The sequence below is a fragment of the Pelagimonas phthalicica genome (genome assembly GCF_004364805.1).
GTDB lineage: Bacteria > Pseudomonadota > Alphaproteobacteria > Rhodobacterales > Rhodobacteraceae > Pelagimonas > Pelagimonas phthalicica.
Genome location: NZ_SOAP01000004.1, coordinates 170607 through 266307 on the forward strand (window position 1 = coordinate 170607; position 95701 = coordinate 266307).

At 57.7% G+C, this 95701-nt stretch carries 86 protein-coding genes (1 of these 86 running past the window's edge); 48 read left to right on the top strand and 38 right to left on the bottom strand.

Annotation, left to right across the window (positions count from 1 at the left end; genetic code table 11):
- From CLV87_RS21440 to rpmE, 4 genes are all read left to right on the top strand, one after another.
- On the top strand, positions 1–1260 hold the 3' portion of the coding sequence (locus CLV87_RS21440) for a BCCT family transporter (RefSeq protein WP_099248103.1). 573 nt of this gene lie to the left of the window's left edge; only the last 1260 of its 1833 coding nucleotides appear in the window; its start codon lies beyond the left edge, outside the window; it ends in the stop codon at positions 1258–1260.
- 387 nt (positions 1261–1647) lie between these two features.
- The gene (locus CLV87_RS21445) at positions 1648–2892 is read left to right on the top strand and encodes a tetratricopeptide repeat protein (protein WP_166652825.1); all 1245 of its coding nucleotides are present in this window, start codon (positions 1648–1650) and stop codon (positions 2890–2892) included.
- 519 nt (positions 2893–3411) lie between these two features.
- Entirely contained in the window at positions 3412–3792 is a 381-nt protein-coding gene (rplS, locus tag CLV87_RS21450) for a 50S ribosomal protein L19 (RefSeq protein WP_099249267.1), read from the top strand.
- 11 nt (positions 3793–3803) lie between these two features.
- Entirely contained in the window at positions 3804–4025 is a 222-nt protein-coding gene (rpmE, locus tag CLV87_RS21455) for a 50S ribosomal protein L31 (protein ID WP_099248099.1), read from the top strand.
- Between the two features lie 70 nt (positions 4026–4095).
- Here rpmE and CLV87_RS21460 read toward each other — a convergent pair whose 3' ends face one another.
- On the bottom strand, positions 4096–5394 hold the full coding sequence (locus CLV87_RS21460; RefSeq protein WP_099248097.1) for a sensor histidine kinase: 1299 nt from the start codon (positions 5392–5394) through the stop codon (positions 4096–4098).
- 211 nt (positions 5395–5605) lie between these two features.
- Between CLV87_RS21460 and CLV87_RS21465 the strand changes: the two genes are divergently transcribed.
- The gene (locus CLV87_RS21465; RefSeq protein WP_099249265.1) at positions 5606–6955 is read left to right on the top strand and encodes an aminotransferase class III-fold pyridoxal phosphate-dependent enzyme; all 1350 of its coding nucleotides are present in this window, start codon (positions 5606–5608) and stop codon (positions 6953–6955) included.
- A 121-nt stretch (positions 6956–7076) separates the two neighbouring features.
- Positions 7077–8840 carry a SulP family inorganic anion transporter gene (locus tag CLV87_RS21470; RefSeq protein ID WP_099249263.1) on the top strand — a complete coding sequence of 588 codons (1764 nt, stop codon included), beginning with the start codon at positions 7077–7079 and terminating at the stop codon, positions 8838–8840.
- Here the strand turns inward: CLV87_RS21470 and CLV87_RS21475 are convergent.
- The 6 genes from CLV87_RS21475 to paaI form a co-directional block, all read right to left on the bottom strand.
- A complete protein-coding gene (locus tag CLV87_RS21475; RefSeq protein WP_099248095.1) occupies positions 8748–9506 on the bottom strand; it encodes a metallophosphoesterase family protein in 759 nt (252 codons plus the stop codon). The genes CLV87_RS21470 and CLV87_RS21475 overlap by 93 nt on opposite strands.
- A 101-nt stretch (positions 9507–9607) precedes the next feature.
- Positions 9608–11206, bottom strand: coding sequence for a phosphoglycerate dehydrogenase (serA, locus tag CLV87_RS21480; protein WP_099248093.1), 1599 nt, complete (start codon positions 11204–11206; stop codon positions 9608–9610).
- A 161-nt stretch (positions 11207–11367) separates the two neighbouring features.
- Positions 11368–12513: a phosphoserine transaminase gene (locus CLV87_RS21485; protein ID WP_099248091.1), complete on the bottom strand. Its 1146-nt coding sequence runs from the start codon at positions 12511–12513 to the stop codon at positions 11368–11370.
- 536 nt (positions 12514–13049) lie between these two features.
- Positions 13050–13619, bottom strand: a complete 570-nt coding sequence (locus CLV87_RS21490) for a TetR/AcrR family transcriptional regulator (protein ID WP_099248089.1) — start codon at positions 13617–13619, stop codon at positions 13050–13052.
- Positions 13620–13706: 87 nt separating this feature from the next.
- The gene (gene paaK / locus CLV87_RS21495) at positions 13707–15011 is read right to left on the bottom strand and encodes a phenylacetate--CoA ligase PaaK (protein ID WP_099248087.1); all 1305 of its coding nucleotides are present in this window, start codon (positions 15009–15011) and stop codon (positions 13707–13709) included.
- Between the two features lie 42 nt (positions 15012–15053).
- Positions 15054–15491, bottom strand: coding sequence for a hydroxyphenylacetyl-CoA thioesterase PaaI (gene paaI / locus CLV87_RS21500; protein WP_099248085.1), 438 nt, complete (start codon positions 15489–15491; stop codon positions 15054–15056).
- A gap of 112 nt (positions 15492–15603) precedes the next feature.
- Between paaI and paaZ the strand changes: the two genes are divergently transcribed.
- The 3 genes from paaZ to CLV87_RS21515 are packed head-to-tail and all read left to right on the top strand — an operon-like array spanning position 15604 to position 18839.
- Positions 15604–17616, top strand: a complete 2013-nt coding sequence (gene paaZ, locus CLV87_RS21505) for a phenylacetic acid degradation bifunctional protein PaaZ (protein WP_099248083.1) — start codon at positions 15604–15606, stop codon at positions 17614–17616.
- A 41-nt stretch (positions 17617–17657) separates the two neighbouring features.
- Positions 17658–18452, top strand: a complete 795-nt coding sequence (locus CLV87_RS21510; RefSeq protein ID WP_099248081.1) for a PaaX family transcriptional regulator C-terminal domain-containing protein — start codon at positions 17658–17660, stop codon at positions 18450–18452.
- Positions 18453–18497: 45 nt separating this feature from the next.
- Positions 18498–18839: a DUF2794 domain-containing protein gene (locus CLV87_RS21515; protein WP_099248079.1), complete on the top strand. Its 342-nt coding sequence runs from the start codon at positions 18498–18500 to the stop codon at positions 18837–18839.
- 269 nt (positions 18840–19108) lie between these two features.
- Here the strand turns inward: CLV87_RS21515 and speB are convergent, their stop codons facing one another.
- The 4 genes from speB to CLV87_RS21535 form a co-directional block, all read right to left on the bottom strand.
- Positions 19109–20062, bottom strand: a complete 954-nt coding sequence (speB, locus tag CLV87_RS21520) for an agmatinase (RefSeq protein ID WP_235872013.1) — start codon at positions 20060–20062, stop codon at positions 19109–19111.
- Between the two features lie 94 nt (positions 20063–20156).
- Positions 20157–21005: a C40 family peptidase gene (locus CLV87_RS21525; RefSeq protein ID WP_099248077.1), complete on the bottom strand. Its 849-nt coding sequence runs from the start codon at positions 21003–21005 to the stop codon at positions 20157–20159.
- On the bottom strand, positions 21005–22387 hold the full coding sequence (locus CLV87_RS21530) for a leucyl aminopeptidase family protein (RefSeq protein WP_099248075.1): 1383 nt from the start codon (positions 22385–22387) through the stop codon (positions 21005–21007). Before CLV87_RS21530 ends, CLV87_RS21525 begins: the two co-directional genes overlap by 1 nt.
- A gap of 99 nt (positions 22388–22486) precedes the next feature.
- Positions 22487–22867 carry a hypothetical protein gene (locus CLV87_RS21535; RefSeq protein ID WP_099248073.1) on the bottom strand — a complete coding sequence of 127 codons (381 nt, stop codon included), beginning with the start codon at positions 22865–22867 and terminating at the stop codon, positions 22487–22489.
- A 251-nt stretch (positions 22868–23118) separates the two neighbouring features.
- Here CLV87_RS21535 and CLV87_RS21540 point away from each other — a divergent pair, with 251 nt between their 5' ends.
- The 6 genes from CLV87_RS21540 (at position 23119) to CLV87_RS21565 (ending at position 29293) form a co-directional block, all read left to right on the top strand.
- The gene (locus CLV87_RS21540) at positions 23119–24048 is read left to right on the top strand and encodes a carbohydrate kinase family protein (protein WP_099248071.1); all 930 of its coding nucleotides are present in this window, start codon (positions 23119–23121) and stop codon (positions 24046–24048) included.
- 106 nt (positions 24049–24154) lie between these two features.
- Entirely contained in the window at positions 24155–25666 is a 1512-nt protein-coding gene (gpmI, locus tag CLV87_RS21545; RefSeq protein ID WP_099248069.1) for a 2,3-bisphosphoglycerate-independent phosphoglycerate mutase, read from the top strand.
- Positions 25663–26778 (top strand): murein hydrolase activator EnvC family protein, encoded by a 1116-nt coding sequence (locus CLV87_RS21550; RefSeq protein ID WP_099248067.1) that lies wholly within the window; start codon positions 25663–25665, stop codon positions 26776–26778. Before gpmI ends, CLV87_RS21550 begins: the two co-directional genes overlap by 4 nt.
- Before the next feature lie 6 nt (positions 26779–26784).
- The gene (locus CLV87_RS21555) at positions 26785–28119 is read left to right on the top strand and encodes a S41 family peptidase (RefSeq protein ID WP_099249259.1); all 1335 of its coding nucleotides are present in this window, start codon (positions 26785–26787) and stop codon (positions 28117–28119) included.
- Positions 28120–28303: 184 nt separating this feature from the next.
- Entirely contained in the window at positions 28304–28798 is a 495-nt protein-coding gene (locus CLV87_RS21560) for an RNA pyrophosphohydrolase (RefSeq protein ID WP_235872014.1), read from the top strand.
- A 9-nt stretch (positions 28799–28807) separates the two neighbouring features.
- On the top strand, positions 28808–29293 hold the full coding sequence (locus tag CLV87_RS21565) for a hypothetical protein (RefSeq protein ID WP_133840875.1): 486 nt from the start codon (positions 28808–28810) through the stop codon (positions 29291–29293).
- Here CLV87_RS21565 and CLV87_RS21570 read toward each other — a convergent pair.
- Positions 29259–30002: a helix-turn-helix transcriptional regulator gene (locus CLV87_RS21570; RefSeq protein WP_099249255.1), complete on the bottom strand. Its 744-nt coding sequence runs from the start codon at positions 30000–30002 to the stop codon at positions 29259–29261. The genes CLV87_RS21565 and CLV87_RS21570 overlap by 35 nt on opposite strands.
- 81 nt (positions 30003–30083) lie before the next feature.
- Between CLV87_RS21570 and CLV87_RS21575 the strand changes: the two genes are divergently transcribed.
- Positions 30084–30809, top strand: a complete 726-nt coding sequence (locus tag CLV87_RS21575; RefSeq protein ID WP_099248063.1) for a glutathione S-transferase family protein — start codon at positions 30084–30086, stop codon at positions 30807–30809.
- On the opposite strand, the gene rnr is transcribed toward CLV87_RS21575, so the two are convergent.
- The 4 genes from rnr to dapE all read right to left on the bottom strand — a co-directional run bounded on the left by rnr (position 30790) and on the right by dapE (position 35343).
- Positions 30790–33075, bottom strand: a complete 2286-nt coding sequence (gene rnr, locus CLV87_RS21580) for a ribonuclease R (protein ID WP_099248061.1) — start codon at positions 33073–33075, stop codon at positions 30790–30792. The genes CLV87_RS21575 and rnr overlap by 20 nt on opposite strands.
- 125 nt (positions 33076–33200) lie before the next feature.
- Complete coding sequence (locus CLV87_RS21585) at positions 33201–33779, bottom strand: TIGR04282 family arsenosugar biosynthesis glycosyltransferase (protein ID WP_099248059.1); 579 nt, start codon at positions 33777–33779, stop codon at positions 33201–33203.
- The gene (locus CLV87_RS21590) at positions 33776–34201 is read right to left on the bottom strand and encodes a GNAT family N-acetyltransferase (protein WP_099248057.1); all 426 of its coding nucleotides are present in this window, start codon (positions 34199–34201) and stop codon (positions 33776–33778) included. The genes CLV87_RS21585 and CLV87_RS21590 overlap by 4 nt, the downstream gene beginning before the upstream one ends.
- Positions 34198–35343 carry a succinyl-diaminopimelate desuccinylase gene (gene dapE, locus CLV87_RS21595; protein ID WP_099248055.1) on the bottom strand — a complete coding sequence of 382 codons (1146 nt, stop codon included), beginning with the start codon at positions 35341–35343 and terminating at the stop codon, positions 34198–34200. The genes CLV87_RS21590 and dapE overlap by 4 nt, the downstream gene beginning before the upstream one ends.
- Positions 35344–35599: 256 nt before the next feature.
- Here dapE and CLV87_RS21600 point away from each other — a divergent pair, with 256 nt between their 5' ends.
- Entirely contained in the window at positions 35600–37174 is a 1575-nt protein-coding gene (locus tag CLV87_RS21600; protein ID WP_099248053.1) for a Hint domain-containing protein, read from the top strand.
- Entirely contained in the window at positions 37171–38244 is a 1074-nt protein-coding gene (locus CLV87_RS21605) for a Hint domain-containing protein (protein ID WP_099248051.1), read from the top strand. Before CLV87_RS21600 ends, CLV87_RS21605 begins: the two co-directional genes overlap by 4 nt.
- Positions 38245–38253: 9 nt before the next feature.
- On the opposite strand, the gene CLV87_RS21610 is transcribed toward CLV87_RS21605, so the two are convergent.
- A complete protein-coding gene (locus CLV87_RS21610; protein WP_099248049.1) occupies positions 38254–38604 on the bottom strand; it encodes a hypothetical protein in 351 nt (116 codons plus the stop codon).
- Between the two features lie 179 nt (positions 38605–38783).
- On the opposite strand from CLV87_RS21610, the gene CLV87_RS21615 reads away from it, so the two are divergent.
- Entirely contained in the window at positions 38784–39866 is a 1083-nt protein-coding gene (locus CLV87_RS21615) for a transporter substrate-binding domain-containing protein (RefSeq protein ID WP_235872015.1), read from the top strand.
- A 76-nt stretch (positions 39867–39942) separates the two neighbouring features.
- Here CLV87_RS21615 and dapD read toward each other — a convergent pair whose 3' ends face one another.
- Positions 39943–40770 carry a 2,3,4,5-tetrahydropyridine-2,6-dicarboxylate N-succinyltransferase gene (gene dapD, locus CLV87_RS21620; RefSeq protein ID WP_099248047.1) on the bottom strand — a complete coding sequence of 276 codons (828 nt, stop codon included), beginning with the start codon at positions 40768–40770 and terminating at the stop codon, positions 39943–39945.
- A 191-nt stretch (positions 40771–40961) separates the two neighbouring features.
- Between dapD and CLV87_RS21625 the strand changes: the two genes are divergently transcribed.
- Positions 40962–41804: an LOG family protein gene (locus tag CLV87_RS21625; protein ID WP_099248045.1), complete on the top strand. Its 843-nt coding sequence runs from the start codon at positions 40962–40964 to the stop codon at positions 41802–41804.
- Between the two features lie 24 nt (positions 41805–41828).
- On the opposite strand, the gene CLV87_RS21630 is transcribed toward CLV87_RS21625, so the two are convergent.
- Entirely contained in the window at positions 41829–43700 is a 1872-nt protein-coding gene (locus CLV87_RS21630) for a polysaccharide biosynthesis protein (RefSeq protein ID WP_099248043.1), read from the bottom strand.
- 332 nt (positions 43701–44032) lie between these two features.
- Here CLV87_RS21630 and CLV87_RS21635 point away from each other — a divergent pair, with 332 nt between their 5' ends.
- The gene (locus tag CLV87_RS21635; RefSeq protein WP_099249251.1) at positions 44033–45055 is read left to right on the top strand and encodes an aspartate-semialdehyde dehydrogenase; all 1023 of its coding nucleotides are present in this window, start codon (positions 44033–44035) and stop codon (positions 45053–45055) included.
- A gap of 926 nt (positions 45056–45981) precedes the next feature.
- A complete protein-coding gene (locus CLV87_RS21640) occupies positions 45982–46311 on the top strand; it encodes a hypothetical protein (RefSeq protein WP_235872016.1) in 330 nt (109 codons plus the stop codon).
- 18 nt (positions 46312–46329) lie between these two features.
- On the opposite strand, the gene CLV87_RS21645 is transcribed toward CLV87_RS21640, so the two are convergent.
- Positions 46330–46866 (bottom strand): hypothetical protein, encoded by a 537-nt coding sequence (locus CLV87_RS21645; RefSeq protein WP_099248039.1) that lies wholly within the window; start codon positions 46864–46866, stop codon positions 46330–46332.
- 523 nt (positions 46867–47389) lie between these two features.
- On the opposite strand from CLV87_RS21645, the gene CLV87_RS21650 reads away from it, so the two are divergent.
- Positions 47390–48370 (top strand): UDP-glucuronic acid decarboxylase family protein, encoded by a 981-nt coding sequence (locus CLV87_RS21650; RefSeq protein WP_099248037.1) that lies wholly within the window; start codon positions 47390–47392, stop codon positions 48368–48370.
- A 72-nt stretch (positions 48371–48442) separates the two neighbouring features.
- Here CLV87_RS21650 and CLV87_RS21655 read toward each other — a convergent pair whose 3' ends face one another.
- Entirely contained in the window at positions 48443–49411 is a 969-nt protein-coding gene (locus CLV87_RS21655; RefSeq protein ID WP_099248035.1) for a GDP-mannose 4,6-dehydratase, read from the bottom strand.
- 29 nt (positions 49412–49440) lie between these two features.
- Positions 49441–49671, bottom strand: coding sequence for a hypothetical protein (locus CLV87_RS21660; RefSeq protein ID WP_133840876.1), 231 nt, complete (start codon positions 49669–49671; stop codon positions 49441–49443).
- 133 nt (positions 49672–49804) lie between these two features.
- On the opposite strand from CLV87_RS21660, the gene CLV87_RS21665 reads away from it, so the two are divergent.
- A complete protein-coding gene (locus CLV87_RS21665) occupies positions 49805–52972 on the top strand; it encodes a calcium-binding protein (protein ID WP_133840877.1) in 3168 nt (1055 codons plus the stop codon).
- Between the two features lie 114 nt (positions 52973–53086).
- Here the strand turns inward: CLV87_RS21665 and CLV87_RS21670 are convergent, their stop codons facing one another.
- Entirely contained in the window at positions 53087–55438 is a 2352-nt protein-coding gene (locus CLV87_RS21670) for a hypothetical protein (RefSeq protein ID WP_099248029.1), read from the bottom strand.
- 205 nt (positions 55439–55643) lie between these two features.
- Positions 55644–57731 (bottom strand): polysaccharide biosynthesis tyrosine autokinase, encoded by a 2088-nt coding sequence (locus CLV87_RS21675; RefSeq protein ID WP_099248028.1) that lies wholly within the window; start codon positions 57729–57731, stop codon positions 55644–55646.
- A 264-nt stretch (positions 57732–57995) separates the two neighbouring features.
- Here CLV87_RS21675 and CLV87_RS21680 point away from each other — a divergent pair, with 264 nt between their 5' ends.
- Genes CLV87_RS21680 through CLV87_RS21710 form a run of 7 tightly spaced genes read left to right on the top strand, consistent with a single transcriptional unit; the run spans position 57996 to position 65800 of the window.
- Positions 57996–59330, top strand: a complete 1335-nt coding sequence (locus CLV87_RS21680; RefSeq protein WP_099248026.1) for an oligosaccharide flippase family protein — start codon at positions 57996–57998, stop codon at positions 59328–59330.
- A gap of 60 nt (positions 59331–59390) precedes the next feature.
- A complete protein-coding gene (locus CLV87_RS21685; RefSeq protein WP_133840878.1) occupies positions 59391–60626 on the top strand; it encodes a glycosyltransferase family 4 protein in 1236 nt (411 codons plus the stop codon).
- Entirely contained in the window at positions 60623–61951 is a 1329-nt protein-coding gene (locus CLV87_RS21690; protein ID WP_099248022.1) for an O-antigen polymerase, read from the top strand. The genes CLV87_RS21685 and CLV87_RS21690 overlap by 4 nt, the downstream gene beginning before the upstream one ends.
- A 5-nt stretch (positions 61952–61956) precedes the next feature.
- Positions 61957–63177: a glycosyltransferase gene (locus CLV87_RS21695; RefSeq protein ID WP_099248020.1), complete on the top strand. Its 1221-nt coding sequence runs from the start codon at positions 61957–61959 to the stop codon at positions 63175–63177.
- Positions 63167–64342: a glycosyltransferase gene (locus tag CLV87_RS21700; protein ID WP_099248018.1), complete on the top strand. Its 1176-nt coding sequence runs from the start codon at positions 63167–63169 to the stop codon at positions 64340–64342. Before CLV87_RS21695 ends, CLV87_RS21700 begins: the two co-directional genes overlap by 11 nt.
- Positions 64339–64899 (top strand): LbetaH domain-containing protein, encoded by a 561-nt coding sequence (locus CLV87_RS21705; RefSeq protein WP_099248016.1) that lies wholly within the window; start codon positions 64339–64341, stop codon positions 64897–64899. Before CLV87_RS21700 ends, CLV87_RS21705 begins: the two co-directional genes overlap by 4 nt.
- 49 nt (positions 64900–64948) lie before the next feature.
- Positions 64949–65800: a glycosyltransferase family 2 protein gene (locus CLV87_RS21710; RefSeq protein ID WP_166652826.1), complete on the top strand. Its 852-nt coding sequence runs from the start codon at positions 64949–64951 to the stop codon at positions 65798–65800.
- A gap of 3 nt (positions 65801–65803) precedes the next feature.
- Here CLV87_RS21710 and CLV87_RS21715 read toward each other — a convergent pair whose 3' ends face one another.
- The 5 genes from CLV87_RS21715 to CLV87_RS21735 are packed head-to-tail and all read right to left on the bottom strand — an operon-like array spanning position 65804 to position 70300.
- Positions 65804–66523, bottom strand: a complete 720-nt coding sequence (locus CLV87_RS21715) for an FkbM family methyltransferase (protein ID WP_099248012.1) — start codon at positions 66521–66523, stop codon at positions 65804–65806.
- A gap of 22 nt (positions 66524–66545) precedes the next feature.
- Positions 66546–67529 (bottom strand): GDP-L-fucose synthase, encoded by a 984-nt coding sequence (gene fcl, locus CLV87_RS21720; RefSeq protein WP_099248010.1) that lies wholly within the window; start codon positions 67527–67529, stop codon positions 66546–66548.
- Between the two features lie 14 nt (positions 67530–67543).
- Positions 67544–68422, bottom strand: coding sequence for an FkbM family methyltransferase (locus CLV87_RS21725; protein WP_099248008.1), 879 nt, complete (start codon positions 68420–68422; stop codon positions 67544–67546).
- A 6-nt stretch (positions 68423–68428) separates the two neighbouring features.
- Positions 68429–69550, bottom strand: coding sequence for a GDP-mannose 4,6-dehydratase (gene gmd / locus CLV87_RS21730; RefSeq protein ID WP_099248006.1), 1122 nt, complete (start codon positions 69548–69550; stop codon positions 68429–68431).
- 6 nt (positions 69551–69556) lie between these two features.
- On the bottom strand, positions 69557–70300 hold the full coding sequence (locus CLV87_RS21735; RefSeq protein ID WP_235872017.1) for a glycosyltransferase family 2 protein: 744 nt from the start codon (positions 70298–70300) through the stop codon (positions 69557–69559).
- Positions 70301–70566: 266 nt separating this feature from the next.
- On the opposite strand from CLV87_RS21735, the gene CLV87_RS21740 reads away from it, so the two are divergent.
- From CLV87_RS21740 to CLV87_RS21750, 3 genes are all read left to right on the top strand, one after another.
- A complete protein-coding gene (locus tag CLV87_RS21740; protein WP_099248004.1) occupies positions 70567–71619 on the top strand; it encodes a glycosyltransferase family 4 protein in 1053 nt (350 codons plus the stop codon).
- Between the two features lie 27 nt (positions 71620–71646).
- Positions 71647–72213: an acyltransferase gene (locus CLV87_RS21745; protein WP_099248002.1), complete on the top strand. Its 567-nt coding sequence runs from the start codon at positions 71647–71649 to the stop codon at positions 72211–72213.
- Positions 72214–72362: 149 nt separating this feature from the next.
- Positions 72363–73376, top strand: a complete 1014-nt coding sequence (locus tag CLV87_RS21750) for an NAD-dependent epimerase/dehydratase family protein (RefSeq protein WP_099248000.1) — start codon at positions 72363–72365, stop codon at positions 73374–73376.
- A gap of 25 nt (positions 73377–73401) precedes the next feature.
- Here CLV87_RS21750 and argE read toward each other — a convergent pair whose 3' ends face one another.
- From argE to CLV87_RS21780, 6 genes are all read right to left on the bottom strand, one after another.
- The gene (argE, locus tag CLV87_RS21755; protein ID WP_099247998.1) at positions 73402–74559 is read right to left on the bottom strand and encodes an acetylornithine deacetylase; all 1158 of its coding nucleotides are present in this window, start codon (positions 74557–74559) and stop codon (positions 73402–73404) included.
- Between the two features lie 3 nt (positions 74560–74562).
- Entirely contained in the window at positions 74563–75747 is a 1185-nt protein-coding gene (locus CLV87_RS21760) for a M24 family metallopeptidase (RefSeq protein ID WP_099247996.1), read from the bottom strand.
- Between the two features lie 11 nt (positions 75748–75758).
- Positions 75759–77132: an aspartate aminotransferase family protein gene (locus tag CLV87_RS21765; protein WP_099247994.1), complete on the bottom strand. Its 1374-nt coding sequence runs from the start codon at positions 77130–77132 to the stop codon at positions 75759–75761.
- A 267-nt stretch (positions 77133–77399) separates the two neighbouring features.
- Entirely contained in the window at positions 77400–78758 is a 1359-nt protein-coding gene (locus CLV87_RS21770) for a TRAP transporter large permease (RefSeq protein WP_099247990.1), read from the bottom strand.
- A complete protein-coding gene (locus CLV87_RS21775; protein WP_099247988.1) occupies positions 78758–79426 on the bottom strand; it encodes a TRAP transporter small permease in 669 nt (222 codons plus the stop codon). Before CLV87_RS21775 ends, CLV87_RS21770 begins: the two co-directional genes overlap by 1 nt.
- Positions 79427–79531: 105 nt before the next feature.
- A complete protein-coding gene (locus CLV87_RS21780; RefSeq protein ID WP_099247986.1) occupies positions 79532–80764 on the bottom strand; it encodes a TRAP transporter substrate-binding protein in 1233 nt (410 codons plus the stop codon).
- Positions 80765–80881: 117 nt separating this feature from the next.
- Between CLV87_RS21780 and CLV87_RS21785 the strand changes: the two genes are divergently transcribed.
- Complete coding sequence (locus CLV87_RS21785; RefSeq protein WP_099247984.1) at positions 80882–82519, top strand: GMC family oxidoreductase; 1638 nt, start codon at positions 80882–80884, stop codon at positions 82517–82519.
- 34 nt (positions 82520–82553) lie between these two features.
- Here the strand turns inward: CLV87_RS21785 and CLV87_RS24305 are convergent, their stop codons facing one another.
- Complete coding sequence (locus CLV87_RS24305) at positions 82554–82679, bottom strand: hypothetical protein (RefSeq protein WP_255301732.1); 126 nt, start codon at positions 82677–82679, stop codon at positions 82554–82556.
- Positions 82680–82779: 100 nt separating this feature from the next.
- The gene (locus CLV87_RS21790) at positions 82780–83814 is read right to left on the bottom strand and encodes a LacI family DNA-binding transcriptional regulator (protein ID WP_099247982.1); all 1035 of its coding nucleotides are present in this window, start codon (positions 83812–83814) and stop codon (positions 82780–82782) included.
- Between the two features lie 169 nt (positions 83815–83983).
- Here CLV87_RS21790 and CLV87_RS21795 point away from each other — a divergent pair, with 169 nt between their 5' ends.
- The 13 genes from CLV87_RS21795 (at position 83984) to CLV87_RS21855 (ending at position 95385) form a co-directional block, all read left to right on the top strand.
- Positions 83984–84175: a hypothetical protein gene (locus CLV87_RS21795; RefSeq protein ID WP_099247980.1), complete on the top strand. Its 192-nt coding sequence runs from the start codon at positions 83984–83986 to the stop codon at positions 84173–84175.
- Between the two features lie 30 nt (positions 84176–84205).
- Complete coding sequence (locus tag CLV87_RS21800) at positions 84206–85351, top strand: TRAP transporter substrate-binding protein (RefSeq protein WP_099247978.1); 1146 nt, start codon at positions 84206–84208, stop codon at positions 85349–85351.
- A 103-nt stretch (positions 85352–85454) separates the two neighbouring features.
- Positions 85455–85970, top strand: a complete 516-nt coding sequence (locus CLV87_RS21805; RefSeq protein WP_099247976.1) for a TRAP transporter small permease — start codon at positions 85455–85457, stop codon at positions 85968–85970.
- A gap of 15 nt (positions 85971–85985) precedes the next feature.
- Positions 85986–87317 (top strand): TRAP transporter large permease, encoded by a 1332-nt coding sequence (locus tag CLV87_RS21810; RefSeq protein WP_099247974.1) that lies wholly within the window; start codon positions 85986–85988, stop codon positions 87315–87317.
- A 35-nt stretch (positions 87318–87352) separates the two neighbouring features.
- Positions 87353–88660: a histidinol dehydrogenase gene (hisD, locus tag CLV87_RS21815; protein ID WP_099247972.1), complete on the top strand. Its 1308-nt coding sequence runs from the start codon at positions 87353–87355 to the stop codon at positions 88658–88660.
- Positions 88657–89403, top strand: a complete 747-nt coding sequence (locus CLV87_RS21820) for an SDR family NAD(P)-dependent oxidoreductase (protein ID WP_099247970.1) — start codon at positions 88657–88659, stop codon at positions 89401–89403. Before hisD ends, CLV87_RS21820 begins: the two co-directional genes overlap by 4 nt.
- Positions 89400–90362 carry an alcohol dehydrogenase catalytic domain-containing protein gene (locus CLV87_RS21825; RefSeq protein ID WP_099247968.1) on the top strand — a complete coding sequence of 321 codons (963 nt, stop codon included), beginning with the start codon at positions 89400–89402 and terminating at the stop codon, positions 90360–90362. Before CLV87_RS21820 ends, CLV87_RS21825 begins: the two co-directional genes overlap by 4 nt.
- 18 nt (positions 90363–90380) lie before the next feature.
- Complete coding sequence (locus tag CLV87_RS21830) at positions 90381–90686, top strand: UxaA family hydrolase (protein ID WP_099247966.1); 306 nt, start codon at positions 90381–90383, stop codon at positions 90684–90686.
- Positions 90687–90709: 23 nt separating this feature from the next.
- Complete coding sequence (locus tag CLV87_RS21835) at positions 90710–91888, top strand: UxaA family hydrolase (protein ID WP_099247964.1); 1179 nt, start codon at positions 90710–90712, stop codon at positions 91886–91888.
- 53 nt (positions 91889–91941) lie between these two features.
- Positions 91942–92958 carry an Ldh family oxidoreductase gene (locus CLV87_RS21840; protein ID WP_099247962.1) on the top strand — a complete coding sequence of 339 codons (1017 nt, stop codon included), beginning with the start codon at positions 91942–91944 and terminating at the stop codon, positions 92956–92958.
- Positions 92959–92973: 15 nt separating this feature from the next.
- Positions 92974–94014 (top strand): YeiH family protein, encoded by a 1041-nt coding sequence (locus CLV87_RS21845; RefSeq protein WP_235872018.1) that lies wholly within the window; start codon positions 92974–92976, stop codon positions 94012–94014.
- 12 nt (positions 94015–94026) lie between these two features.
- Entirely contained in the window at positions 94027–94443 is a 417-nt protein-coding gene (locus CLV87_RS21850; protein ID WP_099247958.1) for a universal stress protein, read from the top strand.
- Positions 94444–94464: 21 nt separating this feature from the next.
- On the top strand, positions 94465–95385 hold the full coding sequence (locus tag CLV87_RS21855) for a lysophospholipid acyltransferase family protein (RefSeq protein WP_208293361.1): 921 nt from the start codon (positions 94465–94467) through the stop codon (positions 95383–95385).
- A 145-nt stretch (positions 95386–95530) separates the two neighbouring features.
- Here CLV87_RS21855 and CLV87_RS21860 read toward each other — a convergent pair.
- Positions 95531–95701 (bottom strand): 2-deoxy-5-keto-D-gluconate 6-phosphate aldolase domain-containing protein (locus CLV87_RS21860; RefSeq protein WP_133840879.1); only part of this gene is annotated, 171 nt, incomplete at its 5' end.

A 95701-nucleotide genomic window follows, 5' to 3' on the forward strand; every position in this document is an offset into this window, starting at 1 on the left:
TCTGCGTTGACCCCGCTCTTTGGTCGCCTGATGAACGGGTTCCTTGGCCATGTGGTCGACGTGCTGGGCGTGGTTGCCACCATCCTTGGCGTCTCTGTCACCATCGGCTTTGGCGTGGCGCAGTTCATTGACGGTCTCTATGCCATCACCGGGATGGAGTGGATGATGGACATGACCGGCGACGCCCCGGCCCCCGGCACGGTCGGCCTTGTCACAGGTCTCGCGGTCATCATGGGCCTGTCGATCCTCTCGGCGGTCTCTGGTGTGGGGCGCGGGGTGAAATACCTCTCCAACCTCAACCTTGTCCTGTCGGTTATCCTGCTGGCGACCTTTGTGATCTTTGGCTCGTTCCTGTTTGCCATGACCACCTATGCCACCGCCATGGTCGACTATATCCTGCACTTCATCTCGCTCAGCTTTAACGCCTTTGGCCCACAATCCGCCGACAGCTTTGCTGCCTCCCTGCCCGAGGCCGCGGCCGCCCATGCGGATGCCCTGCGCTCGGGTGCCACCAATGCCTGGGGCTCCTTTGACGGGTTCAAATCCGGCCTCAAAGGCGACGCCGCCGCGCTGCCGGATGACGTGTTGCAAGCAGCCTATGCCGCCGGCGAACCGGGTCGCCAATTCGGCTGGCAGGCCGGTTGGACCACCTTCTACTGGGCCTGGTGGATCGCCTTCTCACCCTTTGTCGGCCTGTTCCTGGCCCGCATCTCCAAAGGCCGCAGCGTGCGCGAATTCATCATCGGCTGCGTGATCGCACCGGCGCTGGTCTGCTTTGCCTGGATGACCATCCTCGGCGGCACGGCGATTGACCTGGAACTGACCGGCGGCGCCAACGGGGCCATCATCGGTGCCAGCAACACCGCCAAGCTGTTTGTCACCCTCGAACAGATGCTCTCCAGCGGAGCCTTCCTGTCGGGCATCACCATCATGTGCGTTGTGCTGATCATGACCTTTCTGGTCACCTCGGCAGATTCCGGCATTCTGGTGATGAACACCATCATGTCCGGCGGCGAACAGCATACCGGCGTCAAGCACCGCATCGTCTGGGGCCTGCTGCTGACCGCGGTGATCGGCACCCTGCTGATCGCGGGCAAGACCAATGGCGGCGCCGACCCGATGGAGGCCCTGAAAAGCGCCATGATCATCGGAGCGCTGCCCTTTACCATGGTCATGGGCCTGATGTGCATCGCTCTCGCCAAAGCGCTCTACCGCGACAGCCTGCGCGAAAAGCACGGGGAAACCGTGGCCGCCGAATAACGGCCCCCTCACCACAAGAAAGGGCGGGGCCAACACCCCCGCCCGTTTGCATTTTTTAAGGCATAATCTTTCATATACCCGTTCTAAAACCAGCAAGGAATTATGTGACAAACGACCAGAACGAATATAACCTCAAAGTTGTGCCCGCTTGATTTGGGCAGATTTTTAACAGTACGAGGTCGAAATTCTATGCCTAGATTAATATGGGTTTTGGGCACAGCCCTTGTCACAACCATTTCGACGATTGCAGCTTTGGTGACACTCAAGGCTGACGGTGACATTCAGACGCTTACTTGTCGCGCCATAAACCTAGACAGTTGCCCAATCGAAACTTGGTCGAAAAAACGTGCTGAAACCTTTTGCAAAAAAAGCGTTCCGAGAGAGTTTATGACCACTGGCGGTGCGGCCAGCGTACGTTGGATTCCAGATCCGCAAAAGGCTGTCCGGGCCTGCCGCATAGCCGGTCTCGACACCGTATCAATGCCATTTGCCAGCGCTTTATACGCGGCAGGCGAGTATGAAACCAGTCGCCGCATGGTGTGGGAAATTATCGAGAATGGCCCACAACGTGACCGTCTGGATGCAGTTGCATTTCGCGGAATGCGCTATTTATTCGACAACAGTCACGCCCGGAATCGCCGCCTTTATGGCCTGAGCTACTTGACTGCGGCAGCTAGCCACGGTCACGCAGCAAGCAATTATGCACTCAGTTGGGTATATGAAAGTGGGCTTTGCATTCGCAAAGATCAACGTTGGCCAGGCCAGGATTTCCTTGCAAATGCCGGAACCTCTTTCAATGAAACGAATGACGCACACGGACATAGTCTTGCCGGATTGAAATGGGCCAGTCCGGGCGAGTGTATTCACCCAAACCCCAAAGCGGCAGCGGCTCTTTTGCGCGTTGCCGTTAAAGCGGATTATTTGCCGGCACACTACTTGGCAGCAAGGTGGATACGCGATGGCTATGTGAAACCTGCAGCGCTCGGCATTTCTTCGACTGCTGCAACCTACGAAAAAAAAGTTTTTCGAAAGGTCAAAAATGCCTCCGAAACAGGAAACCTACGAGCGCGGTTCCTGCTCGCCTTGGCGCATGAAGATGGAGTAGGCACAACCAAGGACTTGCGACTTGCAGGGAGTATTTACAAAGACCTGTCAGACCTTGGCCTTGGCTATGCGACAGATCGTTACGCTTGCTTGCATGACAGCACCCGGACCGACTGCGGCACTTTGGATAACTCTCCTGAAATCGCAACGAAATATTACATCAAAGGGGTGGGTCTCGGCGATCGCAATTCAATGAATGCATTAGGTTGGTCTCACTGCCTTGGAGATGGTGCGCAACGTGAAATCGAGAAATGCGTGTCACTACTCGAAGACGCCGCTACCCTTGGGCACATGAATGCCGCGAACAACTTGGCGCTGCTCTACGATGGCCGTGGCCGCCTTGGCGAAGCAAACCAGGAATTGCGAAATCCGGACCTTGCTTTGGAATGGTACCGACGTGCCGCAGCCCTTGGTAATCGATGCGCGGTTGTTTCAGTCGCACATAGAAGCAGCGATAACGGAGAAGTCGACCAATACGAAGCACTGTCAATTGCGCAAGACAAGGACGGCCGATTTGGGGGATGCTAGGGGCAGCATGAGCGTTCAATCAAAACGTGTCACAGCTCCCCCTAGAACTTTATTTCCCCACCTCACAAGATTTTGAGCGTCATTTGGCCCCTCAAATCCGGGGCCCCAAAGGGCAAGGGGGCAATCTCCCCCAAACTCGGGCAGAATCGGACAGATTGCCTTCTGCGGGGGCTTAAGGGGGTGCGAAACCACCCTGGGCAATCCCCCCAAAACAGGGTGGGAATCGGACGGATTGGGGTTTAACAAAGGGTGAATCCACCACCGTTAACCCAGCGTACGCATTCCTCGCCAAATCTCCATTTCGCCCTTGCTTTAAAGGCTCTGCGCGCCTATACGAGCCCATCTTTTACGGCATCGGGGCGACTCGGGGCCGTGTTGGATATGGGGTCCTGATCCGGGGCCCCGCCGCTCGAAAGAGTGAAACAAAGAAAAGCTGATGTATCTTTTTCCTTTTGGGATCAAAGCGCTACACCAGACATCATCCGCGGGAAAACCGCGCGTAACATAGGAGATGGTCAGATGGATCTGATCGCACAATTGGAAGCGGAGCAAATCGCTGCGCTGGGGAAAGACATTCCCGATTTCAAAGCTGGCGACACCGTTCGCGTCGGCTTCAAAGTAACCGAAGGCACCCGCACCCGCGTCCAGAACTACGAGGGCGTCTGCATTTCTCGTAAGAATGGCAAGGGGATAGCCGGTTCTTTCACCGTTCGGAAAATCTCCTTCGGTGAAGGTGTTGAGCGTGTTTTCCCGCTGTTTTCCACCAATATCGAGTACATCGAAGTCGTGCGCCGCGGTCGTGTCCGCCGTGCGAAGCTGTACTACCTGCGTTCGCGTCGTGGTAAGTCCGCGCGTATCGCCGAAGACACCACTTATAAGCCCTTGAAAGCCAAGGCATAAGGAGAGACGAGATGAAAAAAGATCTGCATCCTGAATACCACCTCGTCACCGTCAAAATGACCGACGGCTCCACCTTCCAGACCCGCACCACATGGGGCAAAGAAGGCGACCAGCTGGCGCTGGACATCGACCCGTCTGTGCACCCTGCCTGGACCGGTGGCAACTCCCGTCTACTCGACCAGGGCGGCCGTGTATCCAAGTTCAAAAAGAAATACGAAGGTCTTGGTTTCTAAGCCAAAATCCCTTTGGATTGCTGTCAAACGCCGCCCTATTCGGGCGGCGTTTTTCATGACCTCTTCTTGGCTATGGCTTGGTTTTCAACGGCAACCAAATCTCGGCCACAGTCCCGCTCGTTTCGCTAAGCAAACGGATCGCCCCGCCGTGATCACGCGCGAACCCCAAAACCATAGGCAAGCCCAACCCAGTGCCCTGCCCCGGCGGTTTGGTACTGTGGAACGGCTGCACCACGCGCGGCAGGTCTTGCTTGGCGATACCAGTGCCGGTGTCATGCACCGAGATCACGCCATAAGCCCCCGGCTCGATATCTTCTCCATCGGCCATGACCATGCGACCATCCGAGGTTTGCAACTGGGTCACCACCTTTAACTGCCCGCCCTCCGGCATGGCGTCCACGGCGTTGGAAACCAAGCCAAAAAGGGCGGTCAAAAGATGCGGTTTATCGACATAGACCGGCATCTCGGATCCATCGGATTTCATTTCAAATTCAACATGTTCCGGAACCAGCCGCCGAACAAGATCCGCCATCTCGGCTGCGCTGTCGGATAGATCGGTTTCGACCCGGAAGAAGGGGGCCTTTCGCGCATATATCAAAAGCTGTTTCACCTCAGCTTCAGCCCTTTTCGCCGCATCATGGGCCTCTTTCAGGACCGCGTTTTTCTCTGCACCGTCCTCCAGCTCATGTGACAATTCCAAGTTGCCCAGAATAGCCGTCAGCAAATTGTTGAAATCATGCGCCACGCCCCCCGCCAACTCTCCGATCGCGGCCATTTTTTCGCGTTGGACGGCTTGTTCCGCCGCCGCGATGGATGCGAGTGTCGCCTGTCGCGACAGGATCAGGGCCTGTGCCAAATACCCGGTCAGGACAAAATTCACCATCAGACTAACCCAATGGGACACAGAGGTCTCAAGGGCAGGTCTGTAAATAAAAACAGCGACATACATGCAGCAAACGACCAGCAATTCTCCAGCCACAAGATAGCCGATTGTATCTCCGCGCCGCACAAGGAACACCAGCACCGTGGCCATCAAGGTTGAGCCAACAAACACCAAGGTTGCGTCCGATTGGGCGGCCATCATCGCTGGCATCCATAAGAACGAGATCAACACGAATAGAAAGAGAAGGCAGGCGATCCGCACATCCCAGATCGAGCTTTCCTCATCGCGGGAGGCCAAGAACAGATAGTAAAGAACATGGGCCAAACAAAAACCTATGGGCCAAAGCCAAGAGACTTCCCAACCTGTGTGCCAATAAAGAACCGCGGCACCAAAAACTATTCCTACAAATCGCAAAACCAGCTCGGGCTTTGCCCCATACTCCACCTGGTACAGGCGGTTGATTTCTTTACGGTATTCTGTCGTCATTTAGGGTCTCTTGACTCCGCCTTTCTCGCCAAAAGGTGCGCTCGGAGACCCTTAACAACTCACATTGTTACGGAGCGCACTTTACCAAAGTAATTTTATTTCAGGCTACACCGAACATGTGATCTGGGCAATTGATTTGATGGATGGTTCAATCTGGACATGCCCAGGACGAGATGCGACGTTTGATCAAATGCAACCAGGGAGTCGCAAAGTGAAAGATCAGAATTTCCTGACAGAGAACAACGCCAAACAGCTTTGGCACCCCATGGGCCACCCTGCAGAGATGCAAGCCAATCCACCAAAAATCATCACGAAATCATCGGGTTCCAAAATCACAGACATTGATGGGCACGAGGTCCTGGACGCGGTCGGAGGGCTCTGGTGTGTCAATCTGGGTTACTCAAATGATTTGATCAAAAATGCGATCAGCGAACAACTGCACGACCTGCCCTACTATTCCGCCTTTGCAGGAAGCTCGAACCCACCTGCCATCGAGGCGGCCTATAAAGTGCAGGAATTCTTTGCCGAGGACGGAATCGAACGGGTGTTCTTTACTTCGGGCGGCTCGGATTCGGTGGAGACCTGCCTGCGGCTGGCGCGGCAATATCATCGCCTGCGCGGGGAACCAAATCGCACCAAATTCTTTAGTCTGAAAAAAGGCTATCACGGCACCCATTTTGGTGGGGCCTCGGTCAATGGCAACAATCGGTTCCGCATCAATTACGAACCTTTGATGCCGGGCTGTTTCCACCTGCCCGCACCTTATCCCTATCGCAACCCGTTCAACGAAACCGATCCCGCGAAACTGGCGCAGCTGATTGCGCAGGCCTTTGAGGATGAGATCGCATTCCAGGGGGCTGGCAGCATTGCCGCTTTGATCATGGAGCCGATCCTTGGCGCTGGTGGCGTGATTGTCCCCCATGAAAGCTTTATGCCGCTCATGCGTGAGATTTGCGACCGTCATGACATCCTGTTGATTTCTGACGAAGTTATTACCGGGTTTGGCCGCACCGGCGATTGGTCGGGGGCGCGTCATTGGGGCGTGAAGCCGGATATGATGAGCACAGCCAAGGGCATCACCTCGGGCTATTTCCCGGTTGGAGCGGCGTTGATCTCGGGCAAGGTGGCCGAAGTCTTTGAAAGCTCGGGCGCGGATGGGGCGATTTTCCATGGATATACCTATTCGGCGCACCCGGTTGGCGCAGCCGCCGTGACCGCCTGTTTGGAGGAAACCCTGCGGTTGAACACCAAGGTCAACGCAGCGGCGCGGGGCACGCAACTGTTTGAGGGCGTCAAGGCCTTGGCCGAGAAGCACAGCATCATTGGCGATGTGCGCGGTGGGCATGGATTGATGACAGGGATTGAACTGGTGTCGGATCAATCCAGCAAAGAGCCGATGGACGCCGCCACCATGGGACGCATTCACCAAGCCGCCTATGAGGCTGGGGCAATGGTGCGGATTGGCGGGAACAACATCCTGATGTCACCACCGCTGATCATTTCAGAACAGGAGATCGACACGATCCTGTCCGCATTGGATGCCGGTTTTTCAGCCGCCTAAGCCCGTTTGGCCCGGGTTTGCCCCGGGCCAATCAAATTTGACAGCTTTTCACCTTCACAAATTCTATTTTTGGAATATATAGGATGCAGCTTTGAGCCACTTGGCCGAAAAGGACTGCATCATGCAACGATTTGCCCGTTATTTGCCGATCTTGGAATGGGCCAAGACCTATAACCGCGACACGGCTGTGTCTGACGGGGTGGCGGCGGTTATCGTGACGATCATGCTGATCCCGCAATCACTGGCTTATGCTTTGCTGGCAGGATTGCCCGCGGAAATGGGGCTTTATGCTTCGATCCTGCCTTTGGTCGCCTATGCCATCTTTGGCACTTCGCGCGCCCTGGCGGTTGGACCGGTGGCGGTTGTATCGCTGATGACGGCGGCAGCGATTGGCAACCTTGGGCTCAGCGACCCGGCGCAAATTGTTCTGGCGGCTGTAACGCTGGCCTTTATGTCCGGAGCGATCTTGTTGGCCATGGGCATGCTCAAGCTTGGGTTTCTGGCAAACTTTCTCAGCCATCCGGTGATTGCCGGGTTTATCACAGCCTCAGGCCTGCTGATTGCAGCGTCACAGCTCAAACATATCTTTGGCATCGAGGTACACGGCCATAGCCTGCCGCAAATTCTGGGGGATATCTGGGCGCATCTTGGCGACACCAATCTGTTCACATTGGTCATTGGGGTCAGCGCGCTGGGGTTTCTGTTCTGGGTGCGCAAGGGGTTAAAGCCGCTCTTACTGGCCAAAGGGCTGGGGCCGCGAATGGCGGATATTCTGGCCAAGGCAGGACCGGTGGGTGCCGTTGCTGTCACCATCCTGATCACCTGGGTCTATGGCCTGGCCAATGCCGGGGTCAAGATTGTCGGTGAAGTCCCGATGGGCCTGCCTCCCCTCTCAGCGCCCAGCCTGGACCCGAGCCTGTGGAGCCAGTTGTTCCTGTCGGCCCTGTTGATTTCGATCATTGGCTTTGTCGAAAGCGTTTCTGTCGCACAAACCCTGGCCGCCAAGAAACGTCAACGCATTGACCCGGATCAGGAATTGATCGGGCTGGGCGCATCCAACGTCGCGGCGGCGGTGTCGGGCGGCTATCCGGTGACAGGCGGATTTGCCCGGTCTGTGGTGAATTTTGACGCGGGCGCGGAAACCCCGGCGGCGGGGGCCTTGACCGCCATTGGGATTGGTCTGGCAGCGCTGTTCCTGACGCCCCTGCTCTACTTCCTCCCCAAGGCGACGCTGGCCGCGACCATCATTGTAGCGGTGCTCAGCCTCGTTGATTTCAGCATACTGAAAAAAGCCTGGGGGTATTCCAAGGTGGATTTCGCCGCCGTTGCGGTAACCATCGTGTTGACGCTTGGCTTTGGCGTTGAAACCGGGGTGTCGGCTGGGGTGATCCTGTCGATTGCCCTGCATCTTTACAAAACCTCACGGCCGCATGTGGCCGAAGTGGGTCTGGTGCCCGGCACGCAGCATTTCCGCAATATCCTGCGCCATAAGGTTGAGACTTTGGATCATGTTGTCACCCTGCGGGTGGATGAAAGCCTCTATTTCGCCAATGCCCGTTTCCTTGAGGAATATGTGCTGAACCGCGTGGCCGAGGATAAGGGCTTGCGCCATGTGGTGTTGATGTTCCCAGCGGTGAACGAGGTCGATATGAGCGCGCTGGAGACGCTCGAAGAATTGAACCGCCGCCTGTCGGATATGGGCATCACCCTGCACCTGACCGAGGTCAAGGGCCCGGTGATGGACCGGTTGCAGCGCTCGCATTTTCTGGATGAGCTGACCGGCGAGGTGTTCTTATGTCAGTTCGATGCCTGGCAAAGCCTGCGGAATCGGGTCCAGCCGGGTGCGCCCGAAGGGGCCGAGCATAAAGGCCTCGTGGCCGAGTAGCAGTACCGGGTAAAGCGGGCGACCAAAGCCCGCGCCTCCATCGACATTGACACGGTTGCCGCGATGCTCTGGCATTTCGATCGCGGTATGGCCGTGGACAACCAATTTGCCGTGGTCACGGGTGTCATTGAGAAAGTCCCCGCGAATCCAGATCAGATCCTCGGGGTCTTGGTCCGGCAAGGACACGCCGGGGCGGATACCGGCATGGGCAAAGATATATGCTTCGGTCTCGTAAAGACGCGGCAATGCGGTGACCCAATCCACATGCTCCTGCGGGATCGCAGCTCGCGCCTTCTCCAGCAACCGAAGATTGGAATCGTCAGACGAAACAGAGGCACCATAGGATTCAAGAGCAGCCAAACCACCGACCTGAGGCAGAAACCAGCGCGTCAGGCTGCCATCCTTGGGCAAATCCGGGTTCGGCCCCAGAAAGCGCCGTAGATAGTCATCATGGTTGCCCAAAAGAAAGGTCCAATCCCGCCCCGCCGCTTGGCCATTCATCAGCTTTTGGATCACGCCGCGACTGTCAGGCCCGCGATCGATATAATCGCCAACGAACACCACCGGGGCCCCGGCGCAATCATCTTGGGCGATGTAATCCAACGCCCGGTCAAGCTGGTCTATTTGGCCGTGAATATCGCCAATGACAAAAATCGGATCTGACATGAAAAATCTCGCAGCAACATCTGTGGCTGTTCTGAGCCTTTGGAGACGGAGATGCAAAGAAAAACGCCGCCCCGGTCAGGGCGGCGTTTTATGTGTTTGGCTTAGGCCACGTCAAACTGAAGCTGTTTGACCTGGCGGAACATGCCCGTGTCGCAGAGCTTGGCGATCACATCCGCCTTTACCGGTTCGTCGACATAAAGCAGTGCAATCGCGCCGCCACCCACTTCGGAGCGACCAAGGGTAAAGTTGGCGATGTTCACGCCGTTTTCGCCCATGGTCTGACCCAAGGTGCCGATGATGCCCGGCACGTCTTCGTTGGTGGTGTAAAGCATATGCGCGCCGATCTCGGCGTCGATATTGATGCCTTTGATCTGGATAAAGCGTGGCTTGCCATCGCTGAACACGGTGCCCGCAACCGACCGTTCCATGCCTTCGGTTACAACGGTGATCTTGATGTACCCGTCAAAGGCACCGGCCTTGTCCTGATTGGTGGTGCTGATCTGGATGCCGCGCTCTTTGGCGACAACCGGGGCAGAGACCATGTTCACGTCAGGGTTGGCTTTCTTCATGATCCCGGCGATGGCCGAGCAATTCAACGCCTCGAGGTTCATGTCAGCAACAACGCCGTCATAGAGGATGTTGATCGCCTTGATCGGTTCGTCGGTCATCTGACCGGCAAAAGCACCAAGATGTTCCGCCAGCTTGATCCAAGGGCCCATGACCTTGGCCTCTTCGGCGGTCACGGATGGCATGTTCAACGCGTTTTCAACCGCGCCGGTCAGCAAGTAGTTCGACATCTGGTCGGCGACCTGCAGGGCGACGTTTTCCTGTGCTTCGGTGGTGGCCGCGCCCAGATGCGGGGTGCAGACCACGTTTGGCAGGTTGAAGAGCGGGTTTTCCTTGGCCGGTTCGACTTTGAACACGTCAAAGGCCGCGCCTGCCACATGGCCGGATTTCAGCAGCTCGGCCAGCGCTTCTTCGTCAACCAGACCACCGCGGGCACAGTTCACGATGCGCACGCCTTTCTTGGTCTTGGCCAGGTTTTCAGCGCTGAGGATGTTTTCGGTCACACCGGCGATGAACGGCACGTGCAGGGTGATAAAGTCGGAACGGCTGAGCAGATCGTCGAGCTCGACCTTTTCCACATGCATTTTCGCGGCTTTTTCATCGGAGAGGAAGGGATCATAGGCGATAACCTTCATCTTGAGACCACGGGCGCGGTCACAAACGATGCCACCAATGTTACCGGCACCGATCACGCCCAGGGTCTTGTTGGTCAGCTCGACCCCCATGAACTTGGACTTTTCCCATTTGCCGGCATGGGTGGATTCGGACGCTTCCGGGATTTGGCGGGCAACGGCGAACATCATGGCGATGGCGTGCTCGGCGGTGGTGATCATGTTGCCGAACGGCGTGTTCATGACGATCACACCTTTTTTCGACGCAGCTTCCTTGTCGACATTGTCAGTGCCGATCCCGGCGCGACCGACTACTTTGAGGTTGGTGGCAGCTTCGAGGATGGTTGGCGTGACTTTGGTGGCGGAGCGGATCGCCAGACCGTCATACTGACCGATCACTTCGGCCAGTTTTTCTTTGTCCTTGCCGAGGTCCGGCATGAAGTCGACATCGATGCCGCGATCACGAAAGATCTGGACGGCGGTTTCAGAGAGTTTGTCAGAGACGAGAACTTTGGGGGCCATGGGTTTGGTCCTTTTGTGTCGGGGCCGCGAGGCGGCATCAAATTGAAACAGTCCCCCAAGATAGCGAGGATCGCGCCCGGCCCGTGGGTGGGGGCGCAATCGCCCCCGCCCTGGGGGGCGGGTCGGGGGCGATCCGGGGCCAAGGCCCCGGCAAATGTGACTTAAGCTTGTGCGTCGATTTCGGCGTTAAACGCCCATTCGAGCCAAGGCAGCATGGCCTCAACATCAGCCGTTTCCACTGTGCCACCACACCAGATCCGCAGACCGGCAGGCGCATCACGATAGGCCCCGATATCCAGCGCGACACCTTCGTTTTCCAGACGCTTGGCAACCGCCTTGGCGAAAGCTGCCCCGTCCTGAATACGATCATCGGTGAATTTCAGGCACACGGAAGTGTTGGAGCGCGTCGCAGTGTCCACCGCCAGATTGTCGATCCAATCGCGGGTTTCGCAGAAATCCCAAACAGCTTTGGCATTGGCTTCGGCGCGGGCGATCAACCCCTGCAACCCACCAACCGAGCGTGCCCAATCCAAAGCGACCAGGTAATCTTCGACGGCCAACATGGACGGGGTGTTGATCGTGGCACCAGTAAAGATACCTTCGATCAGCTTGCCGCCTTTGGTCATGCGGAAGATTTTCGGCAGGGGCCAGGCTGGGGTATAGCTTTCCAGACGCTCAACCGCACGTGGCGAGAGGATCAGCACACCATGGGCCGCTTCGCCCCCCAGAACCTTCTGCCAGGAGAAGGTGGTGACATCCAGCTTGTCCCAGGGCAGATCCATCGCAAAGGCAGCAGATGTCGCGTCGCAGATGGTCAGACCTTCGCGGTCCGCCGGGATCGCATCGCCGTTTGGAACCCGCACACCCGAGGTGGTACCGTTCCAGGTAAAGACGACGTCATTGTTAAAATCCACGGTCGCGAAATCAACGATCTCGCCATAGTCGGCGGTCTTGACCTCGGCGTCCAGTTTCAGCTGCTTGACCACATCGGTCACCCAGCCCGCGCCAAAGCTTTCCCAGGCAACCATTTCGGCCTTGCGGGCACCCAGCAGCGACCACATCGCCATTTCCATCGCACCGGTGTCCGACGCAGGAACGATCCCGATCTTGTAATCCGCAGGAACACCCAGCAGCTCGCGCGTTTCTTCGATCGCGGCTTTGAGCTTGGCCTTGCCAATGGCGGCACGGTGGGATCGACCCAGCGCGGCGTCAGCAAGTTTGTTCAACTCGAATGTGGGGATTTTGGCACAGGGGCCCGAGGAAAAACGCGGATTAGCCGGCCGCGTCGCCGGTTGTTCAATAGCCATTGCTGCTACCCTTACAGATATACGCCCTTCGTTGGGGAAGGGTGTCCCACGGCGGGATGTATCCGGGGCTTTTGATTTTCACAAGTCGGAAAATCGTCAAAAATGGCCGTTTTTGGAAAATGGTCCGGGCGGAATGGAGCCAATCGGAAACTTGTATGACCGGGCCAAAATTGGGGGCCAGCCCCCAAACCCCCGGGAGTATTTGGGCCAAGAAGAAACAGCGCAGGCGGCCTTAGGCTCTGTTGACAAAACCCAGCCATCACCGGCGCGTGTCAGATTTTGCTGCTGACAAGCTGATTTGACCGCAGCGCTCTGGGTGATCGGAAGGCCAAATCAGAGAAGCCAGAAGCAGCAAGGGCCATGCCGCCATTGGTCCGAGGCAGGGCCCGGCCCGCCGCGTCGCGCGCGATTTCGCCAAATTTTGCCAGCGCGTCGTTGGTTCCATGTGCAAGAGGGCCACCCTTTCTGCGCGCACACGCCTAGCACTGACAAAATTTGGACTGAAACCGGTGGTGGCTGGGTTTTGTCAACAGAGCCTAGATCTGGCGCAAACCGCCTTCGACAAAATCTGCCGCAAGAGCGGCATAATCCTGACGTGACAAGCCTTTGCCGGGGCGATGCCACATATAGAACCAGTTCAAGATGCCATAGACGGTCATGGTTGCGGCGCGCAGTTTGTCCTGATCCATCCCCGGTTTCACAGCGTCTATTGCCGTGCTCATCGCCTCAACAAGATAACGTTGCGCCGCCAAAAGCGGGGCCTGCATGTCCTCGGGCAAGGCGGTTAGTGATTCCAATTGCAGTTTGTGCTCTGCATCCGCGTCTTCATAGGCATCCAGGATCGCGGCGATCAGGGCGCGCAACCCTTTGGGGGCCGCAGTTTCGACAACGGCGACCAGCTCGGTCAGGTGCGTGTCCAGAATGTCGAACAGCAGGGCCTCTTTGCTGTCGTGATAGTGATAGATCAGGGCTTTGGAGATCCCGATCTCGCGTGCCGCGCCGCTCATCGAGGCGCGATCAAACCCGTGGCGCGCAAAATATGCGGCCGCGCCCTTGCGCAGCGTATCACGTTTTTCGTCATGATTTCGGGCTATTCCGCGTGGCATGATCTGACCTCACCTAATGAACGCCTAGCGGGACGGTGGGTGGGGCGAGGCTCGGGAACCGAGCCAGCGTCACCCCGTCCCGCTGCCTTACTCTTTTGGGCGATTGTCGACAATACGCACCGCCTTGCCCTGGCTGCGTGCGACTCCGCCGGGAGCGTCCACGTCGACTTTGACCGAGATGCCGACCACTTGTTTCACCTTGGCCGCCAGCTCTTTGCCAGCCATATCACCCAGCTCCACCGTGTCGGGTAACGTCTCAACTTTGACCCGCATCTCGTCCTTGTGTCCCACCCGATTCAGTTCCAGCTGGAAATGCGGTGCCAAAGAGGCCACCGTCATCAATTGCTCTTCGATCTGGGTTGGGAACACGTTTACGCCGCGCAGGATGATCATATCATCGCTGCGCCCCGTGACCTTTTCCATCCGCCGCATTGACCGCGCCGTTCCCGGCAACAGCCGGGTCAGGTCGCGTGTCCGGTACCGGATAATCGGAAAGGCCTGCTTGGTCAGTGAGGTAAAAACCAGCTCCCCCATCTCGCCATCAGGCAAAACCTCGCCAGTCTGTGGATCAATGATTTCGGGATAAAAGTGATCTTCCCAGATATGCAGCCCATCTTTGGTCTCGACACATTCATTGGCCACACCGGGGCCAATCACCTCGGAGAGTCCATAGATGTCCACCGCATGCATATCAAAAGCCTCCTCGATCTCGAGGCGCATGGCGTTGGTCCAGGGTTCCGCGCCAAAGATCCCAACCTTTAGCGGCGATTGGCGCGGGTCGCGGCCCTGCGCCGCATATTCGTCGATGATCGACAACGCATAAGAGGGGGTCACCGTCATACCAGTCGCGCCAAAATCTTCTATCAGGCGGACCTGGCGCTGCGTCATCCCGCCGGAAATCGGCACCGTGGTCAGGCCCAGCTTTTCCGCCCCGCCATGTACGCCCAGCCCGCCTGTGAACAGCCCATAACCATAAGCGTTGTGCAGCACGTCACCGGGCCGCAGGCCCGAGGCACGCAGGCATCGCGCCACCACTCCGGCCCACATATCCAGGTCATCACGGGTATAGCCGACCACTGTCGGCTGCCCGGTCGTCCCAGAAGAGGCATGCACGCGAAGCACCTGCTCTCGTGGGACGGCGAACATGCCAAACGGGTAATTTGCCCGCAGATCGCCCTTCACCGTAAAGGGAAACTTCGCCAGATCCTCCAAAGATTGCAGGTCATCGGGGTGCACTCCCGCCGCATCAAAACTGGCGCGGTAATGGGGCACGTTTTCATAGGCATGCGCCAATGATTGCTTCATCCGAGCCAATTGCAGCGCAGAAATCTCGTCCCGAGACGCGATTTCGATTGGCTCCAGATCCTCTTTGCGAGGGGTGAGATCCTCCATGGCGCGTCCTCCTCCGACTTGCCGAATGATGTTTGTCAGGTGCTAGGCTTGCGGCTCTTCCTGAAAATGCTGTCCTTTGATGCTGCGTGACAGCCCGCGCATCAGGGCGACCTTGCGGCCATCCTCTCCGGTGACGGTAACGTCATAAACACCTGACCGCCCCTGCCTATCCTGTTCAAGCGCCGTTGCGGTCAGCAGCTCGTCAGCGCGGCCCGGCGACAGAAAGGTGATTTGGTTTTCCTGCGCGACTGTCACCTGATTGTAGCTGTTACAGGCAAAGGCAAAGGCGCTGTCCGCCAAGGTGAAAATGAAACCACCATGGCAAATCCCGTGCCCGTTCAGGTGCTCGGGGCGCACGCGCATGGTCAAAACGGCCCGGCCCGGTGCGATCTCGGCGATCTGCATCCCCATGCCTTGGCTGGCCCTATCCGAGGCCCACATGGCCTTGGCCGACTTTTCAGCGCGTTCCTGTGGTGTCATCCCAAATCCTCCTATCGTCACGATGCACAAAACCGACCGACCGGTCAAGTATGTTGCTTTTCGGAATTCTTTGCGCCACATTGCCCGCATCAGGAGATGAGGAGATCACCCAATGCTTGAGCCGAACAGTTTTGCCTATGGGCGTTGGATTGCACCGGGTAACGCCGCCAAAACCCTTTACAACCCCGTGAATGGCGCGGCTTTCGCCCGCGCGGGCGGCAGCACTCTGGATTTCGGAGCGATGATCACCCACGCGACCCAGGTTGGCGGCCCTGCCCTGCGGGCGATGACGTTTCACCAACGGGCCAAGATGCTCAAGGCGCTGGCGATCCACCTCGATTCCCGCAAGGAAGAGCTATATGCGATCAACCCGCTGACCGGGGCCACGCGCAAAGATGGCGGGATCGACATTGACGGCGGTATCATCACCATGATGGTCATCGCCTCCAAAGGGCGGCGCGAAATGCCTGATGGTCATGTCTATATCGACGGGGATGTTGAGCAAGTTTCGCGCAAGGGATCCTTCCTCGCTCAGCATATTGCCGTGCCGCTGCAAGGGGTTGCGGTTCATATCAACGCCTTTAATTTCCCGGTCTGGGGGATGCTGGAAAAGCTGGCCCCGTCGCTGCTTGCCGGGGTTCCGGCCATTGTGAAACCGGCGACGCAAACCTGTTTCCTGACCGAAGCCTGCGTGCGCCTGATCATCGAGTCCGGCATTCTGCCAGATGGGGCCTTGCAGCTGATCATTGGCGTCACGGGCGATTTGTTGGACCGAATGGGGCCTCAGGATGTGGTGGCTTTCACTGGCTCAGCGGACACCGCTTTCAAACTACGCTCCAACCCGAACATCATGCGCAATTCGACTCGATTTACCGCGGAACAAGACAGTCTCAACGCCTCGATCCTTGGCCCTGACGCCGTGGCAGGCACGCCGGAATTTGATCTGTTCATCAAGCAAGCTGCCGCAGAAATGACCACCAAGGCGGGGCAGAAATGCACCGCCATCCGGCGCATGATCGTGCCAGAGCAGCAGCTTGACGCGGTGACCGAGGCGCTGGCGGAGCGGTTGAAAAAGACAACCATTGGCGACCCGGCAGGGGATGCGCGCATGGGGGCTCTGGTCTCTGCCGGGCAAAAGGCTGACGTGCTGGAAAAGGCGGCGATGATCGGTACCGAGGCCCAGCAAGTCCTTGGTGGCGACGCCTTTGATACGCCGGACGGGCCGGGCTTTCTGGCCCCGATGCTGTTCCGCTGTGCTGACCCGGATGGGGCGAAGAATATCCACGCGATCGAGGCCTTTGGTCCGGTCTCAACCTTGCTGCCGTATCGCGATACCGCTCATGCTGCTGAGCTGGCCAATCGCGGCCAAGGCTCATTGGTGGCCTCATTGGTCACACATGATCCCGCCGTGGCGCGTGACGTGGCGGTTGCCAGCGCCGCGTGGCATGGTCGCCTCTACATCACGGATCGTGACAGCATGGGTGAAGCGACGGGCCATGGCTCCCCCCTGCCCCATCTGGTACATGGCGGACCGGGGCGCGCCGGTGGCGGAGAAGAGCTGGGCGGCGTGCGCGGCGTGCTGCATTACATGCAGCGCACCGCCATTCAGGGCGGGCCAGATGTGCTGACCGCAATCACCGGGCAATGGGTGCCCGGATCCGCCGAGGTAACAGGCCCCGTTCACCCCTTTCAACGCACCTTCCGCGAGATCAAGATTGGCGAGACCATCACCACAGATCCGCGCGAAGTCACCTTGGAGGATATCGAGCATTTTGCCCATTTCACCGGCGACACCTTTTATGCCCATATGGATGACACCGCTGCCAAGGCGAACCCGTTCTTTCCAGGCCGCGTAGCGCATGGCTATCTGCTACTGTCCTTTGCGGCGGGCCTGTTTGTGCAACCCGATCCGGGCCCGGTACTGGCCAATACCGGCTTGAACGAGCTAAGCTTTCAGAAACCGGTCAGCCCGGGTGACAAAGTGCATGTGCGCCTGACCGCCAAGCGTAAAACTCAGCGCACCGATGACTATGGCGAGGTCGCCTGGAACGTGACGCTTTATAATCAAGACAGCGAGCAAGTGGCGCAATACGAGTTGCTGACCATGGTGTCCTACGCGCGTTAAGTCGGGTTGCACTATGGCAAAGAGCCTTTAGACTCAGGGGCATGGATCCGCTTCAGCCCCTGATCGATAACCTGCTCTCAGATGGCCGCCCGCGCGTTTGGTCGCTGGTGATCACCGTGTTTGGCGACTCGGTGCAGCATCGCGGCGGGCGGATTGCAGCGGTGCGGTTGAACCGGCTCTTGGGGCGTGTTGGCATTGAATCCGGAGCCTTGCGCACCGCCCTGTCCCGCCTATCGCGGGATGGCTGGGTCGAGGGGCGCAAGGTCGGGCGCACCAGCAGCTATTCCCTGACCAAAACAGGTCTGGCAGAGTTTGGCCCCGCCACAGCGCAGATCTACGCGCCACCCCCTGATCTGGCAGAGGAGGTCTGGACCTTTGGCACGACCGCGCGACCAAATGCGTTGAAAGTCGCCGGAGGGTGGCTGTCGCCCGGCGCATCATCAGGTCGTGGATTTCAGATCACAGGGTCGCTGGGGGCACATAGTGCCGCGGAAATCTGGGACAACCTGGACAGCGACCATGCCGAGGCGCTGCAAAAAATGGCCCATGACCTAAGCGCATTGGCTGGCTTGGACCTGCCCCCGTTAGAGGCTGCGGCGGCGCGCACGTTGCTTATCCACCGCTGGCGCCGCCTTGTCCTGCGCTTTCCCACAGTTCCGGCAGAACTGTTCCCCGCGAGCTTTCCGGTTAAAAACCTGCATGAGGCGGTTGCGCAGACCTATGCCCGCCTATCGCCCGCTGCCGAGCAGTGGCTGGATCAAGGCGAAGGCGACATGATTGCGATGCCCAGCGCCTCGGAACCCTGGGAACACCGGTTCCAAACTGCAGTGAATTGACACCAGCCCCTTGATTCATTTGCAAAACAGCGCAACTCTGGTGACATGAACAGCCTGACCCCTTTTCCCGGCAAGCCCGGCAGCTCTGAGGTTGTCGCCTTTCAGCGTCCCGAGCTAAGTGTCATCATGTCCCTTTATGGCCGAATGGTCGCCGCTGGTGAGTGGCGCGATTACGGGATCTCGACCCTGAGGGATGTGGCGGTCTTTGCCGTCTTTCAGCGCACCGCTGAAAACCCGCTTTATAGGATCGAAAAACGCCCTAAACTGCGCAATAAGCAAGGCGAATACGCGATTTTTGGCCAGAACGGGCAGGTTTTGAAGCGCGGGCATGACCTACGCACCGTGCTCCGGGTGCTGGAACGCAAGCTGATCCGCGCGGTGAATTAGGGTCTGTTGACATTCAGCCTTCAGCACCAGTTTCAGTCAAAAATTGCTCAGTTCCAGGCATTTGAGCGCAGGAGTAGTGATCTACTGCAAGCTCAAATAACGCAGAAGTGGGCAATTTTTGCGAAACCGCAAGCGGCGCGGCCCATTTTGCCTCTGTCTTCGTTGATTTGCCCTTACGATCGGTCAGATCGCTGCGGCCAAATCGCCTCGTCAGGGGCAAAATGGGTCTCGCGCTGGCGCCGAAGGGTGAATGTCAACAGACCCTAACTCTACGAAAGCATCGCGCAGAGCAATTCGAACATGATCGACACGCCCAGGAACGCCGTGCCACCGCTCTGGTCGAAAGGTGGTGAGACCTCGACCATATCCGCGCCGATGATATTAAGGCCATACAGCTCACGGCACACTTGCAGGGCTTCAAAACTGTTGGGGCCGCCGACTTCGGGCGTACCGGTGCCCGGCGCAAAGGTCGGATCGACAAAGTCGATATCATAGCTGACATAGGTTGGCAGCGTGCCAACGATTTCGCGCGCCTCGGCCATGACATCCTTGAGACCACGGGCGAAGTATTCCTCGATTTCAATGATCCGAATGCCATTGGCCTTGGCGAAATCGCGGTCTTCGCTGTCATACATGGTGCCGCGAATACCGATCTGAACCACGCGTTTCGGGTCAAGCAGGCCTTCTTCGACCGCGCGGCGGAAAGGCGTGCCATGGGTGTACATGGTGCCGTCAAAATAGGAATGGAACAGGTCCGTATGGCTGTCGAAATGGATCATCCCAACCGCTTGATCCTTGGCCAAAGCGCGCAGGACCGGGAGCGATGTCAGGTGATCGCCACCGGCTGTGAGCGGACGAATTTTGGCTGCGACAAGCTGGTCGTAAAACGCCGTGATGCGCTGCATGGAATCCTGAATATCCGCCGGATTGGGGCCGACATCCCCCAGATCAGCGCAATTGGCCGCCTCAAACGGGCGCAAGCCACTGACCTGATGCTGGGCGCGGATCATGGTGGACGCATCGCGAAGCTGGCGCGGGCCATGGCGCGGCCCGGGGCGATTGGTGGTGCCGCTATCCCAAGGAACGCCGACCAGACCGACCTGAACGTCTTGGAACCGTGGGTGGTCGGGCGTCACATGCGGCAGGCGCATAAAGGTCGGAACGCCTGCAAAACGCGGCAGGTCAAAACCGGAAATCGGCTGAAAGAAACTGTCAGACATCATATTGATCCTTAATATGACAAGGGGCGCTGCCCCGTCTCGAGCAAGCTCGAGACTCCCCGGGATATTTTTGGCCCAGAGAAACCAGAAACAGCGCTTAGGTCAAGCGGGCATGGCGGGTGACCGGGCCATCGCCCTGAGCCTGGATGCGCGCGATGGCCTTGTTGATCGGTTCATAGGCAACCGCCATGTGAAAGGCATTGGCATGGATCAGCGTATCGGCGTCGACCGCCATGGCAACATGGCCTCTCCAAAAGAACAAATCGCCGCGTTGGGCGGGGGTGTTTGGGGGAAGGGTTTCGCCCAGCTCGGCCTCTTGCATGTCGCTGTCACCTGGGCAAGGGATGGCGCAGGCTAGGAGAGCTGCTTGAACTAAGCCTGAACAGTCAATTCCGAACCCGGTGTTCCCCGCCCAAACATAGGGTGTCCCCAAAAATTTCTCAGCAACTCCAACCGGGTCAGAAGAATATTGGCCAATAGGTGCCAGATGGGCCGCGGGAACGAACCAGGTTTGTGCAGGGCGCACAAGCGTTTCAGGAACAGATATTTCGGCCCATTGCCCCTGCGCCCCTGTCACACAAACCTTGCTCTCAAAATGCATGACACCAGCAGCAGGAGTTTTGAAATCAGGCTCACGATAGGCCCAGGTACTGCGCTGTGTGACTCTGTGCGTTAAGGTCTGGGGCGGCACCAGTGAATAGCACATGTAACCCACGTAACCGTCCTTCAATGATTGGACGAAAGACCAATCGGGTTTGGCGTCAAGCACGCGCACTTGGTCCCCCCACAACAACTGTCGATCACGCTTGCCTTGGGGTTTGTCATGCAAAAAGGGAGCGTCTATGACCTGTTCAATCTCCCCCTCTACAAACTCCTCAGCATCGACCTGACCGCGCAGAGACACATGTGCGACGCGGCCATTAAACGGGGTGAGGCGACGGTCCATTAGAGGCCCAACGCCTCTGGCAGAGCGGCAAAGATCGCGCGGCAGCCTTGGCCAAGACCACCTTTGCTGCGGCCGGGGGCAGGTTTGGGTTGCCAGCCATAGATGTCAAAATGCGCATACCGCGATTGCTCGACAAAGCGGCGCAGGAAAAGGGCGGCGGTGATGGAACCCGCAAAGCCCCCCGCCGGCGCATTGTCGAGATCGGCAATGCCCGGCTCGATCATGGTCTCATATGGCTCCCAAAACGGCATGCGCCAAAGCGGGTCGGCCATCCTATTACCCGCCGATTGCAGGCCCGAGGCGAGGGTGTCGTCGTCGCAATAAAACGGAGCGAGGTCAGGGCCAACGGCAACGCGTGCCGCGCCGGTCAGCGTGGCCATGGAGATGATTAGATCCGGTTTGCCCTCATCCGCCAGGGTCAGGGCATCAGCCAAGACCAAACGACCCTCGGCATCGGTATTGTTGATCTCAACCGTCAGCCCCTTGCGCGAGGTCAGAATATCGCCGGGGCGGAAACTGTTACCAGCGACGGAGTTTTCGACCGCAGGGATCAGCACACGCAATTGCACCGGCAAATTCGCTTGCATGATCATCCGGGCGAGGCCCAGCACATTGGCCGCGCCGCCCATGTCCTTTTTCATCAATCCCATGGAGGCACCCGGTTTCAGGTTCAGCCCGCCCGTGTCAAAGCAGACCCCCTTGCCCACCAAAGTGAGTTTGGGGCCGGACTGCCCCCAAGTCATGTCAATCAAGCGCGGCGCTTGATCAGCGGCGCGGCCCACCGTGTGGATCATGGGAAAGTTGTTTTCGAGCAGCGCGTCGCCAGTGGTGACAGAGATTTCTGCGCTATAGGCTCCGGCTAAATCGCGCGCAGCCTGCTCTAACGCTTCTGGTCCCATATCGCTGGCCGGGATGTTGATCAGGTCTCTGGTCAAAGCTTCGGCAGCGGCGAGCGATTCGACCTGAGCCGCGTCAACACTTGAAGGGGCGACCAGGGCGCGTGCTTTCGCGTTTTGCCCAGCGTATTTGGTGAAACGATATCCTTCCAGCAACCAACCAAGTGTTTCAGTCGGCAGTTGGTCATCAGCGATGCCACCCACAATTTCATAAGTTCCGGGGGCCAGTTTGGAAACTGCCCCTGCCAGCACAAAGCGTTGCCGTTTGCGCAACGCCTCTGCCCCATAGCCAGCGACTGCCGCAATAGGTTGGCCATCTGCGCCGGGACACATGAGGGCTGTTCCCATAGCACCGGAGAAGCCGCAGGACGACACCCAATTGCGGATATTGTCCGGTTGTGATGACAACCAGGCCTCAAGCCCATCGCTTGAAACAACATGAAGGGGAATAGCCGCGGTGTCTGAGGGCGCAAATCGCAATGTCATGAGACGTCCTTGTTGAAAAAGCACGTCTCAGACTAGAATTGTGCAGACAGGGTCGCAAGGGGATAGCCCTTCGCGACGCCTGACTTTATTCACCCAAACTCACCCGAGCAGATCGTTGTGATCCCACATGGCAGTCAGAGACCCTTCGCCCATACGGGCCAAGCGGGCCAGGGTTGCGGCCTCGGCCACAACATCGCCAAGCTCGATGCAATTGATCACATGGCGCGCCACATCGGACAGCCCCATCATGCCGATCTGCTCGGCAATTGCGCTGAGGGCGCGCAATCCTTTGTACAGATCTTCCCGTGGGCCATGCACCGCTATTTCCTGTAAATGACACAACCTGTGTGCCAGCTCTTCCATCGCGCGACAAATGACGTCTTCGGCGGCATGAGGACCCAGATCTTTGCACAACGTCTCGATCTGTCTCGCATCCATGCTCGGCCGTTCAATCGGCGCGAGGTACGTTACCTCTTTCACATCTCACCCCATTTCTTCTGCCCCCACGGCTTGGCCAATGTGACAGATCGAGGTTCGCAAAAGGTTATGGCCCAAAGCCTAAATGATTGGGTTTTCAGTCTAATTCTCTTAAGATTTACATAGACTCGCTCGGTAATGCGCCTTTCTTTAGACTGCTGGGCAACCAGAGTAACTGTGCAAGATGTTTCGCAATAGACAGCGGGACGTAAATTTGAAATGATTGCGCTAACATTTTCCTGAAGGATTGTCGCATGATCTTATGCTGCGGAGAGGCGTTGGTGGATATGATCCCAACGCCGACAAAGGCAGGGCCGGATGGCTTTGTTCCTCATTCGGGTGGGGCGGTGTTCAACACGGCCATCGCCCTTGGTCGGTTGGGCATTGGGGTGTCGATGCTGACCGGCTTGTCGACCGACATGTTTGGTCAGCAATTACAGGCCGGGCTTGAGGCCAGCAAGGTTGATGCCTCGCTGATTGTTCATTCGGACCGGCCAACGACATTGGCCTTTGTGCAACTCACCAATGGTCATGCCACCTATAGTTTCTTTGATGAAAACTCGGCCGGGCGCATGGTGCAGCCCGCCGATATGCCGGACCTGCCCGAGAATATCAAAACCCTGTATTTTGGTGGCATCAGCTTGGCCTGCGAGCCGGGGGCAGATGCCTATGCCGATGTTTTGAATCGTCACGGCGATAACCGCGCAGTCATGATAGATCCGAATATCCGCCCCGGATTCATCAAGGATGAGGCGCGCTATCGCGCCCGATTGGACGGGATGTTGTCGACATCGGACATTGTCAAAGTCTCCGACGAGGATCTGGATTGGATCATGCCTGGCTCGGCCTCTCCGGCGGACAAGGCCGCGCAGGTTCTGGCCAAAGGCGCGTCCTTGGTCATAGTCACCAAGGGTGGCGACGGGGCGTCGGGCTTTTTGGCGGATGGAACCGAGGTCACTGTACCAGTGAACAAGGTCGAGGTGGTCGACACAGTCGGCGCGGGCGACACGTTTAATGCGGGCGTGCTGGCGAAACTGTCCGAGCTTGATCTTCTCAGCAAACCGGCCCTGCGCGACCTGTCTGCCGAGCAGGCTAAGGATGCACTGGCCCATGGGGCCAAGGTCGCCGCGGTGACCGTGTCACGGGCCGGGGCCAATCCGCCCTGGGCTGATGAACTCATCTGAACCAGCAAAAAGAGGCCGGATCGTGGGAAAAGCGCTCCGGCCTCTTCGCTTCTGAAGCGGGCGCTGTTAAACAGCGCATAACTCCCGATAAGCAAGGGCATTTCCCATGACCAAACCCGTTATCCTGACCATTCTCGACGGCTGGGGCCTGTCCGAGGATACCAAAGCCAACGCGCCCTATCTGGCCAAGACACCCACGATGGACCGCCTGATGGCGACCTGCCCAAACGCAACGCTGATCACCCATGGGCCCGATGTCGGCCTGCCGACCGGGCAAATGGGCAACTCTGAGGTTGGACATACCAATATCGGCGCGGGCCGCGTTGTGGCGATGGATCTGGGGCAGATTGACCTGTCGATCGAAGATGGCTCCTTTGCCACCCGCCCGGCCTTGGTCGATTTCATCGCCAAGGTGAGGGCTGCAGGCGGTGTTGCCAACATCATGGGCCTCGTCTCGACAGGCGGCGTGCACAGCCATGAAAACCACCTGCTTGAGGCCGCGCGCGTTTTGACTGAAACGGGGCTCAAGGTGCAAATCCACGCTGTCACCGACGGGCGCGATGTGGCCCCAAAGTCGGGGCATGACACCGTAACCGCCTTTGAAAGCAAACTGCCCAAGGGGGCGTTTATTGGCACGGTGGTTGGGCGTTACTTTGCCATGGACCGCGACAATCGCTGGGAACGGGTGCAGCAGGCCTTTGACCTGGTAACAGACGGTTTGGGCCATAGCGAGCCCACTGTCGCCAAAGCGATTTCCGAAGCTTATCAGCGTGACGAAAGCGACGAATTCATCGCCGCGACCAAGATTGATGGCTATGTCAAACCGGGGTCAGGTGACGGGTTGCTCTTTATCAATTTCCGCGCCGACCGGGCGCGCGAAATTCTGGCCGCCCTTGCCGACCCGAAGTTTGACGAGTTTGAAACCGGCCCGCGCCCGGATTGGAGCGATGTGTGCGGCATGGTGGAATATTCCGACAGCCATAACACCTATATGTCGGCGATCTTTCCCAAGCAGGACATCGTGAACACGCTGGGCCATTGGGTGGCTGAACAGGGCAAGACCCAGTTCCGCCTTGCTGAGACCGAGAAATACCCGCATGTGACGTTCTTTTTGAATGGCGGTGTTGAGGTGCCAGAACCGAACGAAGACCGGTTCATGCCGAAATCTCCCAAGGTCGCGACCTATGATTTGCAGCCGGAAATGAGCTCGGGCGAAGTGACCGAGAGGTTCCTGGCGGCGATCGATCGCGGCTATGATCTGATCGTTGTCAACTATGCCAACCCAGATATGGTCGGCCATACCGGGGATTTGGAGGCGGCGATCAAAGCTTGCGAGGCGGTGGATGCTGGACTGGGTCAGGTTGTCGCCAAGCTCGAAGAGGTTGGTGGCGCGATGCTGGTGATTGCCGATCACGGCAATTGCGAATGCATGGTTGACCCTGAAACCGGCGGGCCGCACACGGCCCATACCACCAATCTGGTACCAGTCGTCCTCTTTGGCGGGCCTGAGGGGGCCGAATTGAAACCCGGTCGCTTGGCAGATGTCGCGCCGACACTCTTACAAGTCATGGACCTGCCCAAACCCGCCGAAATGACCGGAGAGAGCCTGATCAAGTGAAGTTTGTCGCCCTGATCCTGGCCCTTGCCGCGACGCCTCTGGCCGCTCAGGACGGCGGCGCAGCTGCGCGCGCCGCTGCGGATGCGCTTGAGGCGGCGGCGATTGGGTTGGATGAGGCGGACAGCGCACGTGATCGCGTCAAAGCACTGACGGAAACCGTGCGCGCCTATGAGGATGGCCTGGCCGCCATGCGCGAAGGTCTGCGCGCGGCTGCGGTTCGGGAAACCGAGTTGAGCAAGAAACTGGCCGCACAGGAGGAAGAGGTTCAGCAGTTCTTGGGTGTGTTGACCGCGCTTGGGGCCAATGCGCAGCCGCAAACCCTGTTGCACCCTCAGGGGCCTTTGGGCACGGCACGTTCTGGCATGTTGGTGGCGGCGGTGACGCCCGGTTTGGCGCAACAGGCGGCTGATTTGCGCAAAGACCTGGATGAGGTTTCCGCCTTGCGCGAGATTCAACAAGGCGCGGCGCAAACCTTGAAAAAGGGCCTAAGCGGTGCGCAAGAGGCACGCACGGCCTTGTCCAAAGCCATTGCCGACCGCAAGGACCTTCCGCGCCGCTTTACCGAAGACCCGATCAAGATCGCCATTCTGATCTCGGCCACTGAAACCTTGCAGGGGTTCGCCTCGGGCCTGTCTGAGATAACCGAAGACGAGGCCCCGATCACCACCACGCGGATCGACGACCGCATGGGTCTGCTGCCCCTGCCCGTGCGCGGTGTGATCCTGCGCCAGGCGGGCGAGGCCGACGCAGCAGGTGTCAAACGCCCCGGGATCGTCATGGCAACGCAACCTCAGGCGCTTGTCACTGCCCCGGTTGCGGCAACAATACGCTATAATGGCCCCTTGCTAGATTATGGTTTGGTCACCATTCTTGAACCACAAGCCGACCTTTTGCTTGTGTTGGCGGGGCTTGATGCCGTCTATGGTGAAATCGGTCAAGTTCTGCCCGAAGGCAGCCCGGTGGGCGTCATGGGTGGGGCAATGCAGTTAAATAATACGTCATCTGCCGGTGAGGGGGGTGGCGCCGGGCGTTCTGAAACGCTCTATATAGAGGTCAGAGAGGGCGACGCGCCCGTCGATCCACTTTTGTGGTTCGCAACCGACAAGGGATAAATGAGCATGAAAAAATTTGTCATGGCCGCATTGGGTGGCACTTTGGCTTCGGTGGTGGCGACCACACAATTTGTAGGGCCCCTGCTGGCGCAAGAAGCCAACCGCCCCGCCAGCGTCTATGAACAGCTTGACCTGTTCGGCGATATTTTCGAACGCATCCGCGCGCAATATGTCAGCGAAGTCGATGAGGCCGAGCTGATCGAGGCCGCGATCAACGGCATGTTGACCTCGCTTGATCCGCATTCCAGCTATTTGCCACCGCAAGACGCCGAAGATATGCGCGTGCAGACACGTGGCGAATTTGGCGGTCTTGGCATCGAGGTCACGCAGGAAGACGGGTTCGTCAAGGTGGTCTCGCCCATCGATGGCACCCCGGCTGACGCGGCGGGCATGGAAGCCGGCGATTTCATCACCCATGTGGATGGTGAATCAGTCTTGGGGCTGCAACTGGATGAGGCTGTTGATCTGATGCGCGGACCGGTGGGTTCGGAAATCGTGATCACCGTGGTGCGTGAAGGCGAAGAAGAGCCGTTTGACGTCTCGATCATCCGCGACACGATCAAACTGACCGCCGTGCGTTCGCGCCTTGAAGGCGAAACCGTTGTTTTGCGGGTGACCACCTTTAACGACCAGACCTTCCCCAACCTGGCTGATGGCCTGGCCAAGCAGGTCGAAGAGGCTGGCGGCATGGACAATGTGAACGGCTTTGTTCTGGATCTGCGCAACAACCCGGGTGGTCTGCTGACCCAGGCGATCAAAGTGTCGGACGCCTTCCTTGAGGCCGGTGAAATCGTGTCGACCCGTGGTCGCAATCCGGCAGATGGCGAACGGTTCAACGCCCAGCCCGGCGATCTGGCTGTTGGCAAACCGCTGGTCGTGCTGATCAATGGCGGCTCGGCCTCGGCCTCAGAAATTGTGGCGGGCGCGTTGCAGGATCACCGTCGCGCGATTGTTGTCGGCACCAAAAGCTTTGGTAAAGGGTCGGTTCAGACCGTGATGCCGCTGCGGGGCGATGGCGCGATGCGCCTGACCACAGCGCGGTATTACACCCCGTCGGGCCGCTCCATTCAGGCCCTGGGCGTGTCGCCGGATATTGTTGTGGAACAACCGCGCCGCCGCCCGGATGAGGAAGAGGAAGAAACCAACAACCGTTTCTCCCGCTCTGAGGCGGATCTGCGCGGACGTCTGGACAATGACTCGCTCTCAGAAGATGAGATTCGTCAGATCGAGGAAGATCGTGAAAAGGCTGAAGCCGCTGCGCAATTGCGTGAGGATGATTACCAGCTAGCCTATGCAATCGACATCCTGCGCGGGTTGTCTGCGCTAGATCCGGCAAAGTAAGCCCTGAACCTTTGGGGGAGTTGGGGCGCTGCCCCGTCCCGAGCATGCTCGGGACTCCCCGGGATATTTTTGGCCCAAAGAAACCAGGACGGATTCGCGGGCCCAAGGGCGGCACCCGGTTGGCAAGGGTTGCAAATTTGTGCAAAGCCTGTGGCTGAGTATCTTAGCCTGAAAGACCCTTGCCATGACCAAAACCCTGAGCGCCGAAGAGATCGCCAAGCTGCCCTATCGCAAGAATGTCGGGGTGATGCTGGTCAATGAGCAAGGGCATGCCTGGGTTGGCCAGCGCTTGGACAGCGAGGTGCCGGCCTGGCAAATGCCGCAAGGCGGGATCGACAAGGGCGAAGACCCCCAAACCGCCGCCCTTCGCGAGCTTGAGGAAGAGACCGGTGTTTCCCCTGATCTGGTCAGCACCATAGCCGAAACCGCAGGTTGGGTTGCCTATGACCTGCCGCATGACATAGTGCCCAAGATCTGGAAAGGGCGGTTTAAAGGGCAAGAGCAAAAGTGGTTCCTGTTCCGTTTTCACGGCTCGGACGAGCAGATTAATATCGAGGTCGAGCATCCCGAGTTTTCGCAATGGCGCTGGTTGCCGGTTGATGAAGTCGTCGCGCAGATCGTGCCATTTAAACGCGGTGTTTATGAACAGGTGATAGAGGAATTTCGATCCCACCTATGAGGTTCCTCTATGAGGCGTTCCGGCCTGATCTTTAGTTTGCTCATATGCCTGATGGCGTATCCCGCCCTGGCCCTGAGTTGTCTGAAACCGGATGTCGTTCGCAGTTACCTGGCGGCACATCACTCTGAGGATCGCTGGGGCGCAGTGGTGGGCCGATTGCATTTTGACGAAAGCAGGCGGCCCGGCGCGGTGGGGGGTAGTGATCGTGAAGGTGTGCTTTTGCGCGGGCAGTTTGTCGGTTACTCGCTGAGTGAAGACGGCTTTGACGAACCGTTTCAAAGCCATGTCACTGTTCAAATTGACTGTTTCGCCAGTTGGTGTGGCCACCCGAAATCAGGCGCGCGCTATCTGGCTTTCGTCAAACGTGTTGGCGGACGGCATGTGATCATTTCCGATCCCTGCGAGTCATGGCTGTTCAAGAACCCGCGCCGAAAGGACCTGAAGGCGCTGCATCGTTGCTTTACCGGCGGCTATTGTCAGGTCGAAGAGGACTAACCTTGGACCCGTCGCAATCCGGTTGTTCTGACGGCTCAAAGCGTTTCAAAGCCTCGCGCAGTAGCCTGACACGATGGGGGCGGAAGGATTGGCTGGTGACTTCCAGCTCCGCCATGCGATCCAATCGAAAGGTTCGAAACGCCTGGCGTAATTGGCATTCGGCAATCAGGCAGTGGCTTTGCTCAAAGAACACAATCGAAAGCGGTTTGACCGTGCGTTGCGTCGGGGCCCCGTTGCGGTCGGTATAGCTGAACGTCACCTGCTTTTCTTCCCAACAGGCCTTGCGCAAAGCACTAGCATCCACGCCCGGAGACGGGGTAGGGAAAAACCGATGCGCCGTTAGAACCGCGTGTTTCAACCGATGCGCCTGCGCCTCTGGCAAACGCGCCTTGAGCCGTGCCAAAGCGCGCTCGGCAGCTTCGGCCAAGGCCGGATCCCCCACCGCTCGCACCTCGCGCAGGCCAACAACCAGCGCCTCCAGCTCTTCGTCATCGAAACTGAGCGGGGGCAGATGTGCGTCTTCGATCAAGGTATAGCCAAACCCCGCAGCACCATCGATCACCGCGCCCAGCCCCCGCAGGGCGTCAATGTCGCGGTAAAGCGTGCGTTCAGACACCCCGGTTTCATCAGCCAACTGCCCCGCGGTTACAGGCGGGGGCAGACGGCGCATTGTGTCCATCAATTGGAAAAGGCGTTCGGTACGTGACATGGCCCAACCATACAAACAGATCATGACAAAAACTGACAGGGGGCACCGCTAGGTCAAAAGAAATTGTGTAGGAGATTACAGATGTTGAAACTGATCACTTTCCCCGCCGGTCTAAACGAACCCTCCATGAGCCCATTTTGCACCAAGGCCATGATCTTACTGAACATGTCGGGACAACACTGGCAGCCCGAAATCGTTAGCACACCGACGCTGAGCCCAACCAAGAAACTGCCAGCCCTGCGTGTGGGTGACCGGATCATTCCTGACAGCAACCAGATTTTGGCCTGGTTGGAGCAAAACGGGGCCAAGTTGTTCCCGCGCCTGTCCGAAGCCGAAAAGACCCAGGCCCATATGCTGATCCGCATGGTCGAAGAGAACCTGCGCTATGGGCTTTTGCATGATCGTTGGCTGGATGCCGGTAATTGGGGGCAGGTGCGGCCGGTGCTGTTCAAGGGTATTCCCTGGCCTGTCAGTGCCGTGGTGCCACGTGTGGTGCGCAACCAGGTGAGGCAGGCAACCCTGGCCCAGGGTTTGACACGCTTGCCCGAGGCGGGGCGGTTGTCCAATCTCGGCGCGGATCTTGAGGCCCTGACCATGCAACTGGGCGATCAGCCCTATTTGTTTGGTGATCAACCCTGCGCCGCAGACGCCTCAGCGTTGCCGGTGCTTAGTTCGATCGACAACCTGCCAAAGCAGACACCCTTGCGCCGGATGCTGCGCGAGAACACAGGGTTGATGCGCTACATCGAACGTGGCCGGGCCGAGATTTACCCGGCCCCGGTTTCGGCTATTTCCGCCGCCGCGTGACTTTGCGTTTGGTCTTGGCGGCCTTGATCTTGGACTTGGCCGCCTTGCGTTTGGGCGATGGGCCCGCCTTGCGCCGGCCCCGCCCAAATCCATGCATCCGCCCGCCTGATCCACGCTCGACCTCTTTGCCCTCGAGTTCAAGCATCTCAAAGGCGATGCCACCAGTAACCGGCGCGGCCTCAATCAGTTTCACCTTTGCCCGCATTCCCAACGCAATTATGCGCCCCGTGTCACCCCCCATCAGGGTCCCGGCCTCGCGGTCGAAATGGAAGTACTCATTCCCAAGAGTCGAGATCGGCACCAGCCCATCCGCCCCGGTTTCGTCCAGCTTCACAAAGACCCCGAACTTGGCAATGCCCGAGATCTTGCCGGTGAACTCGGCACCAATCCGGTCGCTGAGGAAAGCGGCCAGATAGCGGTCGGTCGTATCACGTTCGGCAAGCATGGACCGTCGCTCGGTATCGGAAATATGCTGCGCCGTCGCCTCAAGCGTTTCCAGATCAACCGGTGACAGCCCATCACCACCCCAACCATGCGCCGTAATCAGCGCGCGATGCACGATCAGGTCGCTATAACGACGAATGGGCGAGGTGAAATGCGCGTAATTCTTAAGCGCGAGGCCGAAATGGCCAAAGTTTTGCGGGTTGTAATAGGCCTGCGTCATGCTGCGCAGCGTGGCGAGATTGATCAGCTCCGCCTCATCCGTGCCTTCGGCGTCATGTAGCAGCTTATTCAGGTGCCGGGTTTGCAGAACCTGCCCCTTGGCCAGCACCAGCCCTGCGCTTTGCGCGGTTTCGCGCAAGCTGTCGAGCTTCTCCATCGCCGGCTCTTCATGCACGCGGAACAACAGCGGTGTGTTCTTGGCAATTAGGGTTTCGGCGGCAGCAACATTGGCCAAGACCATGCATTCTTCGATCAGGCGATGCGCGTCGAGCCGTTCGGTGAAATCCACCGATTGCACCTTGCCGTCATCATCCAGAACCACTTTGCGCTCGGGCAGATCCAGATCAAGCGGCTGGCGGCGTTCGCGCGCAGACCGCAGGGCCGCGTAGGCCGCGTATAGCGGACGGATCACCGGATGAATCAGGGATTCGGTGCGTTCATTCGGCTCGCCATCCATGGCGGCCTGCACTTCTTGGTAATTCAACGAGGCTGGAGAGCGCATCAACCCGCGCACAAAACGGTGCGAGATTTTGTTGCCCTCAGCATCCAGTACCATGCGCACCGCCAAACAGGCGCGCGGCACCCCTTCGTGCAGCGAACAGAGATCACCCGACAGGCGATCCGGCAGCATGGGAACCACGCGATCCGGGAAATAGCTGGAATTGCCTCGCTTGCGCGCCTCGCGATCTAGCTTGGAACCGGGGCTCACATAATGAGCCACATCTGCAATCGCCACCCAAAGGATGTGACCACCGGGATTGTTAGGGTCGCTATCCGCCTCGGCAAAGACCGCGTCGTCGTGATCCCGCGCATCTGACGGGTCGATGGTGACCAGTGGCATGTCACGCAGATCCTCGCGCCCTTTCAGCCCCGCGGGCTTCATGGCGTCTGCCTCGTCCAGCACCTCCTGGGGGAAATCATCGGGAATGCCATGCTGGTGAATGGCAATCAGCGACACGGCGCGCGGTGCGGTCGGATCGCCCAGCCGAAGCACAATACGCGCCTTTGGCAGGCCCATGCGCCCCTTGGGCCCGGCCTGCTCTGCCTCGACCAGCTCGCCATCCTTGGCCCCGCCGGTGGCGTCCGGCGCAACCAGCCATTCCTTGTCATTGCCCTTGTCGATGGGCATGATCCGCCCGCCTTCCGAGCCTTGCCGAAAGATCCCGACAACCTTGCGCGGGCTCGAGCCAATGCGGCGGATCAGGCGCGCCTCGTAATTGTGGTCATCCTCATGCACGACCTGCAGCCGCGCCAAGATCCGATCCCCCTCGCCCAGCGCCGGATCGGAGTTGCGCGGCACATATAGCACCACCGGCTCGACGCCCTCGCCATGCCATTCCAGCGGGCGGGCAAAGAGATCACCGTGATCATTCGGGGCCAAGACCTGCAACACACTGACCGGCGGCAGGCGGTCCGGGTCCCGATAGGTCTTTTTACGCTTGGACAGGTGCCCCTCATCCTCCAGCTCCTTCAACAGGCGCTTGAGGTCAATCCGCGCCGCGCCCTTGATCCCAAAGGCCTTGGCGATGTCGCGTTTCGAAGTGAGGGTCGGGTTCTCGCTGATCCAATCCAGGATCTGCGACTTGTTTGGCAAGGTGCTCATGCGCCTCCCCTAACATGAGAGGGCAACAGCGTCATGGGCAAAATGCCACCTTGGGTTTCTTTGGGCCCCAAATATCCCGGGGAGTCCCGAGCTTGCTCGGGACGGGGCAGCGCCCCAGCCCCCCCTCAGACCAATGCGAGGTCTTCGACCGTATCCACATCGCGCAATTGATCGACCAAAGCCACTTGGCGTCCTGCCAGATTGGCCATCGTATCCGCCAAAGTCTGCTCACTGGACCAACGCACATTGGCAAACAGGTTTTGCGGAATGTGCTGGCTGTTGCGCATACCAACCAGCCAATAGCCGCCATCCATCGCAGGGCCAAACACAGCATCCGCCTGCCCCAGAGCCTGAAAGGCACGCCACACACGGTCGCGATTGATCCCAGGAATATCTGCGCCGATGACACAAACCGGACCGGGAGGGGCCAGGCGCATCATTCGTGCCATGCGATCCCCCAGATCCCCGCGCCCTTGCGGCCAGCGTGGCAAATGGGCGGGCCAAACACGGCTGCTCATCCCCTCACGATCCGGGGCGACGGCCAGAACAACCTGCCAGCGCGGGTCTTCGATACGGCGCAACAGGGCAGCGGATTGATGACGAAACCACCAGGCCGCATTCACCAGCCCGAGATCCCGCCCAAGCCGAGTTTTTACCCGCCCCGGGCGCGGCTCTTTCACCATGACAATCAGCGTGCGCGTCATTCCAGCAACAATTCCATCTCGCGATGTTCGATCCCGGCATCCATGACAATGCCGCCAAAGGCCTCGAAACCGAGTTGTTCGTAGAAAGGCACGGCATCCATTTGCGAGGTCAGATAGGCGCGGCTGATTTCGGGGCGTGTCACAATCTGTTCCAGCAGAAACTGCATCATCTCGCGGCCAAGTCCTGTGCCACGCGCCTCTTTCATCACGCAGACGCGGCCGATTTTGGCAGTTTCCTCGAGGAAAACCACCCGCGCCGTCCCCATGGGCACCCCGTCCACCTCACCGATCACATGCAAGGCTGCATCGTCATAGGCGTCACGTTCCTCTTCGACCGGCACACCCTGTTCCTCGACAAAGACCTTCATGCGAATATCGAGGCATGTTGCAAGCTCAGCTTCCCCAGCGGCGCGGACACTCATGCGAAATAATCCGCTAGAATGCGGGTATAAATCGCTTTGAGCTGATGGATTTGTTCAACCTCCACCCGTTCATCCACCGCATGCATCGTCTTGCCCACAAGGCCAAATTCGACGACAGGACAGTGGTTTTTGACAAAGCGCGCATCCGAGGTGCCGCCGGTGGTCGAAAGCTCCGGCGCAACACCAGTCTCGGCCTCAACAGCTTTGCCGATCAGCTCGGATAGCGGACCGGGGGGGGTCAAAAAGCTCTCGCCAGAAATCTTGATCTTAAGATTGGTCTTGGTGCCAAACGCGGCATCCACCTTGGCCGACTCATCTCGCAACCACTCGCTGAGCGACGCCCCGCTATGAGCGTCGTTAAAGCGGATATTGACGCAGGCCGAGGTTTTGGCCGGGATCACATTGGTCGCCGGATTGCCGGTATCCATGGTCACAATCGCCAGCGTCGAGGCATCAAAGTGTTCGGTGCCGCGATCCAACTCATGACTGGCCAAGCGATCCATCAACCGCGCCAAAGCCGGCAGCGGGTTACAGGCGCGGTGCGGATAGGCGGAATGGCCTTGCTTACCCTCGACCTCGAACCAGGCGGTCAGCGATCCGCGCCGTCCGATTTTCATCATTTGCCCCATATGGTCGGGGCATGTCGGCTCTCCGACAAGGCAAACTGACATGGCTTCGCCTTCGGCCTGCATCCAGTCCAACAGCGCCGTGGTACCGTCAGTGGCGTCGCCCTCTTCGTCACCTGTGATGGTCAGGATAACAGCCCCTTCGGGAGGTGTTTGCGTCACAAAATCCACAGCCGCCGCGGCAAAGGCGGCAACGCCGGATTTCATGTCGGTGGTCCCGCGCCCATACATGAAATCGCCATCAATCTCGGCCCCAAAGGGCGCGTGCTGCCAATCCGCTTCGTCGCCGATGGGCACAACATCCGTATGGCCATTGAAGCCAAAGCTGCGCGCATGCCCCTTGCCCCCCCAACGTGCAAACAGGTTCGGCGTGCCGTTGCGATCCACGCGCGTACAGTCAAACCCCGCGCCTTCGAGCAATTCTTGCAGCAATACCAAGGCCCCACCCTCGACCGGCGTGACTGAGGGACATTTGACCAAGGCAGCGGTGAGCGCGACGGGATCGATGGCGGGCATTTTGAACTCCTGTATCTTGGCATTTGGCTATCTCACCCAGAGCGGCGGTGCAAATGTTGCCAAAATGCACCGCCGCTTTTGGCTTTCCGTTACGAAAAGGTGTAGAAAAGGTTAACGCCAACCCGTTGTCTGTGTTACGTTTTACCAAAAGAACGATAACGCCGTGGCAGGCGAGCAGTGTTTTCAAAAGAGCGCATGATTGAGATCGGCAAACCGGTCCGTCAGCTCATTTGCCGCGCCATTGAGACAGACAGGCATGGTCGCAGCATCAGAACTGCCGATCGATACCAGTGCAACCGCGACTGAAATGGCCGAGGCCATTTTCGGAGACGGAGTGACAGTCGTATCGGCTTCCTATACCGGGGATGCCCGGTCTTCCGGGATATATTCGGACGGGTTGGCAACATCCCCGGGGGTGGCCCCCTCTGATTCCGGTGTCATCCTGTCGACGGGGCGCGCCACGGATTTCACCAACTCATATTGGCAGTCCAACTGGCGGTCCAACACGTCGACCAATACTCGCGGCGAAAACAACAATTCCGATTTCAACACCGCTGCAGGTGCCAATACTTATGACGCCTCTTACCTGGACGTGGATTTCATCCCGACCGGGGATGTGATGACGATCCAGTTTGTCTTTTCGTCAGAGGAATATCCCGAATACCAAGCTTCGGAATACCAGGACTTTGTCGGTGTCTGGGTGAATGGCGTTCAGGTTGATGTCGCCATCGGGGATGGTGACATTGATCCGCGAAACGTCAATGCAGGTTCGAACGAGAACCTTTTTATCTCCAACACAAATGACGAATATAACACCGAGATGGATGGGTTCACCGTTACGATGACCCTCACTATCCCTGTCGAAGCAGGGGAAGTGAATTCGATCCGCATCGGTGTGGCTGACGTGCTGGACAGCAGCTATGACTCCAATTTGCTCATTGCCGGGGATTCCGTTCAGACAACCCTGGTTGCGCTCGAAGACAGCGTCACGGTCAATCCGACCGGCAGCACAACCTTGGATGCTCTGGCCAACGACGCCAACGGCACGGCGGGCACATTGACCATCACCCATATCAATGGGGTCGCGGTCAGTGCCGGGGACACTGTGACGCTGAACACCGGACAGCAGATCACCCTAAACGCCGATGGCACCATGTCCATTTTGGGTGACGGGGACGAAGAAACCGTCAACTACACCTACACGGTGACCAGCAGCACCGGTGAGACGGATGTCGGCTATGTCACCGTTGACTCCGTGCCCTGCTTTGTCGCGGGAACCATGATTGACACGCCTGAGGGGCCGCGCCCAGTCCACCGGCTGGAGCCTGGCGATCTGGTCAAGACACGTGACAATGGCCCCCAGCCACTGCGTTGGATCGGACGCCGCACCGTTCCGGCCAAGGGCAATTTCGCACCGGTGCGGATCGCCGCAGGGGCTTTGGGCGATCATTCCACCGTCATGGTCTCCCCTCAGCATCGCGTCCTGGTACAGGATATCATGGCGCATTTGCTGTTCGAAGAGCCCGAGGTTCTGGCCGCCGCCAAACATCTGGTCAATGATCGCTCGATCCGCGTCGTTCAAGGCGGGCAAGTTGAATATGTCCATATCCTGTTCGACAACCATGAAATCATCCGCGCCAACGGCTTGCTCAGCGAAAGCTTCCTGCCCGGTCCACAAACCTCGTCTCTGTTTGAAAAAGAGACGCTGGCCGAAATCGTTTCGGTCTTTCCAGAGCTGGACCCGGTCACCGGATCGGGCTACGGTCCTGCTGCGCGTCGTATTCTGCAAAGACATGAAGCGACGTTGCTGAGCAGGAGCCATGTTGCATGAGTTGGATCGCGCTATCGGGCCAGGGGAAATCCTGGGTCTGTTCTCGGGTTTTCGGGGGCGGGGTAGCGCAGCGTGATCGGTTGATGTCGCGCGGATCCATCCTGATCGAAACCCGGCTTTCGCCGGATGGTCGCCCTCAAACGCTGTTGTCCTATGAACGCGCGCACCCTTGGGCTGGCGGGATTTCGTTTCGCGCTGTGCCGGGGGGCGGCATTGTCCTGGTGATGAGCCAGGGTGAAGAGGTCTTTCACACCGTCCTGCAACACAAGCACGAAGCGCGCACAGATGTGCTGCGCGTGACCTTTAGCTGGGACAGCGAGGCGCGCTTTGGCCAGATCGCTGTGGAACGCCCGGAAAGCGATACAGTGGTGGTCGAAACCACCCCTGCCCCGCCGCCGCTTTTGGTCGAGGATATCTATACGCTGGCCTGCCGTCCGCAATTGATCGAGATGGACCCGGATGTGGTGTTCTTTGCGGTTTCGGACGAATTCGAGGCGGTCGGCCCGATGCCCTCGCTTGTCTCTCAAGCTCCGGTTCTTACCCCGCGTGGCTATCGCCCGGTGGCTGACCTGCGTTGTGGTGACACGGTGACAACGCGCAAGAACGGTATCGTTCCCGTGCTGCACCGTCTGTCCCGCCTTGTGCCCGCGCTTGGCTCTTTCCAGCCCGTGCGCCTACGCGCGCCCTATTTCGGGTTGATGCGGGATGTGGTTGTCGCCCCCCATCAGCGTCTGGTGATCGGCGGGTCCGAGGTTGAATATATCTTTGGTCGCGAGGCGGTCCTGGTGCCCGCACTCAGCCTCGTGAACGGGTTTGCCGCCGTTTATGAGGAAGGGTTGCAGATGGTGGAATATCATCAGCTCTTGCTGCCCGGCCATGAACCGGTGATCGCGGCAGGTGCCGAACTGGAAAGCCTTTATGTCGGGCGTTTGCGGCGGCGTACCGACCAGTTAAGGCAAACTCTGCTGGCCGAGGTGCCCCGCAACCTGATGCCGGAACATGCCCGCACAGGGCTAAAGGTTCTTGGACCGTTTGAGGCCATCACCTTGGCAGAGGCACGCGCGGCCTAGGCACCGTCTCTAAGCCTCGTCAAAGAACGGCGACACCTGCGCAACGATCACCGCATTTTCCTGCAAGGCGCGATCCATCAGGGCGATTTCCTCATCGGGGATGTCATGCCCCTGCTCACGGCGCTCGGCCAAGGTGCCATAGCCGGTGACATCCAAGGGGGCCATATCTGCCTGCTTGAGGATCGCAACCGTTTCGCGCACCGCCTCGGCCTCGTCCACACCGCTGGCATAGCACATCAGCGCCGCCCCGGTGCTGCCTTTGGGCAGGCCATCGCCGTCTTTGCGCCCGACCTCGACCAATAGGGTAAAGACCTGCTGACGTTTCGGGGCTTTTTTCTTGGGTGCGCGTTCTTTGCTCATGCTTTCGCTTAGCCCGCTTCGCCGATTGCAGCAACCGGCACTGCGCGTTCATGATGAAAAACCCGTCACATTGCGGGCCCAGAATGTCACATTCAGGGGCGCAGTGCTGAAACTATACCTCTGAATACTTGGCACCCTTGGCGTATCGGGCTACGCCCGTGATGAGTTTGGGGACTTGAATGTATTATATACTGAGACAGATCTTTCTGATCACAGTGCTCGCGTGGACCGTGCTGACTGGCGTACCGGTCAAGGCACAAGACACGGCACAAAGCAGCGAGCTGACGTTTTTGACCGTGGAAAGACCGCCGTTTTCCTCGGGTTTGGACGGGAATCTAACCGGTTTCAGCATCGAATTGATGCGCGCCATCGCCGAAGACATGGGCGCAGAAGTCACCTTTGAAATGGTCGACAGTTTTGGCGAAATGCTGGGGCAGGTCGAAGCGGGCCAGGTTGACGGGGCCATTGCCAATATCTCGATCACCCGGGCAAGGGAATCCAGAATGGATTTTTCACTGCCGATCTATAGCGGCGGGCTACAGATCATGGTGCCGCGCGGCCAGGGCAAGCTGAACATCTGGCAAGCCATGTTCAGCCGGGATTTGGCGCTGGCTATGCTGGCGGCCTTTGCCATGCTCTTTGCCGGCGGCATGGCCATGTGGCTGTTTGAACGCAAGAAACAACCCTATTTTGACCGCCCCGCCAAAGAGGCGCTGTTCCCTTCCTTTTGGTGGGCCTTGAATCTGGTTGTGAATGGCGGGTTTGAGGAACGTATGCCCCGTTCGGTATTCGGGCGGATATTTGGCACCTTCCTGGTTGTGTCCAGCCTGTTTGTCGTGTCGGTCTTTGTGGCGCATATCACTGCCGCCACCACGGTTCAGGCGATTTCGGGGACCATTCACAATGTCTCGGATCTGGACGGCAAACGGGTTGGCACGACGCGGGACTCCACCGCGTCCCGGTTCCTATTGAACCGCGATGTGATCCATGTTGGCTATCTGTCGCTGGAGGATCTGCTGAAAGCCTTTGAAGAGGGGCAGCTGGACGCAGTGGTGTTTGATGGCCCGATCCTGAAACACTACGTCAAGACCGAAGGGGCCAAGCATGGCGAAATGCTGGATCGCCAATTCCGCCCTGAGGATTATGGCATCGCCCTGCCCGCCGAAAGCGCGCTGCGTGAACCTATCAACGTTGCGCTGCTGCAGTTGATGGAGAATGGCGAGTATGAAGAGATCGCCCGGCGCTGGTTTGGCCAACGCTGACCCCTCTTAAACAGTGACACAAACCAAAAAACGGCCCGCAAACGGGCCGTTTTGTTTTACTGTGAGTGCGCTCTTATCAGTCGCGCAGCAGCTCGTTGATACCGGTTTTGGAGCGGGTGCGTTCATCGACGCGCTTCACAATCACGGCGCAATAGAGGTTGATACCATTCTTGGACGGCATGGAACCGGCAACAACGACCGAGTAAGGCGGCACTTCGCCATACATGACTTCGCCGGTTTCGCGATCCACGATCTTGGTGGATTGGCCGATAAAGACCCCCATGCCCAGAACCGATCCTTCGCGCACGATGCAGCCTTCGACAACTTCGGAACGGGCCCCGATAAAGCAGTTATCTTCGATGATGGTCGGGCCGGCCTGCATGGGCTCGAGCACGCCGCCGATACCAACGCCACCGGACAGATGCACGTTTTTACCGATCTGCGCACAGGAGCCAACGGTGGCCCAGGTGTCGACCATGGTGCCTTCGTCAACATAAGCGCCAAGGTTCACGAAAGACGGCATCAGAACCACGCCGGGTGCGATAAAGGCAGATTTGCGCACAACAGCGTTTGGCACCGCGCGGAAACCGGCAGCTTTCCACTGGTTGTCGCCCCAGCCTTTGAACTTGCTGTCGACCTTGTCCCACCAGCCAGAGCCCTGCGGCCCGCCGGATTGCTCTTCCATATCTTTGATGCGGAAGCCCAGCAGCACGGCCTTTTTGGCCCACTGGTTCACATGCCAGCTGCCATCATCCTGCTTTTCAGCGACGCGCAATTTGCCGCCGTCCAGCGCGGCCAGCGTGTCTTCGATGGCTTCACGGGTTTCGCCGGTGGTGGCGGGGGTGATTGTGTCGCGCGCCTCCCAGGCGGCTTCGATGGCAGTTTCAAGCTGTGCGTTCGACATGGGAATCCTCCAAGTTTCGGTGATCCATAACGAGCAATTGCAGCAAGGTCATCCCCTTTCGCGCCTTCAAGCCCGCCTTTTGCGTCATCCGGCAACGCAAAACTCTGCACTGGGTTTTTCCACGGTTTCTGGCGCTGGAATCTCGTTCAAACACGCGCTACGACTTGAAATTCAATGTTTAGGAGTGGTTCATGACAGACGATCGCCGCAGCAGGTTTCGCGATGCACATACGGATCGGGATATTGCCGAGCATATCCCGGATACCCCGCAGACGCGTTCACCCGCTTACCGTTTGGCTTTTGCTGACGAAGATTTCCTGTGTCGCGATGCGCTGCGCCCGGTCCGCTTGCAGCTGGAATTGCTCAAACCGGAGATGCTGCTGGACGAGCAGGGGATTGAATCGACCATCGTTCTGTTCGGCGGCGCGCGCATTCCGGCCCCTGCCGACAAAGAAAAAGCACGCACCAAGACCCTGGCCGAGCTGTCGCATTTCTATGACGAGGCGCGCGATTTTGCCCGTTTGATGACACGCAAGGCCCTGGCCAGCAACAACCGCGACTTTGTCGTCGTCACCGGCGGCGGCCCGGGTGTGATGGAGGCGGGCAATCGCGGTGCGGTGGATGAGGGCGGCGTATCTATCGGCCTCAATATCGTGCTACCACATGAGCAAGCGCCAAACCCCTATGTGACGCCGGATCTGGCCTTTAACTTTCACTATTTCGCCATTCGCAAGATGCATTTCCTGATGCGCGCGCGGGCGATTTGTGTGTTCCCCGGCGGCTTTGGCACGTTGGATGAGCTGTTCGAAGCTCTGACCCTGATCCAGACAGGCCGCATGCAGCGGGTGCCTTTCCTGCTATTCGGACGAGCGTTTTGGGAAAAGATCATCAATTGGGATGCGTTGCAGGATGCCGGCACCATCAGCCCGGATGACCTGGATCTGTTCCGCTTTGTCGAAACTGCTGAAGACGCCGCCAAGATCATCGAAAATTGGGAACCGGCCCCAGCCCGGAGCGACATTCCCGGACGCTGATCCAAAAGCGCATCAGATAAAGGTTCAGGCGCTGCCGTCCTGAACCTTTTCTTCTTCCCGTTGCTCAACCCAGCGCGCGATCACATGGCGCGCCGCCTCTTCATCACGCTCGTCGATGGAGCTGCGCAGGTCCTTCAGGGCTGTGGCAATTTCGATTTCCGAGAGGAAGTTTTCCTGAGCGCGCAAAATCTTGGGGTGCGGTGTGGTCAGCATGTCGGGCGCGATCAGCAGCTCTTCGTGCATCTTTTCGCCCTTGCGCAACCCGGTCACCTTGATCTCGATATCACCGGTTGGATTGTCCTGTGAACGAACGCTGAAACCAGCAGCTTCGATCATCTGACGGGCGAGTTTGCGGATCGGGACAGGTTTGCCCATATCCAGCACAAACACATCCCCGCCTCGGGCAAAGGAGCCCGCCAGCAGAACCAAACGAGCCGCCTCGGAAATGGTCATGAAATAGCGCGTTACGCCTGGGTCAGTCAGCGTCACAGGGCCACCACGGGCAATCTGCTCCTCGAACAGCGGAATAACAGAGCCGCTGGAGCCCAGCACATTGCCAAAACGCACCATGGCGAATTGGGTAAACTCGCTGCGCGTCGCCAGATCCTGAATGACGAGTTCCGCCAAACGCTTGGACGCGCCCATGACATTGGTCGGGCGCACCGCCTTGTCAGAGGACACGAGAATAAACCGTTCGACACCGGCATCGCGCGCGGCATCGGCCATAACTTTGGTGCCCAGCACGTTATTGGTCAGCCCGGCAATCGGATTGCTCTCGACCAAAGGCAGATGTTTGTAAGCTGCCGCGTGTAGAACAACTTCGATTTTGTGCTCTTCCAAGATCTCGCGAACGAGCCTGCCGTTCATCACCGACCCAAGCACCGGCACAACTTTCATCTTGTGGGTGAGGTCGCGCAGTTCCTTGTCAATGTTGTAAAGCGCCAGTTCCGAGTGATCGAGCAACACCACGCAATCGGGTTTGCAGGCAATCAGTTGGCGGCACAGTTCGGATCCGATGGAGCCACCGGCCCCGGATACCAGAATACGACGGCCACTATAGGCTTCGCTGACGCTGGGCAGTTCCTTTTCCAGACGGTTGCGGCCCAGCAAATCGTCGATGGACATGGCGGCTGTGCTCTTTTTCAGGGCACCTTCACCGACCATCGAGGCAAAGGAGGGCAGCGCGTGGACTTCGCAATCCAGATGCCGCAAATCCCGCGCGATGCGGGCCAGCGCTGGCTGGTTCAGGGAGGGCATCGCCAAAACGATCCGGTCGATTGGCTTTTTCGCGGCCAGTTCCGGGATGGAAGAGGGTGCAAAAACCTTGAGGCCGGAAATGATGCTGCTTTGAAGCGTCGGGTTGTCGTCAATAAAGGCGACCGGAACCACGGCGTTGTCCTGACGCAAAGCCGCAACCAGCTGTTGCCCGGTTTGACCTGCGCCATAGACCAAGATCCGCATACGGTCGGACCCACGGCGATAGATCTCGAGCGTGATGTGACGCAGCACGATGCGCCAAGTAACATAGAGCGCCTGCACCAAAAGAGCGAAAACAAAGCTGGTTGCCATGGATAATGGCGGCGGAAGAAACGCCCCCAAGGCAAAACCCGCAGCCCCCAGTGTCGCTGCGATGGGGACCGTCCGGGTGACGCCGCGCATCTCAAAGGCGTTCAGTTTGGTCTGCGGAAGACCCAACCACCAGCCCATCGCGCATCCAAGCACCATAAGGGTCACAGTGATCGACATATAGTCCCAAAGAACAGTGGGGGTTGGGCCAGAATTCGTTGTAAGCAGCAGCGACAAAAACATCGCAAGAGGGACAACCAGAGCATCTAGCGCAGCGAAAAGGTGCGACTTTTTTCGGCGCGACATAGATGTCACGAGTTCAAAAAACATAGTCCCAGTCCCTGGGGCCAAGCCCCAACTTGTATTTCCATCTGCCAGCGCCACATTTTACATGCGGTTCACAACCGACGGATGTTTCTTCGATCTTTTAACCTCTGAATAGGTTAAAGAATAGTTACTGTACAATATCTGATTTCTGCTACTGCGAAAAACTGCCCATCGCGGGCTTTGAAGCTAAAAAAGGCGCATTTGCCTGTTGTTTGTGCACAACTTGACCCTGCTTAGCCCGATAAAGCCCTTTTACACAAGGTAGGTCTGATATATTGAGCGCCAGCCGTTGCGGGGATGCCTCGCTGCGGAATCAGAAACCCAAGGAGGGCCAAATGGGCTATAAGGTTGTTGTCGCGGGTGCCACAGGCAATGTGGGCCGCGAAATGCTGAACATCCTCGCCGAACGGGGATTCCCCGTCGACGAAATCGCAGTACTTGCATCGCGCAAGTCGCTGGGTACAGAGGTGACATTCGGCGAGACGACCCTTAAGACCAAGGACCTCGACACGTTTGATTTCACCGGCTGGGATATTGCTTTGTTCGCTGTGGGCTCCACCGCGACCAAGAAGTATGCCCCGATTGCTGCGTCGCAGGGCTGTGTCGTCATCGATAACAGCTCGCTCTATCGCTACGATCCGGACGTGCCGCTGATCGTGCCTGAGTGTAATGCCGACGCTGTGATGGGCTACACCAAGAAGAACATCATCGCGAACCCGAACTGCTCGACCGCGCAGATGGTTGTGGCGCTGAAGCCTTTGCATGATCGCGCCAAGATCAAGCGTGTGGTTGTGTCGACCTATCAGTCGGTCTCTGGCTCGGGCAAAGAGGCGATGGAAGAGCTGTGGGATCAGACCAAAGCGGTCTACAACCCAACTGACGACGTTCCCGCCAAGGTCTATACCAAGGAAATCGCGTTCAACGTCATTCCGCATATCGACGTCTTCATGGAAGATGGCTCGACCAAGGAAGAGTGGAAAATGGTGGCCGAAACCAAAAAGATCGTCGATCCGGCGATCAAGGTGACCGCAACCTGCGTGCGCGTGCCGGTTTTTGTCGGCCACTCGGAATCGATCAACATCGAGTTCGAAGAGTTCCTGGACGAAGACGAAGCCCGCGATATCCTGCGCGAAGCACCAGGCATCATGGTGATCGATAAGCGCGAAGATGGTGGCTATGTCACGCCTAAGGAATGCGTTGGCGATTTCGCGACCTTCATCAGCCGCATCCGTCAGGACAGCACCATTGATAATGGTCTGAACCTCTGGTGCGTTTCTGACAACCTTCGCAAAGGCGCGGCGCTGAACGCCGTGCAGATTGCTGAGGTTCTGGGCCAGAAGGCGCTGAAGAAAGGCTAAACGCCACGTCTTTACGAGAATGATGATGGGCCGACAGGGAAACCTGCTCGGCCCTTTTCAGTGTCGCCTATACCAAAGGCTAGGCACCCTGTTCCAAAGAAAGGCCAGCCTATGCCATGTGGTGCTGTTCTCTGCCAAACGCGCAAGATATAACAATTTTAGACAAACGATGGATCAGCTGCCAAAGCATCATTCCAGAAGGATCGGTCCATCAGCGGTATCAAAGCGCACTCACACGCCTTAATCGCTTAGCGATGACCATATACCGACTGCGATCCACTCTCTCCACTCTCTCCAAGACCCTTGGATCGCAGTCGATCCGGTCTGCTTTGGCCTTGTAACTGACCCCAAACCTCCCCGGAATCTCCGCGTCTCGGTCCTGTTTTCGCCCAAAAGCTGGGCGATATTGCTGTCAGGTGACATCAGATCACCAGCCGCAATCAGCGGCATCAGGCAGAAAGGAAACGAAGTCATGAGCAGTGAATTCACAAAAACAGCCCGAGCTGGACGCCTGCGCGCCTTGGCCGTATTGGCCGGCCCACGCAGCGCACGCCCTTTGCGCAAAGCCCTGTTTTCCCGCCCCCCAAAAAGCTGCGGGCGCAGTCTGTTCGCCGCCTAAGCGGCTACAGACCCAGCTGACATGCACGATGCGCCGCTCTTGACCTGGGGCGGCCATTTTTTTGCCCGGCAACAAGACAGAATGTAACCCCACCGTACGCAGCGGATGGGTTTCTTAAAGTTTCGCGCGGCTAGCCTTTGTAACTGCACGAAACCAGATCGGCATCTGCGCGCAAATCAGAGTGTCCGTGCCGGTCATCAAAGGCAATTTTAACAATCGAGCGCATTGGCCTGCGACATTCTGTCAATTTAGCCCAATTTCTGCCCGATTTTCATGCCACGCTTTAGGAACAGGCAAGGAGACTGATATGGTTATGAAAGGTCACAACCACGATAATTCCGCAGATGCAAAGGCCGGATTGCCCGAGGCAATTGATTGCGAAACGCAGACTTTGCTCAGATTATTCCTGGGGCCCATTCTGGAAACGGCGTCCAATTGGGACGAGATCAAAGGCCGATTTACCGAGAAGGGCTATGGGATCAGTATCCGTGATGGACGGTTGGTTATTCTCAACGAAAATGGCGCAGCTCTCTGCACCGCGCGTGGACTCGGCGTCCCATTTGCGCAAATCGCAAGCCGCATTGGTCGCCCCAACCTGCGGATGAGCGCGGATGGCCGCGTCGGCGAGTTGTTTTAAAACTCCGCCTACGGAGTATTAGCGTTCGGTGCGCTTGCGAAGATCGCGAGCGCGTTGCGAAAGCGTCTGTGCCAACAGAAACGTCGGGATCACTTCGCGTGTTTCACTTTGCTGCGCAATGACATAGCCAGCATATTCGACCAGTTCAGACGCCATTTTGAGCGCGGTCGCGGCCCGGTCGTCAGCATCAAGACTGTTCAAAAACCCTTTGACGCTTTCGGTTTGTATCGACGCGACAGAGGTGCCCTGCCCCTCATCGGAACCAACCGAATTCGACCCAAAGGCCAAACTTCGTGCCAATTCCGTAAGGTCCGCTCCCTTCGCGCGGTATTTGGGATTGCGTTCCAGATAGGTTTTGCAGGTTTCTATGCGCCAGTTTTGCAACCCATCAGACAGGTTCAATTTCTGAACTGACGGCACTGGTCGTTCTCTAATAATGCTCTCCGCCAAAGCGACGGCTTTCAGGCTGATTTCCAGGCTCGCGTTTAAGGCAACCGGGCTTTCCGGATAACTCTCAGGCTCCTGTTCGGTCGAATAATCTCTTTCTTGTTTCATAGGATGTACCAATTTTTGAAACTTGGAACTCGGACAGTGGCAGTCACTATAGCACATATCTGAATCGTTTTAGGTCACTTCTTTGCGAATTTCGAAAACTTTAGTTTCAGAGTCAGGTTTACTTTCATCACAGCGCGGCAATGCAATTGATTGCAACAAGTTATAGCCCCATCGATCCAATTGCCCCGACTTTGCCCCATGTGATGACCTTTCTGCTTACATGGAAAATTCATCTCTTTTTGAGTGCTTTAAGTCTAAAACATTCCCAATCTCTGATGTGATTCGACCGACGCACGGTTCCCGGTTCCGTCGGGGTCGCCTACGCCCCGCTCACCTCTCTCCAACCATCCGGATTGCCCAGCTTTTGAACAGGTTTGCTCGGGGTTTCGAGGTTTTCACTGCCCCCTGTCAGCGCAAATTGCCTCTGTTCTTGATCGCATCCGCCAAAGGCCCTACACCCGCAATCAGTCTGACAACAAAGCGCCGTTGCTGCATTTAGGCACGGTAAGATTGGAACTGATTGATGCAACGTCTTTATGATTCCCGCAAACGGATCCTGATCACCGGTGGGGCCGGATTTCTTGGCTCACATTTGAGCGACAGGCTCCTGGAACAGGGACACGAGGTCATTTGCCTGGACAACCTGTTCACCGGCACCAAACGCAACATTGACCACCTGCATGCGCATCCTCGGTTCGAGTTTCTGCGTCATGACGTGACCTTTCCGCTCTATATCGAAGTGGACGAGATTTATAACCTCGCCTGCCCCGCATCGCCGATCCATTACCAACACGATCCGGTGCAAACCACCAAGACCAGCGTGCATGGGGCCATCAATATGCTGGGCCTGGCCAAGCGTCTGCATTGCAAGGTCTTTCAGGCCTCGACCAGCGAGGTTTATGGCGACCCGTCTGTGCATCCTCAGCCCGAGGAATATTGGGGGAATGTGAACCCGATTGGCATCCGCTCTTGCTATGACGAAGGCAAGCGTTGCGCCGAGACGCTGTTTTTTGACTACCACCGCCAGCATGATCTTGAGATCAAGGTCGCCCGGATCTTCAACACCTATGGCCCGCGCATGCATCATGCGGATGGGCGCGTGGTGTCGAACTTTATCGTTCAGGCCCTGTTGAACAAACCGATCACCATCTTTGGCGATGGCAGCCAGACACGCTCTTTCTGCTTTATGGATGACCTGATCGAAGGTTTCATCCGCTTGATGGAGACTGGCCCGGATGTCACTGGCCCGATCAACCTGGGCAACCCCGGTGAGTTCACCATTCGCGAGTTGGCAGAAAAGGTCATCGAAATGACCGGCTCTGACTCTGAAATTTCGTACCAAGACCTGCCCCAGGACGATCCAAAACAGCGCCGCCCCGACATCACCAAGGCCAAAGAGGTTCTGGGTTGGGAACCAAAGATCCAGATCGAACAGGGCTTGGAGCGCACAATCGCGCATTTCCGCGAATTGCTGCCGGAGTTGAAGGTCGTACACGGCGTTTAAGGCCCCGCCCTTCATAACCCACCAATTACAAAAAGGCGCACTGATCACAGCGCGCCTTTTTTGTTGAACCTTTTACGTGTCAGCCGGCGTTCGACGGTGATCCTCGATCATGGCATGGACCACGTCTTTCATCTTGAATTGTGCTTCCCAGCCCAGGTTCTCTTTGGCGCGGGTCGGGTCACCATAGACCAGCGCAATGTCCGACGGGCGCAGCAGGCTGGATTCGCTGATCACGTGGTCTTCCATGTTCAGCCCCACCGCCTCAAACGCCACTTGGCAAAAGTCGCGCAGACGGTTGGGTTGCCCGGTGGCGATCACGTAATCCATCGGCTCCTTTTGCTGCAGCATCAGCCACATGGCATAGACATATTCTGGGGCCCACCCCCAATCGCGCGAGATATCGAGGTTGCCAAGGGACAGGGTGCCCCCACCATTGCGCGCAATCTCGACAGCGCCCGCGACGATCTTTTGCGTCACAAAACGCGCCGGGCGCAGCGGGGATTCGTGGTTGAACAGGATGCCGTTGCAGGCAAACAAATCAAAAGACGACCGATAGGTCACCACGGCCCAATGCGCCGCCGCCTTGGCGGTCGCATAAGGCGAAATCGGGCGGAATGCGGTTTCCTCGGAACATGGCTCTCCCCCCTGATCGCCAAAGCAATCCCCCGAGCTGGCATTGTATAACCGGCACGGCAGTTTCAGGAATCGAATGGCTTCCATCAGATTCAGAACACCTGCGGTGATGCCATTGAATGTCTCGATCGGTTGCTCGAATGACAGCCCGACCGAGCTTTGCCCCGCCAGGTTATAGATCTCATCCGGGCGGTATTTATCCAGCACAGTAACGATACTGTGGAAATCCGTTTGCGCCATTGAAACGGTTTCGACCCGTGCCTCGACCCCCAGTTTCTCAAGGTTGCGAAAACGTTTAACCGCCGCATCACGAGAAGTGCCAATGACGCGATAGCCTTTGTTCAGCAGAAACTCTGCCAGATAGGTTCCGTCCTGTCCGGAAACACCGCAAATCAAGGCTGTTTTCATAAATCCGCCCCGGGAATCATTCTAAAATCTCAAACCAAGCAGCCATCGAAACAGGCTTCTTGCCTCATGATATGCCGGGTGCCGACTAAGAAGGCAATCACTGCGTCAGGTCGATTGGGCGAAAGTGCATTCTGGGTCTTTTTCAACACCATTTGCGCCCAAATAGCCCGCAAAACGGCGCGGTTCGAACCATTTTCGCTGAAATTGACCTTAAATTTACCAAAGCCAAGATAACCCTTTTCTGGGCGACCCACACTCACGGTCCGACCTCTCACCTTGCTTAACACGCCGCAGCCTCGTGCAGGTCTGCGGGCGGGAAAGCGTTCGACAACTTAACAATGCCACAGCGCAGTTTGGTGTGACCCGCCGTTCTGCGAACGGGATAGATTTGCCATGCCCAGAGTTCTTTATGTTGATGCGACTGCAACATCTCCTCAGGGGGATGGTAGCTCACCTGAATCGCCTTACCAGACGCTTGCAGCCGCGATCGAAGCCGCTGAACCGGGGGACACAATTTGCCTCGCGGCGGGTGGGCACTACGCGTTGGATAATGATCTGGACCTGACGGGCCTGTCTTTTGCGTCTTATGGCGAAGGGGAACAACCGGTCGTCGATCTGCGCCAGACCGTGCAAACCACTTGGGAGCAGGTCAGCGATACGGTCTGGCGCGCAACGGTCACTTATCGCGACACGCCTGATTTCAACAATGGCACCGCAGCCCATTCGACGCATCACCAGGTCTGGAGCGGCATGGACACGATGGCCTGGCAGTTTGACGGGGCAACCATCGCCGACAATATCGCTGCCGTCGCCGCGACCGAAGGGTCCTTTACCATTCACGAGACCGGTTCAACCCTCCCGGATCCTCGCAACGGTCCTGCCGGTGGCAGCAGTTTCGAGGTCTATGTTCATGTGCCACCGGGTCAACATCCCTCAGACCTGGACCTCTCACTCGCCGATCAGGCCGGGTTGGATATCAGCGGCATGACCTCTATCAACGATGTCGCGCTCATCGGGGCGTTTTCCAAGGATAGTCTCAGCACAAATAATGGGTCGACCTCGCTTGGCGGTTTTGTGGATTTGCATGACGTCACCATCCTCGACGCCCCTTCGCATGGCATTGTCGGGCCGTTTTCCTCCACTGGCACGTTGACCGTTACAGGGCGCGGAAATGCGGGTGATCTGTACCACGATTATGGTTGGAACTCGAGCGGTGGGTTGATCAATATCTATACAGATCAACACTATGACGAGGGTGTGCACTTTGACACCATCGTCGCGACCAATGGCTATAAGGCACTTTATGGCCATGGCAGCACCGGCGGAACATATGGGTATACGGAACTCACGGTTCAGGCGCTCTATGTGGACACCGTAGACGTAGCCATCGACATGAGCGGCTATTACAACGATCACCCTTTCGTCGAAGAGATCCTTGTTGAATATATCGAAGCCTATGGCATTTCGACCGCCGTTGCGACATCCGGCAACGTGACGATCAATGGCGGGTCGTTGAATTTCGTTGGCGCAGACGGATTGCGACCCGTCCAAGCCGTCTTTTCTGTCAGCGGCTATAACCAAGTGTTGGAATTGCACGATGTGACGCTGCAATTTGACCGCCCGGTTAACCCACTGTCTCAAACCAACGCCCTGATAACCGGCAATGTAGAATCGGTCGCCTCGGCCTTATTGATACTGGATGGCGTGCAAGACATATCAGAGCCGGGCTCTCAGGCTTATTTTTGGCGCTATTTCGACGTCGCCCCGCAAACCGTTATTATGGGCGGTACAAATATCGGCAACCTTCAGGCGCTTACAGGATTGGAAGATCGGGCGATCCCGGCCGTTCTGATTGTCGAAGCCGGGAGTACGTTCGGTCTTGGCGACCGCACCGGCCCCGAGATCGAAGCTTTCTTGGCCAGTCTCGGCATTCCATTCTGGATCTCTTCGGACACGACAATTGTTGGTCGGGACGGTACGGTTCTGTCTGAACCGGGCTGGCAGCACGCTTCAGGCCTGCCAGAATCCCTACACTTGATTGGAACGTCCGAAAACGAAGCCTTGGCTGGCACGCTGGGCGAGGACACGCTTGAAGGGCATGGCGGCCACGACGTCCTTGGTGCAGGCGATGGCGACGACTTTCTTTCCGGAGGGTCAGGAGACGACACGCTGCTTGGCGGAGACGGCGACGACATGCTGATGGGCGGGTCAGGCCGGAACGTCTTGGATGGTGGTGCGGGAACCGACTGGGTGTCGTTTGATGGGTCTGCCATGGCATTCTATTACAACTCTCAAAACGGTCAGGCTTATGGTGTCGCCGCCTGGAACGAATGGAGCAATGTCGAAAACTTTCAACTGACAGATTGGAACGACACATTTGTGGCCGACAACACCGATAACGTCATTTTGGCAGGCAACGGAAATGACCGGCTTTGGGGTGGCGGCGGAAATGATGAGTTACACGGTGGGGCGGGAAATGACCGGCTGACATCCCTTGGTGACGGTGGTCAGGTCATTCTCAATGGCGGCACCGGAAATGACAGCCTCCAAGGCGGCTACAGCGATGATATCGTTATTTTTGCGCCAGGCGATGGTGCTGATATTCTAAGGGACTTCACCGCAGGCGGCACAACAGATCACATCGATCTGACAGCCTTTGGCAGTACCTTTGAAAGTTTCGAAGACGTCATGGCCGCGGCCACACAAGTCGGTGGCGATGTGCTGTTTGATTTCGGAAATGGGGATTCCATACTGATCCGTGGCGTTTCTTTGTCTGATTTCACCCCAGCGGATTTCCAACTGGAAACGCAAGATACCGAGGAAACTGAGACCACGCCCGGGGTTATTGTCGTATCTGAGGCCGGCGGTACAGTGGTTGGCACAGAAGCTGACGAAACCATCATCAGCGAAGCCTCCGATACTTTTGTCTTTGCCGGAGCGGGTGATGATACATTAATCAGCGGGAACGGCGCGGATGTCCTGAACGGGGGCGCAGGCAGTGACTGGGTGTCCTATGAAAACGCACAAGCATCGTTCTATTACAACTCGCAAAACGGGCAGGCCTATGGCGTTGCTGCGCTTGACCAATGGACCGACATCGAAAACTTCCATTTGACCGCCTATAACGACACCTTTGTCGCCGATGGTACCGACAATATTATCATGGCCGGGGATGGTGATGATCGGCTTTGGGGCGGCGGCGGAAATGATGAGTTGCACGGCGGGGCCGGAAATGATCGACTCACGGCCTATGGCAACGGTGGTCGGGTCATCTTGAACGGCGGCACCGGGGATGACATTTTGGTTGCAGGCTATAGCGATGACGTCATCGTCTTTACGGCTGGGGACGGCGCAGATACGCTTTCGGGTTTCCATACTGGCGGACCAACCGATGCCATCGACCTCAGCGGCTTTGGCACAGGCCTGGCTGAGTTCGACGATGTCATGGCTCTGGCCAGTCAACAGGGCGATGATGTCCTGCTTGATTTTGGCAATGGTGATTCAATCCTCATCCAAAACGTGAACTTGGATGACTTTACCGTCGACGATTTTCTGTTCTGATCTTCAGACGCGAAAAAGGGCGGCCACCGCCGCCCTTCCAGCCTTACTCACGAAAGCTTTTTTCGCCCTCAGCACGCCCCTGCACTGTCAAAAAGTATAGGAACATGCGCGATGTTAGAACAGTCTTTTGCCTTCCACCCGAAGGGTCCACTTGGCGTGATCCTCTGCGGTGTCACCTGCAAGAATCGTCCGATCGACGCGTCCAATGCCAAGAGGCGTGCTGTTCCCGGACAAAGAACCGACGTCGCTGGCAAACAGGAAATGTCCGCCATTGAGATCAATAATCCGATGACCCGCACGGGTCAGATCGATGTCGCAATAGCTCGCGGAGGCATTGGAATAGTTCCTGAACCGAAGCCGCGCGTTTGCAGCTGCCCCGGTATAAGGCTGCGAAACGTTCACAAAGATCCGCTCGACCAACATCCAACGACCGAAATGCGTAAAGAGGTATGGGTCCGTTTCCGTGAAAAACCCGTCATTATACTCAACAAAAGTATCCCCATCCCAAGGCGAGTCCACGCGCGCCACTTCTTGGCTGGATTGGTAATTCGGATTGTTCCAAGCACGGATCAAAGGCGCATAAGGGCCAGTGATTTTTGGATCTTTGACCGTCAGGTTTTGCAGTGTGAAAACAGACAGAGTTTCGCTTCCGGTCAGGTCGACAAGGCTTTGCCCGTCCAAAACCAATACTCCACCGCTTTCATAAGGCATCTGCGAGAGGCGGAAGGCGGGGAAACCATCTTTGTAAAGGACCATGTTCTCGGAACAGGACCGGCTCACCGCGGAAGAATAGAAGGTATCTGTCGCAATGCTCAACTGGGTTGGGCTGACCACCGTAAAGGTTGCCGTGGACTGGCGCCCTGCAACAATGCCGCGCTGCGAGGCTGAACGCGCTGCAAATTCGACATTGTTCAAGGAAATCTCACCAACACCCGATGGAATATCCAACATATGGGCCGTGATTTCGTCCGCGGTGATCTTGCCGCCATTCACTTCCAAACGACCACAAGGGGCCAGGTTGAAATAACCACCGCATTGTGGATCGTTCAGGATCAGATCCTTAATGATCGTGCCCCCGTGGATTTGACCGGTTTTCAAGTTGTTGATTTCAACCCGGTCAATGATCTTGTCAGGCTCACACGATGTCCGGTTATTGACACCGTGGCCGACAAAATTCTGCCCTTGCGAAATGTAAAACCCCCCATCAGTGCGCAGATTGTGGAATGTCGCCTGAAGATAGCCGCTAAGGGTCAAGCGCCCGTTGCGCTCTCCATCATTGGCTGTTGCCACGGGAGTGGTCCAATTCGGATTGGATTTGACCCACATGTCATGAACTTCGAGATTCCGCACTCCTACGAAATTCGGACGCTGATACGAGATGATACGCGGCGCACCGTAGTCACCACCCGACCGTTCGGGCCAGTTTTCGTTATAGCTGTTCTGGATCGGGTTCTCGAGCGTGACGACCGAGCCGGAAACCGACTTGATCCGGGCATATTCGAATACACGCGGATCAGGTGGGAAACCAACACCGGTTGACGAGAAACCATAGATCAGCACATCTGCGCCCGGCTCAAGCCCGACATTGCTTGTTGCGCCCGTCACCGTGATGTCTGTCTGACCGCTCGCAACAGTGGCGATCGTTTCACCGTAGTAGTAACCACCGGTGAAATCCGCCTCTTGTTGAGTGTCAAAAACCGACGGGAATTCGATGCCAGTATAGTTGGCGGTCTGCCCCACTTCGACAGCCGAAGTGCCGCGAATGTTGCGAATAGCGGCCCCGTTATAGAAGTGCTTTTGATACGCGATCGACGCAAAAATGCGCGTTCTTGTCGTAGTGTAAATCTTGCCCGCAGTCCCACGCCAATTCAGGAAGCCGCTCCGACGTCCGAACTGCGTCATGGCCAGCAAAGCGTCGGTATCATCGGTCACACCGTCACCGACAGCTCCGAACTGTTCAGGCGTCACAAATCCGCTGGTGTCCGCACGAGCATATAAGTGAACACCTCCGACGGTGGTGAAATCCGCATCCGCGCTTGTGGCCGGCGCAACCTCAAAGCTGCCATGACCATTTTGCAGGGTCAGGACCTGACCTTCTGCCGCCAGAATGTGATCATTCTGTTCCGTGTAGGACAACAAATCATCAGCCAGCAAATCCGCGGTTGATGCAAAAACAATCGGAAAAGGAGTCTCTGTGACGCGGATATTGGCATGCGTCGCCAATACGACCCCGAATTGGTCCTTGATTTCGACCGTGTATTCGCCAGCCATCAAGTAACACAATCCGAAATCCCCGCTTGCGTCAGAGATCATTGGGTTGGCTGTGGTCGTGGTCAGGTCGGGATCAGAAAACAGAGGGGCCAACATTTGAGTGCCATGATGAAAGACATAGCGCCGCGCCTCTGCGACTGGAGAGCCGGAGCCATCGGTTGCGCGCTGAACGCTCGGGTGGGCAAGAAATCCCATGATGTTTTCCTATAGTTGGGGCCCGCGTCATATAAGTCGTCGGGCCACGTTGCCGTTTGGGTTCAATGGGCAACACTCGATAGGAAAAGCTGCGGACGCGTGAATGCGTCGTGCGGAATGGCAATGTTTTGTTAGGAATTCACCCCGGCACAAAACTTAAGTTTGAGGGCACGCCAGTTCCCCTCAAACAAGAAAGCACGCGTATCTAGTTGTCGTAGTACCCGCTATATCCATAGCTGCTATAGCTGCCGTACCGGCTCCCGTAACGGCGCGCGCGGCGCATATTGATCTGAGATAAGACCAATCCTGTTACTGGAATTTTAACAGCGCGCAACTGCGCCAAACCTTCGCGAACGGCGGTCTGCGCCGTGCTATCCCATTTGACGACATAGGCCAGCGCATCGACGCAATGGCCAACCAATCGCGCATCCGGGACCACAAGAACCGGAGGCGTATCGATGATGATCGCGTCAAAATGATCGCGGGCCGTATCCAGCAGATCTTGCATGTTTCCGCCGGTCAAAAGGTCAGCCGCGCTGCCCTCAGCCTTTTCGCCAAACAGAATAAAAATGCCGGTCTGTTCGTCTAGCATGACCGCGTCCTCCAGGCTGGATTGCCCAGTCAGAACCGACACGATCCCAAGATCGCCATTCACGTCGAAATATTTAGAAATCGTACGGCGCCGAATATCACATTCGATCAACAGCACCTTTTTCCCGATCGCGGCCAAGTTTTGCGCATGAGACACCGCAAGTGTAGTCTTCCCTTCGCCGGGCTCAGAGGACGTATACATGATCACCTTGGGCGCTTCCTGCTGCGCCATCACCAAAGAGGTGCGCATGTTCCGCATGGATTCAGCGACCGCCGAAGTGGGATTATCGCGCAAGAACGCCAGCAACCCAGACCTTTGCCGGATCGGCATTACCGGCACTTCGCCCAAAACGGGTATCTTGGTATAGGCTTCCAACATCTCCTTGGACCGGAAACCCGCGTTCATCATATTTTGCAGCAGAACAATCGCACCACCAACGATCCCCCCCAGCAAACAGGACAGAATAAGAATGCGGCTCTTGCGCGGCTCAACCAAGCTGCCAGGAACGGCATTGGTCAAAACATGGCTATCCGCCTGTTGCAGGCCAATTTGCACGGTCGTTTGCTTCAGCCGCGACAGAAAGGTTTCATACAGAACGCGGGTTGCTTCTGCTTCGCGTACAAGCTGATTGAGGCCCAGCAAATCCGAATTTTGCGCATCAATATCCGCCAGCATCTGCTCGAGTGACGCTGAAAGGGCATCCTTTTGCGAAATCTCGCGTTTCAGTGCGTTTTGCTGGTTGGTCAACAGTAGCTCGGCGCGCTTGGTAAACAAGGCTGTATTCTCTGAGGAGATCAGTTGGCGCAGGCTGCGGTCGGAAAACGCAGCAACGATCGCTTGCTCGTCACCCGAGGCCAGAGCCTCTTTTTGGCTGTCCAAGCTGGCGCGCAAACGAGAAATCGCCTCGTCTGCGGTGCTGACCCGCTCGCGCAACTCCTTGGCACGCAGGCGCAACCCGTCCAGGGCTTCGGCACTGACAAGATCCGTCTCGCTCCGCAGCGCTTTGATCTCGTCTTCTTTTTGCAAAAGTTCGACTTCTAGCGCAGACACCCTTTCGGACAGCCAGTTTACGGCATATTCGGTGGCTTCAAACTTTTTGGTGACTTGATCTTCGATGTAAAGCTCTGCCAAACGGTTGGCCAAACGCGCGGATTTTTCCGGGTCTGTCGTTCGGACGCGCACGTGGAAAATGTAAGTGTTGCGGACCGCCGTCACCGAAATTGCCGCCCGCACAGCGGCACCCACAGAAATTTTGACCTTTTCCAAGTCTTGTTCAGCAGCTTCCGCGACATCAGCGCCTAGCCCCCGCGCCACCAAGTTTCTCAGGTTTTCACGAGAAAACAACGGCTTGGGTCGCAACAAGTGGTTGAACTCAGGGTCGTCGATCAAACTCATGTCTTCGACCAGCTTATCAACCAGACCGCCAGATCGAATAATCTGCAATTGCGTGTTGATCACGGCATCTTCGGGGGCCTGGCCGGTAACGACAGCTTCGATATTGGGAATCGGTGGCGCGCTGGATTCAAACACCATCTCTGTCACAGCTGCATATTTGGGCACCGCGACTCTGAACGCATAATAAGCGCCCATCAGAACAGCGCAAACCGCGCAAACCAGTATGATCCATTTCCCATGCCACAAAACATGCAACATCGAGGTCGTTGGTCCGCGCGTCTCGGCGTTCAGATCGTCTAACTGCATCGCTTAATTTCTGTTTATCAATAGTGGCTTACGATCCAAGAATGTCCTCCGACCCAAGGCAGCGCTATGGATTTGAATGACATGCTGCCAACTTGTCAGACCCACGCCCCCCGAACAAGGAGAAATGCAAAAGGCCGCTGTCGCTGAGCAAGTTTGTGATCATAAACGCCCACCGGTATTTGACTTCACCGGACAAACCCATATGACCTCGGTTAGAATTTTAAAAACCCTTTCTCCGCAGACTGTCATGAACAGGTTGAAACTTTGAAGAAATTTCTCAGTGCTCTGAAGGATTGGGAACTGATGGGTCAGTTTCTGGTTTCGGCCCAGGGGACAGGGCTGCGGCTGTTTTCCGTCATTGTGAACATGGTAATCGGCATCGTACTGGCACGGCTGCTTGGCGATGATGGGTTTGGCCAATACGTCTCCTACCTTGCCTTCGCAGGATTGTTGGCCTCAATCTGCGCCCTTGGACTGCCTGCCATGCTCGCCCGTGAGGTCGCGCTTGCGCGCGGTACCGGCCAAGAAGACAGCATTGCGCCTATCGCCCAGATGATCCTGGCCACCTTGGCTTTTCTCATTCTGGCGCTTTTGGGAGTGTTCTTGTGGGGCAGCCAATCGGGTTTTCTGCTTGTTTTCTTTGTGCTTGGCACCACCTGCCTCAGCATTGCAACAAATATCTTCAACGGGTTCGAGCGCGTTGTTCTGGGGCAATGGGTCGGGGCTGTGTTTCGCCCACTTCTTGCGATCGCGTTCTTCTTTATGCTGGCTTGGACACAGGTCCTGTCAGTCAACACAGCTGTTTTCGCCCAGGGCCTGACGGCCTTTTTGGCAACGCTACTGCTGTTCATGGTCTGGCCACGTCCACCATTGCTCAGAACCTTGCGCGGCTATTGGTATCGTCTTCCGGTTCGGGATTACCGCCAAGTCTTTCAGGTCGGCCTGACATTTGCTTTTTCCCAGACCCTGATCAACGCCATGACGCAGATCGATATTCTGATCATGACAGCCTTGCGCCCCTCTGACGAGGTCGCCTGGTACTACGCTGCGGCGCGGGCTTCCTTCGTTGTGTCCTTTTTCTTTGGATCCGTGTGCAAAATTGCCGAGCCTCGAATTATCCGGCTTTATGCGGCAGATGACCGGGCCGAAATGCAAAAGGTTGTGCACCGCACCGTTTTGCTGGGCATCGCCATGACCATACTCGCCATTATCATTGCATTGCTTCTGGCCCGCCCCTACTTGCTTTTCTACGGCGAAGAATACCTCACTGCCATGCCAGCCCTCGTTATCTTGCTGGTCGCCATGTTGTTTTCGTCAATGATTGGCCCCGCCGAACAGGTCTTGCGCGCTGCCCGAGCGGATTCGAGCATCTTGGTGGTCGCGGGCATTTCCGTCGGTTGCGCCGCGCTCCTGGCCTTTCTTTTGATCCCGCTGATGGGCATGAACGGTGCCGCTATTGCGACAGGTGCCCAATTTATCATCTTTCAGGGCCTGCAAGCCTATCGTGCTTGGAAACTCACTGGCATCGGCCCCACGATCTTGCATGCGATTTGGCAGCGGGCCCAACCCGCGCTTTCAAACACCAAAGATATCTCATAAAATGACGTGACCCAGCAGGCCCGCCTGCTGGCGCTGTTTCGAACTTGGAAAGTTTCCGTAGTGAAAGCAATTGTTCAACAGATTGGCGCGCGCATGGATTACGCAGTTGCGCGCGCATTGCATGCAGACGGCTTGCTGGAAGCACTGGTAACGGACATCCATTTTTCGTCGCAGCCCAAACTCAAATTCCTGCAAAGTTATTTCGCCAATCTGCCACCCGAAAACGTGTCAAAGAACAACCTCAAGGGTATCCTTTACCGCGCCGCACTCTCCCGGTTGCACAATACATTCTGGCCCAACCTTATGGCCGCCGAAACGATCGCCAAACGCACCTGTGACCGGGCCGAGAAATCCGGGGCCGATCTGGTTTATGGGTTCGACACGGCAATGCTACCCTCAATGGATCGCCTGAAACGTTCCGGTTTATGCATCGCCATGGAACAATGCGTTGCTCCGCGCGCGCAGTTCCTGTCTGCCCAGCGTATCCTCAGCGCCAAACTGCAAGACATCGGCATCGGTTTCGACGAAAGCGGGTTGGGGGATACCTTGGCCTATTTCAGCGTCATGGCCGCCTTGGAACGCGAGGAATGGCAACAGGCGGACCTGATCTATTGCCCCTCCCCATTTGTGCAAAAAGCGCTACAAGACCAAGGCATTCCAGCGGATCGCATTCGCGTCGTCCCCTATGGGGTGACTCTATCCGACGATCTGGCCAGCTCCAGGCCCGCATCCTCGGGAACAACCCGTGTTGTTTTTGGCGGGGCCTTTTCCTGGCGCAAAGGGGCCTTGGAATTTGGTCGCCTGGCGACTGCCCTGAAAGATCGGGCGCGGTTCGAGGCCTTTGGCAAAAACGCGCTCCCCGAAGCCATCGCCGCCAAAATCGCCCCTGACGTGCTGCGTCACGGCCATATGCCCAAGGCCGCCTTTCACGAGGCCATCCAAACCGCCGATATCTTCGTTTTGCCGTCCTATATGGAGGGTTCGGCCACAGTGATCTACGAAGCCATGGCCATGGGCCTGCCCTGCGTCGTCAGCGAGGAATGCGGATCGGTCATCACCGATGGGCAGGACGGGATGATTGTCAAAGCGGGTGATGAAACGGCACTGCGGCAAGCCGTGGAAACCTTGCTGGACAATCCCAACTTGCGCCGCGAGATCGGAGAGCGGGCAACAGAAACCGCAAAGCTTTACACCCGTGAGAGCTATGGCGCGCGTGTCGTGTCCATGTTGCAGGCAGATTTTGACGACTTAAAATCAAAACCGGCGATTGCCGCGACCAGCGGAGCCGCCCTATGAGCGCCGCGGTCGGCATTATCTACGTGCTGATCGCCTTTTTATCCGTGGTGGCTCTGCGCAATGCACATGGCCCTGCATTGTTCCGCTTCCCATTTTTGTTCTCGGCCATCTGGGTCACCTTTGTTCTACTCGGGTTTCTCGAGTTCTTTACCCCCGAAAACAGCCTGTTCCTGGCCTATGAAGATACCGGTGTCATCGACGTTGCTCTCTTTGTGGTCTGTACCTCAATCTTTGGCGGCTTCCTTGGCTACCTCCTGGCCGGGGGCCATACGCCACGTCCACAAGAACCCAAAACATCCAATTCCGTCGCGCCTTGGATCATGCGGCGCATGCATATCGCCTCTTGTGTCATCGCCGTCATGTCTTACCTGGCCTTTCTGGCCTTGGCGCGGCTGGGCGGCGGCTTGACCGCTTATATTTTCCACTCCGGTGCCTACACAATCACCTGGGAAGGCCTGCCGGTTTACCTCGTCTTTGTTGTGCGCTTTGGCTATGTCGCCATCGTTATCCAGCTCTGGCTTTGGTCGCGCACCAAGAAAGCGAGCCACATGATCCTGGCCCTGCTGTTCTCACTGATCCCCTTCATCAATATCATCTTTATCTTCCGCCGCTCCGAAGTCGTCACAGTCGGCGTTTATTTCGGCTATTTCATCGTCAATTACACCCGCTTCCAGATGGGACGCATTCACGCCATTTCCGGATTGGTCGGGATGTTTTTGGTGTTCAAAGTCTTCCCCCTCCTGCGCGATGAAGAGGGCAAAAACCTGTCTTGGAACGAATTGCTTGACCAGGCCCTTGCCCCTCGGATCGACTTTGACAGCAGCGAGATCGGCGCGGGCCTGTTCCGCATTTACTATTCCATGAGCGAAAGCGCCTTTGAATACGGTGCCATCATCTGGAACGCCTTTATCCGCCAGTTTGTACCAGGCAGCCTGGTCGGGGCCGAGCTCAAGGCCTCTTTGCTGCTGCCGGAACTGACCTATGCCAATCTCAGCTTTGTGGATTTCCGGTTTTACGTGTCGCCTATGGGCTTTGCCCAAGCTTACCAACAGTTCTGGATTTTCGCGGCTGTCATGTTTGTCTTTATCGGCTTTTTTGTCGCCCGGCTGGAACAACGCCGCTTTATTGGGCCACGGCAAGAAATCTTTATGGTTCTGATGATCCCGATATTGCTGACTGCGGTCTCAGCCGATATCAGCCTGATCGTTCCTCGTTTCATCACTTTTGCTGCCTTGATCGCCATTTGCATTCCCAAGGAATCCAACCAGACCTTTGCGCCAAACCGTTCTCATGCGCCGCCCTCTCTCTCGCCTCAACGAAATTGATCCCTATGCATTGTCTCGCCCTGTCCCGACAAATCGGCCATTACCACAACGCTCGTTTCCGCGCGGCGGCTGCCAGATTTGACAAATTCACCGTTCTCTCCTGCGCCGGAGAGGGGTTCTTTGCCGAGTTCTCCGCCAAAAGCTTTGACGGCTACACGGTCGAAACCCTGGCAAATGGGCGCGACGAATACGCGGCCCTGGTCGCCTCAGGCGAATTCATGACCCGGGTTGCGGCCGTGCTGGACCGCTTTAAACCAGATGCCATTGCCGTTCCGGGCTGGGCCAGCGCCGAAAGCTTTGCGGCCCTGACTTGGGCGCGCAAAAACAACACGCCCGTGATCGTCATGGCCGAAAGCCAACAAGACGATGTCGGGCGCAGCAGCGCCAAAGAAGCCCTGAAAAGCCATATCGTCAAACAGTTTGACGCGGCCTTGGCGGGCGGGTTCTCGACCCGCGATTATCTGGTGCAACTGGGCATGCCACATGACCGCATCGGGTTGGGTTACAACGCTGTCGACAATGACCATTTCGGGCGCGGTGCCGAAGAGGCCCGTCAAAACGCAGCCGATCTGCGCCAGGAACATGGGCTGCCAGAGCGTTATTTCCTGTCCAGCGGGCGTTTCATTGGCAAAAAGAACTTCCCCCTGCTCGTTCAGGCCTATGCCAAGGCGCGTCAGGAATTGGGGGACACGCTGCCGGATCTGGTCATTCTCGGGGATGGCGACGAACGCCAAGCCATTGAGGACGCGATTGCAACCGCGGATCTCGCTGCGCATGTACATCTGCCCGGTTACAAGGGCTATGATCTCTTGCCGATCATGTACGGCCTGTCCCAGGGCTTTGTGCATGTCGCGACCCGCGAACAATGGGGGCTGGTCATCAACGAAGCCATGGCCTCCAAAGTGCCCGTCATCGTGTCCGACCGCTGCGGCGCAACCCGCACATTGTTGAAACAAGGCAAGGGCGGCTATGTCGTTGATCCATTCAACACCGATGACATCGCAAAAGCGCTGGCCGATCTCGCCTCGAAAACGCCCGAGGATTGGGCCGCTATGGCGCAGGAGGCCTTTGACACCGTCGCCGATTGGGGACCGGACCGGTTTGGTGACGGGATGCTGCACGCTGTCAACGCCGCTCGTTCCGCCAAACGGCGCGGAGCATTACCGGTTTGGGATCGCGTGCTTTTGAACCGTCTGGGAAAACGCGTTTATACCGATGTCGACTGATCCACTTCACATCACCATGTTACTCGGCTCCGTCTCGCATCAGGCGGGCGGGCTGTTTAATTCGGTGCGCAGCCTGTCCCACAGCCTGAGCGATGCGAATATCCGCGTGCTGGCCCCCCAAGACACGGACACTGCCCAGGACCTGCCAGCCTGGAAACCCTTGCACCCTATCACACCCAAGCGCTGGCCGCCGCAAAGCCTGGGCTATGCGCCGGGGATATCAAAAGCTTTGCGGCAGGGCGACACCAACATCATCCACCAACATGGCATTTGGCAGGCCTTCTCTGCGCAGGCCAGTGCCTGGCGCAAACGCGTGGATGGGGCCGTGATGATCTCCCCCAGAGGGATGTTAGATCCATGGGCCTTGCAAAACTCCGGCTGGAAAAAACGGATCGTCGCGCAGCTGTTCGAGAATGAAAACCTGCGCCGCGCCACCTGCCTGCACGCGCTGAACGCATCCGAAGCTGCCTCGATGCGCGCCTATGGGCTGACCAACCCGATTGCGGTCATTCCCAACGGGATCACGCCCTTGACTTCGCAACCGGATCATCCCCGCCCTGCCCTGCTGGGTGAGGATGAACGCAAAACCTTGCTTTTCCTTGGCCGTCTACACCCCAAGAAAGGCGTGAACGAGCTGTTGCAAGCCTTTGCCTTGGCACGCCAGCAAGACAGCGGTTTTGCCAAACGCTGGCGCTTGGTGGTCGCAGGCTGGGACGACGGCGGCTTTGATGTGCAACCACAGACCCTGGCAGCGGACCTCTCCCTCGGCGATGCGGTGATCTTTCCCGGCCCGCTGCTGGGCGAGGACAAGGCCGCCATGTTGACCCATTCCGACGCCTTCATCCTGCCTTCCTATTCCGAAGGCCTGCCCATGTCCGTGCTCGAGGCGTGGTCCTACGGCCTCCCCGTCCTGATGACCGAGGCCTGCAACCTGCCCGAAGGGTTTGAACATAACGCAGCCTGGAAAATCACCTCAAAGCCAGAAGAGCTGGCCACCCAGCTCATCGCCGCCCTTGGCGAGGATCTGACAGCAATGGCTAAAGCAGGGCGACACCTGGCCGAGCAACGGTTTACCTGGCAACAAATCGCAACCCGTCACATGGCCGTGTATCACTGGATGTTACAAGGCGGCAGCCTGCCTGCGGATGTGGAGATGCTGGCATGACCCCTGACAACAAACCCCCAGTTCCGGACGTCACCGCGAACCGCGCCAGCCGCAAATGGACCCGCCGTGAATTGGCCGAACGGGTTTTATGGTCTGTCTTGGGGCACCCCATTTTCCGCCTGTCCCCGCGCCCTCTATGGGGGCTGCGCAACGGATTGCTACGCCTGTTTGGTGCCAAAATCGGCCAACAGGTCCGCCTGCACCCCACGGTCAAGATCACCATCCCCAGGCACCTCACAATCGCCGACGGCGTGGGCATTGGCGATGGGGCAATCTTGTATGCCTTGGGGCAAATCACGATTGGGACCAACGCCACGATCTCGCAAGGGGCGCATCTTTGCGCCGGGACCCATGATTTTCGCGACCCAACCATGCCTTTGCTCAAACTGCCTATTACCATCGGTGACGGAGCCTGGATCTGTGCCGAGGCGTTTGTCGGGCCCAATGTCACCATTGGCGCGATGTCCGTTGTTGGCGCGCGCTGTGTCGCCATGAAAGACGTGCCACCAAACGCCATCATGGCGGGCAACCCCGCACGGCAAGTCGGCACCAGATAGTTTCGCAATTCCGAATGAGAATGACCTAAGCCCACAAAGGATTAGAACTTTGTCCCTTTCCCAAAACTCCAACGATCTTCTCCCGGTCAGCGTGGTCATTCCGGTGCGCAACGAAGAACACAACCTGCCCGCCTGCCTGGCAAAGCTCAGCCGGTTTTCCGAAATTCTGGTGGTGGATTCCCAGTCAGACGACCGCACCGTCGAAATCGCCGAGGCTGCAGGGGCACGGGTGATCCAGTTTCACTGGACCGGTACCTTTCCCAAGAAACGCAACCATGTGCTGATGAACGAAGAGCTGGCCAATGACTGGATCCTGTTCCTCGACGCCGACGAACATGTCTCCGAGGCGTTTTGCGATGCTTTGGCGGCAGAGCTGCCGCAATCGGACAAGGTCGGCTATTGGTTGACCTATTCCAACTATTTCATGGGCAAACTCATGCGCCACGGCGTCGCCCAGCGCAAATTGGCGCTGATCCGCAAAGGGGCCGGTCTTTACGAGAAAATCGACGAAGACGGGTGGAGCCAGTTGGATATGGAAATCCACGAACACCCAATCCTCGACGGCGAGATAGGTGAGATTGAAGGCGAGATTGATCACCGCGATTTTGCCGGCCTGGAAAAGTTCCTACGCCGCCACATCGACTATGCCAAATGGGAGGCGGCGCGCTCGGCCAAGCTGAAAGCGGGCGGTGACGCGGCATTGAACGATCTCACCTCGCGCCAACGCTTCAAATACCGCCATTTGGAAAAATGGTGGTTCCCGTGGTTCTATTTCTGCTTTGCCTATTTCGCAAAACGCGGCTTTCTCGACGGCGGCGCGGGCCTGTCTTATGCGTTTTACAAGGCGTGGTATTTCCACTCGATCCGCTTGCTGATCAAGGAAAACGCCGCAGCCAAGTAAAGCTTAGGATTTGCGGCGATAGATGACCATGCGGTTGCCATAGGCCTCCATCACAGGCCCATCCAACTGGAACCCGGCGGCACTCAGCGCCGCGTCAAAGGCCTCCATCGTGCCTGCATTCAGATGCACTTCGGCAACGATATTATCTGTCTTGGCCAGAATATCAGGGTTCTGCTTCAGAAAATCGAACTCCGCCCCTTCGATATCAAGCTTGAGCAGATCAATCCGGCGATCCCCAACCGGTTCGGCCAGATCAAGGTAATCCACCGCCTGGCCTGTGCCCGAACTGCTCACCGAGGAAATCAGGAAATTCTTGGCCATGGTTTCCAACATGGCGGTCCCGGATTTCTGCCCCACCACCGCCTGATAAACCTGCGCACGATCCGATAGATTGGCCGAGGCAAGGTTGCGTTTGATCATTGGCTGAAGATGATCATTGGGTTCCACCATCACGTATTGGGTCGCAACCTCTCCGAACCGCATGCGCAGGCAGATTTCGGTCAATACGGTGAAATGCCCACAATGCGCGCCACAATCAACGACCAGCTTGGGTTCCTGGGCAAACAGGGTGAAGATCCGCCAGTAATTCGGATCCATGAACACGTCCTGAAAACTCGCGACCTGAAATTTGCTGTCAAGCTCCAGCGTACCGCCACCGGGCACCCGCAAGACACAAGTCACAAAACGGGACAGGCGACGATAAAGAAAGGATGGAAGATGCATCAGAAAACCTGCTGGAAGCCAATTATTTCGATTTCAAATTCTCTTGGTCCTGTTTGAGGTACCAATCATAGGTCTCGGCAATCCCTTGTTCCAACGGGATCGAGGCACGCCAGCCCATATCGGCCAAGCGCGTGACATCTATAAGCTTGCGCATGGTTCCGTCAGGTTTGGAGGGATCGGTGGCAATGCGCCCTTCAAAGCCGGTGATCTTAGCCACAAGCCGTGCCAGATCCAGGATGGTCACATCACTGCCGCTGCCAACATTGATGTGGCTGAGCATCGGTTGGGTATTATCGTCATATATCGCGCGATCCAGACCGGCGACGAATAGCGACGCTTCGGCCATGTCATCCACATGCAGGAATTCGCGTCTGGGCTCGCCCGAGCCCCAAATGACCACCTCATCGCGCCCTTGCAGGCGCGCCTCGTGAAAACGGCGGATCAGCGCGGGTAAGACATGCGAATTTTCCGGATGAAAATTGTCACCGGGCCCATAAAGATTGGTCGGCATGACCGAACGGTAATCCGTGCCATATTGGCGATTATAGCTTTCGCACAGTTTGATCCCGGCGATTTTGGCAATCGCATAGGGTTCGTTTGTCGGCTCAAGCGTACCAGTCAAAAGCGCGTCCTCACGCATAGGCTGCGGCACGGCTTTGGGATAGATGCAAGAGCTGCCAAGTTGCAGCAGGTTCAGCACCCCCGCGGCAAAGGCCTGATGGATGACATTGCATTCAATCATCAGGTTTTCATAGATGAACTGCGCCGGATAGGTGTTATTGGCGTGAATACCGCCCACCTTGGCCGCCGCCAAAATCACCTGATCCGGCTTTTCTGACTGCATGAAATCCGCTACCGCCGCCTGATCTGTCAGATCCAATTCAGCAGAGCTGCGCGTGACAAGGTCCAGATCCTCGCCCGCCTCTTGCCGCGCCTGCAATTGGCGCAGGATCGCGCCACCAACCATGCCACGATGACCCGCCACATAAACCTTGCGCTTTGCCATCACAGACACCTCATTCAAATTTCGCCATTGATCAGCGTGAAACGCCGGGCCGTTTTCACACGTTCCTGCACCAGCGCCAAATCACGAACAAAGATCGTGTTCTGATGCGTGCCGCCTTGCCGAACTTCTCTTGCAAACGGGTCATAGGAGCACGGGACAAAACCTGCCTGCGCCATGATCTGTGCAACTTCGCTCTGCCCATCCGATTGATAGCGATCGGCCGAGTCATTGGTTTCCGTCACAATAGCAACCAGGGTCGGGTCGGCCAGGATTTGCGGCATCCCTTTCAGAACTTCGGATTCCCAACCTTCAACGTCGATCTTCATCAGGCGCGGCGTTGCACCACCTAATACATCGTCCAGACGTTGCACCGGGACATCCAAAGTCTTGGTCCCCTTGGCCTCCGCTTCTGACACGACATGGTTCTTGGTATCACTATCGGCAGTAAAGCACAGGGTCGCCTCCTCAGAGCCCGCCCCGATATTGTGGCAGGTCACCAGATCCGACAGGCGGTTCACGGCGACATTGCGCTCCAACTTGGAAAACGTGCCGGGGATCGGCTCGACACTGACAACCTTGGAACGACAACAGCCTGCGGCCAAAATGGTGTAGCTGCCAACATTGGCACCAATATCGGCAAACACATCGCCGTCGCGCAGCAAATGCAGCACAAAGGCCATATCCGCGCTTTCATGCAGCCCGCTATACCAGTTGCCCGTCGCCCCGGTCATGCCCTTTTCCATGACGAGAACCGTGTAATCCACAAAGGGCACGACATGCGGATAGGGCATCATCCGGGCGACCATTTGCCAGCGGAAAAACCGCATGATGGCGGCCAACCGGTTGGCACGGTTGAGCGGGTGTTCCATCAGATGTCGGATGGTGCGCCACATGCCTGCTTACCCTTCGGTGCTAACGGGAACATCCATCCCATGCGCCTGCAACAAGGCATGGCGTTGCGCAGTTTTGAGATCTTCGGCCACCATTTCCGCGCACATCTCTTGGGTGGTGATTTCCGGCACCCAGCCCAGTTTCTCTTTGGCCTTGGCCGGGTTGCCCAACAGGGTTTCCACTTCGGCCGGGCGGAAATAGCGCGGATCAATGCGCAGGATCGTGTCACCGGGTTTCAGCGCCGGAGCTTTGTCTCCGGTCACGCTGGCAACCTTGGCGATCTCTTCAACACCACTGCCGGAAAACTCCAGCTCAATGCCCAGCTCGCGCGCAGACCAGGTGATGAACTCGCGTACCGAATATTGCACGCCGGTGGCGATCACAAAATCCTCGGCTTCTTCCTGCTGCAGCATCATCCACTGCATGCGGACATAATCCTTGGCATGGCCCCAATCGCGCAGCGCATCAATGTTGCCCATATACAGGCAAGGTTCCAAACCTTGCGCAATATTGGCCAGACCACGGGTGATCTTGCGGGTGACAAAGGTCTCGCCCCGGCGCGGGCTTTCGTGATTGAATAGAATGCCGTTGCAGGCATACATGCCATAGGCTTCGCGGTAGTTCACGGTGATCCAATAGGCATACATCTTGGCAACCGCATAAGGGCTGCGCGGATGGAATGGCGTGGTCTCGGTCTGCGGGATTTCCTGCACCAATCCATATAGCTCAGAGGTCGACGCCTGATAAAACCGGGTCTTCTTTTCCAGGCCCAAAAACCGGATCGCCTCAAGCAAACGCAAGGTGCCTATTGCGTCCACATCCGCCGTGTATTCGGGTGCCTCAAAGCTGACAGCGACATGTGACTGTGCCCCGAGGTTGTACACCTCATCTGGCTGCACTTCTTGAATGATCCGCGTCAGGTTCGACGAATCGGTCAGGTCGCCGTAATGCAGCTTGAAACGGGCTTTATCGACATGCGGGTCTTCATAGATATGGTCCACCCGGGACGTATTGAACGAAGACGCGCGGCGCTTGATGCCGTGCACTTCATACCCTTTTTCAAGCAGAAACTCAGCCAGGTAAGATCCGTCCTGACCCGTAATCCCGGTAATAAGCGCACGTTTTTTCATTGTTCCTCAAAGAAATTGTTGGACTTTGGAAAGGTTTTTGAAAGCAAGAGTTCCCAGCCCTCCTACACCATTCTCGCGGATAGCACGATAGTCTTCGCGGCTTTTGCGGATGATCTTTTGCAGTGACGCATTGCTTTCTCCACCCACCCGCATTTTCACGAAAACCTCAGGGATATAGGCAAGGCGGATCTCGCCTTTGACCAAATACCGCAGCATGGCATCATAATCGGCAGCGATCCGGAACGAGGTGTCATAAAGCCCCCATGTGTCGAAGACACTGCGCCGCAAATACAGGGTCGGATGGGGTGGCATCCAACCGCGTTTCAGCTTGCTTTGATGATAGTCACCAGACCGCCATTTTCGAATGACCTTCTGGATGTCATCAGCAGCCACATAATCCAGATCGCCATAAACGCCGTCAATTTCCGGGTCTTCCATGACCTTTGCGACCTTAGACAAGATCGAGGACGAGGCAAACAGATCATCCGAATGCATCAGCCCGACCACATCCCCTGTCGTCCGCGCTATGCCCTTGTTGATCCCATCGTAGATACCGCCATCTCTTGCGCTTTCCAGGCTGACATCCGCCCCGGCAACCGCCTTGATCGCCTCCAACGTGCCATCGCGTGACCCGCCGTCCTGAATGACGTGTTCAACGCTGCCGTAATCCTGAGAAGCAACACTGGCCACAGCCTCTGCGACTGTGTTTTCACGATTGAAAACAGCTGTAACAACTGAAATTTTCAACAAGGCAAAGCCCCTGAGAATGAATATGAGACAACGCCGCTTCGATGGCAGGTCTCCCCGTTGTAAACAAGGTCTTTTTGGCGAGAGATACGGCAATGGGTGAAAATTTGTGCGCTTTGATAAATCTCTGTCCCTTTCGCCAGCAACTCGGGCGGAATTGCGCAGATCGCGACCAGATTTCAAACGGCCCCGCCTGTACAAGCAGCATCCTTGAATTCACAGGCAGAGCTAGGTAGACCAACGGCGAAATTTCACTAAAGGCAGTTTTCATGCACATTGCTCTTGTCGGGTACATGTTTGGGGATGGCGGCATCCAAACCCATACAGACACTCTTGCCCAAGGCTTGGCCCAAAAGGGGCACGAGGTGAAGGTGATTACACCTGCGGAAATGGCCAACCATAAAGGCGACCCAATCACCGCCAACGGCTATGAAATCATTGTTCAATCGGGTCTCAAGGATGCTTTGGGCGGCTTTGGTCTGCGCGGTTGGGCCGAGGCCATGGTCGTCGCGGGCACCGGCTGGAACAGCATGATCGGTACGCTCAGAAGCGGTCCAAACTGCCGCAAGATCTTTTTCGAAGTCATGAGCGGCAAACCGGGCGGTGCCAAAGACCCCCGTCGCCTTGTTCACCTCGGGTTTGACGCGATTGTCGGTCAGGGCAAACCGGTCGAAGACCGCTTTTGCAAGGAATTCAAATGGAACGGTCCACGCTGCACCATTGCTGCGCTTCCCGGTGAACTGGCCCTGCCTCAAGTGAATGAAACCCCACCAGCCGGGGATAAACCGCTGCGCTTTGCCCATTTTGGGCGCTTGGCGCGACACAAGAATGTGTCGCTACTGGTCGAGCAATGGGACGCCTATGGCGAAGGCGCAACGCTGGATATCTGGGGCGGCGGGGAAGATGCCGACCACCTGAAAGACCTCATCGCCCAGAAAGGTCTGGGCGACCAGATCAAGCTCAAAGGCCGCTACCCAAGCGGTGACGCCTATTCTCAGCTTCTGACCGAATATGACCTGACCCTGCTTCCGACCATCGGCGAGGAAGGCGCGCCTTTGGTCTTGCTGGAATCCATGGCCTGCGGCGTGCCCTTTGTTGCCAATGGTGTTGGCGGCATTCCGGATTACACCAATCAGGATTGCAGCGTGACCAGCAAAGGGATCGACGAATTCATGCCGTTGTTACAAGAAATGATTGCGCGCATTCGCACCCAAGGCATCAATCGCCCGCGCATTCAGAACTTCTATGCAAACACCTTTTCGCCCAGCGTCCTGACGGATCGCTGGGAGGCGTATTTGAGCGAACAAGTGGCCCTGAATTAACCCCGCCGGAACATCGAAAGTGCTGACATGATACCTGCCATCTGGAAAATCAAAGGCACCGTGCTGCGCTGGTCCTGTCCGCTCTTCTTCAAATCCATCGGGCGAGGCACTTTGTTTACAGGTCGTGTCCGCCTGCCGATGCCGTTTCGCAATATCGAGATCGGGCAAAACTGTATGATCGGCCACGATGTCTATTTCCAGACCGGGCGCGATTCGACAGTCAGCTTGGGGGATGAGGTCAGTATCAATAGCGGTGGCCATGTCATCGCAAGCGAACGGATTTCGATTGGCAGCAATGTTGCCATTGGCGAATTCGTCTCAATCCGCGATCAGGACCACAAGTTTCGCCCCGATACAGGCGTGCGCGGGCAAGGGTTCACCGTGGCCCCCGTCGAAATCAGCGACAATGTCTGGATCGGCAGAGGGGTCTATATCGGCCCCGGCAGCAAGATCGGGTCAGGCAGCATCGTCGCCGCGAATTCGGTTGTTCATGGGGAGTTTCCGCCAAACAGCCTGATTGCCGGCGCACCCGCAACGGTCCGCCGCACCATCAACCCGGATGGCAGCCGCTCTGCTCCGGAACCTTCTAACTGAATCCTTTCGCCACTGCACCCGGCCCAATCTTGCCGATTGCCACCATCAAACGCCCGGTCACAGGCGATCTCTAACATTTCCCAGCACGCATCCCTTGCACAACAAGACAAAGCCCGGCAAAGCAGGCACATTAGCTATCAGGAGCTCCCATGGCGCGCATTTTCATCACCGGAACGGCAGGCTTTATCGGTTTTCACCTGGCCCAGCTTTTGCTGAGCGAGGGCCATGTCGTGCACGGTCTGGATGGAATGACCGATTACTATGATGTCGACCTGAAGAAGCGCCGCCACGCGATCCTGCTGCAATCCCCCAACTTCCAGATGACCGAAGCCATGCTGGAAGATTGCCCAGCCGTGGACAAGGCCATTGATGCCTGCGCCCCGGATTACATCGTGCATCTCGCGGGTCAGGCCGGGGTGCGCTATTCGCTGGAAAACCCGCGCGCTTATGTGGATGCCAATGTCACCGGCACCTTCAACATCATGGAGGCCGCCCGCCGCCACAAGGTCAAACACCTGATGATGGCCTCGACCTCGTCGGTCTATGGGGCCAATACCGACATGCCTTTTGCCGAGACGGATAAGGCGGACACGCCGATGACGATCTATGCCGCCACCAAAAAGGCGACAGAGGCAATGGGCCATTCCTATGCTCATCTCTACGACCTCCCCACAACCATGTTCCGGTTCTTTACGGTTTATGGTCCCTGGGGACGCCCCGATATGGCCTATTTCAAATTCGTCAACGCCATCCTGAACGGCAAAGCGATTGACGTTTACAATCACGGCGAAATGCAGCGCGATTTCACCTATGTCACCGACCTCGTGCGCGCCATTCGCCTGTTGATGCTTGATGCCGCGCCCGAGCGCCCGGCAGACCGTCAGGTGCCCGAGGGCGACAGCCTCTCGCCCGTTGCCCCGTTCCGCGTTGTGAATATCGGCAATTCAAAATCGGAACGGCTGCTGGACTTTATCGAAGCCATCGAAGACGCCCTTGGCATGAAGGCGACCCGCAACATGATGGAGATCCAGCCCGGCGATGTCCCCGCCACCTGGGCCAATGCCGAGCTGCTGGAACGCCTGACCCAATACCGCCCGCAAACCGATATGCGCGACGGTGTGAAACAGTTTGTCGCCTGGTATCGGGACTACTATCAGGTTTGAACAACTCGCCCGTGGCAGCGGTGACCTAGGACACTGCGAACGTGTCGTTCACCTGCAACAGCAGATCGAGGCACCGAGACAGCTGGTCAATATCCAAAAACTCGTTGGCTTTATGCGCTTGCTCAATGCTACCCGGGCCACAAACGACCACATCCATCCCCAGCTGTTGAAAGATCCCGGCCTCGGTCCCAAAGGGCACCAAACCGCTTGAATTCGCCCCGGTGAGCCGCATCAGCAAGTCTTTGGTGGCATTCTGTTTTACCGGCTCCAGTCCGGCAACCTCTCCGATAACCTCAGTCTCGATCCCGGCACCGGGACAACCCCGCTGCATTGCAGGCAACAGCTCCTTTTCGACAAAATCCGCGATCTGCTCTTTGACAAAAACCGCATCAGACGGCTGAACCGGGCGCATTTCCCAATCAAGCTGCGCTTTGGGGGGAATGACGTTGTGAACCTTGCCGCCATTTAACGCGCCAATGTTCAGGGTCGTCCAAGGCGGGTCAAAGGGGCCATCCTGAGGCGCGCGGGCCTTTAGCGCCTCGCGCAGCTCCAATAGCTTTGCAGTATAGCGCACCGCGTATTCCACAGCATTGACGCCCAAATCCGGGGCCGAGCCATGTCCCTCCAATCCGCGAAACCGGGTTGTGTATTCAAAGCACCCTTTATGCCCGTCAATCACCTGCATCATGGTTGGTTCGCCAACAATCGCCATGGCGGGCCGCAGGTCATATCGGGCGAGGGACTGCGCCAAATGCCCTGCCCCGACACATCCGGTTTCCTCGTCATAGGTAAAGGCATAATGGATCGGGCGGCTGCGCGGCGTGGCGGCGAAACGCGGGGCCATCGCTAGGCTGGCCGCCAGAAACCCCTTCATGTCACAGGTGCCGCGCCCATATAGCCGCCCGTCGCGCTCGACCATGTCAAACGGGTCACTTGCCCAATCCTGATCCACCACCGGCACGACATCGCAATGCCCCGAAAGAACCAAACCGCCATCCACCTCGGGCCCCAGAGTGGCAAACAGATTGGCCTTGGCCCCGGTCGGATCATGCCAGATCTCAACCCGTGCGCCGACATCCTCAAGATAGGCGGCAATATAGGCGACCATCTCAAGGTTGCTGTCGACCGAAACGGTTGGAAAAGCGATCAGATCGGCAAGGATGCGTTTTGCCTCGTCCAGCATGACCTACCCCTTTCGAAACAGCCTGCGCTCAACATCGCAAAGCGGCTCTGCCGCCCCGCTCTCAGTGATCAGAATGCTCTCGGTTGTCTCTAACCCCCAGCTCTCCATCCACAGTGCGGGCATAAAGTGAAACACCATGCCGGGCTGCAAAACAGTGCTGTCCTCACTTCGGATCGAGGCCGTGCGCTCGCCCCAATCGGGCGGATAGCTCAGGCCAACCGGATAGCCCATGCGCCCTGATCGTTCGATCCCGTATTGGGCCAGAACATCCATAAAGGCCTGGGCAATGTCACAGGTGCGATTGCCGGCCCGCGCCGCATTCAGCCCTGCTTCGATCCCCTTCAGCTGCGCCTCTTCGGCACGCCGCATGTCATCGGGCGGTGTGCCCAGAAACACCGTGCGCGACAAGGGCGCGTGATACCGGCGGTAACATCCCGACAGTTCAAAAAACGTCGCTTCACCGTCGCGCATCGGGCGGCCGTCCCATGTCAGATGGGCGGCCGTTGCATCCAATCCTGACGGAGTCAGCGGCACAATCGCCGGGTAATCACCCCAATCCTCATCCACCCCGGTGATCCCTGCATGCATGATATCCGCAACCAACTCATTCTTGCGCAGCCCCGGCTCCGCGCGCTCAATGGCGCAGCGCATCACCTTGCCCGTGATCCGCGCCGCCTTGCGCATAAAGGCGATCTCTTCGCCCGATTTCACCAGCCGTTGCCAATTGACCAAGGCGGTCGCGTCCTGAAACGAGGCTTCGGGCAATTCCTCAGTCAGCACAGCATGGGCCTTGGCGGAATAGTAATAATTCTCCATCTCAACGCCGATGCGCGCGCGTTCGAACCCGCGCGCTTTCAGCTGCTCCGCCAGATCTTGCATCGGGTGGATCTCGGTCGACTGAACATAGTGGTCGCCGTAGCCAAGGATATTGCCGTGATCCATCCAACAGGTGCGACGCCCGCCCATCATATCCATGTAGCGGCCCCACCAGATCGGTTCGCCCTCCATCGTCAGGATCACCCCCTGATGGACATAAAAGGACCAACCGTCATAGCCGGTCAGCCAGGCCTGATTGGACGGGTCGGTGACAAAGATCACATCAAGCCCAGCCTTGGCCATGGCCTCACGCGTTGCGCTGATGCGGCGTTGGTATTCCGCTGCGCTAAAGGCTGCGTTGTTCTGCGTCATGTCATTCCCCCTTAGCCAAGCACTGTTTTCACAGCGCGTGTTGTTGCTTCGACGATTTGATCCGCCTCTCCCTTGGTCAGGCAGAAAGGCGGGGCAAATCCCAGAATATCCCCCTGCGGCATGGCCCGCGCGATAACGTTGCTTTGCTCCAACAGGGCTGCCGCGATTTGCGGGCCGATCTTGTCCTGGGCGTCAAAAAAGGCGCGACCATCCTTGTCGCGAACAAACTCCACTGCCGCCAACAGGCCTTCGCCGCGCACATCCCCGACATGAGGGTGATCGCCCAGCGCATCCGTCAAGGCCGCGTTGAGATAGGCCCCAACCTCGCCCGCATTTTCAACAAGGTTCAACTGATCCAACAGCCTTAGATTGGCGACACCCGCCGCTGCGCCAATCGGGTGGGCGGAATAAGTCCAGCCATGCCCGATGGCCCCGTTTTCATCCGTGCCTTGTTCGAGGATCTTCCAGATCTTATCCGAGACAATAGACCCCGACAAAGGCGCATAGGCCGAGGTCAGGCCTTTGGCGATTGTCATGAAATCTGGCCGCAACCCGTAATGGTCAGAGCCAAACATGCTGCCTAGACGACCAAAACCGGTCACCACTTCGTCAGCCACCAGCCAGATATCGTGCTTGTCCAGAACCGCCTGAATGGCCGACCAATAGCCTTTGGGTGGAGGCACGATCCCTCCGGTGCCCAAAACCGGTTCACCGATAAAGGCGGCAATGGTATCGGCCCCTTCTCGTTCGATCAGCGCCTCCAGCGAGGCTACGCATTGCGCGACAAAGGCCTCTTCGCTTTGACCGGGATCGGAGCGGCGAAAGTAATAAGGCGCATCGGTATGGACCACCTGCGCCAGCGGCAGGTCGAACTTGTTGTGAAACAGCTCAAGCCCGGTCAGCGAACCGGTCATCAACCCCGACCCGTGATAGCCGCGCCACCGCGAGATAATCTTTTTCTTTTCAGGCCGCCCGAGAATGTTGTTGCAATACCAAATCAACTTGATGTTGGTTTCATTCGCATCCGACCCGGACAACCCGAAATAGACCTTGGACATATGATCAGGCGCGCGGTCGAGGATCATTTTGGCGAGGGTGATCGACGCCTCGGTCCCATGCCCGACATAGGAATGGTAATAGGCCAGCTCTTTGGCCTGTTCCGCGATCGCCTCAGCGATTTCCGGGCGGCCATAGCCGACATTGACACAATAAAGACCGGCAAAGGCATCCAACAGCCTGTTGCCATCCCGGTCCTGAATGTGACACCCCGAACCGCCCGTCACCACCCGCTGCGCAAGGTCTCCGCGCGCAAAATCGGCAAGATGCGTTGACGGGTGGAAAAAGCTGTCGCGATCCCATTGGGCAAGTTGATCATTGTGAAGCATGGGCTTCCCTTTCTGACAAAGGCGGCGACCCGCCTGTTTCGTGAAAGGAGCCTGATGCACGCAACAAACCACCATGGTTTGACCCGAGCAGATCGGCTCCGCTCAACCAGACAGCAGCGCGCAATGCCTTTATTGTCAGGGTGTGCAAATCCAGCCATGAAATGGTTTCAAACGCAATACCAATTTGGCCAGAAAAAGGGGCGGTTACAAAACCGCCCCTCATACCGCTTAAACTACGTGCTTTTCGATCAAATCGCGATACCCAACCTACCTGTTCGGCAACAGGATCAGGGCAAGGTCAGGCACCAGCGACACCAGGAACCACACGCCAATCAACGCAACGAGATAAGGCACCGTGTAGCGCAGCAGGCGGAAATACGGGACACCCGTCACCCCCGAGGCCACATAGAGGTTCAACCCATAGGGCGGGGTAATGAACCCGATTGATGCGCCGACCAGGAAAATGACCGAGAAATGGATCGGATCAATTCCAACCGAGGCCGCAATCGGGGCCAAAATCGGGGCCAGGATGATCGTAACCGGCAGGCTTTCCAAAACCATGCCGGAAAAGAAAACAATCATCATGGAGGTGAACAGCACCGCGTAATACCCCCCCATCGAGGTCACGAAATCACCAATCGTCTGCTGCGCACCAAGCAACGACAGGATCTGCTGCATCACCACCGAAACGGCGATCAGCGGGGCCAGAATACCGCTGATTTGCGCGGACCGCACAACAATCGACGGGATTTGCGGAATGGTGAACCCTTCGACGACAAACATCTCGGCAAAGCTTTTCTCAGACAGCGGTTTGTTGCGATCCGAGCCCATGATCTTGTTCAGCGGATAGCTGACCAGCCCCGCGATCACACAGAAACCAACGGTCACACCCGCCGCCTCGGTCGGAGAGAATTTGCCCGTGTAAATCCCCCACAGAACCAGCCCGATGGCAAAGAAACCCAGCCAGGCTCCAAAGGCGGTTTTCAGGATACGGTTCAGGTTCAGGGGGATCAGGTGCCCCCAGCCATTGATCCGGCAGATGATCCAACAGGCCAGTTGCATGCCGATGACCATCAATGCGCCGGGCAGGATGCCCGCGACAAAAAGATCCGAGATCGGCAGGTTCAGCAAAAAGCCATAGACAATAAAGATGATCGACGGCGGAATGATGATCCCAACCGTTCCACCAGCAGCTGCCGTCGCCGCCGAGAACCGCTCGTCATAGCCGCCCTTGACCATTTCAGGATGCAGCATCGAACCAATGGTGGCCGTGGTCGCCGAGTTGGAGCCGGAAATCGCGGCAAAGAGACCGCAAGCCCCCAATGACGCCATCGCCAACCCGCCCCTCAACCAGCCCAGACAGGCATAGGCAAAATCCGATAACCTTCGCGCAATCCCCGATTGGTTGATCAAATCCCCGGTCAGAATGAACAGCGGCATCGCCAACAGGGCAAAGCCCTTGTTGAACACATTCATCAGCTCCGCCCCCATATTGTCCAGGGTCAGGCCCAGGACAAAGGAACAGCCCAGAACCCAATAGGCGATCACCAGAAACACCGGCACGCCCAGCATGAACAGCAGCGTGACCCCAAGAGAGATCAGCGTAACCCAAGTTCCGTCAGTCATTACGTATCCCCTCCAATCACAGCCTGTTTGATCAGTGGCGCGCCATTGCGATAATTCGAAATATCCTCGGCCAAGTTCTCAAAGACACGCGCCGTCATCAGGATTGCCGAGAATGGCACGGTGATCAGGAACCACCATTGCATCGTGTTATCCGTGCCCAGAACAATCTGAAAGTTTGAGGCCGACAGCGCGGTTGCCCGACTGGTCGTGACCACCATGACCACTGCAAATATGAACCACAAAACCGCGTCCAGCGTCAGACAGGCCATCTGCCCGCTGCGTGGCATGGCGGTGCGAAACTCGGCAAAGCTCAGATGCGTGCGCAGGCGGACGTTAAACGCCGCCCCAAACCAGGCCATGATCATGAACAACAAAGGAGGAATCGTTGTCGACCAGGGCTGCTGACTGGAAAAAACGAACCGGTCGATCACGCCCCAAAAGATGATGAAAGCAATCGCCAGATAACTATAGACCATGATCGACCGCTCCAGGTGGCGATCCAGCCATGGCACAAGCCTGTAAATGCGCAGGACAAGCAAGCCAAGTACCGCAGTCACAACCGCTCCAAAAAGCCAGGCCCCATCAGCCCGGAGTGCGTTGCGGATTTCGAAACTGTCCAACGACGCAAAGGCGCTGAAAATCGCGCCCATGTCTGACCAAAGGGTCATGGTTTCCTCCCTATGAATGCTCGCCCCTTGTTTTCTTGTTGGCTCGGGGACGAGATTTGAAACCGGTGCAGAACTCCGCACCGGTTTCGATAGCTTAGTTCCGGATCAGGCTTTCCACCAACGGCGCGGTTCGACGTTTTCGGGCTTCATGTCCTTGGGGACCTGGCGCGCGATGTCATAGATTTCCTGATAGGTATCAATGCCACCGGCCCAATTGTTGAGCCGCTCACGCCATTTCTCCCAAAGCTGCGGTTGGAATTCTGGCGAACACATTTCCTCGGCCATCTTGATCTGGTCATCGGCGAGGAACGCGTTGCGCACATTGTTCTGCGCAAAGATCGTGTCAGGCATCTGCGGATCGGAATGACCAACCGTCTTAACCAGCGCCGCTTCGTTGGCGGCCTGCACATGGGTCTGTGCCCAATAGGCGGATTCCATGACCGCATCCTGAAGATACCCATCCAGGCTGTCAAAGACCGAGGCGCTCATCGAGGTGTGCTCGGTCCCGCAGAAGAACTTGAGGTCGACCGACTGGCTTACGACCGGCGACATATTGGCATAGGCCACTGCCGACGCCCATGTTTCAGCCCCGTCGATCAAGCCCTGCTTCAGCCCGTCCAGCGTTTCCTCCCAAGCAACCGGAACCGGATTGAGGTTCAGCGCCTGCATGGCGATGCGGCCCAACTGCGTGCCTGTCACGCGGTTCTTGGTGCCAAACAGCTCTTCCAGCTTGGTGACCGTTGGCTTGTCTTCCCAACCCAGACCCAACTGAATGCCGCGCAGCTCGCAATGGCTGAACAGGAATTTCAGGCCATGACGTTTTTCAAGCGGATCGCGAAGGATGCGTTGCGATTCCGGGCTGTAGAGGAAGTGATACTGAGACGCGCGGCCCGGGAACATATAGGCGTAGTCGAGAACATTGAGATAGGGCGCGCCACCGGCCGAATTCTGGGTCGAGGCAGCATAGATATCGACAATCCCCTGCTGGGTTTTCTCAACACAGGATGTTTGGCCGCAAATCTGGTTATTGCCGATGAACTCAATACGAATTTCACCATCCGTCCGGCTTTCCAGATCTCGGGCGAATTCCAATGCCCCGGCCCGTTCGATCAACAGGTTCTGCGCGTTAAAGCCTGCCGCCCCGAATTTCAAAGTATGCTTGGCCGGTTTCGCAAACCGTTTTTCATAGGTCGATTCCGCGGCACTGGCGAGATTTGCCAGGCTCATGGCCCCACCAAAGCTCCCCGCCGCCAATAGCGTTGAACTCATGCCATATTGCCCGGCGACCCGGAACAAATCACGGCGCGTGATCTTGCTCAGATTATTTGAAGTCCTCATCTGCTTCCTCCCTAAAACATTTTTGAGACTTGTGATCTCATTTTTAGTGTTTTATTGCTCAATGGCGCAAGGAAAATCTGTCCAACGCGCCAATAAGAGCCTGGGGAGGAACCGCATATGTCAGAAAAAAAGGCCGATTTTATTGTAGTTGGGGCCGGTTCTGCAGGATGCGTTTTGGCCAATCGGCTCAGCGAAGACCCCGCGAATCGGGTGATTCTGCTTGAGGCAGGCGGGCACGATCTGAACCCTTGGATCCATGTGCCGGTGGGTTATTTCAAAACCCTGCACAACCCGAACACGGATTGGTGCTACAAAACCGAACCCGAACCGGGTCTGAACGGGCGCGCATTGGATTGGCCACGCGGAAAAACCCTTGGCGGCTCCAGCTCGATCAATGGGTTGCTTTATGTGCGCGGTCAGAAAGAGGATTATGACCGCTGGGCCCAGCGCGGCAACAAAGGCTGGGGTTACGACGATGTGCTCCCGCTGTTCAAAAAGTCCGAGTCGCATGAAAACGGCGCGGATGCCTATCACGGTGACAAGGGCGGTCTTTCCGTCTCGCTGATCCGCGCAAAAAGCGAAATCGCCGAGGCCTTTATCGACGCAGCGGTGGAAATGGGGGTGCCGCGCAATGATGACTATAATGGCGCGGTCCAAGAGGGCGTCAGCTATTTTCATCAAACCGCGCGCAAAGGGTTTCGCTGTTCCAGCGCGCGCGCCTTTCTGAACCCCGCCAAGTCGCGCCCAAATCTGGAGATCATCATCCACGCCCAGACCGAAAAGCTGGTTTTCGACCCCAATGATCCGCGCCGCGTGATCGGCGTCCAATACATGCGCAAAGGGCAAAGCCATCAGGTCCTGCTCAATCCCGGCGGCGAAGTGATCTTGTCCGCAGGCGCAATCGGATCACCGCAGATCCTGGAATTGTCGGGCATTGGCCGGGGCGAGGTGCTGAGCAAAGCAGGCGTCACCGTTCGGCACGAGCTTCGCGGCGTGGGCGAATGCCTGCAGGACCACCTACAGATCCGCCTGGTTTACGAGGTCAACACACAGACCCTGAATGACGCCATCAACCGCTTTATGCCGCGCATGGGGATCGGGCTGAATTATGTGTTGTTCCGCAAAGGGCCAATGAGCCTCGGGGCCAGTCAGGTCTGCATCTTTGCCAAATCCATGCCAGGATTGGACACGCCCGATATCCAGTTTCACTTTCAGCCGCTCAGCGCCGACAAACCCGGGATCGAGATGCATCCGTTTTCGGGCATCACCTCTTCGGTCTGCCAATTGCGGCCAGAAAGCCGGGGGCATATCCACATTTCCTCGCCCAACGCCGCGGATTACCCCAAGATCGTGCCAAATTACCTGTCCGCCAGGGCCGACCAGCTTTGCGCAATCCGTGCCATTCGCTTTGCCCGCGCCATGACGGAAACCAGCGCCCTGCGCCCCTATATCCGGCGCGAACACATCCCCAACAACAACCCCTCTTCCGACGAAGAACTGCTGCAATGCGCGCGTGAGATCAGCCAAACGATCTATCACCCGACCAGCACCTGTCGCATGGGTCATGACGACCAGGCTGTCGTGGATGATCGCCTGAAAGTTCACGGCATCGCCGGGTTGCGGATCGCGGATGCCTCGATCATGCCTGACATTGTCTCTGGTAACACCAATGCCCCAACCATCATGATCGGCGAAAAAGCCAGTCAGATGATCCTTGAGGATCGCGCAGCCAAGGCTAGGGTCAGGATGCATTGATTTGACGCCACTGGTTTACCTGATCTTGTTCCTGTCAAGGCACATCACCGCAGGAATTCTGGTTGTATTTCAAGGCGATGTAACGCAGCTCAGGGGCAAGACCAACCAAATCTTGCAGACGCAGGTAGCGCTGCAAAGCAGCGGCCTTGACCGCTTGCAATTGACTCCGCCAGTTCCTGCGCGTCCAAAACCCCTGCTTTATTGCCCTTCCTGCGCCAGTGAAGCCAAATCAATGCATCCTGACCCTAGAGGCTAAAGCTCTACGCTTTGCGCGCGGGCCCCAGGGACTGGCGCATTCTGATTTCGGTCGGCAGCTCCTTGCTTTGACCCATCACGTTGTCTTGCAACACCTCGATCAGCCGCTGCGCTGCGCGGCGTCCCATTTCCCGATGTGGCACATGCACAGTTGTCAGTTCAGGATCCGCCAGTGCGGCTATTTCAATATCGTCAAACCCCGTCACCGAAATATCTTCGGGCACGCGCAGGCCCAGCGCCCGCGCCGCACGCAACGCCCCGACAGCCAAAACATCGTTCACGCACATAATGGCCGTGGTATCCGGTGCCTGTGCCATAACCTGACGAAAGGCCTCTTCCCCGGTACCAATGCCATAAGGCGTTTCGACGATCATCACCTCGGCCGGGTCTTGACCCGCTTCGACTTTGGCGTCGCGAATGCCCTCAACCCGGCCCCGCGCGCGGTCGTTGGACCGGGTCGGCGCGGTGATACAGGCTATGTTGCGATGCCCTTGCGCGATGACATCACGCGCCAGCGCTCGCATGGCCGCGCGATTGTCGAACCCAACAGCGGTACGTGTTTCTGCCGGATTGAACGACCAGGCAATCAGGGTCGGAACCCCGCGCTTTTCCAAAAAGCGGTAGATCTCGGGCTCGCGATCATAGCCGATCAGCAGCAACGCATCTGCCCCGCGCGCGACAAGCGCCCGAATCTGCTGCTCTTCCAATTCGGCGTCATAGGCGGATGAGGCCAGCAGCAACGTCTTGCCATGGCGCCCCAGCTCTTCCTGAAAGGCCTGCAAACCGCGCGCGAAAACCGCGTTTTCCATCGTTGGAATAACCGCGCCAATGGTGTTGGTCTGCCGCGCCGCCAATGCCTGCGCGCCAAAGTTCGGCGCATAGCCCAATTCGTTCACAGCCTTCATGACCCGTTCGCGCGTGTCTTTGCCAACCCGGTCGGGTGAATTCAGGCAACGTGACACCGTCGCTGTCGAGACGTTGGCCAGACTGGCAACATCAGCAAGCGTAGGGACGGATTTTTCAACTTCGTTCTGTGACATGGTCTTGTTTGGCTTTTGGACAGCCGGGTACCCCAGTCGCCCCCTAAGGAAAAGCCTCGAGTGTCACGCAAGTTCGGCAAAAAAGCAATGTAAGCGCTTGCATGATAAAATGTAAGCGCTTACATTGCCCTCAACTCGACGCGAATCCTTGGGAGGGGAGACCGCTGACATGCCGTATCTCATAGCAACCGCACTTCTTCTGGCCTTTGTTGCCAATGTCGCCATCGGTGCCGTGACCAAGGCACCGCCGGTCAGCAATGTCGTCGAAATGATGATCCTGTTCGGGGCCGCAATTTCATTTTCCATTGGCATCCTGCGCAGCGAAGCGCGCGAACAGTCCAAAGACAAAAATCCGGAATAAATCCGATAACGTCCAACGGGAGGAACAATAATGGACAAGTCGAAACAGGAGCTGGCATCCGCCGAGCGCCGCAATTTCTTGAAACTCGCAGGCTCGGGGGCGTTCACCGCCGCCATCGTCGCTGGGGCCGCTGGCACCCTGTGGTCCACCGAGGCAGCAGCGCAAACTGCCGCTGAAGAACGCGACCGGGAAAAGGCCGCTGAGCACATCATGACACTGGCCACCGCCTATGTCCTTGGGGCCTCGCGCAGCTATCCGATCATGCAGCTGGATCTGAAAGAGAACATCCAGAACATGACCAATGGCAAAGTCTATGTGAAACTTGCTCCGGGCGGTCAGCTTGGCGCGGGCGGGGCTTTGGCGCAGGCGGTCCAGGGCGGCACAATCCAATGCGCGCAGCACTCTCTTGCCAACTTTGCGCCATTTGCCAGCGTGGTTGACCTGATCAACCTGCCCTATTTCTGCGGTTCCAACCAGCGTTTCACCAATCTGACCTCGTCAGATGCGTGGAAACAGGAAGTTGACCCGAAAATCGCGGCCTCGGGCTTTAAGGCGCTCATGTATATCGTGATTGATCCGCGTGTTGTGGCCGTGCGCAAGGGTGGCAATGCCATCATCACGCCCGGCGACATGTCCGGCGTCAAATTCCGCGTTCCTGGCTCCAAGATGCTGCAACAGTATTACGGCATGGTCGGGGCCAACCCGACACCCGTAGCCTGGGGTGAAACACCGTCGGCCATCCGCCAAGGCGTCGCCGATGCCCTGGACCCATCGGTCGGCGCGTTGCACGTGTTCGGCTTTGGTGAAATCCTCAGCCACGTGACCTTTACCCAGGCCGTGCCAGACAGCCAGGTCTATTCGGTCAATGCCGAATGGTTTGACGGCCTGCCGATGGATGTCAAAGAAGGGATCGAGTTCGCGGGCGAAGTCACCCAGCATCAAAACTTGTCCAAAGTCCCGTCGGCGCGCTCCTATGCCATGTCCCAATTGATCGCCAACGGGGTGGAGTTCCACTCTCTCAGCGACGATCAGCTGGCCGAATGGCAGGATGCGGGCGGCTATCAGCGCAGCGAATGGGACGGTTTCAAAACCGAACTAGCGGGGTCCATGGACACCTTTGCCAAGCTGGAAGGAGCCGCCGGCACACGCGCGAAATATTACGTGCACGACGCGTAACTGCGCATCAGGGCCGGCGCGACCTGCGCCGGTCCAACCTTGATCTTTTCGCCAATTCAAACCGTTCAATCCGGTGCTTTGCTGCGACCGGGGTAAGGTTGCTATGTCCAAGCTCTACAAAGCGATTGACCAAAACGCCGAACGTTGGCTGCTGCTGGTCTTTTACGTGATGCTCGTTGGCACGATGTTCATCGAAGTCGTCCGCCGAGAGGTGTTCGCCTATTCCTCCATCTGGGGTGAGGAAATCGTGCGCTATTCCTTTATCTACCTCGCCTGGATCGGGGCCGCTGCAGCGGTTAAGGAACGCGGCCATATTCGCATCGACGTGCTGATGCACTACGTCCCCCAGACCGTCAAATCTCTCCTCTATATCTTTGGCGATCTGGTCATGTTCATCGTGGCCCTGGTCGCGCTCTACTGGTCCTTTGAAACGGTCCACGTGTCCTGGAAATTCAACTCGGTCACACACGGGCTCCGGATCAGCCAGGTCTATTTCCTCATGGCGGTTCCCTTCGGCTTTGCCTTGGTCATTTTCCGGCTGGTGCAGTCCTTCCTTCGTGACATCGCCGATCTTCGAGCGGGGCGACCCGTCTACGAAGGCGACAAGCTGTTTGATTAAGGGAGGGCCAGACCAATGATGTGGCAACAACTGGGGGCTCAAACCCTTGAACTTGGCTGGGATTTCTACGCCTCTGTCCTTCTGTTTATCATATTGGTGGCGCTTGCTGTTCCAGTATGGGCAGCCATCGGGGCGGCAACAATTTGCATGCTTGTGATGTCCGGGGCGCTGCCTCTCAGCCTTTTGGGCGAAAAGCTCTTCTCTGGCATTGATGCCTTTGCCTTGACGGCGGTTCCCTTGTTCATCCTGACCGGCGATGTGCTGGTTCGAACGGGGCTAAGTCGAAAATTCCTGGATGTGGCCGAGGCATTGACCTGCTGGGCCAAAGGAGGCTTCGGCTCGGCCACAGTGCTGGTCTGCGGCATGTTCGCGGCCATTTCAGGCTCGGACGCGGCGGGGGCTGCAGCGGTTGGCCGGATGACCATCGACCGGCTGGTCGAAAGCGGCTATCCCCGCCCCTATGCCTGCGCCCTGGTGGCGGCGGGTGCCTGTACCGGCATCCTGATCCCGCCATCCATCGCCTATATCATCATCGGTCTCGTGCTGGGTATCGCGGTGTCGACCCTGTTCCTGGCCGCGTTGATCCCCGGCTTGCTGATCCTGACGGCGATCCTTGTCACCAATATCGTCATGAACCGTCTCAACCTGTGGGAAGGTGGCGGCATCATGACCGCTGCGGAATGGCGCGCGAACCTGTGGCGCACGCTCAAATCCGGTTGGTACGCCTTCCTGGTACCCGGCATCATCTTTTACGGCATCTTTTCCGGTCGCCTGACCCCAACCGAAGCAGGCGCAGTGGCCGTCGTGGTCACCATCGCCATGGGCTTCCTGCTGGGCACGCTGAAATTCAGCGATTTCCCGGCCATGTTGGTCAGCTCCGCCAAGGTGAACGGAGTCATTCTGCCAATCATCGCCTTTTCGATCCCGCTGGCCGAGGCATTGGCCATCATCGGCGTACCCCAAGGCTTTGTTGGTGCCCTGACCTCGATGACCTCGAATGAATATGCGCTGATCGCAATCATGGTGCTGATCCTGGTGGCCGCTGGCTGCGTGATGGAAACAACACCAAACATCGTGATCCTCGCACCGATCCTCTACCCGCTGGCGCAAGAGATCGAGATGAATCAGATCCAGTTCTGCATCATGATGATCACCGCGTTGGGCGTTGGCTTTATCACGCCACCGCTGGGTCTGAACCTGTTTGTCGTGTCGGGCATCACCGGGGAATCCATCCTCAAGATTGCCTATCGCGCGATCCCCTTCGTGTTCTTCATGCTGATCGTAACCCTGATGATCGCCTATATCCCGGCGTTCTCAACTTCCCTTCTTCCTGACGTCTACCGCTAAGCCGCCCGATTTGCGGCCAATAAAGGACTCTCAAAATGACTCGTGAGTATCTCAAGAAAGCAACCCTGACCGCGCGCAGCGGCGCTTCGGATGTGACCGAAACCGTTCAGGGAATCTTGAACGATATTGAAACCGGCGGCGACGCCAAGGCCATGGAATACGCAGCCAAATTCGATAATTATTCCGGCAATGTCATTCTGACGGATGACGAAATTCAGGCCGCGATTGCCGCTGTTCCGGACAAGCTGAAACGCGACATCGAATTCAGCCACGCCAATGTCAAACGCTTTGCCGAGGCGCAAAAGGCGTCGATGTCCGACATCGCGGTCGAGGTCATCCCCGGTTTGACCGCGGGTCAAAAGATGATCCCGGTGGATGCGGCGGGTTGCTATGTGCCCGGCGGGCGTTACAGCCATGTCGCCAGCGCGATCATGACTGTGACCACCGCTAAGGTCGCCGGGTGCAAACATATTGTGGCCTGCTCGCCCCCGCGCCCGGATGTGGGCATCGCCCCGGCCATTGTCTATGCGGCCCATGTCTGTGGCGCTGACAAGATCATGGCCATGGGCGGCGTCCAGGGCGTGGCGGCGATGACCTTTGGGCTCTTTGGTTTGCCCAAGGCCAACATCCTTGTTGGTCCGGGCAATCAATTCGTGGCCGAGGCCAAGCGCATTCTCTTTGGCCGCGTTGGCATCGACATGATCGCCGGCCCCACTGACAGCCTGATCCTGGCCGACGCCTCGGCCGATCCGATGGTTGTGGCCACGGATCTGGTTGGGCAGGCAGAGCATGGCTACAACTCCCCGGTTTGGCTGGTCACCGACGACAAGGCCCTGGCCGAAGAGGTGATGCGCCTGGTGCCCGTGTTGATCGAGGACCTGCCAGAGGTAAACCGCGACAACGCCACCGCCGCCTGGCGCGATTATGCCGAGGTGATCCTCTGCGCGGATCGCGAAGAAATGGCGGAGACCTCTGATTTCTATGCGCCCGAGCACCTGACCGTGATGGCCCAGGATCTCGATTGGTGGCTGGATCGGCTGACATGCTACGGCTCGCTCTTCCTTGGCGAAGAGACAACGGTTGCCTTTGGCGACAAGGCTTCGGGCACCAACCACGTTTTGCCGACAAGCCGCGCCGCGACCTATACCGGCGGGTTGAGCGTTCACAAATACATGAAAATCGTCACCTGGCAGCGCTCGACCGCCGACGCGATGAAACCCATCGCCGAAGCCACCGCGCGCATTTCCCGCCTCGAAGGCATGGAGGCGCATGCCCGGACGGCCGATGTGCGTCTGGCCAAGTTCTTCCCGGGCGAAAACTTTGACCTCAGCGCCGAGGGGTGACCGTGACCAGCTATCTCCCAGATCTGTCGGGTCATGTGGCCCTGATCACCGGGGCCAGCTCGGGCCTTGGTCGCCGGGCCGCTGAACTCCTGTCTTTGGCGGGCGCGCGCACCATTGGCGTCGCCCGCCGGGCCGAGGCATTGTCGTCTTTGAACGGGGTCCATGCCCTGCCTTGGGATCTGTCGGACCGGGACAGTTTGGCCGATCTCGCGCAGGCGGCCTGTGCCCCCTACGGCCCGCCCGACATTCTTGTTCATGCCGCCGGGATCAACACCCGCGAAACTGCGGACGAGGTGACACCACAGGGCTGGGACACCACGTTCGACCTGAATCTGGCTGTGCCGTTCTTTCTGTCCCAACACCTTGTCGGGGGCATGAAGGAAAAAGGTTGGGGGCGGATTGTCAATTTCGCTTCACTGCAATCCCACCGCGCCTTTCCCGGCGGGTTGAGCTATGGCGCGTCCAAGGGCGGTATCGCCCAGATGACCCGCGCCATGGCCGAGGCCTGGTCGGCAGACGGGATTTGCGTCAATGCCATCGGGCCGGGCTTTTTCCGCACGGAACTGACCGCTGCCGTCTTCAACGATCCCGAACGGGCCGCCCGCAACGCCGCCCAGACCTGTATCGGTCGCAATGGCGAACCCGAGGATCTCGACGGCCCTATCTTGTTCTTTTGCTCAGACGCCTGCGCCTTCGTGACAGGGCAGGTTTTGATGGTCGATGGGGGGTTCACAGCGAAATGAAAGCGCTCGTTTATACCGGTGTCGAAACCCTGGCCTATCGCGACTTTGACGACCCAAAGCCCGATCAGGGCGACACCCTCGTCAAAATCGACAGTGTCGGCATCTGTGGATCAGATATGCATGCCTATCTCGGGCATGACGAACGCCGCCCCGCCCCTCTGATCCTTGGTCACGAGGGCGCAGGCATCACCAGTGACGGGCGCAAGGTGACGATCAATCCGCTTGTGACCGATCCAAACAGCGTCGCCAGCCGCTCGGGGCGGGAAAATCTCTGCCCGTCTCGGCAAATCATCTCGATGCCCCCGCGCGAAGGGGCCTTTGCCGACTATGTCGCCATTCCCGAGCGCAACCTCGTTGAGGTCCCAGATCACGTCTCACTGGAACAGGCGGCACTGGCCGAACCCATTGCGGTCAGCTGGCACGCCGCCCGGCTTGCCCTTGCCGCCCTGCACCCGGCGGATGAGCGGCGCGCCCATGTGATCGGCGGCGGAGCCATTGGCCTTGCCGCGGCTCTGTCACTACGCGCCATGGGCCTCACGGATGTGACGCTTTCTGAACCCAACGAGGTCCGGGCCGCTTATCTGCGCGACACCTGCGACATCCGCATCGACAACAACCCGGCCAGCGGCATCACCCTGATCGTGGACGCGGTCGGCTATGCCGCGACGCGGGCCATGGCCTCGGCCCTTGTCAGCCCGGGTGGTGTGATCATGCATATTGGCCTGGGTGAAGCGGATGGCGGCTTTGATATTCGTCGCATCACGCTTCAGGAAATCACCGTCATCGGCACCTACACCTATACCGCGCAGGATTTCAAAGACACCTGCGCGGCCATGTTCAGCGGCCAGCTTGGCGCGCTGGATTGGGTCGAAACCCGCCCCCTATCCGAAGGTGCCACCGCCTTCGCCGATATCCGCGCAGGCTACGTGTCTGCGCCCAAACTCATCCTAAAACCGTAAAGAAAACCGGAGACATTCATGTCAAACCCTGCTCCCAATGAAATCCCGCATCTTCTGGTGCATGAAGAGGCCGACAATGTCGGCGTTGTGGTTGTCGAAGGCCTGACCGCAGGCACCGATATGCTGTGCTGCATCACGCATGACAATTCGACTTTCCGCCTGACTGCCGGGGCGGATGTGCCCATCGGTCACAAGATCGCGCTCAAAGACCTCAAGGATGGCGACACCGCGATCAAATACGGCGAGGACATTGGCAAAATCATCGCTGACATCCCCCAGGGCGGTCACGTGCATACCCAAAATTGCAAAACCAAACGCTGGTAACCCATTTCTCAAGGATCAGAACAATGACCAATTTTTCGAATATGACCATCATGGGCTACCGGCGCGAAAATGGCCGCGTGGGTGTGCGCAACCATGTGCTTATCCTGCCTGTTGATGACATCTCCAACGCCGCCTGCGAGGCGGTTGCGAACAATGTCAAAGGCACGTTGGCCATTCCTCACGCCTATGGCCGTCTGCAATTTGGCGAAGATCTGGAATTGCATTTCCGCACCATGATCGGCACCGGAGCCAACCCGAATGTGCATTCCGTCGTGGTGATCGGGATCGAGCCGGGCTGGACCAAACGTATCGCAGATGGCATTCGCGAAACCGGCAAGGAAGTGGCCGAATTCTCGATCGAGCAGAACGGCGATTTTGAAACCATCCGCCGCGCCTCCTGGGCCGCCAAGGATTTCGTTCACAAAGCGACCGAAGTGCAGCGCGAGGAATGCTCGATCAACGAATTGTGGGTCTCGACCAAATGCGGCGAAAGCGACACCACAACAGGCCTCGGATCCTGCCCAACCGTGGGCAATATGTATGACAAACTCCTGCCCGAAGGGATCACCGGCTTCTTTGGTGAAACCTCCGAGATCACCGGCGCCGAACATATTTGCCAGAAACGCGCGATCAACGAAGAGGTGGGCGCACGTTGGTACAAGATGTGGAAGGCCTATCAGGACGACGTGATTTTTGCGCACCAAACCGATGACCTGTCTGACAGCCAGCCGACCAAAGGCAATATCGAGGGCGGCCTGACCACCATCGAAGAAAAAGCCTTGGGTAACTTGGAAAAAATCGGTCGCACCTCACAGTTTATCGACATTCTTGAGCCCGCCGAGATGCCAAAATCGGGCAAGGGTCTGTACTTTATGGACAGCTCTTCGGCCGCGGCGGAATGTGTGACGCTCATGGCAGCGGGGGGCGCGGTGATCCACACTTTCCCAACCGGTCAGGGCAATGTCGTCGGCAACCCGATTGTGCCGGTGATCAAGATCACAGCCAACCCGCGCACCGTCCGCACCATGGGTGAGCATGTGGATGTTGACGTCTCCGGCATCCTGCGTCGCGAGCAAACGATCGACGAGGCCGGTGATGCGCTGATTGAGATGATCCGTCGCACTGCCAATGGCCGCAACACCGCTGCCGAAGCTCTTGGGCATCGCGAATTCTCGATGACCAAGCTGTATCGCAGCGCCTAAATCACGGGGTGGCCCGCCGTTTCGCGGGCCGCTCTTGCCAAAGGAACCATGCCATGACCGAAACGGTCCAAATCTCGCTGCAAGACGCGTTCTCGCTCTTGACCCAAGTGTTTGAGAGATCGGGCGCGTCCAAGGGCGTGGCAACCAGCGTTGCCCATGCCCTTGTCGCGGCAGAGAGCGAAGGCCAGATCGGGCATGGGTTTTCCCGGGTGGCCGATTACGCCGCCCAGTTGCAAAGCGGCAAAATCAATCCAAACGCCGATATGGTCCTGACCCGCCCCGCCCCCGCCGGCCTGCATGTGCTGGCGGATTACGGCTTTGCCTATCCGGCCATCGAGGCCGCGCTTGCCGCAGGCCTGCCCCTGGCGCGCGAGATGGGCATCGCCGTCATGACCATCGGCAACTCGCATCATTGCGGGGCCTTGGCCATTCATGTGGAAAAGATCGCCCAGGCCGGGCTGGTTGGTCTAATGGTTGCCAACACCCCCAAGGCCATCGCCCCTTGGGGGGCCAAGGATCCGGTCTTTGGAACCAATCCCATCGCCTTTGCCACACCCGTCAAAGATGCTCCTCCGCTGGTCATCGACCTGTCCCTGTCTGTCGTGGCAAGGGGCAAGGTCATGGCCGCCAAAAAGGCTGGCAAGCCGATCCCCACAGGCTGGGCGCTGGATGCCCAAGGTCAGCCCACCACCGATCCCGAGGCCGCGCTAGAGGGCACCATGCTGCCCATCGGAGATGCCAAGGGCACCACCTTGGCCCTGATGATCGAAGTGCTGGCCTCGGCCCTGACCGGCAGTGCCTTTAGCGCCGAAGCCGGGTCGTTCTTTCATGCCGACGGGCCACGGCCCAATGTCGGGCAAACCATCATCGCCATCGACCCGGGCAGTCGCAGTGATTTTGGCGCGCGTGTCAAAACGCTGCTGGATCAGATCGCCGCCATGCCGGGCGCGCGGCTTCCGGGCGCGCGCCGCCGCGCGGCCATTGCCAGATCCGAAAGCGACGGGTTGCAGGTTCCCGCACATCTTTTTCATCAGGTTCAAAAGCTGGCCAATCCTGATGCCCAGACCTAATTCCAAGAGGACACCGTGCAGTTACTAACCCTCTCAAAATCTGACCGGATCGCGGGGCTTCAGGCCCTGTTGCCGGGGGTTATGGTGATCCTCGTGATTGCACTGGCCAGCAGGTTCATTTCCGAGCATTACGGGGCCCCCGCGATGCTCTTGGCCCTGCTCTTTGGCATCAGCATGAATTTCCTGTCCACGCATGACGATTGCGCCCCCGGCATCGCCTTTGGGGCCAAGACCGTCCTGCGCTTTGGTGTCGCCTTGCTGGGCTTGCGGATCAGCTTTGACATGATCGGAACGCTTGGCTGGCCTGTGGTGGCGCTGGTTGTAGCCATGGTACCGATGACAATCGGCTTTGGGTTCCTCGTGGCGCGGTTCTTTGGCTTTGCCAATCGGTTTGCCTTTTTGTCATCCGGGGCCGTGGCCATTTGCGGCGCATCCGCCGCCATGGCGATAGCGGCCATCCAGCCCAAAGACGAAAAATCCGACGATCGCCTGGTCTTTACCGTTGTTGGTGTCACTCTTCTGTCGACTGCTGCCATGATCCTCTACCCGATCCTCAGCCAGTTTCTGGGCTTCGACGATCACAAGGCCGGGATCTATCTTGGCGCGACAATCCACGATGTCGCGCAGGTAGTTGGGGCCGGGTTCTCGATCTCGCCCGAAGCCGGGGAAACCGCCACTTTGGTGAAATTGCTGCGCGTTGCGATGCTGGCACCGGTGATCATGGCCGCGACCTTCCTGATTCACCGGCACACAACCACCACGGCCGAGCATCAACGCCCTCCTCTGATGCCTGCCTTTGTTGTCGGCTTCATCGCCCTGGCCACGCTGAATTCGCTGCTGGCGCTACCGCAGCCCGTGCTTGCTCTCGCCGCCAGCGGGTCTGGTTGGCTCCTGCTCGCCTCTATCGCTGCGGTTGGCCTGCAAACGCGCCCCGCCGAAGTGCTCAAGGTTGGCCGGGCAGCGGCGGGCATGTTGCTTGCCGAGACCTTGTTTCTCGCGGCCCTTGTCGCGCTGGCGCTGACTTTCCTCCCCCAGTTTTCAACCGCAACCCCCTAAGGAGACACCAAAATGTTCACCTCTATCCTGATCCCGGTTGCCATCGACCACGAGGCGCTCGTGACCAAGAAAATCGCAACAGCGCGCGCTATGCTGGCCCCGGGAGGCAAGATCACCTTGCTGACCGTGCTCGAACAAATTCCGGGCTTCACCGCTGAATTTGTGACTGTTAAGACCGAAAACCGCCTCTCAGAAAAAATCATGGCCGCGCTGCAAGACCTCGCCCAAGGGGCCAGTGACATCGATTGTAGGGTCGAAACGGGCAAGCCGGGTGTCCGCATCACAACCGTCGCTCAGGAGATGGGTGCCGATCTCATCATTGTTGGCGCGCACCACCCGTCGGCCATGGACTACTTTCTGGGCTCCACCGCTGCACGCGTAGCCCGTCGCGCGCCCTGTTCGGTTCTCATCCAGCGCCCTCTGGACTAATATCGTGCGAAAGGGGGCGTGATGGCCAAAATCCGAAGACCGCAACGCAATGGTGACACTCCAGGTCACAGCACCTTGTCCGATCCGGGGCAAGGGGATGGCACGTCTTTGGATGAAAAACCCTATGACGGTCGCCGTTTGTCCTATGCGACGACCTTTACGAACCCGGTTCAACAAAAGATCATTCAAGCCATCGAACTGATCACGGCCAAACCCGGCCTGTTGCGCAAGATTCGCCGCTTTGAGGCGATGGGCGTGCCCCATGGTCAGGCCTTTTGGCCCAAGGCCTTGAACGTCATGGGGATCGATATCGAAACCCCGGATGCGGAAATTGCGCGCATCCCCAAAACCGGCCCTGTCGTGATTACCGCAAACCACCCGCATGGATTGGTTGACGGCATGGTTCTGGCCGAAATCATTGGCCGCGTCCGCACCGATTACAAGATCCTCACCAGATCCCTGCTGACCGGCGTGGCCGAAATTGACGAATTCATGATCCCGGTGCCTTTTGCCCATGATCCTGACGCGCTGGACAAAAGCCTTGAGATGCGCCGCCGCGCCATGGACCATCTGAAACATGGCGGGGTCTTGGCGCTGTTCCCATCCGGGGTGGTGGCTTCGGCGGATCGTTGGTTTGGCCCTGCAATTGAACGCTCCTGGAGCGCCTTCACCGCCAAATTGATCCAACGCTCGGGGGCAACCGTTGTCCCGATCCGGTTCCCCGGACAAAACAGCCGCGCCTATCAGATCGCCAGCCTGACCTCGCAAACCCTGCGGCAGGGGCTTTTGCTGTTCGAAGTCAAACACGCTTTGAACAAACCGCAACGCCCCCATATAGGCACCCCGATCCTCCCGTCTGACATTGAACGCTGGAGCGGTGACCCAATGGGGTTGATGACCTGGTTGCGCGACGAAACGCTGGGGCTTGGCGGATCAAGCTAGGACCCCGGGCGTTACGACACACCAGAACATCATCCGGCTTTCAAACCCAGCCCAATGGCCTCGCCCCCTATCCGCCAGCGCTGAAAATGCCCCCTGCCAAAAGGGTCCCCATTGCATCCCGGCAATGCTTTCTAGGGTCAGGACCCTAGGCCTGCTTTGGCACCCTCGCCTGGTCCCAGATCGTACATAGCCTGCTGAATCGTTCGGCCATCTGGTCAACGGCCTCTGCGTCGTTGATGTCGCCTTTGAGCCAGGCGCGGGCGGGGTCGGCGAAGATTGTGCGGCCGACGGCAAAGCCTTTGACCAGGGGTTGTTT

What these genes read in the sequence shown, in the direction of transcription:
- rpmE (WP_099248099.1), top strand. Translation starts at nt 3,804, where the DNA reads ATGAAAAAAGATCTGCATCCTGAATACCACCTCGTCACCGTCAAAATG.
- CLV87_RS21605 (WP_099248051.1), top strand. Translation starts at nt 37,171, where the DNA reads ATGAGTTGGATCGCGCTATCGGGCCAGGGGAAATCCTGGGTCTGTTCT.
- CLV87_RS21445 (WP_166652825.1), top strand. Translation starts at nt 1,648, where the DNA reads ATGACCACTGGCGGTGCGGCCAGCGTACGTTGGATTCCAGATCCGCAA.
- CLV87_RS21615 (WP_235872015.1), top strand. Translation starts at nt 38,784, where the DNA reads ATGTATTATATACTGAGACAGATCTTTCTGATCACAGTGCTCGCGTGG.
- serA (WP_099248093.1), bottom strand. Translation starts at nt 11,206, where the DNA reads ATGGCCCCCAAAGTTCTCGTCTCTGACAAACTCTCTGAAACCGCCGTC.
- CLV87_RS21470 (WP_099249263.1), top strand. Translation starts at nt 7,077, where the DNA reads ATGCAACGATTTGCCCGTTATTTGCCGATCTTGGAATGGGCCAAGACC.
- CLV87_RS21840 (WP_099247962.1), top strand. Translation starts at nt 91,942, where the DNA reads ATGACCGAAACGGTCCAAATCTCGCTGCAAGACGCGTTCTCGCTCTTG.
- CLV87_RS21585 (WP_099248059.1), bottom strand. Translation starts at nt 33,779, where the DNA reads ATGACGCGCACGCTGATTGTCATGGTGAAAGAGCCGCGCCCGGGGCGG.
- CLV87_RS21760 (WP_099247996.1), bottom strand. Translation starts at nt 75,747, where the DNA reads ATGACGCAGAACAACGCAGCCTTTAGCGCAGCGGAATACCAACGCCGC.
- CLV87_RS21750 (WP_099248000.1), top strand. Translation starts at nt 72,363, where the DNA reads ATGGCGCGCATTTTCATCACCGGAACGGCAGGCTTTATCGGTTTTCAC.
- CLV87_RS21775 (WP_099247988.1), bottom strand. Translation starts at nt 79,426, where the DNA reads ATGACCCTTTGGTCAGACATGGGCGCGATTTTCAGCGCCTTTGCGTCG.
- rplS (WP_099249267.1), top strand. Translation starts at nt 3,412, where the DNA reads ATGGATCTGATCGCACAATTGGAAGCGGAGCAAATCGCTGCGCTGGGG.
- CLV87_RS21485 (WP_099248091.1), bottom strand. Translation starts at nt 12,513, where the DNA reads ATGGCTATTGAACAACCGGCGACGCGGCCGGCTAATCCGCGTTTTTCC.
- CLV87_RS21850 (WP_099247958.1), top strand. Translation starts at nt 94,027, where the DNA reads ATGTTCACCTCTATCCTGATCCCGGTTGCCATCGACCACGAGGCGCTC.
- CLV87_RS21530 (WP_099248075.1), bottom strand. Translation starts at nt 22,387, where the DNA reads ATGACATTGCGATTTGCGCCCTCAGACACCGCGGCTATTCCCCTTCAT.
- CLV87_RS21565 (WP_133840875.1), top strand. Translation starts at nt 28,808, where the DNA reads ATGAGGCGTTCCGGCCTGATCTTTAGTTTGCTCATATGCCTGATGGCG.
- CLV87_RS21670 (WP_099248029.1), bottom strand. Translation starts at nt 55,438, where the DNA reads ATGGGATTTCTTGCCCACCCGAGCGTTCAGCGCGCAACCGATGGCTCC.
- CLV87_RS21805 (WP_099247976.1), top strand. Translation starts at nt 85,455, where the DNA reads ATGTCCAAGCTCTACAAAGCGATTGACCAAAACGCCGAACGTTGGCTG.
- CLV87_RS21655 (WP_099248035.1), bottom strand. Translation starts at nt 49,411, where the DNA reads ATGAAAACAGCCTTGATTTGCGGTGTTTCCGGACAGGACGGAACCTAT.
- CLV87_RS21700 (WP_099248018.1), top strand. Translation starts at nt 63,167, where the DNA reads ATGTCGACTGATCCACTTCACATCACCATGTTACTCGGCTCCGTCTCG.
- CLV87_RS21570 (WP_099249255.1), bottom strand. Translation starts at nt 30,002, where the DNA reads ATGTCACGTACCGAACGCCTTTTCCAATTGATGGACACAATGCGCCGT.
- hisD (WP_099247972.1), top strand. Translation starts at nt 87,353, where the DNA reads ATGACTCGTGAGTATCTCAAGAAAGCAACCCTGACCGCGCGCAGCGGC.
- CLV87_RS21645 (WP_099248039.1), bottom strand. Translation starts at nt 46,866, where the DNA reads ATGAAACAAGAAAGAGATTATTCGACCGAACAGGAGCCTGAGAGTTAT.
- CLV87_RS21575 (WP_099248063.1), top strand. Translation starts at nt 30,084, where the DNA reads ATGTTGAAACTGATCACTTTCCCCGCCGGTCTAAACGAACCCTCCATG.
- CLV87_RS21795 (WP_099247980.1), top strand. Translation starts at nt 83,984, where the DNA reads ATGCCGTATCTCATAGCAACCGCACTTCTTCTGGCCTTTGTTGCCAAT.
- CLV87_RS21650 (WP_099248037.1), top strand. Translation starts at nt 47,390, where the DNA reads ATGCAACGTCTTTATGATTCCCGCAAACGGATCCTGATCACCGGTGGG.
- CLV87_RS21600 (WP_099248053.1), top strand. Translation starts at nt 35,600, where the DNA reads ATGGTCGCAGCATCAGAACTGCCGATCGATACCAGTGCAACCGCGACT.
- CLV87_RS21640 (WP_235872016.1), top strand. Translation starts at nt 45,982, where the DNA reads ATGGTTATGAAAGGTCACAACCACGATAATTCCGCAGATGCAAAGGCC.
- speB (WP_235872013.1), bottom strand. Translation starts at nt 20,062, where the DNA reads ATGATGTCTGACAGTTTCTTTCAGCCGATTTCCGGTTTTGACCTGCCG.
- CLV87_RS21810 (WP_099247974.1), top strand. Translation starts at nt 85,986, where the DNA reads ATGATGTGGCAACAACTGGGGGCTCAAACCCTTGAACTTGGCTGGGAT.
- CLV87_RS21745 (WP_099248002.1), top strand. Translation starts at nt 71,647, where the DNA reads ATGATACCTGCCATCTGGAAAATCAAAGGCACCGTGCTGCGCTGGTCC.
- CLV87_RS21785 (WP_099247984.1), top strand. Translation starts at nt 80,882, where the DNA reads ATGTCAGAAAAAAAGGCCGATTTTATTGTAGTTGGGGCCGGTTCTGCA.
- CLV87_RS21740 (WP_099248004.1), top strand. Translation starts at nt 70,567, where the DNA reads ATGCACATTGCTCTTGTCGGGTACATGTTTGGGGATGGCGGCATCCAA.
- CLV87_RS21590 (WP_099248057.1), bottom strand. Translation starts at nt 34,201, where the DNA reads ATGAGTGTCCGCGCCGCTGGGGAAGCTGAGCTTGCAACATGCCTCGAT.
- CLV87_RS21835 (WP_099247964.1), top strand. Translation starts at nt 90,710, where the DNA reads ATGACCAATTTTTCGAATATGACCATCATGGGCTACCGGCGCGAAAAT.
- CLV87_RS21560 (WP_235872014.1), top strand. Translation starts at nt 28,304, where the DNA reads ATGACCAAAACCCTGAGCGCCGAAGAGATCGCCAAGCTGCCCTATCGC.
- paaK (WP_099248087.1), bottom strand. Translation starts at nt 15,011, where the DNA reads ATGGAGGATCTCACCCCTCGCAAAGAGGATCTGGAGCCAATCGAAATC.
- CLV87_RS21490 (WP_099248089.1), bottom strand. Translation starts at nt 13,619, where the DNA reads ATGCCACGCGGAATAGCCCGAAATCATGACGAAAAACGTGATACGCTG.
- CLV87_RS21690 (WP_099248022.1), top strand. Translation starts at nt 60,623, where the DNA reads ATGAGCGCCGCGGTCGGCATTATCTACGTGCTGATCGCCTTTTTATCC.
- gpmI (WP_099248069.1), top strand. Translation starts at nt 24,155, where the DNA reads ATGACCAAACCCGTTATCCTGACCATTCTCGACGGCTGGGGCCTGTCC.
- rnr (WP_099248061.1), bottom strand. Translation starts at nt 33,075, where the DNA reads ATGAGCACCTTGCCAAACAAGTCGCAGATCCTGGATTGGATCAGCGAG.
- fcl (WP_099248010.1), bottom strand. Translation starts at nt 67,529, where the DNA reads ATGGCAAAGCGCAAGGTTTATGTGGCGGGTCATCGTGGCATGGTTGGT.
- CLV87_RS21695 (WP_099248020.1), top strand. Translation starts at nt 61,957, where the DNA reads ATGCATTGTCTCGCCCTGTCCCGACAAATCGGCCATTACCACAACGCT.
- CLV87_RS21705 (WP_099248016.1), top strand. Translation starts at nt 64,339, where the DNA reads ATGACCCCTGACAACAAACCCCCAGTTCCGGACGTCACCGCGAACCGC.
- paaZ (WP_099248083.1), top strand. Translation starts at nt 15,604, where the DNA reads ATGCTTGAGCCGAACAGTTTTGCCTATGGGCGTTGGATTGCACCGGGT.
- CLV87_RS21780 (WP_099247986.1), bottom strand. Translation starts at nt 80,764, where the DNA reads ATGAGGACTTCAAATAATCTGAGCAAGATCACGCGCCGTGATTTGTTC.
- paaI (WP_099248085.1), bottom strand. Translation starts at nt 15,491, where the DNA reads ATGACACCACAGGAACGCGCTGAAAAGTCGGCCAAGGCCATGTGGGCC.
- CLV87_RS21475 (WP_099248095.1), bottom strand. Translation starts at nt 9,506, where the DNA reads ATGTCAGATCCGATTTTTGTCATTGGCGATATTCACGGCCAAATAGAC.
- dapE (WP_099248055.1), bottom strand. Translation starts at nt 35,343, where the DNA reads ATGCCCGCCATCGATCCCGTCGCGCTCACCGCTGCCTTGGTCAAATGT.
- CLV87_RS21790 (WP_099247982.1), bottom strand. Translation starts at nt 83,814, where the DNA reads ATGTCACAGAACGAAGTTGAAAAATCCGTCCCTACGCTTGCTGATGTT.
- CLV87_RS21665 (WP_133840877.1), top strand. Translation starts at nt 49,805, where the DNA reads ATGCCCAGAGTTCTTTATGTTGATGCGACTGCAACATCTCCTCAGGGG.
- argE (WP_099247998.1), bottom strand. Translation starts at nt 74,559, where the DNA reads ATGCTGGACGAGGCAAAACGCATCCTTGCCGATCTGATCGCTTTTCCA.
- CLV87_RS21770 (WP_099247990.1), bottom strand. Translation starts at nt 78,758, where the DNA reads ATGACTGACGGAACTTGGGTTACGCTGATCTCTCTTGGGGTCACGCTG.
- CLV87_RS21625 (WP_099248045.1), top strand. Translation starts at nt 40,962, where the DNA reads ATGACAGACGATCGCCGCAGCAGGTTTCGCGATGCACATACGGATCGG.
- CLV87_RS21635 (WP_099249251.1), top strand. Translation starts at nt 44,033, where the DNA reads ATGGGCTATAAGGTTGTTGTCGCGGGTGCCACAGGCAATGTGGGCCGC.
- CLV87_RS21460 (WP_099248097.1), bottom strand. Translation starts at nt 5,394, where the DNA reads ATGACGACAGAATACCGTAAAGAAATCAACCGCCTGTACCAGGTGGAG.
- CLV87_RS21800 (WP_099247978.1), top strand. Translation starts at nt 84,206, where the DNA reads ATGGACAAGTCGAAACAGGAGCTGGCATCCGCCGAGCGCCGCAATTTC.
- CLV87_RS21675 (WP_099248028.1), bottom strand. Translation starts at nt 57,731, where the DNA reads ATGCAGTTAGACGATCTGAACGCCGAGACGCGCGGACCAACGACCTCG.
- CLV87_RS21715 (WP_099248012.1), bottom strand. Translation starts at nt 66,523, where the DNA reads ATGCATCTTCCATCCTTTCTTTATCGTCGCCTGTCCCGTTTTGTGACT.
- CLV87_RS21510 (WP_099248081.1), top strand. Translation starts at nt 17,658, where the DNA reads ATGGATCCGCTTCAGCCCCTGATCGATAACCTGCTCTCAGATGGCCGC.
- CLV87_RS21825 (WP_099247968.1), top strand. Translation starts at nt 89,400, where the DNA reads ATGAAAGCGCTCGTTTATACCGGTGTCGAAACCCTGGCCTATCGCGAC.
- CLV87_RS21525 (WP_099248077.1), bottom strand. Translation starts at nt 21,005, where the DNA reads ATGGACCGTCGCCTCACCCCGTTTAATGGCCGCGTCGCACATGTGTCT.
- CLV87_RS21725 (WP_099248008.1), bottom strand. Translation starts at nt 68,422, where the DNA reads ATGTGGCGCACCATCCGACATCTGATGGAACACCCGCTCAACCGTGCC.
- CLV87_RS21515 (WP_099248079.1), top strand. Translation starts at nt 18,498, where the DNA reads ATGAACAGCCTGACCCCTTTTCCCGGCAAGCCCGGCAGCTCTGAGGTT.
- gmd (WP_099248006.1), bottom strand. Translation starts at nt 69,550, where the DNA reads ATGAAAAAACGTGCGCTTATTACCGGGATTACGGGTCAGGACGGATCT.
- dapD (WP_099248047.1), bottom strand. Translation starts at nt 40,770, where the DNA reads ATGTCGAACGCACAGCTTGAAACTGCCATCGAAGCCGCCTGGGAGGCG.
- CLV87_RS21555 (WP_099249259.1), top strand. Translation starts at nt 26,785, where the DNA reads ATGAAAAAATTTGTCATGGCCGCATTGGGTGGCACTTTGGCTTCGGTG.
- CLV87_RS21765 (WP_099247994.1), bottom strand. Translation starts at nt 77,132, where the DNA reads ATGCTTCACAATGATCAACTTGCCCAATGGGATCGCGACAGCTTTTTC.
- CLV87_RS21855 (WP_208293361.1), top strand. Translation starts at nt 94,465, where the DNA reads ATGGCCAAAATCCGAAGACCGCAACGCAATGGTGACACTCCAGGTCAC.
- CLV87_RS21540 (WP_099248071.1), top strand. Translation starts at nt 23,119, where the DNA reads ATGATCTTATGCTGCGGAGAGGCGTTGGTGGATATGATCCCAACGCCG.
- CLV87_RS21830 (WP_099247966.1), top strand. Translation starts at nt 90,381, where the DNA reads ATGTCAAACCCTGCTCCCAATGAAATCCCGCATCTTCTGGTGCATGAA.
- CLV87_RS21630 (WP_099248043.1), bottom strand. Translation starts at nt 43,700, where the DNA reads ATGTTTTTTGAACTCGTGACATCTATGTCGCGCCGAAAAAAGTCGCAC.
- CLV87_RS21610 (WP_099248049.1), bottom strand. Translation starts at nt 38,604, where the DNA reads ATGAGCAAAGAACGCGCACCCAAGAAAAAAGCCCCGAAACGTCAGCAG.